General features: G+C 69.1%; 96 protein-coding genes (1 of these 96 only partly in view). 48 read left to right on the forward strand and 48 right to left on the reverse strand.

Features of this window, described 5'->3' with window-relative positions; genetic code table 11:
* Positions 1 to 767, forward strand: the 3' portion of a protein-coding gene (locus ACLJQ7_RS30530; protein WP_410651610.1) for a type VII secretion protein EccE. Its footprint begins 307 nt before the window's first position; 767 of the gene's 1,074 nt are visible here — the last part of the coding sequence; its start codon lies beyond the left edge, outside the window; its stop codon occupies positions 765 to 767.
* Between the two features lie 98 nt (positions 768 to 865).
* Here the strand turns inward: ACLJQ7_RS30530 and eccD are convergent, their stop codons facing one another.
* Genes eccD through ACLJQ7_RS30560 form a run of 6 tightly spaced genes read right to left on the reverse strand, consistent with a single transcriptional unit; the run spans position 866 to position 6,300 of the window.
* Positions 866 to 2,242, reverse strand: coding sequence for a type VII secretion integral membrane protein EccD (gene eccD, locus ACLJQ7_RS30535; RefSeq protein ID WP_410651611.1), 1,377 nt, complete (start codon positions 2,240 to 2,242; stop codon positions 866 to 868).
* The gene (locus ACLJQ7_RS30540; RefSeq protein WP_016336001.1) at positions 2,239 to 2,568 is read right to left on the reverse strand and encodes a YbaB/EbfC family nucleoid-associated protein; all 330 of its coding nucleotides are present in this window, start codon (positions 2,566 to 2,568) and stop codon (positions 2,239 to 2,241) included. Before ACLJQ7_RS30540 ends, eccD begins: the two co-directional genes overlap by 4 nt.
* A complete protein-coding gene (locus ACLJQ7_RS30545) occupies positions 2,565 to 3,083 on the reverse strand; it encodes a hypothetical protein (RefSeq protein ID WP_410651612.1) in 519 nt (172 codons plus the stop codon). The genes ACLJQ7_RS30540 and ACLJQ7_RS30545 overlap by 4 nt, the downstream gene beginning before the upstream one ends.
* 5 nt (positions 3,084 to 3,088) lie before the next feature.
* Positions 3,089 to 4,453 carry a WXG100 family type VII secretion target gene (locus tag ACLJQ7_RS30550; RefSeq protein WP_410651613.1) on the reverse strand — a complete coding sequence of 455 codons (1,365 nt, stop codon included), beginning with the start codon at positions 4,451 to 4,453 and terminating at the stop codon, positions 3,089 to 3,091.
* A gap of 2 nt (positions 4,454 to 4,455) precedes the next feature.
* Complete coding sequence (locus ACLJQ7_RS30555) at positions 4,456 to 5,499, reverse strand: hypothetical protein (protein ID WP_410651614.1); 1,044 nt, start codon at positions 5,497 to 5,499, stop codon at positions 4,456 to 4,458.
* A 21-nt stretch (positions 5,500 to 5,520) separates the two neighbouring features.
* Positions 5,521 to 6,300 (reverse strand): WXG100 family type VII secretion target, encoded by a 780-nt coding sequence (locus ACLJQ7_RS30560; RefSeq protein WP_410651615.1) that lies wholly within the window; start codon positions 6,298 to 6,300, stop codon positions 5,521 to 5,523.
* Between the two features lie 152 nt (positions 6,301 to 6,452).
* Between ACLJQ7_RS30560 and eccCa the strand changes: the two genes are divergently transcribed.
* The 3 genes from eccCa to ACLJQ7_RS30575 all read left to right on the forward strand — a co-directional run bounded on the left by eccCa (position 6,453) and on the right by ACLJQ7_RS30575 (position 12,737).
* The gene (gene eccCa / locus ACLJQ7_RS30565; RefSeq protein ID WP_410651616.1) at positions 6,453 to 10,394 is read left to right on the forward strand and encodes a type VII secretion protein EccCa; all 3,942 of its coding nucleotides are present in this window, start codon (positions 6,453 to 6,455) and stop codon (positions 10,392 to 10,394) included.
* A 181-nt stretch (positions 10,395 to 10,575) separates the two neighbouring features.
* The gene (locus tag ACLJQ7_RS30570) at positions 10,576 to 10,938 is read left to right on the forward strand and encodes a serine hydrolase (RefSeq protein WP_410651617.1); all 363 of its coding nucleotides are present in this window, start codon (positions 10,576 to 10,578) and stop codon (positions 10,936 to 10,938) included.
* Positions 10,939 to 11,699: 761 nt separating this feature from the next.
* Positions 11,700 to 12,737, forward strand: coding sequence for a DUF222 domain-containing protein (locus ACLJQ7_RS30575; RefSeq protein WP_410651691.1), 1,038 nt, complete (start codon positions 11,700 to 11,702; stop codon positions 12,735 to 12,737).
* 363 nt (positions 12,738 to 13,100) lie between these two features.
* On the opposite strand, the gene cpt is transcribed toward ACLJQ7_RS30575, so the two are convergent.
* Positions 13,101 to 13,622: a chloramphenicol phosphotransferase CPT gene (gene cpt / locus ACLJQ7_RS30580; RefSeq protein WP_410651618.1), complete on the reverse strand. Its 522-nt coding sequence runs from the start codon at positions 13,620 to 13,622 to the stop codon at positions 13,101 to 13,103.
* A 203-nt stretch (positions 13,623 to 13,825) separates the two neighbouring features.
* Here cpt and ACLJQ7_RS30585 point away from each other — a divergent pair, with 203 nt between their 5' ends.
* Positions 13,826 to 14,524: a S1 family peptidase gene (locus ACLJQ7_RS30585; protein WP_410651692.1), complete on the forward strand. Its 699-nt coding sequence runs from the start codon at positions 13,826 to 13,828 to the stop codon at positions 14,522 to 14,524.
* A 64-nt stretch (positions 14,525 to 14,588) separates the two neighbouring features.
* On the opposite strand, the gene ACLJQ7_RS30590 is transcribed toward ACLJQ7_RS30585, so the two are convergent.
* Together ACLJQ7_RS30590 and ACLJQ7_RS30595 are read right to left on the reverse strand one after the other, a co-directional pair.
* Complete coding sequence (locus tag ACLJQ7_RS30590) at positions 14,589 to 15,335, reverse strand: hypothetical protein (RefSeq protein ID WP_410651619.1); 747 nt, start codon at positions 15,333 to 15,335, stop codon at positions 14,589 to 14,591.
* A gap of 67 nt (positions 15,336 to 15,402) precedes the next feature.
* Positions 15,403 to 16,356, reverse strand: coding sequence for a hypothetical protein (locus tag ACLJQ7_RS30595; RefSeq protein WP_410651620.1), 954 nt, complete (start codon positions 16,354 to 16,356; stop codon positions 15,403 to 15,405).
* Between the two features lie 229 nt (positions 16,357 to 16,585).
* Between ACLJQ7_RS30595 and ACLJQ7_RS30600 the strand changes: the two genes are divergently transcribed.
* The 6 genes from ACLJQ7_RS30600 (at position 16,586) to ACLJQ7_RS30625 (ending at position 20,830) form a co-directional block, all read left to right on the forward strand.
* On the forward strand, positions 16,586 to 16,927 hold the full coding sequence (locus tag ACLJQ7_RS30600) for a WXG100 family type VII secretion target (RefSeq protein ID WP_073848466.1): 342 nt from the start codon (positions 16,586 to 16,588) through the stop codon (positions 16,925 to 16,927).
* Positions 16,928 to 16,948: 21 nt separating this feature from the next.
* Positions 16,949 to 17,251 (forward strand): hypothetical protein, encoded by a 303-nt coding sequence (locus ACLJQ7_RS30605; protein ID WP_005155348.1) that lies wholly within the window; start codon positions 16,949 to 16,951, stop codon positions 17,249 to 17,251.
* A gap of 109 nt (positions 17,252 to 17,360) precedes the next feature.
* A complete protein-coding gene (locus ACLJQ7_RS30610; RefSeq protein ID WP_410651621.1) occupies positions 17,361 to 17,765 on the forward strand; it encodes a hypothetical protein in 405 nt (134 codons plus the stop codon).
* Positions 17,762 to 19,066, forward strand: coding sequence for a WXG100 family type VII secretion target (locus ACLJQ7_RS30615; RefSeq protein WP_410651622.1), 1,305 nt, complete (start codon positions 17,762 to 17,764; stop codon positions 19,064 to 19,066). The genes ACLJQ7_RS30610 and ACLJQ7_RS30615 overlap by 4 nt, the downstream gene beginning before the upstream one ends.
* A gap of 29 nt (positions 19,067 to 19,095) precedes the next feature.
* Entirely contained in the window at positions 19,096 to 20,442 is a 1,347-nt protein-coding gene (locus ACLJQ7_RS30620) for an alpha/beta hydrolase (protein ID WP_410651693.1), read from the forward strand.
* A 10-nt stretch (positions 20,443 to 20,452) separates the two neighbouring features.
* A complete protein-coding gene (locus ACLJQ7_RS30625; RefSeq protein WP_410651623.1) occupies positions 20,453 to 20,830 on the forward strand; it encodes a hypothetical protein in 378 nt (125 codons plus the stop codon).
* Between the two features lie 60 nt (positions 20,831 to 20,890).
* On the opposite strand, the gene ACLJQ7_RS30630 is transcribed toward ACLJQ7_RS30625, so the two are convergent.
* From ACLJQ7_RS30630 to nadA, 4 genes are read right to left on the reverse strand one after another with little or no spacing between them, the layout of a single operon-like run.
* Entirely contained in the window at positions 20,891 to 22,060 is a 1,170-nt protein-coding gene (locus tag ACLJQ7_RS30630; protein WP_410651624.1) for a S8 family serine peptidase, read from the reverse strand.
* A gap of 46 nt (positions 22,061 to 22,106) precedes the next feature.
* Positions 22,107 to 22,997 carry a carboxylating nicotinate-nucleotide diphosphorylase gene (gene nadC / locus ACLJQ7_RS30635; RefSeq protein ID WP_410651625.1) on the reverse strand — a complete coding sequence of 297 codons (891 nt, stop codon included), beginning with the start codon at positions 22,995 to 22,997 and terminating at the stop codon, positions 22,107 to 22,109.
* A complete protein-coding gene (locus ACLJQ7_RS30640; protein ID WP_410651626.1) occupies positions 22,994 to 24,649 on the reverse strand; it encodes an L-aspartate oxidase in 1,656 nt (551 codons plus the stop codon). Before ACLJQ7_RS30640 ends, nadC begins: the two co-directional genes overlap by 4 nt.
* Positions 24,646 to 25,656, reverse strand: a complete 1,011-nt coding sequence (gene nadA / locus ACLJQ7_RS30645; protein ID WP_410651627.1) for a quinolinate synthase NadA — start codon at positions 25,654 to 25,656, stop codon at positions 24,646 to 24,648. The genes ACLJQ7_RS30640 and nadA overlap by 4 nt, the downstream gene beginning before the upstream one ends.
* 115 nt (positions 25,657 to 25,771) lie before the next feature.
* On the opposite strand from nadA, the gene ACLJQ7_RS30650 reads away from it, so the two are divergent.
* Both ACLJQ7_RS30650 and ACLJQ7_RS30655 read left to right on the forward strand, forming a co-directional pair.
* Positions 25,772 to 26,407: an NUDIX hydrolase gene (locus ACLJQ7_RS30650; RefSeq protein WP_410651628.1), complete on the forward strand. Its 636-nt coding sequence runs from the start codon at positions 25,772 to 25,774 to the stop codon at positions 26,405 to 26,407.
* Between the two features lie 40 nt (positions 26,408 to 26,447).
* Positions 26,448 to 27,164 (forward strand): LON peptidase substrate-binding domain-containing protein, encoded by a 717-nt coding sequence (locus ACLJQ7_RS30655; RefSeq protein ID WP_410651629.1) that lies wholly within the window; start codon positions 26,448 to 26,450, stop codon positions 27,162 to 27,164.
* 122 nt (positions 27,165 to 27,286) lie between these two features.
* Here the strand turns inward: ACLJQ7_RS30655 and ACLJQ7_RS30660 are convergent, their stop codons facing one another.
* The 10 genes from ACLJQ7_RS30660 to ACLJQ7_RS30705 form a co-directional block, all read right to left on the reverse strand.
* Positions 27,287 to 28,345, reverse strand: a complete 1,059-nt coding sequence (locus ACLJQ7_RS30660) for a M48 family metallopeptidase (RefSeq protein WP_410651630.1) — start codon at positions 28,343 to 28,345, stop codon at positions 27,287 to 27,289.
* A 46-nt stretch (positions 28,346 to 28,391) separates the two neighbouring features.
* On the reverse strand, positions 28,392 to 28,997 hold the full coding sequence (locus tag ACLJQ7_RS30665) for a DUF2567 domain-containing protein (protein WP_410651631.1): 606 nt from the start codon (positions 28,995 to 28,997) through the stop codon (positions 28,392 to 28,394).
* Positions 28,998 to 29,147: 150 nt separating this feature from the next.
* Positions 29,148 to 29,351 (reverse strand): hypothetical protein, encoded by a 204-nt coding sequence (locus tag ACLJQ7_RS30670; RefSeq protein ID WP_410651632.1) that lies wholly within the window; start codon positions 29,349 to 29,351, stop codon positions 29,148 to 29,150.
* Entirely contained in the window at positions 29,338 to 30,354 is a 1,017-nt protein-coding gene (bioB, locus tag ACLJQ7_RS30675) for a biotin synthase BioB (RefSeq protein ID WP_410651633.1), read from the reverse strand. The genes ACLJQ7_RS30670 and bioB overlap by 14 nt, the downstream gene beginning before the upstream one ends.
* An 84-nt stretch (positions 30,355 to 30,438) precedes the next feature.
* Positions 30,439 to 31,155, reverse strand: coding sequence for a dethiobiotin synthase (gene bioD / locus ACLJQ7_RS30680; protein WP_410651694.1), 717 nt, complete (start codon positions 31,153 to 31,155; stop codon positions 30,439 to 30,441).
* A 108-nt stretch (positions 31,156 to 31,263) separates the two neighbouring features.
* Complete coding sequence (locus ACLJQ7_RS30685; RefSeq protein WP_410651695.1) at positions 31,264 to 33,468, reverse strand: SulP family inorganic anion transporter; 2,205 nt, start codon at positions 33,466 to 33,468, stop codon at positions 31,264 to 31,266.
* Positions 33,469 to 33,835: 367 nt separating this feature from the next.
* A complete protein-coding gene (locus tag ACLJQ7_RS30690) occupies positions 33,836 to 36,094 on the reverse strand; it encodes a bifunctional SulP family inorganic anion transporter/carbonic anhydrase (RefSeq protein ID WP_410651634.1) in 2,259 nt (752 codons plus the stop codon).
* Between the two features lie 239 nt (positions 36,095 to 36,333).
* Positions 36,334 to 37,614, reverse strand: a complete 1,281-nt coding sequence (locus tag ACLJQ7_RS30695) for an adenosylmethionine--8-amino-7-oxononanoate transaminase (protein ID WP_410651635.1) — start codon at positions 37,612 to 37,614, stop codon at positions 36,334 to 36,336.
* A gap of 25 nt (positions 37,615 to 37,639) precedes the next feature.
* Positions 37,640 to 38,839, reverse strand: a complete 1,200-nt coding sequence (locus ACLJQ7_RS30700) for a cytochrome P450 family protein (protein WP_410651636.1) — start codon at positions 38,837 to 38,839, stop codon at positions 37,640 to 37,642.
* Between the two features lie 25 nt (positions 38,840 to 38,864).
* Positions 38,865 to 39,218: an SRPBCC domain-containing protein gene (locus ACLJQ7_RS30705; protein WP_410651696.1), complete on the reverse strand. Its 354-nt coding sequence runs from the start codon at positions 39,216 to 39,218 to the stop codon at positions 38,865 to 38,867.
* Positions 39,219 to 39,342: 124 nt separating this feature from the next.
* On the opposite strand from ACLJQ7_RS30705, the gene ACLJQ7_RS30710 reads away from it, so the two are divergent.
* Entirely contained in the window at positions 39,343 to 39,966 is a 624-nt protein-coding gene (locus ACLJQ7_RS30710) for a uridine kinase (protein WP_410651637.1), read from the forward strand.
* 181 nt (positions 39,967 to 40,147) lie between these two features.
* Here the strand turns inward: ACLJQ7_RS30710 and ACLJQ7_RS30715 are convergent, their stop codons facing one another.
* The 4 genes from ACLJQ7_RS30715 to ACLJQ7_RS30730 all read right to left on the reverse strand — a co-directional run bounded on the left by ACLJQ7_RS30715 (position 40,148) and on the right by ACLJQ7_RS30730 (position 44,737).
* Entirely contained in the window at positions 40,148 to 41,305 is a 1,158-nt protein-coding gene (locus ACLJQ7_RS30715; RefSeq protein ID WP_410651638.1) for a glycosyltransferase family 4 protein, read from the reverse strand.
* A gap of 77 nt (positions 41,306 to 41,382) precedes the next feature.
* The gene (locus ACLJQ7_RS30720; RefSeq protein ID WP_410651639.1) at positions 41,383 to 42,435 is read right to left on the reverse strand and encodes a C40 family peptidase; all 1,053 of its coding nucleotides are present in this window, start codon (positions 42,433 to 42,435) and stop codon (positions 41,383 to 41,385) included.
* 447 nt (positions 42,436 to 42,882) lie between these two features.
* Entirely contained in the window at positions 42,883 to 43,125 is a 243-nt protein-coding gene (locus ACLJQ7_RS30725) for a hypothetical protein (RefSeq protein ID WP_410651640.1), read from the reverse strand.
* Between the two features lie 223 nt (positions 43,126 to 43,348).
* Positions 43,349 to 44,737: an NYN domain-containing protein gene (locus ACLJQ7_RS30730; protein ID WP_410651641.1), complete on the reverse strand. Its 1,389-nt coding sequence runs from the start codon at positions 44,735 to 44,737 to the stop codon at positions 43,349 to 43,351.
* Positions 44,738 to 44,822: 85 nt separating this feature from the next.
* On the opposite strand from ACLJQ7_RS30730, the gene ACLJQ7_RS30735 reads away from it, so the two are divergent.
* Together ACLJQ7_RS30735 and ACLJQ7_RS30740 are read left to right on the forward strand one after the other, a co-directional pair.
* Positions 44,823 to 46,544: a DEDD exonuclease domain-containing protein gene (locus tag ACLJQ7_RS30735; RefSeq protein ID WP_410651642.1), complete on the forward strand. Its 1,722-nt coding sequence runs from the start codon at positions 44,823 to 44,825 to the stop codon at positions 46,542 to 46,544.
* Between the two features lie 203 nt (positions 46,545 to 46,747).
* A complete protein-coding gene (locus ACLJQ7_RS30740) occupies positions 46,748 to 47,032 on the forward strand; it encodes an Lrp/AsnC family transcriptional regulator (protein WP_005154220.1) in 285 nt (94 codons plus the stop codon).
* A 179-nt stretch (positions 47,033 to 47,211) separates the two neighbouring features.
* Here the strand turns inward: ACLJQ7_RS30740 and ACLJQ7_RS30745 are convergent, their stop codons facing one another.
* From ACLJQ7_RS30745 to ACLJQ7_RS30760, 4 genes are read right to left on the reverse strand one after another with little or no spacing between them, the layout of a single operon-like run.
* Positions 47,212 to 48,879 (reverse strand): cytochrome b, encoded by a 1,668-nt coding sequence (locus ACLJQ7_RS30745; protein ID WP_410651643.1) that lies wholly within the window; start codon positions 48,877 to 48,879, stop codon positions 47,212 to 47,214.
* On the reverse strand, positions 48,876 to 50,009 hold the full coding sequence (locus ACLJQ7_RS30750; RefSeq protein ID WP_410651644.1) for a ubiquinol-cytochrome c reductase iron-sulfur subunit: 1,134 nt from the start codon (positions 50,007 to 50,009) through the stop codon (positions 48,876 to 48,878). Before ACLJQ7_RS30750 ends, ACLJQ7_RS30745 begins: the two co-directional genes overlap by 4 nt.
* Entirely contained in the window at positions 50,006 to 50,824 is an 819-nt protein-coding gene (locus tag ACLJQ7_RS30755) for a c-type cytochrome (protein ID WP_410651645.1), read from the reverse strand. Before ACLJQ7_RS30755 ends, ACLJQ7_RS30750 begins: the two co-directional genes overlap by 4 nt.
* Before the next feature lie 55 nt (positions 50,825 to 50,879).
* Positions 50,880 to 51,503 (reverse strand): heme-copper oxidase subunit III, encoded by a 624-nt coding sequence (locus ACLJQ7_RS30760; RefSeq protein ID WP_409495809.1) that lies wholly within the window; start codon positions 51,501 to 51,503, stop codon positions 50,880 to 50,882.
* Between the two features lie 95 nt (positions 51,504 to 51,598).
* Here ACLJQ7_RS30760 and ACLJQ7_RS30765 point away from each other — a divergent pair, with 95 nt between their 5' ends.
* The 3 genes from ACLJQ7_RS30765 to trpD all read left to right on the forward strand — a co-directional run bounded on the left by ACLJQ7_RS30765 (position 51,599) and on the right by trpD (position 53,692).
* Positions 51,599 to 52,015, forward strand: a complete 417-nt coding sequence (locus ACLJQ7_RS30765) for a hypothetical protein (protein ID WP_410651646.1) — start codon at positions 51,599 to 51,601, stop codon at positions 52,013 to 52,015.
* Between the two features lie 61 nt (positions 52,016 to 52,076).
* Complete coding sequence (locus ACLJQ7_RS30770) at positions 52,077 to 52,487, forward strand: hypothetical protein (RefSeq protein ID WP_410651697.1); 411 nt, start codon at positions 52,077 to 52,079, stop codon at positions 52,485 to 52,487.
* Positions 52,488 to 52,666: 179 nt separating this feature from the next.
* Positions 52,667 to 53,692: an anthranilate phosphoribosyltransferase gene (gene trpD / locus ACLJQ7_RS30775; RefSeq protein WP_410651698.1), complete on the forward strand. Its 1,026-nt coding sequence runs from the start codon at positions 52,667 to 52,669 to the stop codon at positions 53,690 to 53,692.
* A 96-nt stretch (positions 53,693 to 53,788) separates the two neighbouring features.
* Here trpD and ACLJQ7_RS30780 read toward each other — a convergent pair whose 3' ends face one another.
* Positions 53,789 to 54,754 carry a helix-turn-helix domain-containing protein gene (locus ACLJQ7_RS30780; protein ID WP_410651647.1) on the reverse strand — a complete coding sequence of 322 codons (966 nt, stop codon included), beginning with the start codon at positions 54,752 to 54,754 and terminating at the stop codon, positions 53,789 to 53,791.
* Between the two features lie 52 nt (positions 54,755 to 54,806).
* Here ACLJQ7_RS30780 and ACLJQ7_RS30785 point away from each other — a divergent pair, with 52 nt between their 5' ends.
* A complete protein-coding gene (locus ACLJQ7_RS30785) occupies positions 54,807 to 55,226 on the forward strand; it encodes a cupin domain-containing protein (RefSeq protein ID WP_410651648.1) in 420 nt (139 codons plus the stop codon).
* Here the strand turns inward: ACLJQ7_RS30785 and ACLJQ7_RS30790 are convergent.
* Positions 55,199 to 56,161, reverse strand: coding sequence for a GlxA family transcriptional regulator (locus tag ACLJQ7_RS30790; protein ID WP_410651649.1), 963 nt, complete (start codon positions 56,159 to 56,161; stop codon positions 55,199 to 55,201). The two genes, ACLJQ7_RS30785 and ACLJQ7_RS30790, sit on opposite strands and share 28 nt — an antisense overlap.
* 82 nt (positions 56,162 to 56,243) lie before the next feature.
* Here ACLJQ7_RS30790 and ACLJQ7_RS30795 point away from each other — a divergent pair, with 82 nt between their 5' ends.
* On the forward strand, positions 56,244 to 57,119 hold the full coding sequence (locus tag ACLJQ7_RS30795; protein WP_410651650.1) for a DMT family transporter: 876 nt from the start codon (positions 56,244 to 56,246) through the stop codon (positions 57,117 to 57,119).
* A gap of 64 nt (positions 57,120 to 57,183) precedes the next feature.
* Here the strand turns inward: ACLJQ7_RS30795 and ACLJQ7_RS30800 are convergent, their stop codons facing one another.
* Positions 57,184 to 57,603: a cytochrome c oxidase subunit 4 gene (locus ACLJQ7_RS30800; protein ID WP_400848864.1), complete on the reverse strand. Its 420-nt coding sequence runs from the start codon at positions 57,601 to 57,603 to the stop codon at positions 57,184 to 57,186.
* Positions 57,604 to 57,643: 40 nt separating this feature from the next.
* Complete coding sequence (locus tag ACLJQ7_RS30805) at positions 57,644 to 58,582, reverse strand: cytochrome c oxidase subunit II (protein WP_410651651.1); 939 nt, start codon at positions 58,580 to 58,582, stop codon at positions 57,644 to 57,646.
* Positions 58,583 to 58,775: 193 nt separating this feature from the next.
* On the opposite strand from ACLJQ7_RS30805, the gene asnB reads away from it, so the two are divergent.
* Together asnB and ACLJQ7_RS30815 are read left to right on the forward strand one after the other, a co-directional pair.
* On the forward strand, positions 58,776 to 60,710 hold the full coding sequence (gene asnB, locus ACLJQ7_RS30810) for an asparagine synthase (glutamine-hydrolyzing) (protein WP_410651652.1): 1,935 nt from the start codon (positions 58,776 to 58,778) through the stop codon (positions 60,708 to 60,710).
* Positions 60,711 to 60,766: 56 nt separating this feature from the next.
* Complete coding sequence (locus ACLJQ7_RS30815; protein WP_410651653.1) at positions 60,767 to 61,420, forward strand: alpha/beta fold hydrolase; 654 nt, start codon at positions 60,767 to 60,769, stop codon at positions 61,418 to 61,420.
* Positions 61,421 to 61,479: 59 nt separating this feature from the next.
* Here ACLJQ7_RS30815 and ACLJQ7_RS30820 read toward each other — a convergent pair whose 3' ends face one another.
* A complete protein-coding gene (locus ACLJQ7_RS30820) occupies positions 61,480 to 62,469 on the reverse strand; it encodes a carbohydrate kinase family protein (protein WP_410651654.1) in 990 nt (329 codons plus the stop codon).
* Between the two features lie 141 nt (positions 62,470 to 62,610).
* Here ACLJQ7_RS30820 and ACLJQ7_RS30825 point away from each other — a divergent pair, with 141 nt between their 5' ends.
* On the forward strand, positions 62,611 to 62,799 hold the full coding sequence (locus ACLJQ7_RS30825) for a hypothetical protein (RefSeq protein WP_101609500.1): 189 nt from the start codon (positions 62,611 to 62,613) through the stop codon (positions 62,797 to 62,799).
* A 72-nt stretch (positions 62,800 to 62,871) separates the two neighbouring features.
* Here ACLJQ7_RS30825 and ACLJQ7_RS30830 read toward each other — a convergent pair whose 3' ends face one another.
* Complete coding sequence (locus ACLJQ7_RS30830) at positions 62,872 to 63,249, reverse strand: HesB/IscA family protein (RefSeq protein WP_005164197.1); 378 nt, start codon at positions 63,247 to 63,249, stop codon at positions 62,872 to 62,874.
* A gap of 143 nt (positions 63,250 to 63,392) precedes the next feature.
* Between ACLJQ7_RS30830 and ACLJQ7_RS30835 the strand changes: the two genes are divergently transcribed.
* Together ACLJQ7_RS30835 and ACLJQ7_RS30840 are read left to right on the forward strand one after the other, a co-directional pair.
* Complete coding sequence (locus ACLJQ7_RS30835; protein ID WP_410651655.1) at positions 63,393 to 64,049, forward strand: DUF3043 domain-containing protein; 657 nt, start codon at positions 63,393 to 63,395, stop codon at positions 64,047 to 64,049.
* Between the two features lie 120 nt (positions 64,050 to 64,169).
* Complete coding sequence (locus ACLJQ7_RS30840; RefSeq protein ID WP_410651656.1) at positions 64,170 to 65,159, forward strand: aldo/keto reductase family protein; 990 nt, start codon at positions 64,170 to 64,172, stop codon at positions 65,157 to 65,159.
* Positions 65,160 to 65,222: 63 nt separating this feature from the next.
* Here ACLJQ7_RS30840 and ACLJQ7_RS30845 read toward each other — a convergent pair whose 3' ends face one another.
* The 3 genes from ACLJQ7_RS30845 to ACLJQ7_RS30855 are packed head-to-tail and all read right to left on the reverse strand — an operon-like array spanning position 65,223 to position 67,040.
* Positions 65,223 to 65,450 carry a hypothetical protein gene (locus ACLJQ7_RS30845; protein ID WP_034321469.1) on the reverse strand — a complete coding sequence of 76 codons (228 nt, stop codon included), beginning with the start codon at positions 65,448 to 65,450 and terminating at the stop codon, positions 65,223 to 65,225.
* Positions 65,443 to 66,294: a phosphoribosylaminoimidazolesuccinocarboxamide synthase gene (locus ACLJQ7_RS30850; RefSeq protein WP_410651657.1), complete on the reverse strand. Its 852-nt coding sequence runs from the start codon at positions 66,292 to 66,294 to the stop codon at positions 65,443 to 65,445. The genes ACLJQ7_RS30845 and ACLJQ7_RS30850 overlap by 8 nt, the downstream gene beginning before the upstream one ends.
* Complete coding sequence (locus ACLJQ7_RS30855) at positions 66,291 to 67,040, reverse strand: GntR family transcriptional regulator (RefSeq protein WP_410651658.1); 750 nt, start codon at positions 67,038 to 67,040, stop codon at positions 66,291 to 66,293. The genes ACLJQ7_RS30850 and ACLJQ7_RS30855 overlap by 4 nt, the downstream gene beginning before the upstream one ends.
* A gap of 170 nt (positions 67,041 to 67,210) precedes the next feature.
* Between ACLJQ7_RS30855 and ACLJQ7_RS30860 the strand changes: the two genes are divergently transcribed.
* On the forward strand, positions 67,211 to 67,615 hold the full coding sequence (locus ACLJQ7_RS30860; RefSeq protein ID WP_410651659.1) for a hypothetical protein: 405 nt from the start codon (positions 67,211 to 67,213) through the stop codon (positions 67,613 to 67,615).
* On the opposite strand, the gene ACLJQ7_RS30865 is transcribed toward ACLJQ7_RS30860, so the two are convergent.
* Positions 67,612 to 68,280, reverse strand: a complete 669-nt coding sequence (locus ACLJQ7_RS30865) for a 2-C-methyl-D-erythritol 4-phosphate cytidylyltransferase (protein WP_410651699.1) — start codon at positions 68,278 to 68,280, stop codon at positions 67,612 to 67,614. The two genes, ACLJQ7_RS30860 and ACLJQ7_RS30865, sit on opposite strands and share 4 nt — an antisense overlap.
* Before the next feature lie 93 nt (positions 68,281 to 68,373).
* On the opposite strand from ACLJQ7_RS30865, the gene cobT reads away from it, so the two are divergent.
* Positions 68,374 to 69,450: a nicotinate-nucleotide--dimethylbenzimidazole phosphoribosyltransferase gene (gene cobT, locus ACLJQ7_RS30870; protein ID WP_410651660.1), complete on the forward strand. Its 1,077-nt coding sequence runs from the start codon at positions 68,374 to 68,376 to the stop codon at positions 69,448 to 69,450.
* Between the two features lie 397 nt (positions 69,451 to 69,847).
* Here cobT and ACLJQ7_RS30875 read toward each other — a convergent pair whose 3' ends face one another.
* Positions 69,848 to 70,951 (reverse strand): branched-chain amino acid aminotransferase, encoded by a 1,104-nt coding sequence (locus ACLJQ7_RS30875; protein ID WP_410651661.1) that lies wholly within the window; start codon positions 70,949 to 70,951, stop codon positions 69,848 to 69,850.
* A 117-nt stretch (positions 70,952 to 71,068) separates the two neighbouring features.
* Here ACLJQ7_RS30875 and ACLJQ7_RS30880 point away from each other — a divergent pair, with 117 nt between their 5' ends.
* Positions 71,069 to 71,389: a hypothetical protein gene (locus ACLJQ7_RS30880; protein WP_410651662.1), complete on the forward strand. Its 321-nt coding sequence runs from the start codon at positions 71,069 to 71,071 to the stop codon at positions 71,387 to 71,389.
* Here ACLJQ7_RS30880 and ACLJQ7_RS30885 read toward each other — a convergent pair.
* Positions 71,386 to 72,012 carry a DUF402 domain-containing protein gene (locus tag ACLJQ7_RS30885; protein WP_410651663.1) on the reverse strand — a complete coding sequence of 209 codons (627 nt, stop codon included), beginning with the start codon at positions 72,010 to 72,012 and terminating at the stop codon, positions 71,386 to 71,388. The two genes, ACLJQ7_RS30880 and ACLJQ7_RS30885, sit on opposite strands and share 4 nt — an antisense overlap.
* Positions 72,005 to 72,859, reverse strand: a complete 855-nt coding sequence (locus ACLJQ7_RS30890; RefSeq protein ID WP_410651664.1) for a hypothetical protein — start codon at positions 72,857 to 72,859, stop codon at positions 72,005 to 72,007. The genes ACLJQ7_RS30885 and ACLJQ7_RS30890 overlap by 8 nt, the downstream gene beginning before the upstream one ends.
* Before the next feature lie 132 nt (positions 72,860 to 72,991).
* Between ACLJQ7_RS30890 and ACLJQ7_RS30895 the strand changes: the two genes are divergently transcribed.
* Entirely contained in the window at positions 72,992 to 74,494 is a 1,503-nt protein-coding gene (locus tag ACLJQ7_RS30895) for a leucyl aminopeptidase (RefSeq protein WP_410651665.1), read from the forward strand.
* 77 nt (positions 74,495 to 74,571) lie between these two features.
* Here the strand turns inward: ACLJQ7_RS30895 and ACLJQ7_RS30900 are convergent, their stop codons facing one another.
* A complete protein-coding gene (locus ACLJQ7_RS30900; protein WP_410651700.1) occupies positions 74,572 to 75,795 on the reverse strand; it encodes an IS30 family transposase in 1,224 nt (407 codons plus the stop codon).
* 135 nt (positions 75,796 to 75,930) lie between these two features.
* On the opposite strand from ACLJQ7_RS30900, the gene ACLJQ7_RS30905 reads away from it, so the two are divergent.
* Both ACLJQ7_RS30905 and ACLJQ7_RS30910 read left to right on the forward strand, forming a co-directional pair.
* The gene (locus ACLJQ7_RS30905; RefSeq protein ID WP_410651666.1) at positions 75,931 to 76,914 is read left to right on the forward strand and encodes an SMI1/KNR4 family protein; all 984 of its coding nucleotides are present in this window, start codon (positions 75,931 to 75,933) and stop codon (positions 76,912 to 76,914) included.
* 33 nt (positions 76,915 to 76,947) lie between these two features.
* Positions 76,948 to 77,400: a GNAT family N-acetyltransferase gene (locus tag ACLJQ7_RS30910; protein ID WP_410651667.1), complete on the forward strand. Its 453-nt coding sequence runs from the start codon at positions 76,948 to 76,950 to the stop codon at positions 77,398 to 77,400.
* 7 nt (positions 77,401 to 77,407) lie between these two features.
* Here ACLJQ7_RS30910 and ACLJQ7_RS30915 read toward each other — a convergent pair whose 3' ends face one another.
* Positions 77,408 to 77,752, reverse strand: coding sequence for an oxidoreductase (locus ACLJQ7_RS30915; protein WP_125787941.1), 345 nt, complete (start codon positions 77,750 to 77,752; stop codon positions 77,408 to 77,410).
* Between the two features lie 214 nt (positions 77,753 to 77,966).
* Here ACLJQ7_RS30915 and lpdA point away from each other — a divergent pair, with 214 nt between their 5' ends.
* The 7 genes from lpdA (at position 77,967) to lipB (ending at position 85,197) form a co-directional block, all read left to right on the forward strand.
* On the forward strand, positions 77,967 to 79,340 hold the full coding sequence (lpdA, locus tag ACLJQ7_RS30920; protein ID WP_410651668.1) for a dihydrolipoyl dehydrogenase: 1,374 nt from the start codon (positions 77,967 to 77,969) through the stop codon (positions 79,338 to 79,340).
* Positions 79,341 to 79,396: 56 nt separating this feature from the next.
* Positions 79,397 to 81,175, forward strand: a complete 1,779-nt coding sequence (gene sucB, locus ACLJQ7_RS30925; protein WP_410651669.1) for a 2-oxoglutarate dehydrogenase, E2 component, dihydrolipoamide succinyltransferase — start codon at positions 79,397 to 79,399, stop codon at positions 81,173 to 81,175.
* 153 nt (positions 81,176 to 81,328) lie between these two features.
* On the forward strand, positions 81,329 to 82,411 hold the full coding sequence (locus tag ACLJQ7_RS30930; protein WP_410651670.1) for a serine hydrolase: 1,083 nt from the start codon (positions 81,329 to 81,331) through the stop codon (positions 82,409 to 82,411).
* A gap of 21 nt (positions 82,412 to 82,432) precedes the next feature.
* Positions 82,433 to 82,933 carry an ArsR/SmtB family transcription factor gene (locus tag ACLJQ7_RS30935; protein ID WP_410651671.1) on the forward strand — a complete coding sequence of 167 codons (501 nt, stop codon included), beginning with the start codon at positions 82,433 to 82,435 and terminating at the stop codon, positions 82,931 to 82,933.
* Positions 82,934 to 82,947: 14 nt separating this feature from the next.
* The gene (locus ACLJQ7_RS30940; RefSeq protein WP_410651672.1) at positions 82,948 to 83,832 is read left to right on the forward strand and encodes a TIGR01777 family oxidoreductase; all 885 of its coding nucleotides are present in this window, start codon (positions 82,948 to 82,950) and stop codon (positions 83,830 to 83,832) included.
* The gene (locus ACLJQ7_RS30945) at positions 83,829 to 84,443 is read left to right on the forward strand and encodes a phosphatase PAP2 family protein (protein WP_410651673.1); all 615 of its coding nucleotides are present in this window, start codon (positions 83,829 to 83,831) and stop codon (positions 84,441 to 84,443) included. The genes ACLJQ7_RS30940 and ACLJQ7_RS30945 overlap by 4 nt, the downstream gene beginning before the upstream one ends.
* Before the next feature lie 10 nt (positions 84,444 to 84,453).
* The gene (lipB, locus tag ACLJQ7_RS30950; RefSeq protein ID WP_410651674.1) at positions 84,454 to 85,197 is read left to right on the forward strand and encodes a lipoyl(octanoyl) transferase LipB; all 744 of its coding nucleotides are present in this window, start codon (positions 84,454 to 84,456) and stop codon (positions 85,195 to 85,197) included.
* 64 nt (positions 85,198 to 85,261) lie between these two features.
* Here lipB and ACLJQ7_RS30955 read toward each other — a convergent pair whose 3' ends face one another.
* Positions 85,262 to 86,197: an LLM class F420-dependent oxidoreductase gene (locus ACLJQ7_RS30955; RefSeq protein WP_410651675.1), complete on the reverse strand. Its 936-nt coding sequence runs from the start codon at positions 86,195 to 86,197 to the stop codon at positions 85,262 to 85,264.
* Positions 86,198 to 86,221: 24 nt separating this feature from the next.
* Positions 86,222 to 86,839 (reverse strand): TetR/AcrR family transcriptional regulator, encoded by a 618-nt coding sequence (locus ACLJQ7_RS30960; protein ID WP_034324103.1) that lies wholly within the window; start codon positions 86,837 to 86,839, stop codon positions 86,222 to 86,224.
* A 132-nt stretch (positions 86,840 to 86,971) separates the two neighbouring features.
* Between ACLJQ7_RS30960 and ACLJQ7_RS30965 the strand changes: the two genes are divergently transcribed.
* The 9 genes from ACLJQ7_RS30965 to ACLJQ7_RS31005 all read left to right on the forward strand — a co-directional run.
* Positions 86,972 to 87,502, forward strand: a complete 531-nt coding sequence (locus ACLJQ7_RS30965) for a hypothetical protein (RefSeq protein ID WP_410651676.1) — start codon at positions 86,972 to 86,974, stop codon at positions 87,500 to 87,502.
* A 43-nt stretch (positions 87,503 to 87,545) separates the two neighbouring features.
* A complete protein-coding gene (locus ACLJQ7_RS30970; RefSeq protein ID WP_410651677.1) occupies positions 87,546 to 88,502 on the forward strand; it encodes an oxidoreductase in 957 nt (318 codons plus the stop codon).
* A gap of 37 nt (positions 88,503 to 88,539) precedes the next feature.
* Complete coding sequence (gene lipA / locus ACLJQ7_RS30975; RefSeq protein WP_410651678.1) at positions 88,540 to 89,541, forward strand: lipoyl synthase; 1,002 nt, start codon at positions 88,540 to 88,542, stop codon at positions 89,539 to 89,541.
* 61 nt (positions 89,542 to 89,602) lie between these two features.
* Positions 89,603 to 90,268 carry a DedA family protein gene (locus ACLJQ7_RS30980; RefSeq protein ID WP_410651679.1) on the forward strand — a complete coding sequence of 222 codons (666 nt, stop codon included), beginning with the start codon at positions 89,603 to 89,605 and terminating at the stop codon, positions 90,266 to 90,268.
* Between the two features lie 9 nt (positions 90,269 to 90,277).
* A complete protein-coding gene (locus ACLJQ7_RS30985; protein WP_410651680.1) occupies positions 90,278 to 91,144 on the forward strand; it encodes a patatin-like phospholipase family protein in 867 nt (288 codons plus the stop codon).
* Between the two features lie 91 nt (positions 91,145 to 91,235).
* On the forward strand, positions 91,236 to 92,426 hold the full coding sequence (locus tag ACLJQ7_RS30990; RefSeq protein WP_410651681.1) for a L,D-transpeptidase: 1,191 nt from the start codon (positions 91,236 to 91,238) through the stop codon (positions 92,424 to 92,426).
* 15 nt (positions 92,427 to 92,441) lie between these two features.
* On the forward strand, positions 92,442 to 93,179 hold the full coding sequence (locus ACLJQ7_RS30995; protein ID WP_410651682.1) for an SIR2 family NAD-dependent protein deacylase: 738 nt from the start codon (positions 92,442 to 92,444) through the stop codon (positions 93,177 to 93,179).
* Positions 93,180 to 93,335: 156 nt separating this feature from the next.
* Entirely contained in the window at positions 93,336 to 94,739 is a 1,404-nt protein-coding gene (locus ACLJQ7_RS31000; protein WP_410651683.1) for a hypothetical protein, read from the forward strand.
* A 132-nt stretch (positions 94,740 to 94,871) separates the two neighbouring features.
* Positions 94,872 to 95,151 (forward strand): hypothetical protein (locus ACLJQ7_RS31005; RefSeq protein WP_410651684.1); only part of this gene is annotated, 280 nt, incomplete at its 3' end.

A 95,151-nucleotide genomic window follows, 5' to 3' on the forward strand; every position in this document is an offset into this window, starting at 1 on the left:
TCCCCGATCCGCTGCACAGGCTCGCCGGTCCCGTCCGGGTGCGCCAGCACGTCGACCGCGCGGGCAACCGTTTCGGGGTCGCCGAGGTCGGCGACGGGTGGAGCGCCATCGTGCGGCTCACCCCCGGCACCGTGGCACCCGCGCCGGACACCCTCGTCGGCATTCTGCGCGAGGCGTACACGAGCACCGGGATCCCTTTGTCCAGCGCGCAACTGCTGACCTGGACCGTCCCTAATGGACAGTCGTTGCTGCGGGTCCGCTGGCTCACCGTCCGGTACCGGCCCGAGGACGCGCCGATCGCCGCGCTCGCCAGGGGCGGCGGAGAACTCGGTGCGCTGCGCAGCACCGCCTGCGCGGCGCTACGCCTGATGGGCGCGCTGGCCGAAGCGGGGTTCGAGAGCACTGTGCTCGAAGCCGGTGAGGTGGCGGAGAATCTGCGCGTCGCGCTCGGCAGCGGCCAGGACACGCCGGTGGACGGCTGGCGTTCCTGGGATTGGGGCGGCGCGTCGCAGATCTGCTACCGGCCACGATCGGAGCGGGAACTCGCGCGGACACTGGATCTTCACGTCCCGGGCTCGGCGTTCACCGCGACGTCGTACACGCTGTACCGGTCGCCTGGCGGACGCGAGAAGTCCGAGGTGACCGTCCGGGTCGGCGGGCGGCCGGGAGCGGAACCGGTGCGGCCGGGCGGGATCGCGGTGACCCCGCTGCACGGACGGCACGCGGCGGCGGTCCGGCGGACCCTGCCGCTGGCGCTGGAGAACTGAGGGGACGGGCCGTGGAGGACTCCTTTCTTCTCTGAGGGTAGGGAAGGAGTCCTTCACGGACGTAACGCAGTTCGTCCTCTGAATGCGGGAAGAGGGGGTCAGCCTCGCACGGCCTCGTAGACGCCGGCGATCATGCCGACGAACGGGATCAGCGAGAGCAGCACCAGGAACTCGACGATATCGAGAGTCCTTGCCCAGTAAGGGGAACGACGTCCCTTCGCGACACGAGTCGCGTAGGTGAGACAGACGCCAGCCGCGACGACGACGGCACAGCCCGCGGCGAAGACGAACGAACGCGGACCGCCCGCGGCGAGCCAGAATCCGGCCGCCGCCAGGGCCGCCGCGCCGAAACCGATGAGCACGACCCGCTGCGAGCGGCCGGCGAAGGCGCGCGAACGCAACATCAGCGCCAGACCCAGCAGCGCGCACAAGCCCGCTTCCCAAGCCCCGCCGGAAGAAGACAGGACCACCGACGCCGAAACCACGACGAGCCCGAGCGCGACGAGCAGCCCGGTCAGCAACGCCTGCGCGTACGTCGTCCCGCCGACCATGTCCTCGCCGAGCGAAGGGTTCTCGTCGGCTCGGAACGCGTCCATGTCGTCGGGCACCCGGGGCAGCGGCAGCCTGCCGAGCCGCAGCGCCATCATCGGCGCGACCGCGGCCAGCGCCGTCGCCACGACGGCGACCACGGCGGCCGCCGAAACCGGGCGGACGTCGGCCAGCAGGACGATGGCGGTCGTGATCGCGCCGAGCCCGGCCGACACGGTCACCGCGACGAACCACGGCAGCCGGTCCGCCACCGAAACGGCCGCGATCACGCCATAGACGGTCACGATCGCGAGCCCGGCGGCCAGCGGTCCGGCCGACAGGGAGAACAGCGGATGCGGCGGCAGGATCGACATCCCCGCCAGCAAGGCCGCGCCGACCCCGGCGAGCGCGCCCGCGGCACCGGCCTCCGCGTCGCCGTACGCGCGGCTCAGCGCGCCACCGCCCAGCACCAGGACGAGCGCGAGCAGCCCGGTCCCGATCGGCGCCAGCACACTGCCGGACGCCGCGGCCTGCACCAGAAGTCCCCCGGCGAGCAACAAAACCACGGACGCGACGATGCCGGCCTTGCGCGCCACCGACGGCCCCCATCGGCCGGTGCCCGACTCGGCGACGCTGGCGATCGAGTCGACGACGTCGTCGAACAGCAGCGGACCCCGCGGACGTTCCCGCGGGGTCAGATGGAGGACTTCGCCGTCGCGCACCTGCGCGGCGGCGACCGTGAGCCCGAGCGCGAGCGGAGCACCGCCGAGCCGGGACAGCACCCAGCCGGGATGCTCCGCCGACGCCTGCCCCGAAGCACCCGCGAGCCGCACGAGCTGCGGGACGAGTTCGGCGAACGTGCTCTGCTGCGGCAGCGCCACGTCGACGCGCGCCCTCGGTGTCACCACCGTGACGCGCCGGGTGGAGCCCGCGATCGCGGCCGTCATGCTTCGATCGACTTGGCGGACTCGATGACCGGGGCGAACTTGGCGCTGCTGGCCTCGGCCAGTTTCTGCAGCCCGTTGTTGACCGCCTCCAGCACGATCTCCGAGAGGTTGCGCGCGTCGTACTGCCGCACCGCGCGCGGGTCGATGTCGATCGAGGTGAACCGGCCGTCACCGCGCAGCACGACGGTGACCTCGTTCTGCCGCGAGTGCGCCTTGACCTCCATCGCCTCGACCGAACGCTGGATGCGCTGCACCTCTTCGGTCTGCTTGCGGACCTGGTCCAGCAATTCGTCCATATCCGGCATGGCGTAGGGGTCCGTGGTCACGAGTCTTCTCCTTCATCTGCGGTGAAATCCCGCCGGACGTGGACACTGCCCACGAACCGCCGGAAGTCGTCGCCGAGGCCACGGGCCGCCTCGGGCGTTGCGGTACAGGCGATTTCGAGGATCAGCCGCTCGGCCGGGGTCGCCCCCGGCACGGTCAGCAGCACCTGCGTCTGTACGAGATCCTGTCCCTCGCCGGTGCGGATGCGCAGCACCTGCGTCACCCCCGGCGCGACCGGGGTGCCGATCACCTTGCGCCGCACCACTTCGAGCGCGGCCGTGGACCGGCCGAGGCGTTCGACGGCCTCGTCGGCGATACCGGTGATCTCCGCCGGGTCGGGCCGTTGCCCGATGCTCAGGGCGATGTTCGGGGTGAACTCCGCGTACGTCCCGGAGTGCACCGCCACGAAGACCGCGCCCTCGGCACCGACGGACGCCGGCTCGACCGGCACCCAGCCTTCGGGGATGTCGAATCCCAGCGGAAGGGAGACCCGGTCCTGAGTCATCGCTTCGCTCATCCCCGTCACCACGTGCCCACGTAGGTGATCGCGTCGTCCCACGCCTCGCCGACGGCGTCCGCCGCCTGGCCGGCCGCGCCGCTCACCGCGTCGACGGCCGCCCCGCCGTACTCGCCGACGGTGTCCGCGATCTTCGGCAGGTCGATGTCAATCTTCGCGCCGATCCCGGCACCGAGGCCGAGCGCGACACCCGCCTTGAAATTGACCTTGAGATGCCCGGCGTCGTAGACGGCCTGGCCGTCGAGCTGCGCGCCGAGTCCATATTGGAGGGTTCCGCTCGCGCCGACACCCACCCCGGCCACGTCCGCCGCGACTTCGCCTTCGATCTTGCCGCCGACGAACGCGTTGGCGTGCACACCGACCCCGTGCGCGCCCGCCTGCAGCGAGCCGTTCACCTCACCGCCGACGAACGCGGTTCCCTTGGCGCTGCCCGAAGCGACGCCCCACTCGCCCTTGCGTTCGAGTTCTTCCTTGAAGGCGGCCAGTTCCGCGTGCCCGGACGCCTTGACGTCCCAGCCCTGCGAGGAGATCTTGGCGTCCCACCCCGGCGTGAAGCCGTCCTGCTCCTGCTTCCACTTGGCGTAGGTGATCTCGGTGTTGCCCCAGGCCTTGTCACGCAGGCCTTCCGGCTTCGGCCTGCCGAACGGGGTGTCACCCGCGCGCGGGGCGCGCGTGCCTTCGAGACCGTCCCAGGTGAGCTTCTTCCAGCCGGAGTTGCCGAACCAGGAAGGATGCGAGCGAGGACGTTTGCGGCCGTCGAGCGTCTCGCCGTTGAGCCAGTACAACGGGCCGCGTCCCCATTTGCCGAGTTCGTGCTCGATCCGGCCGGTGCCCTCCGGCGGGAACAGCCGCGCGAGTTCTTCGCTCAGTTCGTCGGCGATCTCCTGCGCCGCCTGAGCGGCCCGCTCACCGAGTTGCCGGGCGGCGGAGATGAACGCGTTGACCGCGTTCGCGTTCGCCGTCCGCGCTTGGCTGACGAGCTGTGCGGCGTACTGATCGAACTGAGCGAGAATCGAGTCCACACAGGACTTCGCGCCTTGCAGGGCCTGTGCGCCCGCCCGCAGCCGGTTCGACTGGTCGCTCAGTTTCGCACCGAGCTCGCCGAGTTCCTGGCTCAGTTTCGCGGCAGAGGTGGAGAACGCCGTGTAGGCGTCGCCCTCCCAAGACGCGTTGAGCGCCTTCGCCGCCTTGCCGATCTCGTCCGCCCGGCCCGAAACCGTCGACGCCCGATCGCCACACCGCTGGCCCGCCGCGGTCAGTGCCGAAGGGTCACCGGTGACCCGCCGCTGGTACTCGACCACGAGCCGCCGGTAATTCGACAGGATCGAACTGACGACGCCCGACGCGTCGACGACACCGCTCCCCCACACGGCTACCTGCCCTTGGTCGGTGAATCAGCGACAGCGTTGTCTACGTCGATATCGATGTGCTGTTCGAAGTGCCTTCCGCCGTAGTTCATATCGATGTCGATATCGATGTCCTGCCCGCCCGGCGCCTGCACCGTGGACTTCCCGGTGCTCAGGTCGGTGGTGATGGTGACCGTGTTCCCGTTGGCCACGCCCGGCAGGGAGCCTCCGGAACCCGCGCCACCGCCCGAGGGTCTGTCCACCGGGATCCACGCGTCGGCGCCGCCGGGCCAGTTGCCCTGGGAGCCGTTGCCGCCCAGCGCGGGCGGCCGGTACTGGGTGAACGGCGGCGTCTCGCCCGGCGTCGAACCACCGCCCGCTCCGCCACCGGAGCCACCGACGGCGGCCTGTCCCGAACCGCTGGCGACCGAGCCGGGCGCCTGCGGGCTGGTGATCGGGGTGCCCGAGACCGCCGAGTTGCCCGCCGCGCCGTTGTCCCCGGCATCGTTGTGCCCGAACAGTTTCTGGACCTCACCGATGATGGTGGCGATCTGGGTGATCTGGTTGGCGAGGTCGACCACGCCGAGCGCCTTCAGCAGCGCGCCGATCGCGGTGATGAACGCGCGCAGCGAAGCACTGGTGGCGGTGGAAAGCGCGACGGCGGCGCCGTAGGTCCACGGATTCGACATCAGGCCCGCGACCGTCGGGTTCACCGCGGCGACCACCGATTTGTAGGCGGTCTGCGCGGTCTTGATCAGCGTCCCGGCGACGCCGAGCAGTTCGGCGCCCTTCTGCACGACCTGGATGATCTTGGTCAGCGAGTTCAGGGAGTCGGTGATCTTCTTCAACGCGGAATCCGACGCGGCGCCGGACCAGATCTTGCCGAGCTGCTCGGCGGCCTTCGTCACCTCGTTGTACATGGTGAGGAACTCGTTGGCCTTCTTGAGCACTTCGAGGACGTGCTTCGCGATCTGCTCCGGCTGACCGGTGAGGATCTGCGGCAGGATCGTGATCGGCCCGCCCGAGGACGCCGTGGCGTCCATCGCGCTGGAATTGGGGTAAGTCAGCATGGTCGCTCCTCAGGCCGGAAGTCAGACGGAAGCCGGGCGGTAGACACTGACCTTCGCCAGGCCGTTGATGTCCGCGTCGACGATTCCGTGGTTGTAGAGCAGCCCGCCCTCTCCGGCGATGGCGATGATCGGCTTGCTGTCGGAGAACAGGAGCGGTTCGACCACGACGACGTCGCCGCTGTGCACCCCGCCCGGCACGTCGCCGAAGTTGCGCGCCGTACCGGCGTAGACCTCGATGACCCCGACCCGCGCCTGGTTGTCGGCGTCACCGGCCAGCCAGTCGTTGAAGTCCGAGACGCCGTGGAACCGCGTGTCGGTGATCGGGTGGTCGCCGAGCTGGCCCAGCCGCGCGTCCCCCAGGTAGCGCAGCACGTTGCCGACCGAAGACGGCTCGCCTTGCCCGCCGGCGCTGTCGTTGATGGCCAGCGTCGCCAGTTCGGAGGCGTGCGAGTTCCCCCAGATCGACGACGACCCCGAACCCGCGCCGCCGCCGGGACGGCCGCCGTAGCCGCCCGCGACCGCCTCGTCGGCGGCCTGGTAGGCGTCGGCACTGCTCTTGATGAAGCCGTTGATCTGCTGCAGCAGTTGCAGGAGCGTCCGGACCGCGACCACCTGCTGGCTCTGCATGGCGGTGTTGGCCGCCGCCACCGCGCTGCCGAACGTGGCGAACGACATCGGCTGGAGGACGGTGCGTTCGAGGTCGGCCACGACGTTGATGCCCTGCATGATGATGCCGCCCAGGTTCCCGACCGCCGAGCGCATGGCCTCGGGCTCCGCCCGGTACTCGCCCGTGCCGACCATGGCTCTCCTTACTCTCTTCCCCCACGTCTCGTTGACCAGCAGCGTAAGTTCGCCACCAGACGTGAGCGGACGGCAAAAGTACCCACCGCAAGGGCGGCACGAGTGGCCAGAATGATCGGCAGGATTACCCACAAGCGGCCAGAAAGACCCTGATGAGCGCCACTCACGACCGCCTGCCTGCCCTGGGCGAACAGCCCGGTGAAATCGTGCTGCAGTCCCCGCCGATGCTGCCGAAGGGCTCCTCCGGCGGAGCCATGCAGCTGCTGATGTTCATGCCGATGATGCTGGGCATGGGCGCCATGTCGTTCGTCTACATCGGACGCGACGGCGGCGTGATGACCTACATCTTCGGCGCGTTGTTCCTCACCGCGATGGTCGGCATGGTCGTGATGTCGCTCGGTCGCGGCGGCGCGCAGAAGAAGGCGCAGATCAACGAGGAACGCCGGGACTACCAGCGGTATCTGACCGGTTTGCGCGGTCAGGTCCGGGACATCGCGGACAACCAGCGCGCGGTGATGACGGCGCTGCAACCCGACCCGGCGGATCTGTGGGCCTGCGTCGAGACGGGCAGGCTGTGGGATCGCCGCCGGTCCGACGCGCAGTTCGGGCAGGTGCGGATCGGTACCGGGCCGCAGCGGCTGGCGACCCCGTTGAAGGCGCCGCAGACCGTGCCGCTGGAAGACCTCGACCCGGTGTGCTCGACGAACCTCAAGCACTTCATCCGCACCTATTCGACGGTCGACGGACTCCCGGTCGCGGTCTCGCTGCGATCGTTCGCGCACGTCAGTCTGTCCGGCCGCCGCCCGGACACGCTCGGGACGGCGCGGGCACTGCTGACCCAGCTCGCGACCTTCCACTCCCCCGGCGACCTGCGGATCGCGTTGTGCGTCAAGGACGACCGGCTGCACGACTGGGAATGGGCGAAATGGCTGCCGCATGTCGCCTCCACCGCCGCCGACGCCGCCGGTCCGAGGCGGCTCGTCGACGCCGGCGCCGGGAAGCTCGCCGAACTCCTCGGCCCCGACCTCGGTGACCGGCCCGCGTTCACCCGGCGGCCGGACGCCCGGCTGGACCTCCCCCAGATCGTCGTGATCGTGGACGGCGGGCACACCCACGGCGACACCCGGCTCGTCGCCGAGGAGGGCAGGCTCGGCGTCACTGTGATCGAGATCGGCGCGGAACAGCCACGGTCGGTCTCGTCGGAACGGCTGCTGAGCCTGCACCTGAGCCCGGAGCAGCTCGGGATGGTCGTCGGCGACGGGACGGAGCAACGGCTCGGTTTCCTCGGCAAGCCGGACACCCTGGACCGCGGGGCCGCCGAAGCGCTGTCCCGGATGCTGACGCCGCTGTTCCAGGGCGCGGCGGTGGTCAGCGAGGCGCCGATGTCGGCGACGTTCGGGCTGGCCGGGCTGCTCGGCATCGGCGATCCGCGGGACACCGACACGGAGGTCACCTGGACGCCGCGGTCCGCGCGGGACCGGCTGCGGATCCCGCTGGGCGTCAATCCCGAGGGCAGGCCGGTCGAACTCGATCTGAAGGAATCGGCCGAAGGCGGGATGGGGCCGCACGGGCTGGTCATCGGCGCGACCGGATCCGGCAAGAGCGAGCTGCTGCGGACGCTGGTCACCGCGCTCGCCGTCACGCACTCTTCGGAGAAGCTGAACCTCGCGCTGATCGATTTCAAGGGTGGTGCGACGTTCGCCGGGATGACCGGGCTGCCGCACACCTGCGCCGTCATCACCAACCTTTCCGACGATCTCGCGCTGGTCGACCGCATGGCGGACGCGCTGAACGGCGAACTGCTGCGCCGTCAGGAACTCCTGCACGCGGCCGGGAACTACGCGTCCGTGCGCGACTACGAAAAGGCCAGGGAATCGGGCGCGAACCTGCGGCCGTTGCCGTCGCTGCTGGTGATCATCGACGAATTCAGCGAGCTGCTGTCGTCGCGGCCGGAGTTCATCGACCTGTTCGTCGCGATCGGACGGCTGGGCCGGAGTCTCGGGATCCACCTGCTGCTGGCGTCGCAGCGGCTTGAAGAAGGACGGCTGCGCGGGCTGGATTCGCACTTGTCCTACCGGATCGGCCTGCGGACGTTCTCCGCGTCGGAGAGCCGCGCGGTGCTCGGTGTCGCCGACGCCTACCAGCTGCCGCCCGTGCCGGGTTCGGCGTATCTGAAGTCCGACAACGACACCCTCATCCGGCTCAAGGCCGCGTACGTCTCGGGGGAACTTCCGCCGCGCAGCAAGATCGTGCGCAAGGACGGGCAAAGTCTCGGTCTGATGCCGTTCACGCTGGCACCGGTCGAGATCCCGGTGACCGTCGAAGCCGAGGAGCCGGTCGAAAAGGGCACCGGCGAGACCATCATCGGCGCGATGATCTCGCGGATCGAAGGCAAAGGCCCGGAGGCGCACCAGATCTGGCTGCCGCCGCTGGCCGAACCGCCGACGCTGGACCAGCTGCTGCCTCCGCTCGGCGAAGCCCCTTCACGTGGTCTGTGCCCGCTGGGCTGGGGTGGCAACGGCAAGCTGATGATCCCGGTCGCCCTGGTGGACAAGCCCTTCGAACAGCGGCGCGACATGCTGTGGGCCGATTTCTCCGGTGCCGCCGGGCACGCCCTGATCGTCGGGGCGCCGCAAAGCGGCAAGAGCACGCTGATGCGTGACATCGCCGCGATGCTCGCGCTCACGCATACCCCGGAAGAGGTCCAGCTGTTCGTGCTCGACATGGGCGGTGGCGCGCTGGCGCCGATCGCCGGGCTGCCCCACGTGTCCGGCTACGCGACCCGGCGCGACGCCCAGCGCTGCCGTCGGGTGGTGGCGGAACTGACGACCCTGCTCGAACAGCGCGAGGAGTTCTTCTCCGCCAACGGGATCGAGTCGATCACGACGTTCCGGCAGCGGCGTTCGGAGTTCCGGGAGAGCACGGAAGGCCGCGAGTTCGGCGACGTCTTCCTGTTCGTGGACAACTGGACCACGATCCGACAGGAATACGAGCAGCTGGAGGAACAGATCACCAGCCTGGCCTCGCGCGGGCTCGGTTTCGGCATCCACGTCGTCGTCTCGATCAACCAGTGGATGGGCATGCGGGCGCCGCTGCGCGACGCCATCGGCACCAAATTCGAGCTGCGGCTCGGTGACCCGGCGGACTCGCTGATCGACCGCAAGATCGCGCAGAACGTCCCGGCGGACCGGCCGGGACGGGGGCTGACCGCGGACAAGCTGCATTTCCTCGCGGCGCTCCCGCGTATCGACTCGGATCAGCGGCCGGACACCGTCGGTGCCGGCGGCCTGGACCTGAACCGCCGGATTTCGGCGGCCTGGAAGGGTGCGGGGGCGCCGCAGGTCCGGCTGCTGCCTCCCGAAGTCCCGCTGGACTCGCTGGAAGCCGGGCCGCGCAAGCAGGTCACGCTCGGCATCGCGGAATCGAACCTGCGGCCGGTGTACCTCGACTTCACCACCGAACCGCACTTCCTGGCCTTCGGTGACGTGGAATCGGGCAAAAGCTCGCTCCTGCGCGCGATCGCGCAAGGCATCGTGTCGAAGTATTCGGCGGAAGAGGCCGCGATCGTCGTCGCCGATTACCGGCGAGGGATGCTGGGCGCGGTGCCGGATTCGCATCTGCTCGGCTACGCGGGTTCCGAGACCGTGCTGACCGGGTTGATCGACCAATGTCAGCAGGCCATGCGGAATCGGCTCCCCGGCGCGGACGTCACGCCGGATCAGCTGCGGAACCGGTCTTGGTGGCGGGGTCCGGAACTGTTCGTTCTCGTCGACGACTACGAAATGGTCGCCACCGTTGGCCGAAATCCGTTGCTGCCGTTGTTGGAATTCCTGCCGCAGGCGCGGGACATCGGGCTCCACCTCGTCATCGCACGCGGGAGCGGCGGGGCTGGGCGTTCGCTGTTCGAGCCTGTGCTGCAACGGATCCGGGAGCTGGGTTCCCCCGGCCTCGTGATGTCCGGGTCGCGGGACGAAGGGGCGCTGCTCGGGGAAGTGAAGCCCGGACCTCAGCCCGCCGGGCGGGGTGTGCTCGTGTCGCGGCGGCATGGGACGGGGCTGGTGCAGGTGGCTTGGACGAAGCCTGTGGAGGACTAACCTGGGGGCATGGCACTGGATCTGTCCGCTGTCCACGCTGCCCGCGGCGACGCACGCATCTGGCGAGCGAACGTTCGCATCGTGAGGTGCTGGGCCGCTGCGGCCGGCGTCCGGAGCCAGCGGGGTGATCCTTCAAGGCGGCGAGCGCATCACCGCGTGGGGTAATCCCGATACGCCGGAAATGTCTTTCAGCGTCGTATCGATCGTCGCCGGGATCGTGTTCGACCGGGGGCTGGTCCCCGGATCCGCGTCGGCCGCGGCGGACACCCTCGACCTGCCGGAAGTGGCCGGGACCTCGATCAGCTGGCATCACCTGCCGCAGCAGACCAGCGGATGGAACGGGTACCTCTGGGGCAAACCGTCGTGGCTGGACGGCCCTCGCCGCGACGGTACGCCGGGGTCGGCCTGGGAGTACAACGACGTTCGAGTCAACCTCCTTTGCCTGGCCCTCACTCACCTTTTCGGCCGAGCGTTGCCTTCGGTGCTGGACGAACACGTCTTCGGCCCGCTCGGCGCGTCGGGCACGGCTACCGGAAGTCGCTGACCACCATCGGCGGCGAGACCGTGCCGGTGGTCAGCGGTGGCGCCCACTGGGGAGGCGGGCTGTGGATCTCCGCCGCCGACCTCGCCCTGTTCTATCTCCACAACGGATTGCTCAAAGCTGGATCGAGCGCAGTTGGACACCCTGTCTCCGGAACCCCGGCTACGGCTATCTGTGGTGGCTCAGCCCGTTCCCGTCCGCGCCGCCGACCGGTCGTGCCGCGCGTGGCAACGCTGATCAGCGCGTGCTGTGGATCGATCGGGATCGTGATCGTTTCCCGGTGGGGGCGGGGCGCCGAGGAACTCGTGCGGGCTGTTCCTGTCGTGAGGCGACTTCTGCTTTCGTCGCGATTAAGGCAAACCAGCTCAGGCGCCTAGATTTCCTTTTTCTCCCAATATAACCTCGCACACTTGCCTTCAAGATCGTCTGAAACGGCACGGAAACCGACTTGTCCGTATATGCACAGAACGAGCTCGATGACAGGCGGCAGACCTTGGGATAGCTCAAGTCTGCCGAAGCGTTCGGCAAAGGGTTGCCAGCCTAGAGGAGGTGCACGCGCCAGTTGAAGCCACCCGCTCCATTCCTGGCGGTCGAACCCATGTTCGAGTATGATCTTGGTTATGACCACATCTTTTGCTTTTAATCCGAAAGCTGCTCGCCTTCTTGATGCCGCATTGGACGAGGAGGTTATGTTGCGTCGAGCGCAGGGGCGGCAGGTGCGTTCGCTGGCGGGGTTCGCCGGGGTGGGCGGTTCGCGAAGATCGGTGACCGAGGAGGTCGCGTTGGCCTTCTCGGTCTCCCGCAATCAGGCGTATCTGCTGGTCGAAACCTCGTGTGCGCTGGTGGCGCGGTTGCCGAACACGCTGGCCGCGCTGGAGAACGGCGACATCGACCTGTTCAAGGCGTCGAAGGTGACCCAGTTGACCCGGGAGGTGTCCGACGAGGTCGCCGCCCAGGTGGACGCCTGGATGGCCACGCGGCTGGCCGGTCGTGACCCCGCCGCGATCCGGAAATCGGTGGATCACGCGGTGCAGAAGTTCGATCCCGACGGCTACCGGGAACGCGCCGCGGCCAAACGCGCGTTACGGCATGTGTCGCTGGAACACGAGGACGAGACCATGTCGAAACTGTCGGGCTGGCTCCCCGCCGAGGTCGCGAGTTCGATTTACGCGTCACTGAGCCACACGGCCAAGGCACGCCGCAGAACCGACCAATCCCGGACGTTGGATCAGCACCGGGCCGACATCTTCGCCGAACGGCTGCTGGCCGAGGACGGCCACGGCACACCCCGGGCACACATCCATGTCTATGTCGACTTGCTGACCCTCACCGGTGCGCGGGACGATCCCGCCGACTTGGCCGGCTACGGGCCCATTCCCGGCTGGCTCGCCCAAGAGATCGCCGCCGACCCCACCTCCACGTGGTCCCGGCTGATCACCGACCCCGCCACCGGACAACTCCTCGAAGCCAGTCCCGGTACTTACCGATCCCCAGCCTCACTCGCCCGCCTGATCAAAGCCCGCGACCGCGAATGCACCCACCCCGGCTGCCACCGCCCCGCCGAGTTCTCCGAAATCGACCACATCACCACCTGGGCACGCAACGGCAACACCGACCACCACAACTGCCACGCCGCCTGCACAATCCACAACCACCTCAAAGAAGAACCCGGCTGGACCACCACCCCCACCGGCCACGGCGGCACGACCATCACCACCCCCACCGGCCACACCTACCACGCGACCCCCGAACCACTCCACGACCCACGACCCCAACCCGACGACGACACCCCACCCTTCTAAAGCGCTGCCACCCGACTTCGACGAAGGCTTCCCAAGGGGCACCTTCATGGCTCGGTCACGCCCTGGCGGGTATGTCCACTTTGGAGTCTGCTCACGACGACGGAACAAGGCTCGCCGCCAAAATGCGACATGCCTCCCTCGGCGCCGGTTGACCCCAACAGTCCTGACACTCACGTCAGGCCAACACACCGACACCCCACCCTTCCAAAGCACCACCGCCCGACTCGACGAAGGCCTCCCAGGGGGCACCTTCGCGACTCGATCACACCCTGGGCGAATCTGTCCACTTTGGATCCCACGCTCACAACTGCAGTCCCGGTAGATGCAAGGCAGATCACCGCCGCAACCACCGCCCCAGCGAAGTCACCCGACCCGCGCCGCGATCTCCCGCGCGCAAGCCAAGGCTTCAGTCACCCCGGTGTCCACCTCGAAGTCGTAAACAACGCCTCGATGCACGATTTCGGCCTGCGCCTCCGCCATCCCCGTGACCCGATCTCCCCGCGCCATCTCCCGCCCGGCGGCCACGACGCCGTCGCACCGGACTCCGACCCACAGCACTTCGAGTCCGGCCAACGCCTCACGCCACCGCTGCTGCGACGCGGCCCCGCCGAGGAACGCGTCGTCGATGATGGTCCGGGCCCCGGCCCGGACCATCGCCGCCACACCGGCCATCCACGCGTTCTCGAGCCGCCGGAAACCGGATCCGACACTCACCTCGCCGTCCGCCGCGAAGTCGATCCCGTCGTCCACCGTGGACGGCATGGCGTCGATCAAGGTGTCCACGCCGAGGGTGAGCCAGGGATCCGGCAACACCGCTTGCAGGCACCTGGCGATCCCCGACTTACCCGAACTGGAGCCGCCGTTCAGCACGATCACTGTCGTCACGCGAACACCCTAAACGCCGCGGAATTCCGTCCAGCGAACCGGATACAACAGACCTCCACGGCAAAGGGCATCATCCACTCGATTCCGGAATTCGCACAGAACAGATCACCGACTTCAGTAGGTTACCAAAACCCTCACCGCCGCCTAACTTGGTGAAACCGAAACGGAATCCCCGACGCAGGCTGAAGGGCGTATTCATGCGTATGTCCAAAATTGTCGCAACGGTGGCCGGTGCCGCCGCGGCGCTGTCCCTTGCCGCCACTCCCGCCGCGAACGCGGGCCAGGACATCATCGGCGGCGGCACCGTGAGTTCCGCGCCGTGGGGCGCCCAGATCTACTGGGACGACGCCACCGCGTTCGGCGGTTTCAACTGCTCCGGCACGATCATCGCCCCGCAGTGGGTCCTCACCGCGAAGCACTGCCTCAACAAGCCCGGTATGCACGTCAAGGTCGGCAACGTCAACCTGAACCAGGGCACCGAGGCCGACGTCGACCAGCAGAAGGCCGCCCCGAGCGGCGACATCGCCCTCCTGCACCTCACGACCGCGGTCAGCACGACGTATATGAAGCTCGGCACCGCGAACCCGGCCAACGGCACCACCAACCAGATCTACGGCTGGGGCCGCACGCAGGGCAACAACCCGCCGTCGAGTGTCCTGAAGACGGCCAACGTCCGCATCACCGGAACCAGCAGCGACGCCTACGGGGGCCAGGCCATCGCCAGCGTCGGCGTCAACGGTTCGGCCTGGCATGGCGATTCGGGCGGTCCGCAGCTTTCGAACGGCGTCCAGGTCGGTGTCTGCTCGACGGGCAGCAACTCCGGCACGAACCCGCAGGGCACCCAGAACTACGCCAGCGTCGCGGCGAGCCGCGACTGGATCCGCACCACCGCGGGAGTCTGACCCAACGAGAAAAGGGCCGTCCGAAAGGAACGGCCCTTTTCACCTGCCTGAAAGCCCCGAAAACTCAGGCGCACTTCGCCATCGGGTCGATCATCGACACCGAGCCGACCTTGTCCCCGTTCACGGTGAACTCATAGACCCAGCCCGGTTTCCCGTCGACAGGAACCTGGAACCGGCCGTTGTCGCCGACCTTCATCCCCTTGGCGTCGTAAGCCGCCTTGAGTTCCATCAGCGATGAACCGACACCGATCCCTTCGGCCGTCTTCGCGTCCGAAGGAGCGGCGAGTTCACGTAGCCCGTCCTTGCCGAACGAAGCGCCTCCGGCGACCGCGAAGGCTTTGTCCCGTTCCTCCCGCTTGCCCGCCAGGTCCGCGGACGCCTGAGCGGCGTCGGCGAACAGCTGAGCGTCCTTCGCGGACTTCCCCGCCGATTCGGCGCTCTCCTCCGCGGACGTGCCCGGCTTCGCCTCCGGATCGGCCTCGAGCTCGTCGGCCTTCTTGTTCAGTTCCTTGGCCTTGGTCTCGACATCCGCTTCCGCCTTCATCCGCGCCGGGTCGGGTGCCGGACCGCCGGCATAGGAGAAATCGGTACAACCATCCAAAGTGGACGTCGGCGCGGTCGCGAGCTTCCCGCCCCCCAGCGCGGCGTCCTTTGCCATGCCCAAGGTCAGCCCGCGATATCCCGCCGGACCGAACACTTCGGGCGCCGCCGGAGCGGCCGCGTCGGGAGAAGATTCCGACGAACAGGCCACCCCGCCGATCACCACCACCGTGGCGACGAGCACGACGCCCGTCAACCGTCTACGAGTCACAGTTCCCCCTTTGTCGTCCCGAAAGCTATCGGATCGCGATGAAGGTGCCGAACGAATTTCGCGAAGATCACGTCAATTGATGCATCGGCCGCGAAGCCCGAAGCGAAAGAACCGAACCGGCGGCCACGACGGCGATGATTCCCGCACCCGCGACCAGCGTCCAGAAATCCGGGTGCACGATGGACTGTCCTCGCTGAGCCTGCCAGGTGAGCAGCACGAGCACCCCCGCGAAGCCCACCGACGCGGTTCGCACCAGATTCCGCCGCACGAATTCCGATTCGAGCACCGGATACCGCCGGGCGAGCTTGAGCAGCCCGAAGGCGACCAGTGGCAGCACCTGGATCGCGTGGATCCCGAAGAAGTGCGGGATCCGCATGTCCCCGCCCACGGTGCTCCACCCCAGCACCGGCAGCCCCGGCCCGCCGTCGGGGACACCGACCGCGTGGGCACCGAGGATCGACGGCCGTTCGCCGGCGCGGAACTGGGCCATCTGCTGTTCGTTCGGCCCGGACATCAGCAGCGCGACCCCGATGCCGGCGACCGACAGCGCGGCACCCGCGCGTAACGCGGAGTTCATCGCCCGGTCGGGAAGACGCTGGAACAGCAGGAGAAGCGCGATGGCCGCCGTCGCTCCCCAACCGGTGAAGGCGCCGTTCGCGACCATGTTGTTGATCCACTGGTCGGCAGGCGTCTCCCGGTTGAAGTGGAGCGTCCGGCCGCGGATGGCGATCTGCCAGAACAGCAACGCCATGTCCAGCCCGAGCCCGGCGGCGAACACCGTCCCGAGCCACCAGCCGAGCCGCTTGCCCCGGGTCAGCTGCCCGATCAGCCAGGCCAGCGTCACCGCGTAGAGCCCGACGGAGATCGTGAACTTGAGCGGTTTGAGCCAAAGGGGCGCGTTGACGAGGCTGCGATCGTCGAAGACGAGACCGCCGAGCGCGATGACCCCGAGTACCGCCATCGCCGCCGCCAAGATCATCAACGGTCGATGCGGCACAACCCTGGATCCCTTGTCCACCATGGGTCGAGCGTGCCGGGAAGCTCCGATCCGGACACTGGAGCACTCCCCCTGATCGGGGGTGGGGAAAGCCCTACCGCCGGCCTGTGGGTAATAGTGCCGTCAACGCGACCGGCAGTTGTGCCGTTTGACCGCACTCACCTCTTTTCTAGCGTGTCCTTCACAAGAGCAGACAGGGCGTCCCCTGGTGCTCACCGGGATTTCCAGCGAGATGAGAGGAGGTGGCCCATCAATGACCGGTACGGGATATCAGGCAGACGCAGCTGCGATGGCGCGCGCCGTCCAGGGGTTCGAGGAAACCGCGTCGAACGCCAAGACCACGATGGCCAGCTTGGAGAGCGAGCTGACCCAGACCCTGCACAACTACAAGGGTGACCAGGCGGTCGCGTTCTGGGACCTGCAGCGCCGTCTGCAGGAGAAGATGACCATCGCCGTGAACGAGCTCAACACGATGTCGCGCCTCGTGCACGAGAGCAACCGGAACTACAACTCGGGTGACGAGCAGGTCCGGGAAAGCCTGACCGGGGTCAGCGGAACCGTCGACCAGACCGTGATCCACCGGCTCAACCCCTGATCCGCGAGAGGACCACCAATCATGGCTGACGTCGTCGAAATCAACTTCGCCGCGCTGCAGCACAGCTCGGCCTCGCTGGCCGCCAAGGCGAAGGCGCTCACCTCCCAGCTCGAACAGCTGCACACGAACCTGCAGCCGATCACCCAGACCTGGTACGCCTCCGGCAGCTCCGCCGGTGAGGCCGCCCGCGCGTCTGAAACCCGCCTGCGCCAGGCCACCGCGGACATCGTGGCGATCATCGCGCAGTTCGGTGGCAAGGTCGGCGACGCCCACGATCTCCAGCACAGCCTGGAGAACCGCAACCAGGGCCTGTTCGCCGGCTGATCCCATCCGTCGGCCGGCCGGTGCTTTCACCCCCCTCGGCACCGGCCGGCCGGCTTTGCGCGTAGTCGTCCCCTTGTCGGCGTGGCCGTTCACGAGAGAGCCGGGATCAATGCAAGACCAGTCGTACTACGTCCATCTGGAATCACTGAAGGACTTCGTGCGGGAACTGGAGACCCAGATCCACGCGATGTCCAAGCCGAACGACTTCCTGCTGACCCTTGGCGAGCAGCCGTTGCTGTTCGGCGAGTTCGGGGAGGCGGGTTCACTCGACAAGGCGCACCGAGCGGCCGTCGCCGAGATGCAGGGCCTGCTGGACCAGGTCAAGGGCGCGATCACCTTCGCGCAGGACGTCACGACGACCGTCGCCGACGGCTACGCGGCGGCCGACGACTCGGTGGCGGGCGACATGAACCACTCGAGCAGGCAGACCGGCCTGCTCGATCCGTTGCTCAACGTCCTCGGGGGCGTGCTGGGCGGTAACAGCGGCTCGAACGGCGGGGGGAACAAGGGATGACCGAGACCGCGCACACGAACTTCGCCGCGTACTCGCACCAGCAGCTCTACGCCATGCTGCAGGCTGGCGATCCCAACACAGCACGCCACGCGGCCCACAAATGGCAGTCCACCGGCACCGGGCTGTTCGAACAGGCCGAGAACCTCACCGGCGAGCTGAAGGACTTCTCCGGTAACTGGACCGGTGGCGCCGCCGACAAGTACCACACGATGATCAGCGACCTCGTCGGCGGAATCCGCAAGGTCGCCCAGACCGCGCACGCGATGAACAACCTCCTCGAGGACGCGGCGGACGCGCTGGTGAAGGCCAAGAAGGAGATGCCGCCGCCGGTCGCGGTGCCCGACGTCTCCCCCGCGGACCTCGCGCTGGCCGTCAATCCCCCGCTCCTGCCCCCGGATTCGTCGCCGTCGACGATCGTCAGCGCCGCCCAGCAGCGGCAGCAGGCCATCGCGAACGTCGAAGCGCAGCAGCAGGCCGCGGGCGCGGCCAGCGCGGCGCACAGCAAGGCGATCGTGGTGATGACCCAGCTCGCGGGTGAGTACTCCTCCGCGGAGGAGTCCATTCCCGCCTCGCCGAACGCCGTCACCCCGCCGCCGGTCGCCGGTGGCGGCACCGCCCCGGGTGGCTCGGTCGGCAACAACATCGGCGGAACGCCCGGCGTCGGGCTGGTTCCCGGCGACAACACGCACCCGCTGCCTTCGGACGGCTCGACGCCGCCCACCGCCGGGCAGCCGGGCCAGGTCCCCAAGTCGAACCCGCTGTTCGGCGACATGTTCACCGCCGGTCTCGCCGCGGCCTCGGCCGCCGCGTTCGGCCGGTTCGGCTCGATCATGCCGCGGGTGCCGCCATGGGCCAGCGGCAAGAACGACGGCAAGGACAAGAACGGCGAACCCGCGGGCGGAGGCGCCGGTGCGGCGGGCGCGACCGCGGGCGGCGCCGGCGGCGGCATCCCGATCGGCGGTGGCGGAGCGCCGTCGCTGGACGGCGGCGCGATCGGCGCTGGCGGCGGCGGAGTCTCCGGTCCCGGTGAGGTCCCGGCCGCGTTCTCCGGCCTGGCGGGCGACGGCGGCTCGGGCAGCGCGATGAGCGGCCTGGCGGGCGGAGCGGCCGGTGCCGCGGGCGCGGCGGCGGCCAAGGGCGCGATGCCGATGATGCCCATGATGCCGATGGGCATGGGCGCGGGCGGCGACATGGGTTCCGGACGGCGTATTCCGCCGTGGCTCGTGGAGACCGAGAACGTCTGGGGTCAGTCGTCCCCGGTCGCTCCCGCGGTGCTCGGCGAAGAACCCGAACAGTACTGATCGTTTCCACCAGGAGAGGCGGCTCGGTGATGGCATCCAGTGCGGGCGGTTACCGAGTCGCCCCCGCCAGGCTCGAAGCGGCGGCGGCCGAACTCGAACAGCGCGCCGGCGTGCTCAAGACCGCGCAGACCGCGCTGGCGGGTGAGAACGTCCCCGCGACCGCGTTCGGCCAGGTTTCGGCTTCCAGCGCGGCTTCGGCGACGTACACCAAGACGATCAAGGACGTCGCGGGCAAACTCGACGGCCAGATCACCAAGGCGACGGTGATCCACCAAGGACTCACCTCCGCGGCGGGCGGCTACCGGCGCGCGGACGTCCAGATCGCCGCTTCGTACCGGTCGCTGATGCCGGAGAACCCGTTGCCCAAGGCCGGGAATCCGGCAGGCGTCGGCGGCGCGGCCGACACCGGATCCTGGGCCACCGCGATCGCCGAGAACCGCACGAAGGTCACCGACGCGTTGACCACCGAACGCGAGCGGCTCGCGAACCTCCTGGCACACGGCGGAAAAGCCGACGAAATCGCGAGCGCGCGCACCCGGATCGCGCTGTACGAGGACATCCTCGCCAACGACCGGCAGATCCTGCGGTTCGATCCGCGTGAGCTCGGGCGCATCGCCGAACTGGTCGGCCGCATCGAGCCGGGCACGCGCAACGTCGGGTTGTTCGTTCCCGGCGTCAACACCTCGTTCGGCAACTTCCAGAGCTACGCCGACCTCGGCAAGAGCCTGGTCGCCACGGACGCCACCGGGCGGACCGCGATGGTGGTCTGGGCCGACGGGGTCTTCCCGCAGAACGTCGTCACCGAAGGACCGGCCGCGCACTACGCGCAGACGATGGCGCCCGAGCTCAAACGTTTCAGCGATGAACTGCGCGGCCAGATCGACAGCCACGCCGGGCCGGGCGTCGTGGTCACCGCCGTCGGGCACAGCTACGGCGGTGCGACCGTGGGGCTCGCCGAGCAGCTCGGACTGCGGGCCGACCAGGTGCTGCACGTCGAGTCCGCGGGGATGGGACACGGGATCTGGAGCCCGGCCGACCTGCCCGCGAGCCAGGCCGGTGTGCAGCGGTACTCGATGACGGCCCCCTTCGACCCGATCGTGGTGGCACAGGGCAACGCGGGCCTCGTCGAATGGCTCGGCGCCGGGCACGGGGCGGACCCCGACCGCTTCCCCGGCGTCGTCGAACTCGAAACCGGCCGCGACGCGAACGGCGATCTGCAGTGGGGCCTCGAGTCCCACAGCGGTGTGCTCAAGCCGGGTTCCGATTCGTGGAACAACATCTACGGTGTGATCACGGGCGGCGCGGTCACGCACGAAGGCTTCACCGGTGGCTCGCTGCGCGAGATGGCCGTCGAAGGCGTCGGACGAGGCTTGTGAGGGGTTCACCATGATCACCAGGAACACCGAGCTCGACCCGCTGGCCGAGGACCTGACCGCGGTCATCGACGGCGTCGCGGGCACCTTCGGCTCCGCCGCGGAGCGCACCGTCGAAGGCGAGCTGGACTGCGACCCGGCCCGGCCGGGCCGGTCGCTCTGCTGGCAGTACGGCCTTCGGGTGGACGACGCGACCGACGCGATCCGCAAACTCGTCGACGTCGTCCTGCCCCTGCTGGAAAGCCAGGGCTGGCGGACGCGCGACCGCAGCAACCCGCGCGAGCTGATCGCGCAGTTCAGCCGTGACGGCGCCGACTTCAACGTGCACGTCTCCCGCGCCGGCGACGGCGTGGCCATCGTGGGCTCGACGGCCTGCGTAGCCGTCCCCTGACCCAGGGGTCGCGAAAAACCTCGTGAGTGGCGGCGGTGTCCCCCAGTACACCGCTGCCGCTCACGAGGCGCGGAATCGCGAAGGTCTCCAACCCCTGCGCTTGCCCCGCCGGACCGCGGCCACCACCACGCCCGCCGCAATGGCCGCGGCCACCCCGGAGACGGCGAGCACACCGGAAACCTTGTCCGCGTTGGCCCGCGCGGGCGCGGCGGCGGGGACGACGAAGGTCTCCGGGCCGGCGCTCGGCGGCCCTCCCGGGCCGGGTGTACCGGCCGGGATCGAGGCGGAAACGGCGGCGTAGGCGTCGATCGCGCCCCAGCCCCGCCGGGGATCGTGCCCACCGCTCGGGCCGCGGTGCGCGGTCAGCGTCAGGCGCGTGACGACCTGCTCCGGCGACAGTTCAGGGTGATACGCGCGCACGAGCGCGGCGACACCCGCGACATGCGCGGCGGCCAGGCTCGGATCACTCACCGGCCACCGGTGCGCCACGGTCCCGCCCGCGCCCGCGGACGTGCTGACCAGCTCGGCACCGGGCGCGGAGATCCCCAGGTAGGAACCGGATTCCGTCTGCACCGCCGCACCGGCCTGGTTGGTCGATCCCACGGCGAGCACGCCCGGTGCCGCGGTCGGGTAGGAAGTCTGGCCCTGTTGCGATCCCGCGGCGGGAGAGACGATCAGCGCGCCTTTCTCCTTGGCGCGCGAGACGGCGCCGGTCAGCGCGGGGCTGTCGGAGGCGGCCGGGACGGCGATCAGGATGATCCCGGCGCCGCGGTTCAGCGCGGTTTCGATGGCGGACGCGAGTTGCCCGGGGTCGCCGCCGCCGTTCACCTGCGTGTAGCGGATCGGCAGGATCTTGGCGCCGGGCGCGATACCGGTGAACGTGGTGGACGGATCCGGTTGCGCGCCGACGATCCCGGCGGCGATGGTGCCCCGGCCGTCGCAGTCGTCGGCCTGGGTGCCCTGGCCGCCGAGGAGCTGACCGGGCGCGAACTGGCCGTTGCCGCCGTCCACCCCGGTACCGATCACCGCGACCAGCTGGCCGGTGCCGCGGGACAGCGGCCAGATCCGCACGGGATCGATCAGCCGCTGTCCCCACGGGACGGCCGCGGTGTAGGTGCCCGTCGGGTTCGCGCACTGCTCGGCGACCGCCGCCGACGGGACTCCGATGCCGAGCGATGCCATGAAAGCCACGCATCCCGCGACGGCACTTTTACCGGCAAAGCCCACCATTCCTCCAGAATTCCCTTGTCACACAAGGGAATTCTAGTGCCGCACCTCAGCGCAGGTCCATCCCGAGGTCGAGTGCGGGCGAGGAATGCGTGAGCGCTCCGACGGCGAGGAAGTCCACACCGGACTCCGCGTACGCCCGCGCGACGTCCAGCCGCAGGCCACCCGAGGATTCCAGCCTGGTCTTCGGCGAAACCTCGTCTCGCCGGTCGACGGCTTTCGCGCATTCGTCGGGGGTGAAGTTGTCCAGCAGCACCTCGTCGGCGGACGCGGTGAGTGCCTCCTCCAACTGGGCCAGGTCGTCGACCTCGACCTCACAGTGCAGGTCCGGCGCGTGCTCGCGCGCGGCCGTGAGCGCGGCGGTCACCGAACCGGCGGCGACCACGTGGTTGTCCTTGATCAGCACCGCGTCGCCGAGCCCGAGCCGGTGGTTCACCCCGCCGCCGGCGCGCACGGCGTACTTCTCCAGCAACCGAAGCCCGGGCAGTGTCTTGCGGGAATCCCTGATCCGGCAGGCGGTTCCCTCCACGGCGCGCACCCAGGCGGCGGTCGCGGTGGCGATACCGGACAGGTGGCACAGCAGGTTCAGCGCGGTGCGTTCGGCGGTGAGCAGGCCACGCACCGGGCCACGTACGACCAGCGCGGGCTCGCCGGCGGTCAGCCGGTCGCCGTCGTCACGGGCGGCCAGGATCTCCAGGCCCGAGCCGAGCACGGCGTCGAACACCGCCAGCGCCACCGGGATCCCGGCGACCACACCGGCCGTCCTCGGCGTGAGTTCGGCCAGCGCGCGGGCGGATTCGGGCACGGTGGCGTCCGTCGTCGCGTCGGGCCCGTACCGCAGATCCTCGGCGAGCGCCGTCGTGACGACACGGTGCACATCGGCGACGTCGAGGCCGTGATCGGCCAGCGCCTTGGTGACCCACGGGGAGAATTCCGTCATGCCACACCCTCCAAAGCGATCGGATCGGCCAGTACCGGCTGCCCCGACGGGCTGAGCCGGATGAGCTGGCCGCGTTGCCAGCCGTTGTCGTCGCGTTCGGGGAAGTCGGTCCGCACGTGGCAGCCGCGGGACTCCGTCCGGCGTGCCGCCGCCGCGACCAGCGCCTCCGCCACCAAGGTGAGCGCCGCGTCCTCCACGACCCGGGGAGTCCACAAAGGACTCTCGGTCACGGAAAGATCCAGCACCGACCCCACGACCGAAAGACCTTCCGCGTCCCGGCCGATGGCGGCGTACCGGCTCATCGCCCGCTGCAACGCGTCGCGGTCGGCCACCGCGACCTTCGCCGGAGCCATGAGTACACCGCGGCGCGGGTCGGCAAGCAAACCGGCGGCGAGATCGATGGCGACCGCCTCCGCCACCCGCTGCCCGACGACAAGGCCTTCGAGCAAACTGTTGGAAGCCAGCCGATTCGCGCCGTGCAGGCCGGTCCTGGCGACCTCACCCGCCGCGTAGAGACCGCGGACGCCGGAGCGTCCGTCCACAGTGGTCACGACACCGCCGCAGGCGAAATGCGCCGCGGGCGTGACCGGGATCGGCTCCTTCGCCGGGTCGAGATCGATCGCCGCGCACGCCGCGTACACGGTCGGGAACCGCTTGGCGAATCCGGAGATCCCCGTCGCGTCAAGGAAGACGTGGTCGTCGATACCGCCGGGCGCCTGCACCATCCGGCGGGTGATCGCCGCCGACACGACGTCCCGTGGCGCGAGATCGCCGAGGGGATGGACACCCCGCATCACCGAAGCACCCGTCGCGTCGTGCAACGTCGCGCCCTCCCCGCGCACCGCCTCGGTGACCAGCGGGAGACGGCCGCGCGCGCCGGGCGTGAACAGGACCGTCGGATGGAACTGGACGAACTCGACGTCCGCGACCTGCGCTCCCGCGCGCAACGCGAGCGCCAGCCCGTCGCCGGTGGCGATCTCCGGATTCGACGTCGCCTGATAGAGCTGCCCCAACCCGCCGCTGGCCAGCAGCACCGCGGGCGCCCGGACGGCCCCGGGCACCCCGTTGTGGTCCAGGACGGTCACGCCGACGACCTCGCCCGCGGGCGTGCGGATCGCGTCAACGGCGATGTGGTGCTCCAGCACCGGGATCCGCCGGTCACAGGCCGTCGCGACCAGTGTCCGCTCGACCTCCGCGCCGGTCGCGTCGCCACCCGCGTGGATGACGCGGAACGCGCTGTGCCCGCCTTCCCGCGTACGGGCGAGCTCGGATCGCCCTTCGGCAGCCGGGTCGAAACGAGCGCCCTCGGCGCGCAACCGGGCCACCGCGTCCGGGCCACCGGCGATGATCGACCGCACGGCGTCCTCGTCACAGAGCCCGGCACCGGCGGTGAGGGTGTCCTCGGCGTGCTTGCCGACCGAATCGCCTCGCTCGTGCTCACCCTCCAGGACGACCGCGATGCCGCCCTGCGCCCAGCGGGTGTTCCCGTCGGAGACCGCCGCCTTCGTGACCACCAGTACGTGCAGCCCGAGTTCCCGCGCGCGCAATGCGGCGGTGAGCCCGGCGACGCCGCTGCCGATCACCACGAGATCGGCGGCGGCCTCCCAGACCGGATGGGTTTTCGCCTGAAGGGCGGTAACCGAGTCGGTCATTCTCCGCCGCCAGGCTGCCCGATCTCGATCATGCGCTGCACGGAAGCGCGGGCACGGGCGGCGGTTTCGGCATCGACGTGGACCTCGTCGGCACCCTCACGCAGCGACCGCAGCAGGGCGGCCGGCGTGATCATCTTCATGTACCGGCAGGACGCCCGGTCGTTCACCGCGCGGAAGTCGATCTCCGGCGCGGCCTTGCGCAGCTGGTGGATCATCCCGATCTCGGTGGCCACGAGCACCGACTTCGCCTTGGTGTCGCGGGCGGCGTGGACCATGTCGCCGGTCGAGAGGATCTTGACCCGCTCGGGGGCGACGGCGCCCTCGCCGGCGAGGTACAGCGCCGAGGTCGCGCAGCCGCATTCCGGGTGGATGAACAGGTCGGCGTCCGGGTTCTCCGAGGCCCGCTCGGCCAGTTCGGCGCCGTTGATCCCGGCGTGCACGTGGCATTCCCCGGCCCAGATGTGCATGTTCTCCCGACCGGTCACGCGTTTGACGTGCGCGCCGAGGAACTGGTCCGGCAGGAAGAGAACCTCCTGGTCAGCGGGGATGGAGGCGACCACGTCGACGGCGTTCGACGAGGTGCAGCAGATGTCGGTCTCCGCCTTGACCTCGGCCGTGGTGTTCACGTACGAAACGACGATCGCGCCAGGGTGCTCGGCCTTCCAGGCACGCAGCTGGTCGCCGGTGATCGAGTCCGCGAGCGAGCAGCCGGCCCGCGCGTCCGGGATCAGGACCGTCTTCTCGGGCGCCAGGATCTTCGCCGTCTCGGCCATGAAGTGCACGCCGCAGAAGACGATGGTGGACGCGTCGCTGCTCGCCGCGATACGGCTCAACGCGAGGGAGTCACCGGTGAAATCGGCGATGTCCTGGATCTCGGGGACCTGATAGTTGTGCGCGAGCAGGACGGCGTCGCGCTTGCGAGCGAGACTCCGCACCTCCTCCGCCCAAGCGGCGTCGGCGACAACTCCGCCGTACGGGGTCAGGTCGTTCTCACACGTGCTCGTCATCGTTCTGGCCCTCCTGGACCGATCTCCGGTTTTCGCCTTACAATCGAAAACCGTGCGAAGTCATCTTAACACCCAGACACCCCTCGCCCACGAGGTTTTGGGAGCGGTCCTGCAAGTGCGCTCCGACACACTCCGGGTCCTGCTGTGGCGGCGCGCCCTCGATCCGCATCTGGGCCGCTGGTCCCTTCCCGGCGGCAGGCTTCGCCCGGATGAAGACGTCGAGGCGTCCATCCGGCGGCAGCTCGCGGAGAAGGTCGACGTACGCCAGTTGAAGCATGTGGAGCAACTGGCGGTCTTCAGCGCGCCGGACCGGGTGCCGGGACCCCGCGTCGTCGCGACGGCGTTCCTCGGCCTCGTACCGTCCGATGTGGACCCCGAGGTCCCCGAAGACACCGAGTGGCACGACGTTTCCGAGCTGCCGCGCACGGCGTTCGACCACGAGTCCATCGTGCTGCGCGCGCGGGACCGGCTCCGCTCGAAGCTCTGCTACACGAATCTCGGCTTCGCGCTCGCCCCGGAAGAGTTCACCGTATCGGCGTTACGGGGCCTGTACTCGGCTGCGCTGGGTTACCGGGTGTCCGCGACGAACCTGCAGCGGGTGCTGTCCCGGCGGGGGCTGCTGGTCCCCACCGGGCGCACCGCCCCGCCCGGGCGCAGCGGCGGACGTCCGGCGGCGCTCTTCTCCTTCGCGGGCAAGGGGATGCAGATCACCGACCCGTTCGCGGTCTTCCGTCCGCCCGCCGGGAAGTGACCGTCCTGCGAACTCCTCCCGGTCCCCGTACCTTGAACGGGTGACCGAGCCGAGCGAGGAGTCCACCGGGAAGGCGATCCTGCCGCTGTTCCCGCTACAGACCGTGCTTCTGCCCGGAACACATCTTCCGTTGCACATCTTCGAACCGCGGTACCGGAGTTTGATGGCCGACCTCGTCGGCGAGGTCGTCCCGGACCGCGAGTTCGGCGTCGTCGCCCTGCGGTCGGCGATGGTCCGGGAGGTCAGCGGGCCGGAGCACGTCCACGAAGTCGGCTGCAGCACAGTGCTGCGCGAGGCGAAACGGCTGCCGGACGGCAGATTCGACGTCGTCACCACCGCGCGGCGCCGGTTCCGGCTGCTCGAGATCGACCGCGTTTCCGCGCCGTACCTGATCGGCGCGGTCGAATGGGTGCCCGACGACCGGGTCACCTCGGTACCCGGGGACACCGTGAACAGGCTCGCCGACGTCGCGAAGACCGCGCACCGGCGCTACTGCGAATCCGCCTGGCACGCCGACGACTGGACCACCCCGCCCGACGACGGCGACATCGCGGCGCTCGCGTACCGGCTCACCGCGGACTGCCTGCTCCCACTGGAAGACCGGCAGCGTCTGCTGGAGGAGACGAACCCGCTGCGGCGGCTGCGGATCGCGTGCCGGCTGCTGACGCGGGAGGCCGGGTTCCTCAGCACGCTCGGCGCGGTCCCGATGCCGCCGGGGGAACTCGGCGAGTTCACCCGCCCCTCGAACCTGAACTGAGCCCTCAAGCGCTATGAAAGGCTCTTTCCTTGCAAATTTTGCAAGGAAAGAGCCTTTCATAGTACGCGCGAGGTTTCTGCCCCGTGTGTCATGAAAGGGTCGTTCATGACACTCGCGAGACGCTACTTACCGGATTCCGGCGCCGAATCCTCGTCCGAACCGTTGCCCCCGCCGAACTTGCTCCACACCTTGCCCGCCGCCCCGGACACCGCCTCGCCGACGTCGCTGAACACCTTGGTCAGCGGGTCGGCCGAGCTGTTCCAGGAGTCCTTGTACGACTTCGCGGCCGACTTCAGGTCGTCGGTCCAGGTGGACGACGGCGCGTCCTCGTCACGGCGCGGGTACTCGCCTGCCAGGATCGCCCGGTAGTCCTCCGACGCGGCCCACTTCTGCAGTTGCGCGGCGCGCACGACGGCCAGCGGATGCGACATCGTCTCGACGTAGCGCAGCTTCAGGTAGCTGTCCCGGATGTCCTCGACCGACTCGTATTCCGCTGCCTGCTGCAGGAAGGCCGGGATGTCGATCTTCGACGGGTCGACCCCGCCCGCGACCAGGATCTGCGAACGGAGCGCCGCCGTCGGATCCTGCGAGCACAGCAGCCCTGCGCGGTCGCAGGACAGTTCGGCCTTGCGGTACCACTCACGCAGCGCGGCGATGACGACGCGGATGCCGATCGCGCTCACCGGCGTCCACGACATCGACATCTGCAAGCCGATCAGCCGGATCATGATCGTGCGGTACACCGCGTGCCCGGACAGCACGTGCCCCATCTCGTGCCCGATCACGAACCGCAGCGACGCGAGGTCCATCGCCTCGACGGCCGCGGTGTTGAGCACGATGAACGGCTCGTCCATGCCGATCGTCTGCGCGTTGACCTCGGGGCTGCGGGCGACGAACAGGTTCGGCACGCGGTCGAGGTCGAGGGTCTCGGCGCATTCGTTGCGCAGCTTGTCCAGCTCGGGATACTGCTTCGGGCCGACCCGGATCGCGGACGCGAGGGCCATGAGCCGCTCGCCGCGTTCGGCGTAGAAACCGGAAACCGCCTTCACGACCTGCGCGAACCCGGGAACGGCGCGCAGCGTGGCCAGTGCGCCGCGATCGACGGGGTGTTCGTAGGCGCGCGGGCTGATACCCGGGAAGCGGACGGCGTTGTGCCGGGAAACCTCGATGTCGTCGGTCAAGAAAAGCCCCCTAGAGATGTGTCCGGCCCACCCTAGAGGAAATTCGTCAGCCGAGGCGGCGGCCCAGGTCTTCCCGTCCGTTCCACGCGGTCAGCAATGTGTACACCAGCGTGGTCATCAGCGGCGCGGCGAGCATGATCCACGGGGATTCGATCTGCGGCGCCTTCGCGATGACGTCGCCGACCGCGGGCGTCGAGGCGATCTCGTAGCGGCCGTTGGCGAACGCGACGCCCATCGTCGTCCCCAGCCAGCCCGCGAGGGTCGCGCCGCCGGTCGCGGCGATCAGGACGACCGGACCGCGGCGCTCCCGAAGCAGCCAGGTCACGACGCCGATCAGCAGCCCGGCTCCGAGCGCGAGGAAACCGTAGACGGCCAGGTCGTCGAAGCGGTGCCAGCTCTCCATCTCCAGCGGGGCGAGGGTGCCTCGGTCGTCGATCACGCGCATCCGCTGGGGCGGCGCCAGCCTCGACCACAGCCAGGCCAGCGGGAAGCCGAGCAGGCCCGCCGTGGACAGGACGCTGATCGCCGGAAGCAGATCGGCCTTGACGACGACCTTGGGGTACGGGCGGCGATGGCTCGGCAGTACGGGCACCGACCAGGGGTCGGACACGCTGGAAGACAGGTGCGCCGGTTTACCGGTCGTCTCGCCCAACCCCGGACTCCTCCCTCGTGCTGCTTGTGCAGAGCGTAACCAATGACGCCCCCAGCGCACGCAACCCGGCACGCGTCACCCTGCGTTTCGTCCTCTGAATGCGGTCGTTGCGCGTGCAACTACCGCATTCAGAGGACGAAACGCGGGAAGTCAGCCGGCGAGTTCACCGTGGCGGCTGCACCGGGCCGTCCAGCCGGCCGGAGTGATCTGGACGACCATCCGCCGCGCGCAGTACGTGCAGTAGCGCGGCGGTTCGAGCGCCGTTCTCGGGTTGTGGCAGGCCGGATGTTCCGCGCCACCGTCGGACGGCTGTCCACAGTGGACGCAGAACGCGGGTCGGTCAGAGGACGTCACTGATCGCCTTCACCGGCATCTTCAGCTCGTCGAGCATCGCCAGGTCCGCGGTGGCCGGGCGGCCGAGGTTGGTCAGGTAGTTGCCGACGATGATCGCGTTGATGCCGCCGAGCATGCCCTGTTTGGTGCCAAGGTCGCCGAAGGTCAGCTCGCGGCCGCCCGAGAAGCGGAGCAGCGGACGGGGCATCGCCAGCCGGAACGCGGCCACGGTGCGCAGCGCGTCCTTGCCCTCGACGACCTCGTAGCCCTCGTACGGCGTACCCGGCTGCGGGATGAGGAAGTTCATCGTGCACTCGTCGGGGTTCAGCTCGGCCAGCTGCGCGGCGAACTCGGCGCGCTGCTCGATGCTCTCCCCCATGCCGATGATGCCGCCGCAGCAGACCTCCATGCCCGCCTCGCGGATCATGCGCAGGGTCTCCCAGCGCTCTTCCCACGTGTGCGTGGTGACGACGTTCGGGAAATGCGAACGCGCGGTCTCGAGGTTGTGGTTGTAGCGGTGCACGCCCATCTCGACCAGCTCGTCGACCTGCTCCTGGGTGAGCATGCCGAGCGAACAGGCGATCTGGATGTCGAGCTCGGCCTCGCGGATGGCCTTGATCCCCTCACGGACCTGCGAGAGCAGCCGCTTGTCGGGACCGCGGACGGCGGCGACGATGCAGAACTCGGTCGCGCCGGTCTCGGCGGTCTGGCGGGCGGCCTTGACCAAGCCGGGGATGTCCAGCCACGCCGACCGCACGGGCGTCGGGAAGCGGCCGGACTGCGAGCAGAAGTGGCAGTCCTCCGGGCAGCCGCCGGTCTTGAGGCTGATGATGCCCTCGACCTCGACCTCGGGGCCGCACCAGCGCATCCGGACCTCGTGGGCCAGCGCGAGCAGGTCGGTCAGGTGGTCGTCGTCGAGGCGCAGGACTTCGAGGATCTGCTCTTCGCCGAGTCCGACACCACGCTCGAGGACCTGGTCACGCGCCACGGCGAGGATGTCGACGGTCTCCGGGGCAGTGGTCACGAGGCGGCTCCTGTTCGGGGTGGGGCGGTGAAGCAAAGGCACATCATCGTGCACGACCGGGTGCCTCGGCCACAGCGACGCAGGTCACTTCTGGGCCGACGCGCGGCCGACGAAGCATTCCGGGTCGAACTCCCCGCCGAACCACGGCGAGAGGCCGGCCCTGGCCCGATCGGCGAACTCCTCGGGCCCGGCCGTGCCCAGCCCGGCGGGCAGCACACCCAGCAACGGGGCGCCGGCGGCGACCGGCAGGTCCCGCAGATTCGACACCGCCGCCAGATCCGGCTCGTCCGGCCACGAGCCGATGATCACCCCGGCCACGGTGAGCCCGCGTTTGGTGGCGACCTCGGCGGTCAGCGCGGTCGCGTTGAGCGTGCCCAGGCCGGCCTCGGCGACGATGATGACCAGTGCGCCCAGCGACCACGCGACGTCGGCCAGCGTGGCCCCGTCGGCGTCGAAGCGGACCAGCAGGCCCCCCGCGCCCTCGATGAGGGTGAGGTCGTGTTCGCCGTTGAGATCGCTCGCCGCGGCGGCGATCTCGGTCGGGGTCAGCGTCGGGAGTCCCGAGAGCCTGGCGGCCGCCTCCGGCGACAACGGATCCGGGTATCTCCGCAGCTCACGGGTGGTGACCGGCCCGGCGAGCCGGAGCACGTCGGCGAGGTCGCCAGGTTCGTCCGGGCCCACCCCGGTCTGCGCGGGTTTCAGCACGGCGACACGCCGGCCCTGACCGGCGGCCAGAGCGGCGATGGCGGCGGTGGATATCGTCTTGCCGACACCCGTACCGGTGCCGGTCATGACCAGCATGCTCACGTGCGTTGAATCTAGTCCGCGGGGCTCAGCCCCTCCATTGAGGGTGGTGGCGGGGCGGGGTCTGGGTAGCGGGTCGAGCTACAGGAGTGCTGAACGGGATCGTCAGCTCCCCTGTTCGGGCACGGCGGCGACGACACCGACCGGCACGAACGCCGGGCTTCCCTCGTCCGACAGGTAGACCTGCGCCGCCCCGACGTCGAAGTACATCCCGGTCAGGTGCAGGTCGCCGCGGGCTTCCGCCTCGGCGATCAGCGGGTAGTGACGCAGGTGCTCCAGCTGTTGCAGCACGTTCTGCAGTGCCAGCCGGTTGACCTCGGTGTCCGGGCGTTCACCGTCGAGGGTCACCGCCGCCTTGCGGTTCGCGCTCGGCTCGGCGTGCCGCAGCCACGAAGCCAGCATCGGCGCGCCGTCCGGGGCGCCGGTGGCCAGCGCCTGCATCGCACCGCAACCGGAGTGCCCGCAGACCACGACCTCGCGCACCTTCAGCACACCGACGGCGAACTCGACGGTCGCGCCCATCGACGGGTCGGCCCGGCGGGCGGGCACCAGGTTCCCGATGTTGCGGACGGTGAACAGGTCGCCGGGACCGCTGGTGGTGATCATATTCGGCACGATCCGCGCGTCACCGCAGGTGATGAACAGGGTGTGCGGCGACTGGCCGCCCGCCAGTTTGCTGAGCGCGGGCTGCATGATCGCGGCGGTGCGCCGCTGGAACTCCGTCGCCCCGCGCAGGGTGGGCCCGCCGCGCTGCCCGGGCACCTGGACGTCCTTGGCCTGCCAGTCGGACCACGGCGCGAGGAGCCGCGGCACCGACCGCACCGCGGCCGTCCTGCTCAGCGTGGGGTCGCCGGATTTGCCGTTGGCGAACCACGGATGTCCGACCTCGTCGACGATCACCTGCCCGCCGGCGCGTTCGTACGCCTGCTGCCAGTTCGAAAGGCTTTCGAAGGCGGCGTGGTCGAGGTAGTCGACGACCAGTTCCAGGGTCACCTTCGCGCCGTCAGGCACCGTCGCGAGCACTCGGCTGAGCCTCGGCACCGAAAGGAACGTCAGGACGCCTTCGACGACGACGCGCCAATCGTCACCGTCGCGTTCGGCGTGGATCCCGGACCACACCGTGCGCCGGAGCATCAGCAGCACCGATAGCGCGATCCCGAGCAGGACGCCGGTGAGCAGGTCGAAGACGACGACCCCGGCGAGCGTCACCAGGTACAGCCCCAGGTCGCCGTGTTTGAGGACCTGCTTCATGTGGCCGGGGTTCACCAGCTTCGCGCCGACGTGGACGAGCAGGCCCGCCAGCGCGGCGAGCGGGATGTTCTGGATCAGCCCGGCGAACGCGGCGACGAACACCAGGATCCAGACGCCGTGCAGGATCGCGGACAGGCGGGTGCGGGCGCCGGCGGCGACGTTGGTGGAACTGCGGACGATCACGCCGGTGACCGGGAGCCCGCCCAGCGCGCCGGAGGTCATGTTCGCGGCGCCCTGCCCGATCAGCTCGCGGTCGAGGTTCGACCGCGGTCCGGTGTGCATCTTGTCGACGGCGACGGCCGAGAGCAGGCTTTCCACGCTCGCGATCAGGGCGATGGTGATGACCGCGACGGCGAACGCGCCCCAGCCCGTGTCCGGGAACTCCGGCGCGAAGCGGATGGTGAGCAGGTCACCCGGGAGATTGACGCGGGGCAGGGTCATCCCGGCCGCGACGGACAGCACGGTCACCACCGCGATCGCGGCGAGCGGACCGGGCACCTTGCGGACGGACCGGGGAAGCCGCGGCCACAGCAGCAGGATGCCGATGGTGAGCACGCCGATCAACGCGGCGGTGTCGTGGTGGCCGACGATCTGCGCGGGCAGTTCGGCGATGTTCTTGAGCGCCGAACTCTGGGCCGTTCCGCCCAGCACGACGTGGAGCTGGCCGAGGACGATCGTGACACCGATACCGGCGAGCATGCCGTGGACGATGGCGGGCGAGATCGCGAGCGCCGCGCGGGCGATGCGGCTCAGGCCCAGCAGGATCTGGAGCGCCCCCGCGACGACGGTGATCGCGCAGGTGGTCGCCCAGCCGAAGGTCGCGATGGTCTCGGCCATGATCACCGTCAACCCGGCGGCCGGGCCGCTGACCTGGAGAGCGGAGCCGCCGAGGGCGCCGGCGACCACACCTCCCACCACGGCGGCGATCAACCCCGCGACGATCGGCGCTCCGGACGCGAGCGCGATCCCGAGTGACAGCGGGACGGCGACGAGGAACACCACCAACGAGGCGGGCAGGTCGTGCCGGAGCACGGCGAGAGGTTTCTTGATGATCACCATCATGATCCCCAGGAAACTGGTGAATTGTCCGATATGCACCACCCTATCGAGTGAATATCACCCTTCAGGAGAGTGGTGTGGCCCACTTTCGGCCCGTTCCGTTGCCCGGAGATGTCTCCCGCGTTGCGAAAAGCCTTGCGGCCTCCCGAATCCTGGGATGTATCGGTCGGCCGCCCGGCCAACTCGACCGACTGCGCGTGAAGGTCGGTCCCTTGCCCGACGAGGCGTTGCGAAAGCCACTTTCGCAACGTTGAAGGTTGCGAAAGTGGCTTTCGCAACCTGCCCCGACTGGCAGGGGCCGGCCGCTCCGCCCGTGGCACCGGGGCCGTGTCGCGAAAGCCACTTTCGCGACGGTTTCGGCAAGCGCTCAAGACTTCACGGGGGTCGCGGCCGAGGTGAACGACCGCAGCGCCTCGTCGAGCAGGGACACGTTCGCCTTGCCGACGTCGAAGTACATGCCTGTGAGCCGGAGTTCGCCACGCGCCAGCGCCGCGTCGACGACCGGATACGAGCGCAGGTTTTCCAGTTGCTGTACCACGTTGTGCAGGGCGAGCCGATCGCTTTCGTGCGCGGGCCGAGCACCGTCGAGCAGAACCGGTCCCTCCCTTTCCCTGCGCCGCAAGGTTTCCTCGCCATGGCGCAGCCAGCCGCTCAGTTGCGTGAGCCCGGCGGGCGCGTCACCGAGCAGCGCCTTCATCGCCCCGCAGCCGGAATGCCCGCACACCACCACTTCCCGCACCCGCAGCAGCCCGACGGCGTACTCGACCGCCGCCCCCACCGAGAAATCCGCCTCGACGCCGGCGTGCGGGACGAGGTTCCCGATGTTCCGCACGGTGAACAGGTCGCCCGGTCCGCTGGTGGTGATCAGGTTCGGCACGATCCGCGCGTCACCGCAGGTGATGAACAGCGTGTGCGGCCGTTGCCCGTTCGCCAGTCCGTCCCACGTGCTCCGCAGCAACGGCGCCGTCCGCCGCTGGAACTCCGAAGCGCCACGGCACAGCGGAACGCTGCCGCCGCGCTGGCTCGGCAGTTCGAGATGTTCGGCCTGCCATTGCGACCACGGCGCGAGCCACCGCGGCACCACGCGGGACGCGACGCCGCGGCGCACGGTCGGCACGCCCGCCTTGCCGCGGCCGAACCACGGATGCCCGATCTCGTCGACGATCACGGTTCCCCCGGCGCGTTCGTACGCGCGCTGCCAGCCGCGCAGGCAGTCGAAGGCGGCGTGGTCGAGGTAGTCGACGAACAGTTCGAGCGTCACTTCCGATCGTTCGGGGACCTCGGCCAGGACGGTCGTGAGCCTTGGCACGGAAAGGAAAGTGAGCGCGCCTTCGATGACGACGCGGCTCCGGGGGCCGTCCTGTTCGACGTGGATCCCGGAGAACAGCATCCGGCGCAGCATCAGCGCGAGCGCCACCACGATCCCCGCGGCGACACCGGTGAGCAGGTTGACCGCGACCGCGCCGAGCAGGGTCGCGAGGTAGACCGGCAGGTCGCCGTGGCGGCGGACCTCACGGAGATTGGTCAGGTTGACCAGTTTCGCGCCGACGTAGACGAGGAGACCGGCGAGCGCGGCCAGCGGGATCAGCCGCAGCGCGCCCGCCAGGAACAGGCAGCAGCCGAGGATCCAGACGCTGTGCAGGGTCGCCGACATCCGGGTGCGGGCGCCCGCTTCGAAATTGGTCATGGTGCGCACGACGACGCCGGTGACCGGGAAGCCGCCGAGCGACCCGGAGGCGGCGTTCGCCAGGCCTTGTCCGATCAGTTCGCGGTTGAGGTCGGTGCGCGGCCCCTCGCGGAGTTTGTCGATGGCGACGGCGGAAAGCAGGCTCTCCAGGCTGGCGATGAGCGCGATGGAGAGGACGGCGGCGATGATCGCGGCCCACGACCCGGACGGCGCCTCGGGGACGAAACCCAGCCCTGGCAAGCCGTTCGGGAGTTCGACGCGCGGCAGGTCCATCCCGGCCGCCACGGAAAGGCCGGTCGCCAGCGCGACGGCGGCGAGCGGGCCGGGGACGCGGCGCACCGAACGCGGCATCCGGGTCCAGGCCAGCAGAACACCGACGGTGACGACACCGATCAGCGCGGCCTGGTCGTGGTGCCCGACGATCCGGCCCGGCAGCGCGAGGACGTTCTCGATCGCGGAACTGCGCGGCGTGCCACCGAGCACGACGTGCAGCTGGCCGAGGACCAGGATCAGGCCGATCCCGGCGAGCAGGCCGTGCACGATGGCGGGCGAGATCACCAGGCTCGCCCCCGCGAGGCGGCAGACGCCGAAGAGGATCTGGACCAAGCCCGCCGCGGCGGTGATCGCGCAGGTGGCCGCCCAGCCGAAGGTGGCGATGGTCTCCGCGATGACGATGGTCAGCGCGGCGGAGGGACCGCTGACTTGCAGAACGGAGGCGCCGAAGAGGCTCGCGACGATCCCGCCGACGACGGCGGAGATGAGCCCGGCGAGCAAGGGGGCGCCGGCGGCGTGTGCGACGCCGAGCGAAAGCGGGACCGCCACGAGGAAGACGACGACCGAAGCCGGGAGGTCGTGGCGAAGGTTCTTCAGGAGGGTCGTTGCGGGATTGCGGCGGCCTGGAGGTCCGGTGTCATGCTCGTCACCAACGAAGTCGATCATGGGGGCAGGAAACCCGATCGGCGCGCAAAAGTCCGCTACGCAAAGGTTTCTCAGGTTTGCTTGTGCATCTGGGAACTAGGACAAACCACGCTTCGACGACAAGGTGCCCGAGTTGGACCTCGATCGGACTCGCCCGTTCGCTTGACCAAGATCAACTCGTGACCACGCTCTGTACCCAGCGTGGCCTCTCCGGTTTGCTGTGGCCGCTGTCACACTCTTTGGGTTGAATTTCGCCGTTTTTACGCTTTTTGTGCGGCCGCGACCATTGCGGAGGTGATCGCGGCGAGGTCGTCCGCCTCGGTGAGGTAGGGCGGCATCGTGTAGATGAGATTACGGAACGGGCGCAGCCAGACCCCGTTCGCGGTGAGGATCTCGGTCGCCGCCGCCATGTCCACGGGATGATCGAGCTCCACCACGCCGATGGCGCCGAGCACCCGCACGTCGGCGACCGCGGGCAGGTCGCGAGCCGGTTCGAGCCCGGCCTTCAGCGCGCCCTCGATCCGCGGGACGTCGGACTTCCAGCCACCTTCCGCCAGAATCCCCAGCGAGGCGTTGGCGACGGCCGAGGACAACGGGTTCGCCATGAACGTCGGGCCGTGCGCCAGCACCGGCAGTTCACCGCGCGAGATCCCGTCGGCGATCTCCGGCGTGCACAACGCCGCCGCCATCGTGAGGTAACCACCGGTCAACGCCTTGCCGAGGCACAGGACGTCCGGTGTGACGCCGGCGTGTTCGGCGGCGAACATCGTGCCGGTGCGGCCGAAACCGGTGGCGATCTCGTCGAAAATGAGCAGGACGCCGTTGGCCTCGGTGATCTCACGCAGCGCGCGCAGGTACGCGGGCGGGTGGAACCGCATACCGCCGGCGCCCTGCACGACCGGCTCGACGATGACCGCGGCCAGCTCGCCCGCGTGCCGCTCGATCTCGGTCGCGAGCAGTTCGAGGTACGCCGGATCCGGCTCGTCGGCGAAACCACCGGGCGGCTTGGGCAGGAACAGCTGGTCCGGCAGGATCCCGCGCCACAGCGAGTGCATCCCGCCCTCGGGATCGCAGACGCTCATCGGCGTGAACGTGTCGCCGTGGTAACCGCCGCGCCAGGTCATCAGGCGCCGTTTTTCCTTGCGCCCCACCGACTGCCAGTACTGCAGGCACATCTTGACGGCGACCTCGACCGACACCGATCCGGAATCGCACAGGAAGACGTGCCGCAGCCCGTCCGGAGCGAGGTCGACCAGCGTCTTCGCCAGCCTGATGGCCGGTTCGTGGGTGAGCCCGCCGAACATCACGTGACTCATCCGGCCCGCCTGCTCGGCCAGCGCCGCGTCCAGCACCGGGTTCCGGTAGCCGTGGATCGCCGCCCACCAGGACGACATGCCGTCGACCAGTTCGCGGCCGTCGTCGAGGGTGAGCCGGACCCCGCTCGCCTCACGCACGAGCAGAGAATCGATTTTGCTCGGCATCGGCCCGTACGGGTGCCAGACGTGTTCCGCGTCGAGCGCGAGGAGTTCGGCGGCGTCCATCCGGCGACCCTACGACACGCTCTCCTCAGCGCAGGCGCACAGGGAGGGTTTCCAGGCCGTGGACGAGGGTGCTTTCCCGCCACCGCAAGGTTTCCGGTTCGGTGTCCAGGCTCAGGGCCGGGAACCTCTCCAGCAGGCCGCGCAGGGCGATCTCGGCCTCCAGGCGGGCCAGCGGGGCGCCGACGCAGTAGTGGATGCCGTGCCCGAACGCGAGATGGCCCGCCGCCGACCGCGTGACGTCCAGCCGATGCGGGTCTTCGAACCGCCCGGCGTCCCGGTTCGCGCCGAGCAGGGAGACGAACACGAACTCGTCCGCCGGGATCTCGACGCCACCGACCGTGACGGGCTCGCTGGTGAACCGGAGGGTCGCCAGGTGGACCGCGCCGTCGTAGCGGAGGAACTCCTCGACAGCGCCCGGCAGCAGCGCGGGATCGGCGCGGAGCGCGGCCAGCTGATCAGGTTCGCGCAGGAGGGCGAACACGCTGTTCGCGATCAGGTTGACCGTCGTCTCGAATCCCGCCACCAGCAGCAGGAACGCCATGGCCAGTAATTCGTCCGCAGCGAGCGAATCGCCTTCGTCACTGGCGTGGATCAAACCCGAAAGCAGGTCATCGGCGGGCTCGGCGCGCTTTTCCTCGATGAGGTCGACGAGGTACGCGTGCATCTTCGCCGCCGCGTCCTGAAGATCCTCGGGCGTCGACCAGGCGACCATCGTGTTCGACCACGTCGCGAACGCCGGCTGGTCGCCCGCGTGGACGCCGAGCAGTTCGCAGATCACCCGGATCGGCAACGGAACGGCGAAGGCGGGCAACAGGTCGACACGCTCGGCGTCGCCGATGCCGTCCAGCAGCTCGGCGGTGATCTGCTCGATCCTCGGCCGCAGCCGGGAAACCGTGCGCGAGGTGAAGGCCTGGTTGACCAGTTTGCGCAGCCGGGTGTGGTCCGGCGGGTCCGAGTTGAGCATGTGCTCGCCGAGCGCGCGCACGGCGTTGTCGGCCGCCGATTCGAAACCGTCGCGTTCGAACAGCCGCCGGATGGCCACCAGATCCTTGCCGACGCGGGAATCCGAGAGGATCGCGCGGGCCTCGGCGTAACCGGTGACAATCCAGACGTCCAGGCCGCGCGGCATTCGCACCTTGCGGACCGGGCCCTCTTCGCGCAGCAGCGCCGACACCCGGTGTGGTTCCTGGACGAGATCCTCGGCCAGGTTCTCCGGTTCCCCCATCGGTACGCCTCCCCCGGCGCGCCGGTCAGCGTTCGGCCAGCGCGGCCACCACTCGCTCGGTCACTTCGGTCCAGTATGCCCGCTGTTCTTCGCGCTCGTCGGCGCCCGCGAGCCATTCCTGGTGGAACCGGAGCGTGGTCTTCTGCTCGGTGCCGCTCACCGTGATCTGCAGGGTCGAGTCGTGATCCCAGTCCTTCGGCCGCCAGGTCAGGCGGAGCTTGCCGCCTTCGGAGCGGCTGCGGATCTCGCCGGTCGTCCCGTTGGCGGTCTCGTACGCCGCGCCCAGCTCACGGCCGAGTTCGGCGCCCCGGCCGAGCCAGATCCCGACACCCTCACGGCCGACCAGGAAGTCCCACACCCGTGCGCTGTCGTACGGCACGGTCTGGGAAACGCCTACCTGCCAACCACTTCCGGCTGTTTTGGCCGTTGCTTTGGTCACCGGGCCATCATTCCACCGGGTGTACCGTGCGACAGTCACCGGTCCGGGTGGAGGATCTCTGTCTGTGCGCTACCGTCCGATTTCTCCCGCTCTGCTGGTCTCCGAACTGACCCAGCGCATCACGGCCATCACGGGCCGCCGCCGGATCGCGGTCGCGATCGACGGCGCGGCCGGTGCGACCGACACCACAGAACTCGCCGACGCCCTGGTCGATCCCCTGCGGGTCGCCGGTCACGCGGCGTTGCGGGTCTCGGCGAACGACTTCCTCAGGCCCGCTTCGCTGCGTTTCGAACGCGGCAAGGAAGACCCGGATTCGCGCTACACCGACTGGCTCGACCTCGGCGCCCTCCGTCGTGAGGTGCTGGACCCGCTCGCCGAAGACGGCAGCGGGCTGGTCCTCCCGTCGCTGTGGGATCCGGTCCGCGATCGCGCCACCCGTGCCGAACGCGTCGCCCTGCCCGAGGGCGGCGTCGTCCTGCTGGACGGCGAGTTCCTCTTCGGCGCCGGGCTCGCTTACGACCTGAGCGTGCACCTGTGGCTCTCGCCGGCCGCGCTCAAGCGGCGAGTGCCCGACGAATGGGCGCTCCCCGCATATGAGCGCTACGAAGGGGAAGTCGACCCTTCGGCGTTGTCCGACGTCGTGATCCGCGTCGACGATCCGAAGCATCCGGCGCGTTACGAACCCTGACTCCTCCGAGCCTGTTGGCGGAGCTGAGGACGGCCTCGTAGAACGGACCTAACGCGTGAACCCCGCCCGGCCGAAGGCCCCGCTATCGCGGTGGCAGGGCGCCCTGATCGCCCACAGGAACGAGCTTTACCAGGTCGCGCCCTGCCGACGTCGATCGCGGCGCGGGTTCACCAACAGACACTCAGCGCACCGCCGCGACGGGATCGCCGTCGAGCAGCCCGGAAAGCCTGCCCGCCATGGTCTCCCACCGCCAGTTCTCGCCGACCCATTCGCGACCCGCCGCGCCCATCCGCCGCGCCCGCACCGGATCGGCCAGCAACGCGGCCAGCGTCTCCCGCAGCTGCTGCTCGTCACGGCCGTCGACGACGTGCCCGGTGACCTCGTCCAGCACCGTTTCCGGCGCGCCGCCGGAATTCCCGGCGACGACCGGCAGCCCGGTCGCCGAGGCCTCCAGGTACACGATGCCCAGGCCTTCGACGTCGAGCCCCTTCCCGCGCGTCCGCGCCGGCATCGCGAAGACGTCACCCGCGTTGTAGTGCGCGGGCAATTCCTTCCACGGCACCGATCCGGTGATGACGACGCTGTCTTCGACGCCCAGCGCCTCGACGAGCCCGGTGAGGGTCTTGCGGTACGGGCCGCCGCCGACGATCAGCAGCGCCACGTCCGGGATCCGCTTGCGGAGTTCGGGCAGGATCTTGATCAGCATGTCCTGGCCCTTGCGCGGGACCAGCCGCGAAACGCACACGATCGTCGGACGGTCACCGAGACCGTGCCGTTCGCGGATCTCCTTGCCCGCGGCCGGATCCGGGCGATAGAGCGCGGTGTCGACACCGCACGGGAGCATCTCCAGCCCCGCCATCGGGCCGAAGGCGGCCGAGAACCGGGAGCGCGTGTACTTGCTGACGTAGGTGATCACGTCGACGGTGTCGCCGATGCGCCGCAATGCCTGCCGGGAGCCCGGAAGCATCGACCAGCCGACCTCGTGGCCGTGCGTCGACGCCAGGACCCGGCGGGCCCCGGCCGCGCGCAGCGGATGCCCCAGCAACGCCAGCGGCGCCGCGGCGCCGAACCAGACGGCCTCGCAGTCGCGGGCGCGCATGATCTCCTTGGCCCGTTTGAGCACGTCCGGCGTCGGCAGCATCAGCGACGTCGGATGGCGCACCACCTCGAACGGGGCGACGGCGTCGAACTCGCCGTGCGAGCCGGTGCTCGATTCCCAGGACGGCGCGTAGACGACCAGGTCGTCCGCGGGCAGACGGGTGGCCAGCGAGTTCAGGTAGTTCTGGATGCCGCCTGGCCGGGGCGGGAAGTCGTTGGTCACCAGCAGGGTCCTCAGCACCCCTGCAGGCTACTTGGCGCGCCGCATACGAAAGGGGCGGCACCGCCTGCGCGGTACCGCCCCTTGTCGTCTGTTCGTCAGGCCGTCGGGCGACGGGCGCCGACGTAGTTGTTCTGCAGCGGCGACACCTTGACGACGTCACCGGTGGTCGGCGCGTGCACCATCATGCCGTTGCCGACGTACATGCCGACGTGCGAGACCGGCGAGTTGTAGAACACCAGGTCTCCCGGCTGGAGCTGCGACCGCTGCACCGGGGCGCCGAAGGTCGCCTGCTGACGGCTGGACCGCGGCAGGGTGAGCCCCGCCTGCTTGTACGCCCAGAGCATCAGACCCGAGCAGTCGAACGACGAAGGGCCGACGTCGCCCCAGCCGTAGGGGCTGCCGAGCTTGCTCTTCGCGGCCGAGAGAGCCGCGGCGGCCGCGGGACCCGGAGCGGGCAGGTCCGGGAACGCGCCGCCCTTGTCCTTCTGGGCGTTGCGATCCGCGGCGCTCAGGTTGCCGCTGGCCCGCTGGATCTCCTTGAGCTGGTCGTTCAGCGTCTTCTGGCGCGCCTCGATGTCCGTGGTCAGCTTGGCGGCCGTGTCACGGGCGGCGGTGGCCGTGTTCTGCGCGTCCGCGGCCTGCTTGGCAGCGGCCGCGGCCTGGGCGACGGCACCGCTCAGGTTGTTCAGGGCGGTGTTCTTGTTCGCGGCGAGGACCTCGAGCGCCGAGGAGCGCTCCAGGAAGTCCTGGGTCGACGCGCCCGACAGCAGCGAAGACAGCTTGTTCAGCTGCACACCGCTGGTGAAGGAGGCACCGGCGAACTTGTTCACCTCGGCCTGGAACGTCTTCTCGTCACCGGCCGCCTTGACGCCGAGATCCTTGGCGGCTGCGGCGTCGGCGGTGGCCTTGTCGAGCTCACCCTGCTTCGCGGCGAGGTCGTCCTTCGCCTTGAGGAGGTCTTCGTTCGCCTTCTCAGCTTGTGCCGCGAGGTCGCGGTACTTGGCGAGCGCGTCCGAGCCGGACGGGGGTTGCTGGAGGGCGGGGCCTGGGGCGGCGGTGGCGGGGGCCTGGACGACGGTCACCGCGGTGATCACCGCGGCCGCGGCCAAAGCTCCTGACACCACGCGCTTCACTGGATGCGACTGCACGGTCGCGCGTGTCTCCTTTGCTGTCGGCCACCGACTCGGAACCCGGGACGAAGAGGTCGGGGGCCCTCTTCCGCGAAGCCGCGACGCCGGCCGTGAGGGCCCGCGCGGTTCCCCGCGTTCCCGCCTCGCGCCTGGCCGCGAGTTATCGCAACAGGTTTTGGCGCGTGGCTGGTTTTGGTGCAACTCCCCGACAAAGCTGCTTCGGTGGCGATCCCGTGTCGTCGTCTGGCGACGACTTCCGGCCACGAGATCTCGGACAGGTTACGAAACCACGGGCACCACGTCCACCATGGCAAGCGCAAAAACTCTCCGTGATGCGCCGAAACACCTTCGGACCAGCATGAGCGGAAAGATGTGACGGGCGTTACATCCTGGGGCCTGTCGCGACTACCTACCGTTCACCCGATCGGATCGACCACTCGTCGACTGTCCCGGTAGTGGCGTGTCTCAGGCGGACTTCCGGCGCTCCTGCTCCACGATCGCGACCATCCGGAGTCGCGGGACCATCCCCGCTTCCGCGAGCGCGTCGACCGCTTTTCGTTCGTCGGCGTCCCATTCGAGCGCCGGCGGCGCGCCGAGGAGGACGCTGACGACACAGTCATGACATGCGTCACCGCGGACGGCGCACCGGTCGCAATCGATGACGAGTGTCTCTATGTCCGCTATATCGGCGATGGCCTTGTCGTGCATCTCGCACTCCTCACTTTCAGTGGTGAGGTGCACATTAAGAGCGACCACCGACAGTTTCGGCCCGCCCGAGCCGCAAGACACCCTCGATGTCCGGCCGGGGACCCCCTCACGACGCCCGTGGTCACGGGTGTTCCAGCGGGCGACTGGTGTTGCGAAAGCCACTTTCGCAACGCTGAAGGTTGCGAAAGTGGCTTTCGCAACGCTTCCGGCAGGAGCCCGGCGATCACACCCGGCTGAGCCGCGACACCAGCACCGCGGACGGCACCGGGTGCGCACCCTTGCGCCGCACCGAGTCCGCCACCGCCCGGTCCGTGCTCGCCACCACCATCGGCCGCCCGGGCGGCTCCGCCGCGACCAGGGACCGGATGACGTCGTCCGCGAGGACACCGCGTTCGGAGAACAGCACCCGCACCCCGCGCGGCACCGCGGCGGGCACGGAGAGCACACCGGCGCCGTCGAACACCACCGTGACTTCGGCCGAAGTCCGCGCGGCGAGCGCGGAGAGCTGGTGGATCAGCCGGTCGCGCTGGTCGGACAACGCCAGCTCCGGATATCCGGTCTTCGTGACGTTGTAGCCGTCGACGATCAGATGCACGTTGGGCAACGCGAGATGCCGGTCGAGCCCGGTGACGTCCTGGATCTTGCCGCCGGCCCCGATACCCGACGTCGCGCCGCGGACCATGTCCGCCGGCCGCTGCCCCCGCGCGCTCACCGAAAGTTCCCGGCGCAGCCCGCCGACGGCGCCTTCGATCGTGTCCAGCAGCAGCCCGAGCCTGACCTCGTCGGCCTGACGCGCCTCGCGGGCGGACTGACGGGCGACCTCGGCGTCCGTGACGGCCTTCTCCGCCCGCGCCCGCTCTGCCGCGACACGCTGCCTCTCACGGGCCAGCTGAGCCTTCAGCGCCTTGATCTCCTCAGCGCTCTCAGCGCCTCCGCTTTCCAGCTGAGCGTGAGCCTCGACGACGGCGTCCTTCGCCTGGCGAAGTTGGACACCCTGTTCCCGCAAACGCTTCAGCAGCTTCTCGACCTCGGCGTCGCGTTCTCCCCGCGCACCGCTGGCGGTCTCCTTGGCCTCGCGCAACTCTTCGCGCAGCTGGGCCAGTTCGGCCTCAAGCCGCTGGTTGCGGGCCAGCGCGGCGTCGCGTTCGGCGCGCAACGCCGTCTCTTCGGCGTTCTTCGCCACCAGCCGGACCCGTCCGGCCGCTCCCGCCTCGCCGAGGAGCACGGCGGCGGCCGCGGCGGCGACGGAATCGGCGGCGTTCGGGTCGAGGGCGTCCTTGCGGTGGTCGCGCAGCCATTCGGTGACCGCGACCCGGAACTGCGAGGACTCCCCCAGCGCGGCGAGCAACGCCGTCCCGCCGAGTTTCGCCCGTTTCGCCGGGGCGAACTTCGCGACCGGGCGCAGCTGCCTCGGCACGTCGGCGGACGGCAGTTTGCCGACGGCGGCGGCCGCCAGCTCGGCGATCCGCTCGCGTACGGTTTCCGGCAAGGACGTCCAGCCTTCGGCGGGCACCTCCTCGGAGGTCTCCTGCGCACCCGCCGACGCCACGACACCCGAGGGGCCGCCGGTGGCGTCCTCGGGCGATTCGGGCACTGCGGGCTGCGGTTGCATCGCTCCAGCGTAGGCCCCATGCCCTCGGGGCGCGCTCGATGGGACGCCCCGGGATTGTCGGTGCCCGGCCCTACTGTGCCCGACCATGGACAGCGGACGGCGGCCCGGCGCGGCGCAACTCGCCTTCGACGAGCTGGGAACTCCTTTGCGGGACATCACTTTCGTCGTATTCGACCTGGAGACGACAGGGACGAAACCCGGTCCGGACGGGATCACCGAGATCGGGGCGGTCAAGGTCCGCGCCGGCGAGATCGTCGGCGAGTTCGCCACCTTCGTCAATCCGGGGATGCCGATCCCGCCGCAGATCGTCGAGCTCACCGGTATCACCGGCGCGATGGTCTACGACGCTCCCCGGATCGAGCGCGTGCTGCCCGCGTTCCTCGAGTTCATCTCCGGTACCGTGCTCGTCGCGCACAACGCCGCCTTCGACACCGGCTTCATGCGCGCGGCCTGCGAAGGCCACGGCTACCACTGGCCCAAGACGGCCGTCGTCTGCACGGTCCGGCTCGCCCGCCGGGTCATCTCCCGCGACGAGACGCCCAGCTACCGGCTTTCCGCGCTGGCCGCGTTGTTCGGCGCGCGCACGACCCCCAACCACCGCGCGCTCGCCGACGCGCGCGCCACCGTCGACGTCCTGCACGCCCTGCTCGAACGGGTGGGCAACCTCGGCGTCCACACCCTCGAGGAGCTCCTGGACTACCTGCCCGAGGTGACCGCCGCCCAGCGCCGCAAACGCTCGCTGGCCGAGCACCTGCCGTCGAGGCCCGGCGTCTACCTGTTCCGCGGCCCGAGCGACGAGGTCCTCTACGTCGGGACGTCGTCCGATCTGCGCCGCCGGGTCCGGCAGTACTTCACCGGTTCGGAGAGCCGCGGGCGGATCCGGGAGATGGTCGCGCTCGCCGAACGGGTCGACGCGGTCGAATGCGCGCACGCGCTGGAGGCCGCCGTCCGGGAGCTGCGGCTGATCGCCGCCCACCGCCCGATGTACAACCGCCGTTCCAAGAACCCACGGCACGCGTGGTGGGTCGCGCTGACCGAGGAGGCGTTCCCCCGCCTGTCGGTGGTCCGCATGCCGCGAGACGGGATGCTGGGGCCCTTCCGCACCCAGACCGACGCCCGGTCCGCCGCGGACACCCTCGCCGGCGCCTCGGGCCTGCGGACGTGCACCCAGCGCATCTCGGCCACCGCGCCGAACGGGACACCCTGCGTCCTCGCCGAGCTCGGGCGCTGCGGCGCGCCGTGCGCCGGGAAGCAGACGGTCGAGGCGTACCGGCCGAGCGTGCTGGCGGTGTCCGGGCTCATCGCCGGGACGGACGGAGGTCCGCTGCGGGCAGCCGCCGATCAGCTGGCCCGGCTCTCCGCGGCGGAGCACTACGAACAGGCCGCCCAGCATCGAGATCAGCTGGCCGGGTTGATCCGGGCGGTCGGCCGTGCGCACCGGCAATCGGCGCTCGCCGGCATCCCGGAACTGATCGCCGCCGGGCCGGACGGCAACGGCGGCTGGGAACTGGCGGTGATCCGGCACGGCAGGCTCGCGTCGGCGGGGGTCGCGCGGCGCGGGGTGCCGCCGATGCCGGTCGTCGAGATGCTCGTGGCCTCGGCGGAGACGGTGATCCCGGGGCCCGGCCCGCTCTTCGGCGCGATCCCGGAGGAGATCGGCATCCTCCTGCGCTGGCTGACCCGCCCGGGCGTCCGGCTCGTGCGCACGACGCATCCCTGGGCGGAGCCCGCCGCCGTCGCGGGCGGCTGGCAGGAGTGGCTCGACCTGGCGGCGAGCGCGACGGCGCTGGAACGGGTGGCGGGCTAGGATCTTCCCTTGGCGGGACCGATGCGGTCTCCCCAAGGGCGCCCCGCGCCCGACGGAGACTTCACCTCGCGCGCCTCTTTCGGGCCGAAGGCCCACGGAAACGCGATGAAGGGGCGCCCTGCCTGGTCGAGTTAGCCGGACTGCTGACTGCGCTCCTTCGGCGCGTTCCCGTCAGCGCGCGACAACGAACACAGGAGGACCCTTTGATCACGGCGATCGTGCTGATCCAGGTCGAAGCCGATGCAATCCCCGAAGCGGCACAGGCGATCGCGGACATCGAAGGCGTCCGCGAGGTCTACTCCTGCGCGGGCGACGTCGACCTGATCGCTTCGGTCCGCGTCGCGGCCCACGAAGACCTCGCGGATCTGATCCCGGCGAAGATCGGCAAGGTCCCCGGTGTGCTGAGCACGGTCACGCATATCGCCTTCCGGTCGTACTCGAAGGCCGACAGCGAGTCCGCGTTCGACATCGGCGTCGAAGGCGCCTGAGCCTTCTTCTTGTCCTGAAGCGAATGCTATGAAAGGTCCTTTCCTTGCAAATTTTGCAAGGAAAGGACCTTTCATAGCATTCGGAGCCGCCCTCCGGACCTGTTTAGCCCTGAAGCGCGTGAAGGCCCCCTTCCCTCGGCTCAGCCGAGGGAAGGGGGCCTTCACGCGTGTCTCCCGGGTCAGTGCCCGGAGGTGATCTCCTTGCGGTCCTGAGAGGGCTCGCCACCGATGTCGTCGACCTTGCCGTTGCCGTGCCCGCCTGCCCGGGCGCGCTCCAGCGCGATCGTCTCCTCGACCGGGTCCGGGGACCAGGTCGAACCGGCGACGGCGTGCCCCGCCGAGCCGAGCTTGTTCATCTTCTTCGGCACCGACGCGCCCTGGTACTCGAGCGGGATCGGGTGGCCGTGGTCGTCCACCGGGCCGAGCGGCTGGTGGATCTCGATGAACTCACCGTGCGGCAGACGCTTGATGATGCCGGTCTCGACACCGTGCTCCAGTACCTCGCGGTCGGCCCGCTGAAGGCCGAGACAGATCCGGTAGGTGATGTAGTACGCGATCGGCGGTGCCAGCAGCACACCGATCCGGCCCGCCCACGTCGTCGCGTTCAGCGAGATGTCGAAGGCGAACGCGATGATGTCGTTGAAGCCCGACAGCATGATGACCGCGAAGAACGTCAGGGCCATGATGCCCAGCGAGGTCCGCACCGGGACGTCGCGCGGACGCTGCAGCAGGTTGTGGTGCGCGGTGTCCTTGGACAGCTTTCGCTCGATCCAGGGATACATCAGCAGCAACCCGATCAGCAGCGGCATCCCGATGGCGCCGGGGAAGAACACCGCCGGAACCGTGTAGTTCCCGAGGTAGAGCTCCCACGCGGGCCAGATCCGCAGCATGCCGTCGGCCCAGGCCATGTACCAGTCCGGCTGCGAACCGGCCGACACCTGCGCGGCGTTGTACGGGCCGATGTTCCAGATCGGGTTGATCTGGAACAGGCCCGACATCAGCGCGATGACGCCGGTGACCAGTGCGAAGAACGCACCGCCCTTGAGCGCGAAGACCGGCATGATGCGGACACCGACGACGTTGGTCTCCTTGCGGCGCACGCCCGGGAACTGCGTGTGCTTCTGGTACCAGACCAGCGCGAGGTGCGCGGCCACCAGACCGAGCATGATGCCCGGCAGCAGCAGGATGTGGATCGTGTACAGGCGCGGGATGATCTCGTTGCCCGGGAACTCCCCGCCGAACAGCGCCCAGTGGAGCCACGTGCCCATGACCGGCACGGAGAGCACGATGCCCGACAGGGTCGCGCGGATACCGGTACCGGAGAGCAGGTCGTCCGGCAGCGAATAGCCGAAGAAGCCCTCGAACATGCCCAAAACCAGCAGCAGCGCACCGATGACCCAGTTCGCCTCACGCGGACGCCGGAACGCACCGGTGAAGAAGATCCGGAACATGTGCACCATCATCGAGGCCACGAAGATCAGCGCGGCCCAGTGATGCAGCTGACGCACGAACAGACCACCGCGGACGTCGAACGAGATGTCCAGCGTGGTCGCGAAGGCCCGCGACATCTCGACGCCCTGCAGACCGGTGTAGCTGCCGTTGTAGACGACCTCCTCCATGGAGGGGTCGAAGAACAGCGTGAGATACACACCCGACAGCAACAAGATGATGAAGCTGTAAAGCGCGATCTCGCCGAGCAGGAACGACCAGTGCGTCGGGAACACCTTGTTCAGCTGGTGCCGCATACCCTTGGCCAGGTGATACCGGTCGTCGGCCCACTTCGCACCAGCGCCCGCGGCCTTCTCGACCGGGTTCGTCCCCTTCGTCGGGGTGGTGAGTGAACTCATGACTTACGCTCCCAAAAGGCCGGTCCGACGGCCTCGTTGAAGTCTCCGCGCGCGATCAGGTAGCCCTCAGAGTCCACTGTAATCGGAAGCTGGGCCAACGGCCTCGTCGCCGGCCCGAAAATCGGCTTGGCGTAGTGGAGCGCGTCGAACTGCGACTGGTGACAGGGGCAGAGGATGCGGTTGGTCCGCTGCTCGTACAGAGAGGTCGGGCAGCCCACGTGGCTGCAGATCTTCGTGTACGCGTAGTAGTCGCCGAAGTTGTAGTCCTCCTGGCCCTGACGCTTGACGACCTTGGCGGCGTCGGTCGGGCGGAGACGGATCAGCATGACCGGGTTGTCGACGCGTTTGAAGGCGGCCGACAGCGCGTGCTCGTCGTCCTTCTCGGACTCGCGGTACGGGAACACCGTCTCCATCGCGCCCGCGTCGAGGTCCTCGGCCTTGACCAGGGAGATCTCGTGCGGACGGCCGGTGTTGCGGCGCAGGTAGACCTTCTCGTCCGGGAAGTTCTTCTTCCAGCCCGAGTGCCACAGCGAGTCGCGGTTCTCGGTGTCCTTCCACGGGTCCTTGATGAAGGACGCGACCGGCAGCGCCGCGACGGCGAGGCCGAGCACACCGGCTCCGGCACCCGCGGACCGCTTGATCATCGAGCGGCGCGCGATGGTGCTGCGGCTGCCCGAGTCGGCGAGCTGGGCGAGGATGGTGGCCTTGTCGACCTCCTTGGAACCGCCGTCCCCGCGCTCCTGGACCGCGACCTCGGCCGGGATGAACTTCTTGGTGTAGAGGACGGCGCCGACACCGATCGCGAGCACGGCCACGCCGAGCGTGACACCGAGCAGCGGCGTGTACAGCGTGTACATGGTGTAGCCGGTCTTGCCCGGCTCCTTGTACTCGAACCAGTGCGGCCACGCGAGGAGGACCACGAACGCGAGGCCGGATAGCGCGGCCAGCACGAACCAGAGGGCGACGGCGCGCTCGGCGCGCTTCTCCGCCTTCGTCCCCTCGACCGGCCAAGGCGTCGGGTATTCGATGATCTCGACCCCGTCGAGCGCGGTACCCAGCTTGACCAGCTGGTCGCGATCCATGTCCGCCAACTCCGCCTCTGTCGGCGGCTTCGGCCCTTCGGCGCTCATGCCTTCGATCCAATCCACAACGTCACGCCGATCAGCGCGGCGATCCCGACGATCCACGCGATCGCACCCTCCGAAGCCGGGCCGAGACCGCCGAGCGAGCTACCGCCAGGGGAGTTCTTCCCGTCACTAACGGATTTCACGAACGCGATGATGTCCTTCTTCTCCTCCGGCGAGAGCTGCCGGTCGGAGAACTTGGGCATGTTCTGCGGCCCGGTGAGCATCGCGGTGTAGATCTGCTCTTCCGTGGCCGGGTCCAGGTTCGGGGCGAACTTGCCCGAGGAGAGCGCGCCGCCGCGGCCGGTGAAGCCGTGGCAGGAGGCGCAGTTGAGGCGGAAGAGTTCGCTGCCGCGCGCGACGTCCTCGCCGCGCAGCGCGTCACCCTTCTCGGCGGGACGCTGCACGCCGCCGCCGTTGGCCTGGATGTAGGCGCCGAGCGCGTTGATCTCGGCCTCGGTCAGCTTCGGCGGCTTCCGCTGCGCCTGGGCTTCCTGCCGCACCGCGGGCATGCGGCCGGTGGAGGTCTGGAAGTACACGGCCGCGTCGCCGATGCCGATGAGGCTCGGGCCACGGTCGGTGACACCTTCGAGCTTCGGCCCGTGACATTCGATACACGTGTTGTTGTAGAGCTTCTCGCCCTCACGCAGGAGGGCGGATTCGCCCTGCGCCTGCGCGGTCTGCGGCTCCGGGGCGAAAACGGCGTACAACCCGCCCACGCTCAGCAGCGCGATCCCGAGCGCCAGCGCGCCGGCGAACCGCCTGCGAGCCTTTGACCGCTTGCGGAAGCGGCGCTCCGTGTTGTTCTTGCTGGAGGTCATCTTGCGGCAACCCTTGCTGTCAGTTCAGGCCGATAGGTCGTGGTGGCGGCTTCGTTCACGGAAGGATGTAGATCACCGCGAACAGGCCCACCCACACGATGTCGACGAAGTGCCAGTAGTACGACACGACGATCGCCGAGGTGGCCTGAGCCGGGGTGAACTTGCTCAGCTTGGTGCGGATGAGCAAGTACACGAAAGCGACGAGCCCGCCGATGACGTGCAAGCCGTGGAACCCGGTCGCGAGGTAGAAGACCGTTCCGTACGCGCCGGACGGGATGGTCAGCCCCTCGTGAATCAGGTTGATGTACTCGTAACCCTGACCGCCGACGAAGATCGCGCCCATGATCAACGTGATGATGTACCAGCGGCGAAGGCCGAACACGTCACCCTTTTCGGCGGCGAACACGCCGAACTGGCAGGTGAACGACGACGCCACGAGGATCACGGTGAACGGGATCGCCAGCGCGATGTTCAGGTGGAAGGGCTCACCGTGCAGCGGCGGCGGCCATTGGCCGGACGCGTTCTGCGCCTTCACGGTGAAGAACATGGCGAACAGTCCGGCGAAGAACATCAGTTCGCTGGACAGCCACACGATGGTGCCGACACTGACCATGTTCGGCCGGTTCAGCGAGTGGACCCGCTGGCTGATGGTGGGAGCTGCCGTTGTCACGCGTCGCATTATGTCCTCTCACGCACGGGGCCCGCCGGGTGGGTCCACGGCAAGTCGCATGCGTGTCGGGTCACATCTGAACGAAAGTGGGAACAGGGCTACTCATGGGTTTACTAGATCGGCTTCGTGACCTGGTCAAGAAGCCGAAACTCCCCGGCCTGACGGTCGACACGCCCGGCGTGGAGGTCGTCGTGGAGGCCTTCGATCCCGCCGAGGCGGATTCTTCGGCGTTGGCGAGATCACCCGCTTGGGTCGCCGGTGCGCCCGCGATCCTGCGCCATCACTTGAAGCTGCCGCCCGAAAAGGTGGAAGAGGCGGCCTCGATCCTCGCTCAGGACGGCTGGGAGCTGCGAGAACAGGGACCGGACGGCGACTTCGCCCTCGCGCACGCGGTACGGGTCCAGACCCTCGACGCGCTGCACTGCGCGCAGGAACGGTCACGGATGGCGGGCCTCGCGCAGCGGCTCGGCGGCGATTCGCTGGGCTGGGACGCGCTCCAGCCGTCGGGTGCGTCCACGTGATGTCGGTCATGGCGGATAACATCGCGGGGTCGACATGACTAGACGAGGCGGAGGCGCGCTCATGGGCGAGCAGGCGATGCGGATCCTGGTGTTCAGCCACAAGGCGGAGGTGCGCGAGGCGATCATCAACGCCGTCGGCCGCAGGCCCGCCGCCGACCTCGGCCGGGTGGACTACACCGAGGCGTCCGGCATCTCCGAGGTCCTCGTCGAGATGGACGCGGGCAACGTGGACCTGGCCATCCTCGACGGCGAGGCGCAGCCGACCGGCGGCATCGGGCTGACCCGTCAGCTGAAGAACGAGATCGAGGACTGCCCGCCGATCATCGTCTCGGTGCGGCGCAAGGACGACCGCTGGCTCGCGACCTGGTCGCAGGCCGACGCGGTGCTGGTCCACCCGCTCGACCCGCTGACCGCCGCCGAAACCGTCGCCGACGTGCTGCGCGCCCGGCGGGTGCCGGCCGTGCACGGCTGAGCCGATGGGCTCGGCCGCGAAGTGGTCACCATCGGAAGTGCTTCGGGGGTATTCGGCGGATCCAGGGTTCCGCTGGACGTGCGGCCACGAGGTCCACGTACCGGCGCTGTACTCGGCTCTCGCGGCCCGTGCGTCCAGCGGGAAGCCGGGCCGTCGAGACCCCCGGAGGACTTCCGATGATGACCACTAAAACCTGGCCGTCCCTGCTCAATCAGCTCATCGCGCGCGCGGATCTGTCCGAGGAGGACACCGCGTGGGCGATGGACCAGATCATGAGCGGGGCGGCGACGCCCTCCCAGATCGCCGGGTTCGCCGTCGCGCTGCGCGCCAAGGGTGAGACTCCGGCGGAGATCTCCGGCATGGCCGACGCCATGCTGGCGCACGCCAGGCGGGTGACGATCGACGGGCCGTCGGTGGACATCGTCGGCACCGGCGGCGACCGGTCCAATTCGGTCAACATCTCCACCATGGCCACGGTGGTGACGGCCGCGGCAGGCGCCCCGGTGGCCAAGCACGGCAACCGGAGCGCGTCGTCGAAGTCCGGCGCGGCCGACGTACTGGAGGAGCTGGGCGTCACCATCGACCTGCCGCCCGAGATGGTCCAGCGCAGCGTCAACGAATTGGGCATCGGCTTCTGCTTCGCGCCGAAGTTCCACCCCGCCCTCCGTCACGCCGGCCCGACCCGCGGCGAATTGGGCGTGCCGACGACGTTCAACCTGCTCGGCCCCCTGACCAACCCGGCGCAGCCGCGCAGTTCGCTGATCGGCTGCGCGTACGAGGACAAGACCCGTGTGCTGGCCGAGGTGTTCGCGCGGCGCGGCACGACCGTGTTGCTCGTGCGCGGCGACGACGGGCTGGACGAGATCACCACCACGACCACGAGTTCGGTGTGGGTAGTCTCCGGCGGCGAGATCACCGAGCGGAGCTTCGATCCCGCGTCGCTGGACATTCCCCGGGTGACCGCGGAGGACCTGCGCGGCGGCGACGCGGCGCACAACGCCGAGGTGTTCCGTCAGGTGATGGCCGGGAAGACCGGGCCGGTACGGGACGCGGTGCTGCTCAACTCGGCCGCCGCGCTGGCGGCTTTCACCGGATTCTCGGGATCGCTGGAAGACGACTTGGCGGCCGGGCTCGCGCGGGCGGCCTCGGCCATCGATTCCGGTGCGGCGGCCGACCTGCTGAACCGGTGGATCGCCTTCGCCTGACCACTCACGGCCGCTTGGCCCTCAAGAGAGCGCTATGAAAGGTCCTTTCCTTGCAAAATTTGCAAGGAAAGGACCTTTCATAGCATTGGCGACCGGTCACGAGGCGGTACTGAACCGCGCCCGGTAAGCCGTAGGCGTCAGTCCCGTAGCCCGCCGCAGCTGCGTACGCAGGTTCGCGGCGGTACCGAATCCCGAAGCCCGCGCCACCCGGTCCAGCCGTTGCTCCCCGCGCTCGATCAGCCGGCACGCCAGCGCGATCCGCTCCGTGGTGAGCCACGCCAGCGGCGTCGTCCCCAGTTCGGCGCGGAACCGCCGGTGCAGCGTCGCCTGGCTGGCCGCCGCCCGCGCGGCGAGGTCGGCGACGGTGAGCGGGCGGTCCAGCCGTTCACGTGCCCAGGCGAGCACCGGCGCCAGCGACGTGTCCGGCACCGGCGGCAGCGGACGCTCGACGAACTGCCGTTGCCCGCCGTCGCGGTGCCCGGCGAACACCAGCCGCCTGCTCACCGCGTTCGCGATCTCGGCGCCGTGGTCCCGGCTGATCAGGTGCAGCCCCAGATCGAGCGCGGCCGCGCTGCCCGCCGCGGTCAGGACGTCGCCGTCGTCGACGAAGAGGACGTCCGGCTCCAGCAGCACCTCGGGATACTGCTCGCGGAAGAGCCCTGCCCACTTCCAGTGGGTCGTCGCGCGCCGTCCGTCCAGGACTCCGGCCTGCGCGAGGGTGAAGGCGCCGGTGCAGAAGCTCACCAGCCGGGCGCCCCGCGCGGCCGCGGCACGGATGGCCGCCAGCACCTCTTCCCCGGCCGGGTTCTCCGGATCGGGCCGGTTGGGCACGATCACCGTGTCCGCGGCCTCGACGGCTTCGAGCCCGGCGACCCCGGTGAGCGTGAACATGCCCAGGTGCATGCGCACGGACGGCTCCGCGGCGCACAGGGTGAAGCCGTACCAGGGCCTGCCCAGTTCCGGCCGCCGCAGGCCGAAGAGCTCGGTCGCGACGCCCATTTCGAACGGGTTCGATCCTTCGTCGACCAGGACGGCGACCTCGTGCGAGGAATCATGCGACATATGCGATTCCTAGCACTCACCGCTCCGGCGGTCCAGCGGTCAGGATCGGATCATGAGCAAGCAACCGATCGATCTGGGGACCGCGCTGGCCGGTTTCGACGAGATCTGGAGCCCGCGGATCGTCGCCCACGTCAACGACTACGACGTCCGCCTCGCCAAGGTCGCGGGCGAGCACGTCTGGCACGTCCACGAGAACACCGACGAGTTCTTCCTCGTCCTCGACGGCACCCTGGACATCGCGCTGCGCGAGGACGGCGGCGAACGGGTCGTCACGCTCCCGCGCGGCTCGATGTTCGTCGTCCCGCGCGGGACGTATCACAAACCGTCCTCAGTGGACGGTGCGTCCTTGTTGCTCTTCGAGCCGACGGGAACGCTCACGGTCGGGGACGCGCACGAGGAGGTTCCCGAGTACGTCGACGTCACCGTCGGACACGATATCTCCGTTCAACCAACGGAAAACGTCCTGCGATAAGCACTCGGACTGGTCCCGCGCAGCTTGCCGAACTGATGCCGCAGCGCAGCCGCGGAGGCGTAACCGCAGGCGACTGCTATGTCCTCAATGGACAGACGACCTTCTTCGAGCAGTGATTGCGCGCGGTCGAGGCGGCGTTCGGTGAGCCACCGGTGCGGCGTCGTCCCGGTGGCCGCCGAGAACCGGCGCAGGAACGTGCGCTCCCCCAACCCGCTGCGCCGGGCGAGCTCCGCGACGGTGAAGGGCCGGTCCAAGCGCCGCTCGATCCATTCGAGCGCTTCGGCGAGCACCGTGTCGTCCGGCGCGGCGGTCTCGGGCACCGGCGCCTGCACGAACTGCGCCTGCCCGCCGACCCGGTGCGGCGCCGCGACCATCCGCCTGGCCAGCGCGGTGGCCGCCGCGACGCCTCGCAGCTCCCGCACCAGATGCAGGCACAGGTCGACGGCGGCGACGGTCCCCGCGCTGGTGAGGACACCGCCGTCGTCGACGTACAACGCCTTCGGATCGACCTTCGCCGTCGGGAAGCGCGACCGGAACTCCCGCTCGTAGACCCAGTGCACGGTGCAGTTGCGCCCGTCGAGGAGCCCCGCGTACCCGAGCGAGAAGACACCCGCGCAGAAGCCCGCGACCCAGGCGCCGCGGCTCGCCGCGTCACGCAGGACTTCGAGCACCGGCTCCGGTGGGCACGCGCTGCGCGGCGCGCAGGTCGGGACGATCAGCAAGTCGGCGGATGCCGCGAAGTCCAGGCTCTCCAGCCCGTCGAGCCCGAAACCGGACCAGCTCAGGACGTTCTCGCCGCCGGGCGAGCACACCGCGAACTCCCAGCCCTCGATGCCGTCGGCGCTGCGATCGGTGCCGAAAACCTCGCACGCGACGCCGAGTTCGAACGGCGAGACCTGATCGGCGAGCACCACCGCGACCTTCTTCACATCCATCGGCGCAGTGTGTCACAAGTTTTGCGGTCGATGTCATCTCTGACACTGTTCGGACGCGGGCGCGAGGGCGAAAGTGGTCGCCATGAACAAGAACAACCCCGTGCTGCAGTGGACCGCCGCGATGGCACTCTCCGGCACGATCGGTGCCGTCGTTCTCGAAAGCGGCGCCGAAGCACCCGCCGTGGCGTTCGCGAGGAGCCTCGTCGGCGGCCTGCTGCTTTTGGTGTGGAGTGCTGCCCGGGGCTGGCTCCGCCCGTGGACGCTCAGCCGCCGCGACCTGCTGCTCGCCGTCCTCGGCGGACTGTTCCTGGTCGGGAACTGGGTCCTGCTGTTCGCCTCGTACACACTGTCCTCGATCGGGGTCAGCACCGTCGTCTACCACACCCAGCCGCTGATGCTGGTCGGTCTCGCGGCGGCGTTTCTCGGCGAGAAGATGGCGAAGAGCCAGCTGATCCGGGCACTGATCGCGTTCGGCGGGGTGACGCTCATCTCGCTGTCCGCGCACGGCGCCGACGGGAAACCCGTGCGCCTGGAGGGGATCGCGCTCGCTCTCGGCGCGGCCGCGCTGTACGCCGGTGCTTCCTTCGTCGCGAAGCAGCTCAAACACCTCCGCCCGCACGTTCTGGCCGCCGTCCAGCTGGTGACCGGCACGATCGTGCTCGCACCCGCCCTCCTCGTCACGCCGCTGCCCACGGACACCTCGGGGCTGCTGTGGCTGGTCCTGCTCGGGACCGTGCACACCGCGCTGATGTACGTCCTGATGTACGCGAGCATCGGGAAGCTGCCGACCACGACGGTGGCGCTGCTGTCCTACGTCTATCCGGTGGTCGCGGTGGTGGTGGACGTCCTCGCCTACGGGCACCGTCCGACGTGGCCGGAGGGCCTCGGCATGCTGGCCGTCCTGGCGGCCGCCCTGGCCCCGAAACGCACGGAGACCCGCCGGCCTGCCCGCGTCTAGTCCTCTGAATGCGAAAAGCGGCGCCTCGGTCCGGAGACCAAGGCGCCGCTTCCGGCGTCAAACGTCAGTCGTGGTTCGGACCCGTGTGGTACTCGAACACCAGCCCGCCGATGGCGACGATGACCAGGCCCAGCGCGATGATCAGCAGCCAGATGTGGAAGAACGCGAGCGCGACGCCGGTCAGCGCGGCGGCCGCCGCGAGACCGATCGGCCAGTAGCTGCCCGGGCTGAAGAAGCCCAGCTCACCGGCACCGTCGCTGATCTCGGCGTCTTCCCGGTCCTCCGGGCGCGGCTCGATGCGCCGCGCCACGAACTGCAGGTAGCTTCCGGCCAGGAAGGCCAGGCCACCGGTGAGGATCAGGGCCACCACCCCGACCGGCTCGACGCCGTCCCGGGTCATCGTTCCGGTCATGTACGCGTAGATACCCGCCACGACGACGGAGAAGACCGCGACGAGGAAGAAAATCCGTCCTTCGACCTTCATGGACGTTGCCTCACTCCTGTTTCGGGCTCGAACAGCCGGGTCAGTTGGACGCGACCCGCGCGGTGCGGTCGGTGTTGAACGGGGTGGTGGTGACGGCGTAGGGCGAGCACAGGTCGCCGCAGTTCATCGCCGTCAGCGCCTCTGAGGCCGTGTTCGGCTTGCCGCTCTTCGGGTTCACCGTGCCGCGGAGCTGGATGTACTGCGCGTACTTGTCCGGCGAGAGCGCCCTGACCTCGAAGTTCATCCCCGAGTGGTAGGTGCCGCACAGTTCGGCGCAGCGGCCGACGAACGAACCTTCCTTGTCGATCGAGTTCTGGAAGGTGAAGTCCTGGTTGTTCTTCTCCGGGTCCGGCATGACGTCCCGCTTGAAGTGGAACTCAGGCACCCAGAACGAGTGGATGACGTCGGCCGACCGCAGGTTGTACTGGATCGTCTTGTTCGTCGGCAGGACGAGCAGCGGGATCTCGGTCGAACTGCCGACCGTGGTGATCTCGGGGTCGTCGTGGTTCTTGGAGTCGCTCTTGTACTTGAACTCCCAGTTCCACTGGAACGCGACGATGTCGACCGTGACGTCCGGGTTCTCCGTCTCGGCGAGCACGCGGTTCTCGGTGGTCGCGGTGAAGAAGAACAGCACGCAGACCATGATCGTCGGGACGACGACCGTGAAGATCTCCAGCGGGATGTTGTACTGGAACTGACGCGGCAGTTCCTCTTCCGCGCCGTCTGCGGTCTTCTTCTTGCGGTGGAAGATCGCGGTCCAGAAGATCAGCGCCCAGACGATGACACCGACGACCAGCGCGGCGACGACCGTCCACGTCCACAGGGTGCGCATGTCGTGCGCCTGCGGGGTCACCCCGACCGGCCAGCCGAAGCGAAGGATCTCGTCCCCGGAACAGCCCGTCGCGGTCAGCATCACCAGCGCGGCGAGCGCTGCGACGCGACCAGCCCGCTTAACCGGGATGCGCTCTGGATTTCCCACTGCGCCTTGCCCTTTCACCCAGAGCCTCCTCGACCGATCTTTGTGACAGCCGGAGCCTAGCCGAGTTGCGGCGCCGCGCTGACTAAGGGGTAACCCCAACACGCGTATCCCCCACCACATCCGGGTGTACGCACCCACCGGCATACTGGGCCCTTCTCCCCCGCTCGGCCAACAAGAGGTGTGTGAACTAGACGTGTGCGGCCTGCTTGGACTGATCTGTTCGACCGAAGCCGACGCGGCGAGCGCCCGTGACGCCGTCGACGCGGCCATGCGCTGCCAGCGGCACCGGGGCCCCGACGAGCACGACACCTGGGCCGACGCCGAGGTCGTCTACGGGTTCAACCGGCTGGCCTTCATCGACGTCGACCACGCCCACCAGCCGCTGATCTGGGGTCCGCCGGAGGCCCCCGAGCGCTACACGCTGAACTTCAACGGCGAGATCTACAACTACAAAGAGCTGCGCGACGAACTGGCCGCCGAACACGGTGCGAAATTCGCCACAGAGGGTGACGGCGAGGCGATCGTCGCGGCGTACCACTACCTCGGCGACGACGCGGTGAAGAAACTGCGCGGGATGTTCGCCTTCATGATCTGGGACTCCCAGGAGAAGGTCGTCTTCGGCGCGCGCGACCCGTTCGGCATCAAGCCGCTGTTCTACTCCGCCGGCCCCGGCAAGGTCGCCTTCTCGAGTGAGAAGAAGAGCCTGCTGGAGCTTTCGAGCGTGCTCGGCGTCGAGGACGAGCTGGACAAGACGGCCCTGCAGCACTACCTGGTGCTGCAGTACGTGCCGGAGCCCGAGTCGATGCACACCGGCGTCCGCCGCGTCGAGTCCGGCACGTCGTTCCGGGTGGTCCCCGGCGGTGACGTCGAGTTCACCCGCTACTTCCACCCGCAGTTCAACGCGAAGCCGGTCAACAGCCAGGCCGAGGCCGACGAACTGTACGAGCGCATCGCCGATGTGATGCGCGACTCGGTCGGCAAGCACATGATCTCCGACCCGGACGTCACGGTCGGCGCGTTCCTTTCCGGCGGCATCGACTCGACCGCGACCGCGACGCTGGCCAAGGAGCACAACCCGAACCTGATCGCGTTCACCACCGGGTTCGAGCGCGAGGGCTACTCCGAGGTCGACGTCGCCGCCGAATCGGCCGCCGCGATCGGCGTCAAGCACGTGGTCCGCACGGTGTCGGCGGACGAGATGATGGAGGCGCTGCCGCTCATCGTCTGGTACCTCGACGACCCGGTGGCGGACCCGGCGCTCGTGCCGCTGTGGTTCATCGCCCGCGAAGCGCGTAAGCACGTCAAGGCGGTGCTGTCCGGAGAAGGCGCCGACGAGCTCTTCTGCGGCTACACGATCTACAACGAGCCGATCTCGCTGGCGCCGTTCGAGAAGATCCCCGGCGGGATGCGGAAGATCATCGGCAAGGTCTCCACGAAGATCCCGGAAGGCACCCGCGGCAAGGACCTGCTGCGGCGCGGGGCGCTGCCGCTGGAGGACCGCTACTACGGCAACGCGCGCAACTTCCGCGACGACCAGCTCCGCAAGGTGCTGCGCACGTACGAGGACGGCATCGGCTTCAAGGACGTCACCGCGCCTTGGTACAAGATCTCCGAGGACTGGGACCCGGTCGCGCGGATGCAGCACGTCGACCTCTTCACCTGGCTGCGCGGCGACATCCTGGTCAAGGCCGACAAGGTGACCATGGCGAACTCGCTGGAACTGCGCGTGCCGTTCCTCGACGCCGAGGTGTTCAAGGTCGCGTCGACCATCCCGCTCGACCAGAAGCTCGCGCACGGCACCACGAAGTACGCGCTGCGCCAGGCGCTGGCGAAGATCATCCCGGGACACGTGCTGAACCGGCGAAAGCTGGGCTTCCCGGTGCCGATCCGGCTGTGGCTGCGCAACGAGATGTACGACTGGGCGAAGGGCATCATCTCGGACTCGCAGACCGACGCGCTGCTCGACAAGAAGGCCGTCTTGGCGCTGCTCGAAGAGCACAAGGCCGGGCAGCTCGACCGCAGCCGTCAGCTGTGGGCGCTGCTGGTGTTCATGCTGTGGCACGGCATCTTCGTCGAGAACCGCATCAAGCCCGAGGTGCCGGAACCCGTCTACCCGGTGAAGCTCTAGTCACGACTCGTGCGGCCGGCCTTCACCCTGGATGCGGTGGAGGCCAGCATGGTGCGATGGACTTCGTCCTCGTGCACGGCACGACGCAGAGCCCGGCGGGCTGGGACCGCGTGGCCAAGCTGCTCACCACCGCCGGGCACCACGCGATCGCCGTGGACCTGCTGACCCCGGTGGATCTGCCGATCGAGGGCTACGCGCAGCACGTGCGGGAACAGTACGACGGCGGGCGGCCGGTCGTCGTGGCCCATTCCGGGTCCGGAGTTCTGCTTCCCGCGATCGCCGAAGCGCTCGACGCGCGGGCCATGGTGTGGGTCGCCGCCTACATCCCCGACTTCGACGGCGGCCGGAGCCTGCGCGACGAGGCACCGGCCGTGCTCGAACCCGACTGGATCGGCGTCGACCCGACGGCCGATCCCGCGCAAGCGTCGGAGTTCCTCTTCCACGACTGCGATCCCGAGACCGAGCGGCCGGCGCTGGAGAGCCTGCGGCTGTTCAACCCAGCGGTGCTCGCGACGCATCCAGCCGGGACCGCGCCGGAGATCCCGTCGACGGTGATCGTCCCCACGCGCGACCGCACGCTGAAACCGGAGTGGCTGCGCCGGGCCGCCCGGGAACGGCTCGGCGTCACCGCGATCGAGATCGACGCCGGGCACTGCCCGCACGTTTCGCGGCCCGCCGAGGTCGCAGCCATCCTGACCCACCGTGCGTGAAGGCCCCCTTCCCTCGGCTGAGCCGAGGGAAGGGGGCCTTCACGCGCTATTACTCAGTCTCAAGCGGGCAGGATCGCCGCGATCTCCTCGGCGGACTCCGGCCCGAAAGCCTCCTTGAGGCGGCCCAGCACGTCGGCACGGTCGAAGGACCATTCCTGCGTACCCACGGTCTCCAGCACCAGCACGGCGATCAGCGAGCCCAGCTGCGCCGAACGCTCCAGGCCGAGCCCGCCGTCGATACCGGCGATGAACCCGGCGCGGAAGCCGTCGCCGACGCCGGTCGGGTCGACCTTGCCGCGCTCCGGGACGGCGCCGATCTGCAGCGCGAGGCCGTCCTTGCCGACGATCTCGACGCCCTTCTCCCCGAGCGTGGTGATCCGCATGCCGACCCGGTCGAGGACGTCGGCCTCGGTCCAGCCGGTCTTCTGCAGCAGCAGTTCCCACTCGTAGTCGTTGCTGAACAGGTACTTCGCGCCCTCGACGAAGGCGCGCACCTGCTCGCCGTCCATCCGGGCCAGCTGCTGCGAGGGGTCGACCGCGAAGGGGTAGCCACGCTGGCGGCACTCCTCGGCGTGCCGGACCATGCCCTCGGGGTCGTCCGGGCTGATCAGCACGAGTGACAGCGCACCGGCGTGCGCGGCGACCGGCTCCAGTTCGATGTTGCGGGATTCCGCCATCGCGCCGGCGTAGAAGGTGGCGATCTGGCAGAGGTCCTCGTCGGTGGTGCAGACGAAGCGGGCGGTGTGCGCGACCTCGGAGATCAGCACCCCGGCGGTGTCGACGCCGTGCCGCTCGAGCCAAGACCGGTAGTCGGCGAAGTCGGAACCCACGGCGCCCACCAGGATCGGACGCTTGCCCAGCACACCGAGCCCGAAGGCGATGTTCGCGCCGATCCCGCCACGCCGGACCACGAGGTCGTCGGCCAGGAAGCTCAGGGACACCCGGTGCAGCTGCTCGGCGACGAGCTGCTCGGCGAACCTGCCTGGGAAGTGCATGAGGTGGTCGGTTGCGATACTGCCGGATACCGCGATCCTGGCGTTGTCTGCCACCGGTTCTCCTTGGTCGGTCGGCCCCGCCGAAGCGAGGACGGCTAAGTTACCCGCAGGTCATGCCCCATACGGGTTGCTTCGGGCACGGCCATCGACACTACCGGTTGGTAGTGGTGTCCTACTCGAACACGAGTCATTAGCTTGTCGTTCGTGACCACTTCCGCGTATCACCTCGAACCGGAATCGATCGGCGAACTCATCGCCGACTGTGCCGGCATCCCGTCGTCTCTCCAGGCCGAGAATCTGCCACTGCCCCGGCAGATCGCTCCGCCCTGGACCGTGGACGAGCGGTGCCTCGCCCAGGTCGCCGATCTGGACGCCTACGTCTGATCCCGTTCCGGGCACGAAGAAGGGCCGCGACCTGGGTGAGGTTCGCGGCCCTTCTTCATGCCTCGACGCGGATCAGTGGAAGCTGTCGCCGCAGGCGCAGCTGCCGGTCGCGTTGGGGTTGTCGATCGTGAAGCCCTGCTTCTCGATCGAGTCGACGAAGTCGATCACGGCGCTCGACACGTACGGCGCGCTCATCCGGTCGACGGCGACGCGAAGGCCGTCGAAGTCACGGAACAGGTCACCGTCGAGCGTGCGCTCGTCGAAGAACAGCTGGTAGCGCAGGCCCGCGCACCCACCGGGCTGGACGGCGATGCGCAGGTGCATGTCGTCGCGGCCCTCCTGCTCGAGCAGGGCCTTGGCCTTGACGGCGGCGGCGTCGGTCAACGTGACGCCGTGGGTCTCCTCGGCGGTTTCGGCCTGAGCTGCGGCTGCCTGCTCAGCGGTCGTCATGGTTCTCCCTCTGGTCGAACTCGCTGCGGGTACTCGTCTTGCACATGGTCCAACACGTCGGAGTCCCGATCTGTTCCCCACCATGGTGACATATCGCTCGGCCTGGTGCGTGGCACCGTGACGACCGCGACTACCCTGGTGGGGTGAGGTTCCTGCGCCGTAGCACCACAGACTCCGCCACGACGGACACCGAGACCCCCGGCGACGAGGCCGTCGAGGTCCAGGCCAAGGCGTACACGCCCGGAAAGGGTAAGGCCACGCCCAAGCGGCGTGAGGCCGAGGCCAAGCGCCGCGGCCCGGTGGCGCCCCCGCCGACCACCATGCGGGAGGCGATGAAGCGCAACAAGGAACTCCGGAAGTCCGCGAAGGCCGACCCGGAGTACAAGCTGAAGCAGCGCAACGCCGCCAAGGAACGCCGTGAGCGGATGATGGCGGGCGAGGACAAGTACCTGCTCCCCCGTGACCGCGGCCCGGTCAAGGCGTACATCCGTGACCTGGTCGACTCGCGGCGCAACCTGCTCGGCCTGTTCATGCCGCTGGCGATCCTCGTGTTCGTCGCGCTGATCCTGCCGTACCCCGAGGTCCAGCGGTACGCGACGCTGCTGTGCACCGTGATGCTGCTCGGCATGATCGTCGAGGGTTTCCTCAGCGGGCGCCGGATCGCGAAGATGGTCCGCCTGAAGTTCCCGAACGAGACGGTCAAGGGCACGTCCGTCGGCTGGTACTCCTTCATCCGCGCGAGCCAGATCCGCAAGCTGCGGGTCCCCAAGCCGCGGGTGAAGCCCGGCGACAAGATCTGAGCAGCGGCGGGGCGCCATAGGTGACGTGCGCCGATCGCGGCCGCGGGTTCACCGACCAGCACTGAGCAGGGGAAACCCGGGTCGTTAGCGTGGCTAACGGCCTGGGGTAGAGTCGCGTTCATGGAGTTTCGACGACTGGGCCGCAGCGGCCTCAATGTCAGTGAGATCTCGTACGGCAACTGGCTCACCCACGGGTCCCAGGTGGAAGAGGACCAGGCCCAGGCCTGCATTAAGGCGGCGCTCGACGTCGGCGTCACCACGTTCGACACCGCGGATGTCTACGCCAACACGGCCGCCGAATCGGTGCTCGGCCGCGGCCTGAAGGGCCTGCGCCGCGAGAGCCTGGAGATCTTCACCAAGGTCTACTGGCCGACCGGCCCCAAGGGCCCGAACGACCAGGGTCTCGGCCGCAAGCACATCATGGAGTCGGCGAACGCTTCGCTGAAGCGCCTCGGCACCGACTACGTCGACCTCTACCAGGCGCACCGGTTCGACCGGACCGTCCCGCTCGAAGAGACGTTCCTCGCCTTCGCCGACCTCGTCCGCCAGGGCAAGGTGCTCTACGTCGGCGTCTCCGAGTGGACCGCCGAGCAGATCACCCAGGGCGCGGCGATCGCCCGCGAGCTGAAGGTGCCCCTCATCTCGAACCAGCCGCAGTACAACGCCCTGTGGCGGGTCATCGAGGCGCAGGTCGTCCCGGCCTCCGAACGCGAGGGACTCAGCCAGATCGTCTGGTCGCCGATCGCGCAGGGCGTGCTCACCGGCAAGTACAAGCCCGGTCAGCCGCTCCCCGAGGGCTCCCGCGCGACCGACGAGAAGGGCGGCGCCAACATGGTCGCCCGCTTCCTCAACGACGACGTCCTCGAACGCGTCCAGCGGCTGCAGCCGATCGCGGACAAGGCGGGCCTGACGATGGCCCAGCTGTCCGTGGCGTGGGTGCTGCAGAACCCGAACGTCGCCTCGGCGATCATCGGCGCCTCGCGGCCGGAGCAGGTGCACGAGAACGTGAAGGCGGCAGGCGTGAAGCTGGACGCGGATCTGCTCGCCGCGATCGACGAGGCTCTCGACGGCGTCACCGAGACCGACCCGACGCTGACCCGCTCGCCCTGATCCCCCGCATTCAATCGACTAAACGCGGACGCTTTTCCCGCGTTTAGTCGATTGAATGCGCCGTCAGTCGCCGTGCACGCGGGAGTGGTACGCGATCTGACCGTCCAGGTCGAGGGCGTCACCGGGCGCGCGCAAGGGATCGATGCCCAGACCCCGCAGCAACCTGCTCGCGCCGGCGACCCGGTCGCCGGTCCGGCCGTCGAGCCGCTCCGGCCGGTGGCCCCGCTGGATCAGCAGGCCCTCGACGTCGTCGATCAACCGGTACGGGTCGTAGACCTGCTGTTCAGGCATGGCCACCACCGGGAATCCAGGTCTTCCCGGTGATCCTTTCGTAGACCTCGGTGTAGCGCTTGCGGGTCGCCTCGACGATTTCGTCCGGGATGGCCGGGCCGGGCGGCGTCTTGTCCCAGCCGGTGGTCGTGGACCAGTCGCGGACGAACTGCTTGTCGAACGCGTGCTGGGTCCGGCCCGGCTCGTACTCGTCGGCGGGCCAGAACCGCGACGAGTCCGACGTGAGCACCTCGTCCCCGAGCGTCAGCACACCGTCGGCGTCGAACCCGAATTCGATCTTGGTGTCGGCGATGATGATGCCGTTCTTCGCCGCGTGCTCCGCGCCCTTGGTGTAGACCTCGAGCGTCAGATCGCGGAGACGGTCCGCGGTCTCCCGGCCGATCTCGTTCACGACGTCGGCGAAGGTCATGAACTCGTCGTGGCCGGTGTCGGAGATCTTCGTGGTGGGCGTGAAGATCGGCTCGGGCAGCTTGTCCGCCTCGACGAGACCGGCGGGCAGTTCGACGCCGGAAACCTTGCCGTCGCGCTGGTATTCACGCATTCCGAGACCGGTGAGGTAGCCGCGCGCGATGCATTCGACCTGGATCATCTTCAGCGGTTTGCACCGCGTCGCGCGGCCGGCGAATTCGGCGGGGACATCCGTCGTGGAGATGACGTGGTTCGGCACCACGTCGGCCATCTTTTCGAACCACCAGGCGGAAAGCTGGTTCAGCAGCGCGCCCTTGTCCGGGATCGGGGTAGGCAGCGAGACGTCGTAGACCGAAACGCGATCCGAGGCGACGAGCAGAATGTCGCCGTCGATTTCGTAAAGGTCCCGGACCTTACCCGCGTGAATGTGCTTCATGCCCCGTCCTCGATGTCGTATTCGTAAAAAATCCAGTGGTCCGGTAACGCCGCCGATTCGCCGTACTCGAGTACGTCACCCTCGTTGGACAGAAACCTGTTGCGACTCAACAGAATCGCCGAACCTTCGGCCACGCCGAGTTCCGCCGCCTCCTCGGCACCCGCCAGCCCCGCGGCGTGCTGAGAATGGGTCGACGCCAGAACACGACCTGTCCGGTCCGCCACGTATTTGACCGTGCCTTCGACGATCCGCACCGGCTCGAAGAGCAGAGGAGCCTTCGCCGCGACGGCGCCGTCGAACCACGAGACCGACGTCGACACCGGCCGGCCTTCGCCCGCATACGTGGTCCGTCGCCGACGGATCACCGGAGTACCTTCATCGATTCCGAGCGCGCCCGCCACCCGGTCCGGTGCGGGCAGGAGGCCTGCTTCGCGGATTTTCGCGTAGTGGCCCGGTGGATAGACCTTGCCGGTGCGCGCGATCGAGATCGTCCGATCGCGCGCGGAGCGGTGCAGCGTCCTGGTCTGCACCACTGTCCCGATTCCGCGTACCGCGCGGACCAGACCTTCGGCGCGGAGCGTCGAAAGCACCTTCATCGCCGTCGCCATCGCGACGTTCCAGTTCCTGGCGATCTCACGCGCGGACGGGACCGCGTCGCCTTCCTTGAGCCTGCCCGAAACGATGTCGTCGCGAATGCTTCCCGCGATCTGCAGATACGGCGGTTCGGGTCGATCGACGGCGGGCAAGGTGACTCCTCACAAGGTCGCGCGGTGCGCACAAGCGTTCTAGCACACCAATGGGCGAGCACCAAGGATCCTGCTCACACCCCATTATTACGTACTAGTACACATTCTGGACGGTGCTCTAGTACACCTGTTACGCTCCGAGAAGTTCCCGAAACCCGTTAGGGGGCTCGATGAACCACCTGAGCATCGACGAACTGCTCGAAGAGCTTCGAAGACGCCGGTGGGTCGTCTACATCTTCGGCCCCCGGGAGGAACCGGAGGTCTGTGCCGCGGTCTTCCAGTGGGACACCTGTGCCGACGTCCTCATCCTCCGCGGCGAGGAACGGGCAAGTGCCTTCCGGGTCACGACCCTCCCGGACACGGACGTCTTCCACCCCGCGCTCGTCTCGTGGCAGTACCACTCGACGGCCGACTGGACCCTGCGCGCGGTGCTCACCATCCCGCCGCCCGGCGACGCAGCGGCGCCGATCCAGTTACTGCAACCACATCCGGACTGCGTGATCCCGATGGAGGCACGTCAGCCGGTCACCATCCTGCCCGCCATCCTGACCAAGGCCGACCAGGGAGATCCCTAACCTCGGCCGATCACCTGCTCGGCGACAACGAGGTCGTGCGGGTAGGTGATCTTGAGGTTCTCCGCGCTGCCCGGAACCCACCGCACCGGCAGCGCGGAGAACCTTTCCATGCACGAAGACGTGTCCGTGCCGACGAAACCCTCCCGCTCGGCCGTTTCATAGGCCTCGAGCAACGGTGCGGCGCGGAAACCCTGCGGTGTCTGCACCCTGATCGCCCCGGGCAGCGCACCGGAAACCGTGTCGCCGTCGACGCGCACGATGTCGCCGGCCGCGACCCCGGGCACCGCTCCCCCGTACCGCCGCGTGCCGGCGAGGACGTCCGCGATCAGTACCGGCGTGACGAGCGGACGGGCCGCGTCGTGCAGCAGTACCGCGTCGATCTCGCCGCTTCCGATACGGGAAGCCAAGTGGCGCAAGGCGTTCAGCTCCGAACCCTGGCGCGTCGCGCCGCCGTGGACGAGTTCGACCTCGCCCGGATGCGCGGCGAGTACCTCGTGCGCGAGTTCGGTGTCCTGCGGCCGGACGACCAGCACGAGCACGTCGATTCCGGGCACGCGGGCGAAGGCGTCGAGCGACCACGCGACGACCCGTCTGCCCGCCACCGGCAGGTACACCTTGTTGAGCTTGGCGCCGACCCGGGTGCCCGCTCCGCTCGCGAGCACCACCCCGGCGGCCTTCGTCTGAGCCACAGGCAACTCTGACACAGGCGGGTCGGTAGGTTGGGCGCGGCCACCGAAGCGATCCGAAGGGGCAGGGCGTTGGACGACGATATCCTCGAATTCGCCGAAGTCGAGCAGCCTGATGAACACGCGCGCTCGGCGGCGATCGCCCTGCACTCGAAACTGATCAAACCGGCCGGTTCGCTGGGCAGGCTCGAAGAACTGGGCGTATGGGTCGCGGCCTGCCAGGGCCAGTCGCCGCCGCGGCCGTTCACGCGGCCTCGCGTCGTGGTGTTCGCCGGGGACCACGGAGTCGCCGCGAAGGGCGTCTCGGCCTATCCGAGTGAGGTCACCGCGCAACTCGTCGGCAGCATGCTGACCGGCGGCGCGGCCATCAACGTCCTGGCGGCTTCGGCGGGCGCGAGCGTCCGGGTCGTCGACATGGCCGTCGACAGCGACGCCCCCGCGACGCGGTCGATCGGCGAGTTCAAGGTGCGGCGCGGCTCCGGCTCGATCGACGTCGAGGACGCGCTGACCGACGACGAGGCGCGGGCCGCCGTCCGCGCGGGCCGGGCGATCGCCGACGCCGAGGTCGACGGCGGGGCCGACCTGCTCATCGCGGGCGACCTCGGGATCGGCAACAGCACGCCGGCCTCGGTACTGGTCGCGGCGCTGACCGGCAGTGAGCCGGTGGCCGTCGTCGGCCGCGGTTCCGGGATCGACGACAACGCCTGGATGCGCAAGGCCGCCGTGGTCCGTGACGCGCTACGGCGCGCGCGGACCGTGCTGGCCGACCCGGTCGCCCTGCTGCGTACCGCCGCGGGCGCCGATATCGCCGCGATGGCGGGCTTCCTCGCGCAGGCCTCGCTCCGGAAGACGCCGGTGATCCTGGACGGCCTGGTCGCCTCCGCGGCCGCGCTGGTCGCCGAGGAACTCGTCCCCGGCGCGCGGCAGTGGTGGGCCGCGGGCCAGCGGGGCGGCGAACCCGCGCACGCGCTGGCGCTGGAGCACCTCGACCTGGACCCGATCCTGGACCTGGACGTGCGCCTCGGCGAGGGGACGGGCGCGGTCACGGCGCTGCCGCTGGTGTTCATGGCGACGCGGGTGCTCGCGGAGATGGCCACGCACGAGCAGGCCGGGGTGAGCGGGCCGCTGATCGAGACCCCCGCTTCCTGACGCCCGCCCCCGCCGCCCGCCGGACCCGCTCCCAAGTGCAATGAAAGGTCCCTTCCTTGCAAAATTTGCAAGGAAGGGACCTTTCATTGCAGCGGCCGGGTCCCGGGGGGCGGGCGGCGCGAGGGCGAGCGAGCGGGAGCGCGATGCGCTGGGCGCTGGGCGCTGGGCGCTGGGCGAGAGCACTCCGGGATGCAATGAAAGTGTCGTTCCTTGCAAATTTTGCAAGGAACGACACTTTCATTGCATCTGTGGGCGGGGCGGGACGGGAGGCGAAAGCGCGAGCGGCGCAAGGACGAGGGCGAGGCGGGGGAGGCCGCGGTGCAGAAAGGTCGAAGTACGTGAAGGCCCCCTTCATTGCGCTAGACGCAATGAAGGGGGCCTTCACGTACTTCGAGCGTCAGCCCAGCGGGTACATCCAGCCTTCCGGGGCGGGCCGGGTGCCCTCCTGGATCCCGGTCAGCGCGCCGCGCAGCTTCATCGTCAGCTCGCCAGGCTGCCCGCCCGCGACGGAGAACTCGCCGCCCGCGTGCTTCACGTGCCCGACCGGCGTGATGACCGCCGCTGTCCCGCACGCGAACACCTCGGTCAGTTCGCCCGAAGCCGCCGCCTTCTCCCACTCGTCGGTGGAGACGCGCCGCTCCTCGACCTGGTGCCCGAACGACTGCGCCAGCTCCAGCAGCGACTTGCGGGTCACGCCCGGCAGCAGCGAGCCGGTCAGTTCCGGGGTCACGACGCGGGCCTCGTCACCGGAGCCGAAGACGAAGAACAGGTTCATCCCGCCCATTTCCTCGACCCAGCGCCGTTCCACCGCGTCGAGCCACACGACCTGGTCGCAGCCCTTCGCCACGGCCTGCGCCTGCGCGACGAAGGACGCCGCGTAGTTGCCGGCGCACTTCGCCTCACCGGTGCCGCCCGGGACGGCGCGCACGTACTCGGTCGAGAGCCACACGCTCACCGGCTTCACGCCGCCGGCGAAGTACGAGCCGGCGGGCGAGCCGATCAGCGCGTAGAGGTATTCGTTCGCGGGCCGGTTGACGCCGAGCCCGGCTTCGGTGGAGATCATGAACGGCCGCAGGTACAGCGACTCGCCCGGCTTCGTCGGCACCCAGCGGGTGTCGACCGCGATGAGCTCGCGGATCGAGTCGAGGAAGGTCTCCACCGGCAGCTGCGGCATGGCGAGGCGCTCGGCCGAGTTGCGGAACCGGATCGCGTTCGCGTCGGGGCGGAACGCCGCGATCGCGCCGTCCGGCTGGCGGTAGGCTTTGAGTCCTTCGAAGATGGCCTGGCCGTAGTGCAGCACGGAGGTCGCCGGGTCGAGCGTCAAGGGCGCGTACGGCCCGACGGTGGCGTCGTGCCAGCCCTGTTCGGCACTCCATTTCACGGTCACCATGTGGTCGGTGAAGTGCAGGCCGAAGCCGGGTGCGGCCAATACGTCCGCGACGCGTTCCGGGCTCGCGGGGCTCGGGTGCGGGAGGTGGGTGAACTGCGTCGAGGTCGTCATGGCTAAGACGATAACGCTTGGTCGGACCCACGTTAGTCGGACGTCCGCATATCTTTACCTCCCGCGATCTGTCCGTCGGGACGAACACGGGAGGGTCCTCGGCCCTAGGATGGCGACGTGACGTACAACCAGATGCAGCCCGCCCAACCGGCCCAGCCTGCCAAGTCCGCCGCCCCCGGCGCGGGGGCGGACGTCAAGACCTTCGCGACGGCCGTGCTGCTCACTTTCGGCACCGGTGTGCTGATGATGGACGGCTGGGCCCTGCTCGACAGCGGCTTCGGCGCGTTCCTCGGCCTGGTCGCCGGTGGTTTCGGCATCTACTGGTGGAAGAGCATCCACGGCAAGGTGTTCCCGCGCGAACTGGGCACGAAGTCGGTCGTCATCCTCACGGTGATCAACGTCGTGCTGGTGCTGCTCCTGCTCCTCCAGGTGAGCTAGAGCAACCCCTCGGGCAGGCCGGGCGCGGGCCAGCCCGGGTCGGGCCGGAAGTCGGTCCACGTCCCGTCGAAGGGGAACCGCCCGGCGTCCGCGAGTGCCCCGATCCGCTCGCCCTCGGCGCGCAGCCGCTCCAGCTGACCGGCGGTGATGCGGCCGGCGAGGACGGCCTCCTCCGCCTCGTCCTCGTCCTTCCACCGCCAGCGTCCGCCGGGCTCGACGGCGACGTCGAGGATGCCGTCGATGCGATCGGGTCCCGACGGCGTACGCCCCAGCGGGACCTCGAGGTTGACGTACCAGTTCAGGAAGCGGCCGCCGGCGTCGAAGAACCACCAGACCGACGACCATTCGTCGTCGGCGATGCGGCGCAGCGTGGAGGTGTCGCGCCAGAGGTCGGCGACGCGCACCCTCGGCACCCGGAACCGCTCCGCCAGCGGCGCCTCGCGGAAGAGCCGTCCGTCGGCGAGCCTGCTGCCGACGATCGGGGTGTCGGCGGGCAGCCACCCGAGCAGCACGGTGCCGTCGTCGGAGATGACGCGAAGCGGGTGGTGCTGGCCGATCGAACCGTCCGGTCGCAGGAAGCGTTCGACGACGGTGTCGCCCGGGGTCCAGTGAGGATCACGCACGCCTCGAACGGTACCGACGGGCGCGGACCCGCAGAACCAGTTCGGCGAGCGTTCCCACTCCCGCGAGCGCGAGGGCCACGACCGGCCCAGCGAAGGCCGCGGCGACGGCCACGATCAGTCCACAAGCGAGTGTCGCCTTCGGACGTTCCGGGGAAAGCCGCTCGCGGCCGTCGGTGAAGGCGTCCACCGCGACGGGGACGGTCGCCACGGCGGCCACGACCGTCAGCACCGGCAGCAGCGAGACCGCGTCGGCCGCGGCGAGGAGCTCACGGAACGACGTCGCCGAAAGCCCCAGCCGGATCGGTCCCAGCTGATAGAGGGCGACGGCGGTGATCGCGACGCCCACGGCGCCCACCGCGGCGGCGCGGCCCGCGCCGAGACGGCGGGGCAGCAGGAACGGCAGCAGCACCAGCACGGCGAGGCCGAGTCCGGGCACGGACGGCGGGTCCGGCGCGATGAACTGCGCCAGTGGCGGGATCCCGACGCAGATCGCGATCAGCGACGCGGCCGCGACCAGCAGCAGGCCGGTGACCCAGCGGGCGGCGTAGTCGCCGAGGCGGACCCCGCCCAGATCGGCGACGGTCACCACGATGACGAACACCGCGGCGGCGGCTCCCGAAGCGGACGGGAAGAGGTACTGGCCGAACGTCGTCGCGAAGACGAGGACCAGGCCCAGCCGCGAAACGGAGCCCGCGATCCGGTCGAGCCGGGTGTCGCCCACCGGCGGCAGCAGCGCCTCCACCGCGACGGCGAGCACGGCCGCGATCACGACGGCGACGAGTACCCAGTACTCCGCTCCGGAGGTTCCCACCGCCAGTGCGATGAGCAGACCACCGGCCAGCCTCATGCCGTCTCCCGTCCAGTACGTCCAGTTACCCGATCGGCCCCGCTGTTACCCCAGGTCCCGCTGTCATTAGCATGGCTCACGATCCAACCGGGCGGCCGCCCGGTACCACCGCGAACGCGCGAGGAGCCAGAAGTGACCGTGCCGAAGCTTGCCCTGACCGAGAACGCCGAAGCGGCGCTTGCCAAGACGCGCGCCGACGTCGTCGTCATCGGAACGTGTGAGGGCGAGGACGGCCTGGCGCTCGCCGCCGGCTCCTCCGTCGCCGATTCCGCCTTCGACGGCAAGCTCGCCGACGTCCTCGGCACCCTCGGCGCGTCCGGCAAGGCCGACGAGATCGTCAAGGTACCGACGCTGGGCAAGCTGTCCGCCGGTGTCGTACTGGCCGTCGGCCTCGGCAAGGCGGGCGCGGACGGCGTCACCGCCGAGCAGGTCCGCCGGGGCGCGGGTGCCGCCGCGCGGGCGCTGAGCGGGACCGACCGCGCGTTCGTCACGCTGTCGGCGATCGACCTCCAGGCAGCCGTCGAGGGCACCGTGCTCGGCGCGTACTCCTTCACCGAGTACCGCTCCGAGAAGGGTGACGCCCCGGTCGCCAAGGTCGACTTCGTGAGCCCCGAAGAGGGCAACGCCAAGGACCACAAGGCGACCCTGAAGGCCGCCGGCCTGATCGCCGAGTCGGTCATCGTCGCCCGCGACCTGATCAACACCCCGCCGAACGACCTGTTCCCGGCCTCCTTCGCCGACCGCGCGAAGACGCTGGCCGAGGCGAACGGCCTCGACTTCGAGGTCCTCGACGAGAAGGCGCTCAAGCGCAAGGGCTTCGGCGGCATCCTCGGCGTCGGCGGCGGTTCGTCACGTCAGCCGCGCCTGCTGCGCATCGCCTACAAGCCCGCGAAGGCGTCGAAGAAGGTCGCGCTGGTCGGCAAGGGCATCACCTTCGACTCGGGCGGCATCTCGATCAAGCCCGCCGCGAACATGGATCACATGACCTCGGACATGTCGGGCGCGGCCGCCGTGCTCGCCTCCGTGGTGCTGGCCGCGAAGCTGAAGTACCCGCTCGAGGTCGTCGCGCACATCCCGCTGGCGGAGAACCTGCCCTCGGCCACCTCCTACCGGCCGGGCGACGTGCTCAGCATGTACGGCGGCAAGACCGTCGAGGTGCTCAACACCGACGCCGAAGGCCGTCTCGTGCTGGCCGACGCCATCGTGCGCGCGGGCGAGGAGAACCCCGACTACCTGATCGAGACCTCGACCCTGACCGGCGCGCAGGTCGTCGCGCTGGGCAACCGCACCGCGGGTGTCATGGGCTCGGACGAGTTCCGCGACCGCGTCGCCTCGATCGCGCGGGCCACCGGTGAGGGCGGCTGGGCCATGCCGCTGCCGGAGGAGCTGCGCGCCGACCTCGACTCGCGCCTCGCCGACCTGGCCAACGTCACCGGGCACCGCTGGGGCGGCATGCTCGCCGCGGGCATCTTCCTGCGCGAGTTCGTCACCGACGGCCTGCCCTGGGCGCACATCGACATCGCGGGCCCGTCGTTCAACACCTCCGCTCCGTGGGGCTACACCGGCAAGGGCGGCACCGGCGTCCCGGTCCGCACCATCGCCGCGGTCCTCGCGGACATCGCCGCGAACGGCTGATCTTCATCGCGCGTGAAGGCCCCCTTCCTCTGCTGAGCCGAGGGGGCGGATTCCAGGGGTGGTTGCAACACGGGTGATCAACTGACTTCGGTGAGGAGTTTAGCGAGGCGCTCGGCTGGGGTGTCCCAGTCGAGTGTTTTGCGTGGGCGGCGGTTGAGTTGGGCGGCGACGGCGGTGAGGTGGTCGGGGGTGTGGGTGCTGAGGTCGGTGCTTTTGGGGAAGTATTCGCGGAGCAGGCCGTTGGTGTTTTCGTTGGAGCCGCGTTGCCAGGGTGCGTGGGGGTCGCAGAAGTAGACGGGCATGTTGGTGGCGATGCTGAATTCGTGGTGTCGTGCCATTTCGGCGCCTTGGTCCCAGGTCAGGGAGCGGCGCAGGTGTTCGGGCAGGGTCTGGATGGTGGTGATGAGTGCGTCGCGGACGTGTTCGGCGGTGCGGGAGTGTCCGAGGTGGACGAGCATGACGTAGCGGGTGGCGCGTTCGACGAGGGTGCCGATCGCGGAGGCGCCGTTCTCGCCGATGATGAGGTCGCCTTCCCAGTGGCCGGGGACGGCGCGGTCGTCGGCTTCGGCGGGCCGGTCGCTGATCATCACCATGGGTGCGGTGAACCGGGGCTGGCGTTGCTCGCCGCTGCCGCGGGGTTTGCGCTGGGTGCGGCCGGTGCGTAGCGCGGCTGTGAGTTCGCGGCGCAGCTCGCCGCGGCCTTGGACGTACAAGGCTTGGTAGATGGTTTCGTGGGCCACGTGCAGCTCCGGCTGGTCGGGGTGATCACGGCGCAGCCGGTTGCTGGCTTGTTCGGGGCTGCACCGGTCATCCAGCATGCCTTGGATGAGGTCCCGCAGCTCGGGTGTGGTCGCGATCTTGCCCGGTTTGGGCCGGGGGCGGCGGGCGTCGGCCCGGGCTTGCGCGGAATAGGGAAGATACTCACTGCTGGCGGGATCGGTGTTGCGGTGCAGTTCCCGGCTGATTGTCGAGGCCGGACGGCCGATCCGGCGGCCGATCTCCCGGGGACCGTGTCCAGCCCGCGCCAGATCCGCGATCAGTAGCCGCTCGTCCTGGGACAGGAACCGGGTCGAGGGCGCTGCCCGCCCGCCGGCGGGCGGGTTCACCGTGGCCGGAGACTCCGGCACGGACGGACGCGGCGGCGGGGCGGAAGGCCTGCCGGCCTGCCGCCCCGCCTGACTCGCGCGTCCCTGCCGCCACCGGTGCCCGGTGCGGCGGTTGATCCCGACCATCCGGCACGCCTCCGCAGTGCCCATCCCTTGCGCCACAAGATCAAGATAAGTCCGGCGCTCAGCGAGCAGCTTCCTCGGCCCCTGAGGCGACCTGTCCCCGCGAATCTCGAACAACACAACCCCTGAAACAACTCAGGTGTTGCAACCACCGCTAGAACCCAAGGGGAAGGGGGCCTTCACGCGCTTTGTGGCAAGGTCGGTGCCGTGGACAGGGACGCGTATCTCGAAGGCGCGATCACGGATGTGCTGAGCGGTGACGACGCGGTGCTCGACGATCGGATCGCCCACGCGGCGCTGCTGTTCGCCGTGTCCGGGGCGATGGCGGAAGCCGACCGGCTGATCACCCATTGGCACGCGCTCACCGAACGTCCCGTCACCGCGCTCGTGCCCGGCGCGGTGCAGGCCCGCGCGTGGGCGATGCTCTTCGAGGCGCGAGGAACGCGGCCGGAGTGGGCCGCGGCGCTGACCCCGCTCGATCTCGCCGCCGAAGAACGCGCGCACGACGAGTACCTCGCCCGGCGGGCGTCCGATCTCGACGGTCTGCTCGGCGGCTCCCCGATCGGCGAGGCCGTCGCGCATCTCGGGCCGTCGCGGCCGGACCGGTTGCGCGAGGCCGTCGCGCGAGGCGATCTGGCCGCCTGGACGGAGATCGCGTCGCGCCAGGGCCGCCCGGACGTCGCCGTGCTCGCCGCGACACGACGGCTCGCACCACGGCTGGTCGCGGGAGCCGACCCGCTCGGGCTCGGCGAGTGGCCGGAAGTCTGTGCCGGGGCGCTGGTCGCGGCGCTGTACGAACGCTACCCACCGGAAACCGGCTCCTGGCGCGAAATGATCGCGGGCATCCTGCGGCTGCGCGGTGGCGGCACCGTTCCCCCGGCAGCCTCCCTTCGCACCATCGGCGCCGCCGAGGCGCGGCTGGGACTGCGGCTGCCCGACGACTATCGCGAGTTCCTCCAGACCTGCGACGGCCTGCCCGCCGACGTCGTCTTCCCGCGGCTGCTCGGGACGGCGGAACTCCGCGCGGAAGGCGGCGTCGTCGTGATCGCGGAACCGGCCGTCGTGCTGCTGACGGCCGCGGGCGACGAGTGGCGGACGGTCGAACTCGACCCGGCGCTGGGCACGACGGTGCATCCGACGTTCCGGGCGCTGCTGGAGCGGCACCTGCTCCTTTTGGCGCAATCTGCGTGAATTCCGCCGGAGCGCGTCGCTAGCTTCGCGACCATGACCGCACTCACGCTCACGAAGATCACCCGGGACAACGTCGGTGTCGCCTGCTCGATCGCCGTCGAACCGCATCAGGAGTCCTACGTGGCCCCGGTGGCCCGGTCACTCGCCGAGGCCTACACGCGGCCCGAAGTCGCCTGGCCGCGGCTGGTCCTCGACGACGGCGAACCGGTCGGATTCGTGATGGGCGCGTTCGATCCGGACTGCCCGATCGACTACTTCCGCTGCGGACTCTGGCGGCTCACCATCGCGGCAGGGCGGCAAGGCAAGGGCTACGGCCGCTTCGCCGTCGAGGCCGTCCTCGACGAGGCCCGGCGCCGTGGCCGTCAGCGGGCGACGACCCTCTGGGTGCCGGGCGAGCACAGTCCGGAGGCGTTCTACCTGCGGCTGGGCTTCCGAGACACCGGCACCGTCCACGACGGACAGCGCGTCGGCGAGATCGACCTCTGATCCCGCCTCAGGCTTCGCCGCGCTTCTTCCGCTCGGTGTACTCCCGCATCCGCTTCGGGTAGCCGACCCGCGCCACCTCGTACACGGGGATCGACCGTTTGCGACCGAACTGCTGCGCCGCGTCCAGGCTCTCGATCCGGCGCCGGGTCCACTCGCCGTCGTGGGCGATGAGGACGACAGTGGTCTCCGTGACGTTGGTCTTCGGCTCGACATAGGCTTCGACACCGGTCCTCGACGAGGCCCACTCTTCGAGGTGCTTGAAGTCGTTTGAAGAGGCTTTCCGCAGCGTACCGGGCTTTTGCCCGCCTTTAGAGCGCCGGCGCAGCGAGTCGAACAGACCCACTCCGACCACCTCACTTCCCACTCGCGTCCAGTGCCCATTATCCCGACCCGGGTGTGTGCTCACCGTGGTGACTCTCGCGGGTCGTGTCCCGTGGGTCACAGGACGCGGCCTAGGTCGCAGCCTCTCCGCACGTAGTGACAAGATGGCAAGTGTCCGCGCGCGCGTATACCGCGCGAAGCGGCGCCAGAGCACCACCCCTACCGCTTGCCGAGGAGTTATTGAAGTGACCGACACCTCCGCCGACCTTGTGATCCTGGGTGGCGGATCGGGCGGCTACGCCGCCGCGTTCCGCGCGGCCGAGCTGGGCCTTTCCGTCACCCTGATCGAAAAGGACAAGCTTGGCGGGACGTGCCTCCACCGAGGCTGCATCCCGACCAAGGCCCTCCTGCACGCGGCGGAGGTCGCCGACGAGACCCGCGACGCCGAGACCTTCGGTGTCAAGGCCGTGCTGGAAGGTATCGACATCGCCGGCGTCAACAAGTACAAGGACGGGATCGTCTCGCGCCTGTACAAGGGCCTCCAGGGCCTGGCCAAGGCGCACAAGGTGAACCTCGTCGAGGGCACCGGGACGTTCGTCGGCGGCACGACCGTCGAGGTCGACGGCACCCGATACACCGGCAAGAACGTCATCCTCGCCACCGGCTCGTACTCGAAGACGCTGCCCGGCCTGGAGCTGGGCGGCCGCGTCATCGCGAGCGAGCAGGCGCTTTCGCTGGACTACATCCCGAAGAAGGTCATCGTCCTCGGCGGTGGTGTCATCGGTGTCGAATTCGCGTCCGTCTGGGCGTCCTTCGGCGTCGACGTCACCATCGTGGAGGCGCTGCCCCGCCTGGTCCCGAACGAGGACGAGTACGCGTCCAAGCAGCTCGAGCGCGCTTTCCGCCGTCGCAAGATCGCCTTCAAGACCGGTGTCCGGTTCACCGGCGCCAAGCAGGACGACAACGGCGTCAGCGTGTCGCTGGAGTCCGGCGAGACGCTCGAAGCCGACCTGCTGCTGGTCGCCGTGGGCCGTGGCCCGAACTCGGCCGGGCACGGTTACGAGGAGGCCGGCGTCAAGATGGAGCGCGGTTTCGTCCTCACCGACGACCGCCTGCGCACCAACCTGCCGAACGTCTACGCCGTCGGTGACATCGTCCCCGGCCTGCAGCTCGCGCACCGCGGGTTCCAGCAGGGCATCTTCGTCGCGGAGGAGATCGCCGGCCAGGAGCCGCGCGTGATCGACGAGAGCGGCATCCCGCGCGTCACCTACTCGCACCCCGAGGTCGCTTCGGTCGGCCTCACCGAGTCGCAGGCGAAGGAGAAGTACGGCTCCGACGTCACCACCTTCACCTACGACCTCGGCGGCAACGGAAAGAGCCAGATCCTCAAGACCTCCGGTGGGGTCAAGCTGATCAAGGCTCCGGAAGGGCCGGTCGTGGGCGTGCACATGGTGGGCGACCGCGTCGGCGAGCTGATCGGCGAAGCGCAGCTGATCTACAGCTGGGAGGCGTTCCCGGAGGACGTGGCTCCCCTCATCCACGCGCACCCCACCCAGACCGAGGCCCTCGGTGAAGCGTTCCTCGCCCTCGCGGGCAAGCCGCTGCACGTCCACAGCTGACGTCTCACCGTCGAAGAACCAGACCAAGCAAGACATATCAAGGGAGTCAGCGAACGATGGCCTACTCCGTCACGTTGCCGGAGCTCGGTGAGAGCGTCACCGAGGGCACCGTCACCCGGTGGTTGAAGCAGGAGGGCGACACCGTCGAGGTCGACGAGCCGTTGCTCGAGATCTCCACGGACAAGGTCGACACCGAGGTCCCGTCCCCGGTCGCCGGCAAGGTCGTGAAGATCAGCGCTCAGGAGGACGAGACCGTCGAGGTCGGCGGCGAGCTCGCCGTCATCGACGACGGGACCGGCGGGGTGCCGGAGTCCTCCGGTTCCGCCGAGCCGGCCGCCGAAGAGGCGCAGCCCGAGCCGGAGCCGGAGCCCGCGCAGGAGGAGGCCTCCGCGCCGTCCCAGCCGGACACCGCGCCGGCTTCAGGCGGCGAAGGCACCGAGGTGAAGCTGCCCGAGCTGGGCGAGAGCGTCACCGAGGGCACCGTCACCCGGTGGCTCAAGCAGGTCGGTGAGAGCGTCGAGGTCGACGAGCCGCTGCTCGAGATCTCCACGGACAAGGTCGACACCGAGGTCCCGTCCCCGGTCGCCGGCACCGTGCTGGAGATCCGCGCCGGTGAGGACGAGACCGTCGAGGTCGGCGGTGTGCTCGCGGTGATCGGTGCCGCCGGTTCCGCCCCGGCCCCGAAGGCCGAGTCCAAGCCCGAGTCCAAGCCCGAGTCCAAGCCCGAGTCCAAGCCGGAGCCCAAGCCCGAGCCGAAACCGGAACCCAAGCCGGAACCGAAGCCCGAGCCCAAGGCCGAAGCGGCTCCTCAGGCCGCCCCGGCTCCCAAGGCCGAGGCCCCGAAGCCGGCGGCGAGCAGCGACAACGGCTCGGACAACGCGCCGTACGTGACGCCGCTGGTCCGCAAGCTCGCGTCGGAGCACGGCATCGACCTGTCGTCGCTGACCGGCAGCGGTGTCGGTGGCCGCATCCGCAAGCAGGACGTGCTCGCGGCCGCCGAGGCCAAGCAGAAGGCCGCCCCGGCTCCCGCCGCGCAGCCCGCTGCCGCTCAGGCTCCCGCGGCCGCCCCGTCGGCTCCGCGCAAGGCCGCGGTTTCGCCGGAGCTCGCGGCCCTGCGCGGCACCGTGCAGAAGGCCAGCCGGATCCGTCAGATCACCGCCACGAAGACCCGCGAGTCGCTGCAGGTTTCCGCGCAGCTCACGCAGGTCCACGAGGTGGACGTCACGAAGATCGCCAAGCTCCGCCAGCGGGCGAAGGCGGCCTTCAAGGAGCGCGAGGGCGTCAACCTGACGTTCCTGCCGTTCTTCGCGAAGGCCACCGTCGAGGCGCTCAAGCAGCACCCGAACGTCAACGCGTCCTACAACGAGGACACGAAGGAGATCACCTACCACGGTGCGGTGCACCTGGGGATCGCGGTGGACACCGAAAAGGGTCTGCTGTCGGTGGTCATCCACGACGCGGGTGAGCTCAGCCTCGCCGGTCTCGCGCACCGCATCGCGGATCTGGCGGGCCGCGCGCGTTCGGGCCAGATCAAGCCGGACGAGCTGTCGGGCGGCACCTTCACGATCACGAACATCGGCTCCAACGGCGCCCTGTTCGACACGCCGATCATCGTGCAGCCGCAGTCCGGCATGCTCGGGACCGGCGCGGTCGTGAAGCGTCCGGTCGTGATCGCGGACGCCGACGGCAACGACACGATCGCCGTCCGGTCAATGGCGTTCCTGCCGCTGACCTACGACCACCGCCTGGTGGACGGGGCCGACGCGGGCCGCTTCGTCACGACGATCAAGCAGCGTCTGGAAGAGGGCAACTTCGAGGACGAGCTCGGTCTCTGATCCTCCCTGTGGTCCGTGAAGGCCCTCGCTCCGCTTCGGCGGGGCGGGGGCCTTCCTCTTTCTCCCCGCATTTCGTCCTCTGGATGCGAGTTGACAGGGGTGCCGTACTCTAGTATTCCGGAATTACGGAAAACTAGAGGGAGGATTTCACCCATGCTGACCAGACGCCATCTGCTGGCGGGCGCCGCCGCGGGGTCGGCCGCGTTGCTGCTGCCGGGAACCGCGACCGCGGCCCAGCCGGACACGACGACCGAGCAGGGCTGGCTCGACTGGATCGCCGCCCACCGGAGCGATGTCTCCGTCTTGATCGACGACGGCGCGGGCCGCCGCGCCGCGCGCAACACCGACGTCCGGCGCGTTCTGGCCTCGTCCGTCAAGGTCGTGCATCTCAGCGCGTACGCCGTCGCGGTCGCCGAGGGCAGGCTCGACCCGAAGGAACAGATCCGGGTGGGCGACTGGGACGCCCACCATCCCTTCGTCGCCGACGGCCGCGCGCATTTCCATGCGCTCAGCTGGCTGGGCGTCCCCTGCGACGACTACGGCATCGCCAAGGATCCGACGCAGCGTGTCCCCCTGGCGAGGCTCGCCGAAGCGATGATCCTCTTCAGCGACAACGCCGCCACGGACTATCTCCGCGTCCGCCTGGGCGACCCCGCCCTCCAGCGGGCGGCCGCGCGGGGCGGCTGGTTCCGGCCGGACACCCGATCGCTGGGCGGCGAGGTCCTGATGCTGATGATGCCGGAGTACGCGCCCCGGCCCGGCAGCCCGGTGGCCGTCCGGCGGGCGATGGGCGACGCGGTCGCGCGCCGGTTCGTCCGCGATCCGGGGTTCCGCGCCGAAGCCTTCAAGCGCTGGCCCGACATGCCGGGCACCTCCGAGGCTCAATGGCCGTGGATCAAGGGCCACGGCCAGGGCTCGGCGTCGGATCTGTTCTCGCTTCACCGCAGCATCGCGAAGGGCCTGTACGCACCCGCGCGAGAGATCCTCGCGAAGCCGCTCGCGGACCGCGTACCGCCAGGCGCGAGCGAAGTGCTCTTCAAGGGTGGAAGCCTGCCGCGCACACTGACCATCGGACTTTCCGTCCGCTGGCCGGACGGGCGTTCGGGTACGGCGGCCGTCCTGCTCACCGGCGTGAGCGACCAGGACATGCAGAACGCCTTGCCGCTCATCGAACTCGTCCTCGCGGCGCTGTCCGACCCGGCCCGGTTCACCGCCCTGGAACGAGCGCTCCGCTGATCGACGGTATAGATAACCGGTATGAACGCTGAGCTCGCCGACCGGATCGCCGCCCTCGAGGCACGGGTCGCCACGCTGGAAAACCGGCACAGCGAGCGCCAGGCCGAGCCCGCGGCGAGCCCGGGTGGTCTCGTCGGCTATCACGGCGAGCTGACCGAACCGTTCGAACTGAGCTGGGCGATCAACGTCACGCCCGGCCCGATGCTGGCGTTCGAGGACGGGCCGCGGGTCGAAGTGCTCGCGGCCCTGTCCAGCACCGCACGGGTGGCACTCGTGCGGACGCTGGCCGAAAAGGGCGCGCAGACCGCGCCCGCCCTTCAAGAGGCCGCCGAACTCGGTTCGCCGGGCCAGCTGTACCACCACCTCAAGGCGCTGACCGGCGCCGGGATCGTGGAGCAGGACAAACGCGGCAGCTACCGGCTCCGGCCCGCCGCGACGATCCCGGTGCTGGTGCTGCTCACCGCCGCGTCCGACGTCGCCGGGCAACTGAAGAACCTGAGCGTGCGCCCGGATCGCGGATAGGACACGATCGGATCATGCGAGTTCTGATCGCGGGCGCGAGCGGACTGATCGGCACCTCCCTCACGACACGGTTACGCCGTTCCGGGCACGAAGTGGTCCGTCTCGTCCGCCGGGAGGAGCGGGCGGCCGACGAACGCCGCTGGGATCCGCCCGCCGGCGAGATCGCGGACGGCGCGCTCGACGGGGTCGACGCCGTCGTGAACCTCGCGGGAGCGCCACTCCTGCCCGGGCGCTGGAGCGCGGCCCGCAAACAGGTCCTCCTCGACAGCCGGGTCGAACCGACGGAGGTCCTCGCGGAAGCTGTCGCCGAACACGGGATTCCCGTGCTGGTCAACGCCTCCGCCGTCGGCTACTACGGTGACGCCGGTCCGTCCCTTGTGGACGAAACGAGCCCGGTGGGCCGCGGTTTCCTCGCCGAACTCTGCACCGCGTGGGAAGGCGCCACCGAGGCCGCGACCACCGCCGGCGCCCGGGTCGTGCGCATCCGCACCGGGCTGGTGCTCGCGCGCGAAGGCGGGCTACTGGACGTCCTGCGGCCGCTGTTCCGACTGGGGCTCGGCGGAAAACTCGGTGACGGCAAGCAATACATGCCGTGGATCTCGCTGGACGACGAGGTCGGCGCGATCGTTTTCGCGCTGGAGAACGAAACGCTGTCCGGCGCGGTCAACCTCTCCGGCCCGCAACCCGCCACGAACGCCGCCTTCACGAAGGCGCTGGGCCGCGCCGTGCACCGGCCGGCGATCTGGCAGGTGCCCGGTTTCGCCATGAAGATCGCGCTCGGGCAGGCGGCCGAGGAGATGGCGTTGTTCGGGCAGCGCGCCATGCCGCGTGTGCTGGAGGAGGCGGGCTACGCGTTCCGCCATCCGACCCTCGAGGACGCGCTGGCCGCCGCGACATGACCGTGCGGCGCGGTCTGTACACCCTCGCCGGGTTCGTCCTGCTGATCGGCTTCGTCATCCTCGGGCTGTCCGTCGACGAGCGGCCGCCGCCGGTGGACGTCGCCCTCGCCGACGCGTTCCGCGGCCAGCACACCAAGCCCGCCGGTCAGGTGGCGGGCCTGGTCACGAACGTCCTCGGGCCGGTCCTGCCGTTCGCGCTGGGCACGGTGCTGGTGGTGCTCGCCTGGCGCCGCCGGGACCTGACCGTGCTGTGCGTCAAACTCGCCGTCGTCCTGCTGGTGTGCCGGATGACCAGCCTGATCGCGAAACCGGCCTTCTATCGGGAGCGGCCGCGCGAATTCCCCGATCTGAGCTATCCGAGCGGGCATGTGGTCGCCGTCGCGTGCACCGGGTTCGTCGCGGTACTGCTGTGCGCGTGGACCCGTCCGCACCTCGCGCGCTTGGCGATCGCGATCGCCGCCGCGGCGACGGTGCTCGGTGCCCTCTGCCGCATCGTGCTGGGCGTGCACTGGCTGACCGACACCGCGGGATCCGTGCTCGCCGTGGGCGGTGTCGGCCTGATCGCGGCGGCCGGGCTGGGCCTGCTCCCCCTGCCGAAAGACCCGGCGTAGTGTCGCTGACGTGAGCTCTTCGACCACGTCATGCCGCGCCGCCACCGAGCCCGTCGACGTCCGCGAGATCGGGACGATCGACTACACCGAAGCCTGGGAACTCCAGCGAAAGCACGTGACAGCGCGTGCCGACGGTGACGGCCCGGACACCATGCTGCTGCTGGAGCACCCGTCGGTGTACACCGCGGGCAAGCGCACCGAAGCCGAGGACCGGCCGACCGACGGCACCCCGGTGATCGACGTCGACCGCGGCGGCAAGATCACCTGGCACGGGCCGGGCCAGCTGGTCGGCTACCCGATCATCAAACTCGCCGACCCGATCGACGTCGTGCATTACGTGCGGCGTCTCGAAGAGGCCCTGATCACCGTCTGCGACCAGCTCGGCGTGCACACCGGCCGGGTCGAGGGCCGCAGCGGTGTCTGGATCCCCGCCGACGACCGCGGCCCGGAGCGGAAGATCGCCGCGATCGGCATCCGCGTCCAGCGCGGTGTGACGATGCATGGGTTCGAGCTGAACTGCAACGCCGACCTCGGCGCCTTCGACAAGATCGTCCCGTGCGGCATCCGGGACGCGGGCGTGACGTCGCTTTCCTCCGAGCTCGACCGCGAGGTCACCGTGGCGTCGGTGCTGCCGATCGCGCGCGAAGCCGTGCTCGCGGCGCTGGAAGGCGACCTTCCGGTGAGCGACGAGCGCTGGCTGCCGCGCCCCGAGGCACCCGCGGCCCCCGGCGTCACCTTCGCCCTCCAGAACTGAGAAGCGCGTGAAGGCCCCCTTCCCTCGGCTGAGCCGAGGGAAGGGGGCCTTCACGCGCAAAGCGTCAGTCCAGCTGAGGAGCGACCTCGGAGGCGATCAGCTCGATCTGGTCCAGATCCGAGAGGTCCAGCAGCTGCAGGTAGAGCCGGGTGATCCCGGTCTTCTCCCGCCACCGCCCGATCTTCTCGACGACCTCCGACGGCGTCCCCGCGAGCCCGTTCTCCCGCAGCTCGGAGACCTCGCGGCCCAGCACGCCCGCCCGCTTCGCGACCTCGGCGTCGTCACGGCCCACGGCGACGACGAGCGCGGCCGAGCGGATGATGTCCTTGGGGTCGCGGCCGATCTCGCGGGCTGCGTCGTCGACGCGGCCGAACTGCTCCGCGGCGGCGGCCGGGCCCACGAACGGCAGGTTGAACTCGTCCGCGTAGCGGGCGGCGAGCGCCGGGGTGCGCTTCTTCCCGCCACCGCCGATGATCACCGGCGGCCGGGGCCGCTGCGCCGGTTTCGGCAGGCCCGGCGAGTCGACGAGCTTGTAGTGCTCGCCGTCGAAGGAGAACGTCTCCCCTTCCGGCGTCTCCCACAGCCCGGTGACGACGGCGAGTTGCTCGGCGTAGCGGTCGAAGCGCTCCTTCATCGGCGGCAGGTCGAGGCCGTACGCGGTGTGCTCGTCGTCGTACCAGCCGGAACCGAGGCCGAGTTCGACGCGGCCGCCCGACATCTGGTCCACCTGCGCGACCGAGATCGCGAGCACCGACGGATGCCGGAAGGTGGCGGCGGTGACGAGGGTGCCCAGCCGCACACGGCGGGTCTCACGGGCGAGACCCGCGAGGGTGATCCACGCGTCGGTCGGCCCCGGCAGCCCGGTCGCCGAACCCATCTTCAGATAGTGATCGCTGCGAAAGAAGGCGTCGTAACCCGCGTCCTCGGTGGCCTTGGCCACCCGGAGCAGGTCTTCGTAACTGGCCCCTTGCTGGGGCTCGGTAAAGATCCTGAGGTCCACGCCGTCACCCTAGCCAGGGCGCGGTCAGCTCGCTTTCCCATGCTCGGCGGGCGGGACACGGCGGAATCCGACGAGCAGCCGGACCAGAACCTCTTCGACCTGGGCACTGACCTTCTTCGGCTCCGGAGACGAAGCGATCTCGATGGCGGCACTGGACAGCGCGCCGAACAGCAGCCGTGCGGTGACGTCCACCGGGACGTCGTCGACCTCGCCGACCTCGATGAGCGACTGGATCCCGGTGCGAACCAGGCCGAAGCTGCACCGCTCCTCCGCCTCACGCCAGCGCTCCCAGCCCATCACCACCGGTGCCTCGTGGATCGCGATGCGCTGGTACGCCGGGTCGAGGCAGCTCTGCAGGAAGCCGCGCAGCCCCGACAGCGCCCGTTCCCACGGCGAGGCCGGGCCGTTCATGATCTTTTCGAGCCGGTCGAAGACCTGGCTCTCGACCGTGTCGAAGGCAGCCTCGAACAGCGCCTGCTTCCCACTGAAATGGTGGTACAGCGCGCCCTTCGTCACCCTGGCCCGTTTGGCGATCTCGTCGAGAGACGTGCCGGCGTACCCGCGTTTGGTGAACAGCTCCACGGCACTCTCGACGAGTGCCGACCGGGTGGACTCGGAATAGTCCAGCCGCCTTGACCTCATTGTCGCCACCTTCACAACTTTACGCCGCCGGTCCCACTCCATACCCATGGTATGTTGACTGCTGTCAGGTCCGTACCGGGAGTATGCCGCAAACCTGCGGTATGAACCGGGTCACGGAGGGGAGCCCACATCATGAGCTGGAACGACTTCTACCGGCGGCGCGACATCCTCGAAGCCGCACTGCGCCAGGCGGGTCACCACCCGTCCGACGCGATCTCACTCGAAGAAATCCCTGGCGCCACCCAGTACTTCGCGACCGAGGAAGAGCTTCTGGTCGCGCTTCGGTACAAGTGGAACCAGGTGCTCGCCGGTCGCCTCCGCGCCGAGATGACCGATCCGGACTACGCCGACCAGGATCTCGCGCTCGACCGGGTCGAAGCCGTCACCCGCGCCTGGAACAGCGCCACCGCCGAACACAAGACCCTCCGCGCCGTTCTCGACGCCGCTCTCGACCGGTGCCCCGCGCTGATCCCGTCGCACGAAGCCGAGCTGCGCACTCTCGCGCTGACGGCGGGGCTGGCCGACGGCAACGAACCGGCCGGGGAGATCACCAAGGTCGGCAGCGCGTTCGCCACCCTGCTCCGGCACGGACGGCACGCGAAGCCCGCCCGCCGCCGCAGCCCCATGGGCCACCTGCTCCGGTTGCTCGCGCCGAGCGCCTGACCTGGCGTGGCGGCACAGGCGACGATGTAGTTAGGTGACCGGCATGGCTACTCACGCGCGCTGGACCGAGGCCGACATCCCGGATCAGACCGGCCGGACCTTGTTCGTCACGGGGGCGAACTCAGGGCTCGGGCTGCGCATGTCCGAGGTGCTCGCGGGCAAGGGGGGCCGCGTGCTGCTGGGCTGCCGATCACCGGAGCGAGGCGCCAAGGCACTGGAACAGGTGCGCGCGGCCGCGACCGGAGAAGCACCCGAACTCGTGCGGCTGGACCTCGCCGACCTCGAGTCGGTCCGCGAAGCCGCGAAGAAGGTCCACGAACTCACGAGCGGCAAGCTCGACGTCCTGGTCAACAACGCGGGCGTGATGGCGACCCCGCGCGGCCACACCAAGGACGGCTTCGAGACCCAGTTCGGCACGAACCATCTCGGGCACGCGGTGCTGACCTGGCTGCTGATGCCGTCCCTGCGCGCCGGCTCCGCGGCGCGTGTCGTCACCCTGTCGAGTGTCGCGGCGACCGGCGCGCGCATCGACATCGCCGACCCGAACTTCGAGCGCCGGATGTACAACCCGGGTTCGGCCTACGGCCAGTCGAAACTCTCCAATCAGGTGTTCGCGCTCGAACTCGACCGCAGGCTGCGCGCCGCGGGCGACGACGTCATCAGCGTGGCGGCGCACCCGGGCTACACGTGGACCGGGCTCGGCTCCGGGATGGCCCGCTCCTACCGCAATCGGGTGGTGCGCGCGCTCGTCGCCGGCGGCAACCGGATCGGCGAGATCTTCATCGCGCAGAACGCCCGCCAGGGCACGCTCCCGCAGCTGTTCGCGGCGGCGGCTCCCGAGGTCGAAGGCGGCGACTACATCGGCCCGCGCGGGCTCGGCGGACTTCGCGGCACACCGGTCAAGGTGCGGCCTTTGGCCGCCGCGAGGAGCGAGTCGCTCGGCGCCGCGTTGTGGGACGTGACCACCAAGTTGACGGGCGTCACCCCCGACCCCGCGTGAGCGGCGAGCACTACTTCGGCGGGCGTAGGGTGGCGATGTGAGTGCTGCCCCAGATGGCCGCAAGCTGTTGCGGCTCGAGGTCCGGAATTCCCAGACTCCCATCGAAAAGAAGCCGTCGTGGATCAAGACGCGCGCGCGGATGGGTCCGGAATTCACCGAACTCAAAGGCCTGGTGCGCCGCGAAGGCCTCCACACCGTCTGTGAAGAAGCCGGCTGTCCCAACATCTATGAATGCTGGGAAGATCGTGAGGCGACGTTCCTGATCGGTGGGGATCAGTGCACGCGGCGGTGTGATTTCTGTCAGATCGATACGGGTAAGCCGGCCGAGCTGGATCGGACTGAGCCGCGCAAGGTGGCGGAGTCGGTGCAGGCGATGGGTTTGCGTTATTCGACGGTGACCGGTGTCGCGCGTGACGATCTGGATGACGGCGGCGCGTGGCTGTACGCGGAGACGGTGCGCCAGATCCACGCGCTGAACCCCGGCACGGGTGTCGAGTTGCTGATCCCGGATTTCAACGCGGATCCCGAGCAGCTCGCCGAGGTGTTCGGTTCGCGGCCTGAGGTGTTGGCGCACAACGTGGAGACGGTGCCGCGGATTTTCAAGCGGATCCGGCCGGGTTTCCGGTATGCGCGGTCGCTGGAGGTCATCACTCGCGCTCGTGAGGCGGGTCTGGTGACGAAGTCGAATCTGATTCTCGGCATGGGCGAGACCCCGGAGGAGGTCGCGCCCGCGATGAAGGACCTGGTCGACGCGGGCTGCGAAATCCTCACGATCACCCAGTACCTGCGGCCGTCGCCGAGGCATCACCCGGTGGACCGGTGGGTCAAGCCGGAGGAGTTCGTCGAGCATTCGAACGCCGCCGAGGCCATGGGCTTCGCTGGTGTGATGGCCGGGCCACTCGTACGCTCGTCGTATCGGGCCGGGCGTCTGTTCGCGCAGACGAAGGCCCACCGCGGCGAAGAGCTGTCGGAGAACTTAGCCCATCTCGCCGCCGAAGGACCCGCCGCGCAGGAAGCCAGTTCGCTGCTGGCCAGGTGACTCCGGTCACCCTCTTCGCGACATCGCCACCCACCAGGTCACGAATCAGTAAAGTGACCTGGTGGCGTTGGTAACTGATCTTCTGAACTGGCTGCAGAGTCTCCCGGAACCGGGACTGGTCGCGGCGACCGGCGGACTGGTGTTCGCCGAATGCACCATCGGGCTCGGCTTCATCGCCCCCGGTGAATCGGGGCTGCTGGTCGCGGCCACGACGGCGACGTCGGTCTCCCGTTTCCTGACCCTGTGGGCAGTCGTGACGGTCTGCGCCGCACTCGGCGACTCGCTCGGTTACGCGATCGGCAAACGCTTCGGCCCGCGTCTGCGTGAGACGAAGCTGATCCGCAAGTACGGCCTCGACGCCTGGGACAAGGCGACAGGTGTGCTCGAACGACGAGGCGCGTGGGCGGTGTTCTTCGCGCGGTTCCTTCCGGTGATCCGCACGCTGACCCCGGCGGCGTCGGGCACGTCGGGTCTGCCCTTCCGCAAGTTCCTGCCCGCCGCGGCGGCGGGCGCGGCCTGCTGGTCGGCCATCCACATCGGCATCGGCGCCGCTCTCGGCGAGGCCGCCAAGAAGGTCGAAGGCGTGCTCAATACCGGCGGTCTGATCATCGTCGGGGTGCTGGTGGGTGTCGCCGTGTACTTCCTGCTGCGCTACAAGAAGAAGAGGGCGCTCGCCGCCGTCACGGTCGAAGACGCCACTCCGGCGAAGGTCGGCGCGGAGGACTAGATTCCGGGCATGGCCGCCCTGAACCTGCCCCAGCCCATCGGTTTCGTCCTCGGTGGCGGCGGCAGTCTCGGCGCCATGCAGGTCGGGATGCTCCGTGCCCTGACCGAAGCCGGGATCACCCCGGACCTCGTCGCCGGCACCTCGGTGGGTTCGCTCAACGCCGCCGTGCTCGCCCTCGGGGATGAATCAGGCGACCGGCTGGACCGGATCTGGTCGCGGATGACCCGGCACGAGGCGTTCCCCGGTGGCGTGTTCAGCCAGGTGCGGACGCTCCGGCACAGCAAGACCAACCTGTTCCCCAACACCGGTCTCGCCGCGATCGTCGACGAGCACATCGGCGAGGGCGTCCGGTTCGAGGATCTCGCGCTGCCGCTGGGTGTCGTCGCGACGGACGTCGACACCGCCGAGCCGTTTCTCATCCGCTCAGGACCCGTTCTGGCGCCCCTGCTGGCCAGTTGCGCGATTCCGGGGATCTATCCGCCGGTGCCGTTCGGGAAGCGCATGCTCTACGACGGCGGCCTGGTCGCCAACGTGCCGATGCGCCAAGCGCTCGCCATGGGCGCGAAATCGCTCGTCGTCCTCGACTGCGCCTTCCCCGGCAAGATGCCCGGGACCCCGCAGACCTTCGCCGAGGTGCTGATGTTCACCGCGATGATCAGCATGCGGAACCAGGCGGTCTTGGAGGCGCCGATCGCCGCGGCCGAAGTGCCCGTGGTGTACGTGCCCGGGCCGAAGCCGGTGCGGGTGAGCCCTCTGGACTTCAGCCACACCACCGCGTTGACCGCAGAGGCTTATGAGGCCGCGAAGACCTATTTGGGCGAATTGAGTGTCGATGGCCCCGGTCTTTATGGTGCCCCTGGTCTCGTCGTGGCGTGACGAGCAACCGACCGCCATCGATCACGTCTTCTTCGTCGCGTAGTTTGAAAGAGAACTTTCCGCTGATCGAGCGACGTAAAAAGAGAATCATATGTTTCCCAAGAAGACATTACTTTTAATGGCGGGAATACTCGCCGCAGTATTGCTGATCTCGGCCTGCTCGTCCTCGGGCGGCACCACTTCATCCGGCACGAGCGCCGAATCGGACACGAGCCCGGTTTCGGTGACCATCGACCCGGCGGGCGGGACGGACGTCAACCCGGCGATCCCGGTGGTGGTCAAGGCGGAGCACGGCAAGCTGATCGACGTCACCGTCAGCAACGCCGACAAGGGCAACCAGGTGAAGGGCGAACTGGCGGGCGACGGGCTCAGCTGGAAGACCACCGAACCGCTCGGCTACGGCAGCACCTACAAGATCGTGGCGCATGCCCAGGGCACCGACGGGAAACCCGTCGAGCAGCAGAGCAGGGTCTCCACACTGAGCCCGAAGCAGCAGGCGAACCCGAACCTGATCCCGGCTCCCGCGGCGGTGGCGTCCGCCGGCGTCGGCGTCGGGCAGCCGATCGTGTTCGCCTTCGGCCAGGCGGTGAAGAACAAGGCCGAGGTGGAGAAGAAGCTGTCCGTGGAGTCCACGCCGAAACAGGAGGGCTCCTGGTACTGGATCGACGACAAGAACGTCCACTACCGCCCCAAGGTGTATTGGCAGCCCGGGACGACGCTCAAGGTGTCGGCGATGATCTACGGCGTCGATTTCGGCAATGGCGTTTACGGCGCGACCGATCGCACCGAAACGTACAAAGTGCATGATTCCTGGGTCGCGAAGGCCGACGGTGACACCGAACAGATGCAGATCTTCCACAACGGCGCCCTGGCGAAATCGATGCCGATTTCCATGGGCAAAGACGCCACGCCCACACATTTGGGCGCACACGTCATTTCGGACAAACACGAGAATTACGTGATGGACTCGTGCACCTATGGCGTCTGCCAGGGCCAGCCGGGGTACTACAAGGCGAACGAGAAGTGGTCGCTTCGCATCTCCAACGACGGTGAGTTCGTCCACGAGAACCCGAACAGCGTCGGCGCGCAAGGCAGCTCCAACGTTTCGCACGGCTGCATCAACCTCAACGCCGCCAACGCCCAGTGGTTCTACCAGAACATGGGGCTCGGCGACGTCGTCGAGGTGACCAACTCCGGGGGCCCGCAGCTGCCGGTGTGGGACCTCTACGGCGACTGGTCCAAGTCGTGGGCGGACTGGCAGGCGGGCAGCGCGCTCAAGTAGAGGCATGATGGGCCGGTGACCAGCACCCTGAGCACCGCCCGCTCACTCGTGGCCGGCGCCGGCCGGGTCGTCGCACTGACCGGCGCCGGGATCTCCACGGATTCGGGGATCCCCGACTTCCGCGGCCCGCAGGGCCTGTGGACCCGCGATCCGGCCGCGGAGAAGATGTCGAACCTCAAGGCGTACCAAGGCAACCGTGAGGTCCGAGAGCGGACCTGGCAGGCGCGGCTGGTGCACCCCGGCTGGGACGCGGCACCGAACGCCGCGCACTACGCGCTCGAGCGCCTGTCGCCGGCGCGGATCATCACCCAGAACATCGATCGGCTGCACCAGAAGGCGGGCTCTCCGCCCGAGCGGGTGCTGGAACTCCACGGGACGATGTTCGAGTCCGTCTGCCTGTCCTGTGACGACCACCGGGACATGCGCTCGACACTGGAGCGCGTCCGAGCGGGCGAGCCCGATCCGCCCTGTCTGGTGTGCGGTGGCATCCTCAAGTCGGCCACCGTCTCGTTCGGCCAACACCTGGACCAGAACCTGCTCCGGGCCGCGCGGACCGCCGTCTCCGACAGCGACCTCCTGCTGGTGGCCGGGTCCTCGCTGCGAGTGCAGCCGGCCGCCTCCCTCGTGAGCGTCGCTTCCCGCTCCGGGTCCGCCGTGGTGATCTGCAACGGCTCCGAAACGCCCTACGACTCGATGGCCACAGCCGTCGTCCGCGGCCCCCTCAGCGACATCCTCCCCGCCCTGATCCCGTAACTCGATCACAGTTGCCGACGAGGCGAAGGGCGTTGCGCGACCACTCGACTCCGGTACGTGCACGATCACGATTGCGTTGCGGAGCCAACTATTCGGCAGACTCGGACGACATCCCCCTAGGGACTCACTTCGAAGTCACGTGGGGAGAAGATGTTCATGGGTACTGAATTCGTGGAGCACTCCGCGGAACAACAGATGTTGCAGCCCGGAGTCGGCGCGCCGTCCGCGGTCCGGCGATACCGGCATCCGGTGGACAAGGACTGGCTCTCGGTACCGGCACACGGCAACCAGCCGACCACCGCGAAGCTGCAGTCCTACGGGTACCAGCCCCCGACCGAACCGCAGTTCTACGTCAGCCTGATCGGCAGCGGCGACATGGTCGAGGTCTTCCGCTGGTGGCACCCGGTGGACAAGGACTGGATCGACATGCCCGCCGGAATGGCCACCGATGCGCAGATGACCTCCTGGGGCTACCAGACCAAGACATTCCAGTACTACGCGTTCCCCACCCAGCGCACCGGCACCGTGGCGGTGCACCGATGGTGGCATCCGGGTGACAAGGACTGGCTCACCGTGCGCGCCGGAGAGTTCACCGACGCGCAGCTGCAATCGTTCGGCTACCGGGACAAGACCTTCTTGTTCTACGCCTTCGCGCAACAGTCGCCGACGCAGGAACCCGGATACTTCGCCCTGAGCACGCCGCAGAAATCGGTCCTGAGTCCGGTTTCGTGGAGTGGTAACGACGATCATCCGCACACCTTCAGCGTGCTGGACGTCAACCCGGGACAGTCGCCGTCGATCAACGGGGGCTTCCGTTATCTGGGGTACTTCGGCCACCACGAGTGTGCCGGCCTCGGTATCGCCCGGACGAACGACCTGAATGCCACCGCGTGGACGCAGTCGACCACGCCGTTGCTCTCCGGCACCGGCGAGCGCTGGGGCTGCGCGCTCCTGAACCCGGGCGACACAATCGGGCTGGTGCACAACGTCTACTGGTGCGGCGGCAACCCTGATGGCGGCGCCTACTACATCGTCGGGCGCAAGAGCACCGATGGCCTCAACGGCACGCAGTTCACGTCCTTCGTGCCACTGGTCAAGGAAATGGCGGTGAACAACGGAAACCCGACACTCTTCCGCGAGCCGGACACGCAAGCCGTGTACCTGTACTGGTTCCGGGAGGCGGGCGGCCGCAAGGAGATCCGCGTCAAAAGCGCGGCCTCCTTCGACGCGCTGCTTCAGACCGACCCGGCCGATCTCGGCACGCTCGTGGCCTATTCACGCGACGTCGTGGCCGCACCACACGTGATCAAGGTGGGTTCCCTGTACTACCTGGCCGTCGAGACCTTGGAACAGACCAATGTCTGGAAGACCCGGGTGCTCACCGCGGCCGGCGCCACAGGGCAGTTCTTCGAAATCCCCACCGGGCCGGTCTATGGCAACGGATCCGCATGCGTCTTCCAACACGTCTTCGACAACACCTTGCACAGCTACTACTGCAACGAAGGAACCCCGGGGGTGGGCAACTGGACGCTCGACCACGTGAGCGCTCCATTGGCGTGACCTCGGCATTCAAGACCTCGGCCAGGATCCGACAAGATCCCGCACGGCCCGCGGAACTCACGTGTCCGGCCCCGGAGCTCGCGTGATCAGAGACGTAATTCGCGTGTCTGGCGACGTCATTCGCGTGATCAGGTGGACGACACGCGTGTTTGCGTGGACGGCACACGTGATCAGATGGACGACACGGCGCACGGCCCCGGCCAACATCGTGTCGTCCGTCTGATCACGTGTGTCGTCCATCTGATCACGCGAGTGGCGTTTCTGATCACGCGAGATACGGCTCAATCACGCGAGATACGGGTGTCCGTCACGGGTGTGCCGGGAGGCAGACATGAAAAGAAGGCCCAGGTCGGGAGAACTCTGGGGTTCTCGACCGACCTGGGCCTTCTTTTTAATGTTAGTCCGGCGGTGT

It is taken from the genome of Amycolatopsis sp. cmx-4-54 (genome assembly GCF_046548895.1).
Lineage (GTDB): Bacteria > Actinomycetota > Actinomycetes > Mycobacteriales > Pseudonocardiaceae > Amycolatopsis.

Coding starts and splice junctions, on each gene's coding strand:
- ACLJQ7_RS30945 (WP_410651673.1), top strand. CDS start 83,829: ATGACCGTGCGGCGCGGTCTGTACACCCTCGCCGGGTTCGTCCTGCTG.
- nadA (WP_410651627.1), bottom strand. CDS start 25,656: ATGACGAGCACGTGTGAGAACGACCTGACCCCGTACGGCGGAGTTGTC.
- ACLJQ7_RS30845 (WP_034321469.1), bottom strand. CDS start 65,450: ATGCCTGAACAGCAGGTCTACGACCCGTACCGGTTGATCGACGACGTC.
- ACLJQ7_RS30615 (WP_410651622.1), top strand. CDS start 17,762: ATGACCGAGACCGCGCACACGAACTTCGCCGCGTACTCGCACCAGCAG.
- ACLJQ7_RS30560 (WP_410651615.1), bottom strand. CDS start 6,300: ATGGTCGGCACGGGCGAGTACCGGGCGGAGCCCGAGGCCATGCGCTCG.
- ACLJQ7_RS30570 (WP_410651617.1), top strand. CDS start 10,576: ATGTCTTTCAGCGTCGTATCGATCGTCGCCGGGATCGTGTTCGACCGG.
- eccD (WP_410651611.1), bottom strand. CDS start 2,242: ATGACGGCCGCGATCGCGGGCTCCACCCGGCGCGTCACGGTGGTGACA.
- ACLJQ7_RS30815 (WP_410651653.1), top strand. CDS start 60,767: ATGGACTTCGTCCTCGTGCACGGCACGACGCAGAGCCCGGCGGGCTGG.
- ACLJQ7_RS30860 (WP_410651659.1), top strand. CDS start 67,211: ATGAACCACCTGAGCATCGACGAACTGCTCGAAGAGCTTCGAAGACGC.
- ACLJQ7_RS30625 (WP_410651623.1), top strand. CDS start 20,453: ATGATCACCAGGAACACCGAGCTCGACCCGCTGGCCGAGGACCTGACC.
- ACLJQ7_RS30620 (WP_410651693.1), top strand. CDS start 19,096: ATGGCATCCAGTGCGGGCGGTTACCGAGTCGCCCCCGCCAGGCTCGAA.
- ACLJQ7_RS30800 (WP_400848864.1), bottom strand. CDS start 57,603: ATGAAGGTCGAAGGACGGATTTTCTTCCTCGTCGCGGTCTTCTCCGTC.
- ACLJQ7_RS30850 (WP_410651657.1), bottom strand. CDS start 66,294: ATGAAGCACATTCACGCGGGTAAGGTCCGGGACCTTTACGAAATCGAC.
- ACLJQ7_RS30875 (WP_410651661.1), bottom strand. CDS start 70,951: ATGACGACCTCGACGCAGTTCACCCACCTCCCGCACCCGAGCCCCGCG.
- ACLJQ7_RS30745 (WP_410651643.1), bottom strand. CDS start 48,879: ATGAGTTCACTCACCACCCCGACGAAGGGGACGAACCCGGTCGAGAAG.
- ACLJQ7_RS30735 (WP_410651642.1), top strand. CDS start 44,823: ATGGACAGCGGACGGCGGCCCGGCGCGGCGCAACTCGCCTTCGACGAG.
- ACLJQ7_RS30555 (WP_410651614.1), bottom strand. CDS start 5,499: ATGCTGACTTACCCCAATTCCAGCGCGATGGACGCCACGGCGTCCTCG.
- ACLJQ7_RS30890 (WP_410651664.1), bottom strand. CDS start 72,859: ATGAGGCTGGCCGGTGGTCTGCTCATCGCACTGGCGGTGGGAACCTCC.
- ACLJQ7_RS30730 (WP_410651641.1), bottom strand. CDS start 44,737: ATGCAACCGCAGCCCGCAGTGCCCGAATCGCCCGAGGACGCCACCGGC.
- ACLJQ7_RS30970 (WP_410651677.1), top strand. CDS start 87,546: ATGGCTACTCACGCGCGCTGGACCGAGGCCGACATCCCGGATCAGACC.
- ACLJQ7_RS30960 (WP_034324103.1), bottom strand. CDS start 86,839: ATGAGGTCAAGGCGGCTGGACTATTCCGAGTCCACCCGGTCGGCACTC.
- ACLJQ7_RS30785 (WP_410651648.1), top strand. CDS start 54,807: ATGAGCAAGCAACCGATCGATCTGGGGACCGCGCTGGCCGGTTTCGAC.
- ACLJQ7_RS30690 (WP_410651634.1), bottom strand. CDS start 36,094: ATGATCGACTTCGTTGGTGACGAGCATGACACCGGACCTCCAGGCCGC.
- ACLJQ7_RS31000 (WP_410651683.1), top strand. CDS start 93,336: ATGGGTACTGAATTCGTGGAGCACTCCGCGGAACAACAGATGTTGCAG.
- nadC (WP_410651625.1), bottom strand. CDS start 22,997: ATGACGGAATTCTCCCCGTGGGTCACCAAGGCGCTGGCCGATCACGGC.
- ACLJQ7_RS30610 (WP_410651621.1), top strand. CDS start 17,361: ATGCAAGACCAGTCGTACTACGTCCATCTGGAATCACTGAAGGACTTC.
- ACLJQ7_RS30600 (WP_073848466.1), top strand. CDS start 16,586: ATGACCGGTACGGGATATCAGGCAGACGCAGCTGCGATGGCGCGCGCC.
- ACLJQ7_RS30965 (WP_410651676.1), top strand. CDS start 86,972: ATGAGCTGGAACGACTTCTACCGGCGGCGCGACATCCTCGAAGCCGCA.
- ACLJQ7_RS30990 (WP_410651681.1), top strand. CDS start 91,236: ATGTTTCCCAAGAAGACATTACTTTTAATGGCGGGAATACTCGCCGCA.
- ACLJQ7_RS30930 (WP_410651670.1), top strand. CDS start 81,329: ATGCTGACCAGACGCCATCTGCTGGCGGGCGCCGCCGCGGGGTCGGCC.
- bioD (WP_410651694.1), bottom strand. CDS start 31,155: ATGCTGGTCATGACCGGCACCGGTACGGGTGTCGGCAAGACGATATCC.
- ACLJQ7_RS30795 (WP_410651650.1), top strand. CDS start 56,244: ATGAACAAGAACAACCCCGTGCTGCAGTGGACCGCCGCGATGGCACTC.
- ACLJQ7_RS30700 (WP_410651636.1), bottom strand. CDS start 38,839: ATGGGGGAACCGGAGAACCTGGCCGAGGATCTCGTCCAGGAACCACAC.
- eccCa (WP_410651616.1), top strand. CDS start 6,453: ATGAGCGCCACTCACGACCGCCTGCCTGCCCTGGGCGAACAGCCCGGT.
- ACLJQ7_RS30605 (WP_005155348.1), top strand. CDS start 16,949: ATGGCTGACGTCGTCGAAATCAACTTCGCCGCGCTGCAGCACAGCTCG.
- ACLJQ7_RS30585 (WP_410651692.1), top strand. CDS start 13,826: ATGTCCAAAATTGTCGCAACGGTGGCCGGTGCCGCCGCGGCGCTGTCC.
- ACLJQ7_RS30760 (WP_409495809.1), bottom strand. CDS start 51,503: ATGCGACGCGTGACAACGGCAGCTCCCACCATCAGCCAGCGGGTCCAC.
- ACLJQ7_RS30935 (WP_410651671.1), top strand. CDS start 82,433: ATGAACGCTGAGCTCGCCGACCGGATCGCCGCCCTCGAGGCACGGGTC.
- ACLJQ7_RS30840 (WP_410651656.1), top strand. CDS start 64,170: ATGGAGTTTCGACGACTGGGCCGCAGCGGCCTCAATGTCAGTGAGATC.
- ACLJQ7_RS30940 (WP_410651672.1), top strand. CDS start 82,948: ATGCGAGTTCTGATCGCGGGCGCGAGCGGACTGATCGGCACCTCCCTC.
- ACLJQ7_RS30780 (WP_410651647.1), bottom strand. CDS start 54,754: ATGTCGCATGATTCCTCGCACGAGGTCGCCGTCCTGGTCGACGAAGGA.
- ACLJQ7_RS30985 (WP_410651680.1), top strand. CDS start 90,278: ATGGCCGCCCTGAACCTGCCCCAGCCCATCGGTTTCGTCCTCGGTGGC.
- ACLJQ7_RS30910 (WP_410651667.1), top strand. CDS start 76,948: ATGACCGCACTCACGCTCACGAAGATCACCCGGGACAACGTCGGTGTC.
- ACLJQ7_RS30830 (WP_005164197.1), bottom strand. CDS start 63,249: ATGACGACCGCTGAGCAGGCAGCCGCAGCTCAGGCCGAAACCGCCGAG.
- ACLJQ7_RS30755 (WP_410651645.1), bottom strand. CDS start 50,824: ATGACCTCCAGCAAGAACAACACGGAGCGCCGCTTCCGCAAGCGGTCA.
- ACLJQ7_RS30765 (WP_410651646.1), top strand. CDS start 51,599: ATGGGTTTACTAGATCGGCTTCGTGACCTGGTCAAGAAGCCGAAACTC.
- ACLJQ7_RS30595 (WP_410651620.1), bottom strand. CDS start 16,356: ATGGTGGACAAGGGATCCAGGGTTGTGCCGCATCGACCGTTGATGATC.
- ACLJQ7_RS30640 (WP_410651626.1), bottom strand. CDS start 24,649: ATGACCGACTCGGTTACCGCCCTTCAGGCGAAAACCCATCCGGTCTGG.
- ACLJQ7_RS30685 (WP_410651695.1), bottom strand. CDS start 33,468: ATGGTGATCATCAAGAAACCTCTCGCCGTGCTCCGGCACGACCTGCCC.
- ACLJQ7_RS30630 (WP_410651624.1), bottom strand. CDS start 22,060: ATGGTGGGCTTTGCCGGTAAAAGTGCCGTCGCGGGATGCGTGGCTTTC.
- ACLJQ7_RS30750 (WP_410651644.1), bottom strand. CDS start 50,009: ATGAGCGCCGAAGGGCCGAAGCCGCCGACAGAGGCGGAGTTGGCGGAC.
- sucB (WP_410651669.1), top strand. CDS start 79,397: ATGGCCTACTCCGTCACGTTGCCGGAGCTCGGTGAGAGCGTCACCGAG.
- ACLJQ7_RS30695 (WP_410651635.1), bottom strand. CDS start 37,614: ATGGACGCCGCCGAACTCCTCGCGCTCGACGCGGAACACGTCTGGCAC.
- ACLJQ7_RS30770 (WP_410651697.1), top strand. CDS start 52,077: ATGGGCGAGCAGGCGATGCGGATCCTGGTGTTCAGCCACAAGGCGGAG.
- ACLJQ7_RS30790 (WP_410651649.1), bottom strand. CDS start 56,161: ATGGATGTGAAGAAGGTCGCGGTGGTGCTCGCCGATCAGGTCTCGCCG.
- ACLJQ7_RS30725 (WP_410651640.1), bottom strand. CDS start 43,125: ATGCACGACAAGGCCATCGCCGATATAGCGGACATAGAGACACTCGTC.
- ACLJQ7_RS30545 (WP_410651612.1), bottom strand. CDS start 3,083: ATGAGCGAAGCGATGACTCAGGACCGGGTCTCCCTTCCGCTGGGATTC.
- trpD (WP_410651698.1), top strand. CDS start 52,667: ATGACCACTAAAACCTGGCCGTCCCTGCTCAATCAGCTCATCGCGCGC.